Source organism: Microbacterium sp. MPKO10, from assembly GCF_026107415.2.
GTDB lineage: Bacteria > Actinomycetota > Actinomycetes > Actinomycetales > Microbacteriaceae > Paramicrobacterium.
The window spans coordinates 1-101948 of record NZ_JAPCHX010000007.1; the positions used below are offsets into that span (position 1 = coordinate 1).

The following is a 101948-nucleotide window of genomic DNA, read 5'->3' on the forward strand; positions in this document are numbered from 1 at the left end:
GTCGGTCATTTCGGAAGTCGAACCTCCTGTACCCCACCTGGGGGCTCCCTGAAGTGGGGAACGACATTACGTCATGCTTCACCTAGTTTGAGCCAAAAGGGTGTGCTGAAGCGCCGCCGTCATGTGCAAGGCGTGCAAGCGTATCCACAAGGAGTGAGCCGGACCACGGTTGCGGCTCAGCTGCGGACGGAGGCAGACAGTTGCGCGGGAATACTCCGGATCCAAGTAGTGGCCTTACTCACAGAACGTTTGCGAAGATCAAGCCTCGAAGACGGACGTTTAACAAGAAGCGTGCGATCAAGCTCGTGGGCATTGTTGCGACGAGTGCACTCGTGCTCATCGGAGGCGTGTGGCTGGCGACCGATTTGGGCAACCGCCGGACAGTGCCAGACCTGGCCGGGCTGACAGCCGATTCGGCCAAATCTGCCATATCGGATCTTGATCTCCATTCCGATCTCCACGTCAGTTCTGAGGCAGATGGCCTTGAGAATCAGTTCACGAGTGTTGCCAGTCAAGACCCTGGTGTGGGAGAAACCGTGTATGAAGGTGACACGATCACGATCAACATCTCCCCTGCTCTGGTGACTGTGCCGAAGGTCGTCGGCGTTTCTTACCGCGAAGCTGTTGATGCCCTCGAAGCCTTGTCATTTCACGTTCAACACAATTTTGGGGACAACACGCCGGGTGATGATTGGAAAGTTCTCGAGCAGGCAAACTCGCCTGGATCAGAAGTTGCCGCAGGGTCAACTCTTGAGCTGACCGTTGACGCTCCATTGGCCTCTGTTCCTCAGCTCTCTGGTCTGAGCACATTAGATGCGGAGCAGGAGGTGAAGACTGCATTCTTAACTTCCGCCACGGAAGGAGACGGTGACTTTGTGAGATCGGTTGACCCCGCGCCCGGAACAGAACTCGAGCCATTCAGCGAGGTCACCATGACCTTGGGCTACAAAGTTCCGGATGTTGTGGGAGTGAGCGCGTCCGAGGCGATTGACCAGCTTGAAGAGGCAGGGTTCACTGAAGTGACGTTGACTCACGATTCTGACCTCGAAGTTACAAAGCAGAGCATTGCAGCGGGCACGGTCACATCTGCTGATACCGCAATCGTTCTGACTGTGCCGTTGTCTGGAACGACATATCGTGTCACAGGGAACGGAAGTTCCGCGTTGATCACCTGGATGGGCCCGGATAGCTACAGCGTCCAACAAGATGCAAACGCCTCACTGCCGTGGGAAAAGTACTTCACGTCGAGCAGCGGATTCGTGAACTTCAGCGCGCAGATGAACAATGGCTCGTCCATTACGTGCACCGTTATTCGTGACGGAGAAACCATCATGGAGCATACCTCCACAGGCCTGTACGCGATTGTCTCCTGCGCTGGCTAGCCGAGCCGTTCAGGGTTCCGCGGGCCAGACACAATGGAGATCGCAGGGAGGAGCAATGAGATCATGGCTACGGGGTTCTCGTTGGAGACTCTGGCAGGTGCGCAAGCTCCTGCGCGGCCGTGACGTCCACAAGTAGCACGTCGATGAGCCCGGCACGTAATGCCGCTGCGATCGCAGGTGCTTTCTCCGTGCCCGCGGCAACCGCGACGACGAACGGGATGTCGCGAAGCGCACCGAGCGATGTTCCGATAACTCGATCATCGAGCGTGCTCGTCACCGGATTCCCCCGCGAGTCAACGAACCGCCCTAGAATGTGGCCGACAGCACCGTGTTTGTGCAGCGTCCGCACCGTATCGCCCGTGAGCGTGCCACTGAAGACGCTGGCCGGATGTCGGAAGCCCGCCCCGATCCCGATCACCGCGACATCGACGCTTCCAGCCAGTTCGAGAGTCCGTGCCACTTCAGGGGTTGCGGCAAGAGCCTTCGCGGCATTCGCATCCCGCGCAAGAAGAGGAGCGGGAAGACTGTGCGAAACGCCTCCGAGCGCTTCAGCCGCACGCCGACACAGCTCATCGCCGTCGAGAAGACGAGTGTTCCGTGACAGACCTCCCACCATTTGCACCACCGTCACGCCGCGCGACTTTGCATGATGGAGCTCAGCTACCATCGCATTGTGAATACGCCCATTCGACAGTCCGAGGGACATACCCGGTTGCAACACCGACTCCAAGAGCGTCGCACACGACTTTCCGACCTCGACAATGCCGTCGCTCACCGGTGAACGCGGGGCCACGCGCACGTGCTGTATGCCGTAGCGCAATTGAATTGTCTGCTCGAGCGAGACGCTGCGCTCCAGAGGGTGCGTGATTTGAATGTTGACGATGCCGACCTCGCGCGCTTCGGCTAGCATCCGTCCGACAGTTGGGCGCGAGTAGCCGGTCGCCTGAGCGATCTCGGCCTGGCCCATTCCGTACTCGTAGTACTGTCGTGCGACATCCAGAAGCAGCATTGCGCGCCGTCGCTCGGGCTCCTCTGCCCACAAACTTTGGACAAGCTGTGAACGGATGCTCAACTTGCGTTGGGCGCGTGTTGCTGTGTTCGGCACCATTGCGCCAATCTAGCGAGAGCTTTGCGGGAGTTCAAGAGCGGATGCTCATGAGATGCTTATCGATTCGGTGAGAGCATGCCTACAGTGGCTGAATCGCTCGGGCACCTTCGCCCGGCCATAGTCCTTTTCTCACCTCACTCAAGGGAGAGCGAGCATGTCACAACCGGGAACAGTTCCATCAGAGATCGCGGCGATCGAACAGAGTCCGCTCACTCGACGTCAGCGGCTCCTAGTCGGTGCGGCCGTGGTGAGCAATACCGTCGAGTTCTTTGACTTCTTCATAATCGGCTTCATCCTGTCGATTATTGCCGGACCGTGGCAGCTCACGTTTGGGGAGAGCGCCGTTATTCTCCTCTCCGGCGGAGTCGGCACGACGCTGGGTGCGTTGTTTTGGGGCCGCATTGCCGACAAGATCGGTCGCCGTCCCACATTCTTATGGACGGTTATCGTATTCTCCGTCGGAACCGGAGTCTGCGCAGCAATTCCGGACGGTGCATGGATTCTCTTCGCGTTACTTCGCGTGGTCGTCGGATTCGGTGTCGGTGGCCTTCCTGTCGTCGATATTCCGCTGATTTCGGAGTTCGTGCCGTCCAAGCACCGCGGTCGCATCGCCGGACTCGCTGTCGTCTTCATCCCTGTCGGACTGTTCCTCGGCGCCCAGGCTTCAGCTCTCTGGGGCGACACTCTAGGCTGGCGCGGGTTGCTCCTCCTCGGTTTGATTCCCGTCGTTCTCGTCTTCCCCATTCGTGTCATCGTCAGGGAGTCGCCGCGGTGGCTGATCCAGCAGGGACGATTCGAGGAAGCGCGCACAAACGTCGCCTGGTACCGCCACATGGACCCCGCAGACGTCGTGCTGCCGCCAGTCGAGGCGTTCGCGCAGTCAGCGGTCGGATTCGGGGAGGTGTGGCGCAATCACCGCAAGCCGCTGTTGATCGCGACGATCGGTTCATTCTGCTTCATTACCGCCTCGGCATCCGTTCAGGCATGGGGGCCGACGCTTCTGACGCAACTCATGCGCATCGAACCCGCACAGGCCGCGGAGCTGTTCGTGCTGGTAAGTCTGGCGTCGCTCATCGGCCGGCTCTTCTCTTCGCGCATCGCCGACGTAATCGGCCGCCGTTCGACCATGCTCGTAAGTGGTGTCGTCGGTGCAGGCTTCGTAACCCTCTCGGCATTGTCAGGGGACGCCGTCTGGTTCGGAGTATCCGTGTTCTATATCGGTGTGCTTGGTGCTTTCCTCTTCGGAGACGGTTCATTTGGAATCATCAATACGTTCACATCTGAGATGTTCCCGTCAAACGTTCGAGCCACCGGGCTCGGCATGGCGTACGGCATCGGTGCGCTCGGCAAGGTGTTTGGGCCTGCCCTCCTCGCGATCGTGTCCGGCAGCGGAAACCTCATCTCTCCAGAGGCGACTCAGGATGCGGTCGTGCCCGCGTTCCTCATCATGGCGGGACTCCTTGTCATCGGCGGCATCCTCTATCTCTTCGCAACGGAGACAAAGGGACGCAGCTTCGAAGACATCGACACTTCAAGCCTGAACCGCATCAAGTTGAAATAGCTCACTCGTCCGCACACAAGAAGCAAAGGAATCAGATCATGACTGACATTTTTCGTACGGTACTCGGCGACGTCGACTCGACTGAGATGGGTTACACAATGCCCCACGAGCACATCTTCACTCACCCTCAGGGGCATGGGAGCAAGAACGAGCAGGACCACATGCTCGATGATTACGCCAAGGGCGTGCAGATGCTCACCGAGTACAAGGAAATCGGCGGCGGCACGATCATCGAGGCTACGCCGAAGACCTGGGGCCGTGACCCGCAAGGAATGATCGATGCTTCTAAAGAGGCGGGCGTTCACGTCATCGCGTGCACCGGTTACATCTGCCAAGAGCACGGTATGGAAGAGAACATCACCGACCGCGGCGTCGACAACATCGCGCAGGAGATGGTCGACGATATTGAAACCGGTATGGGAGGAACGACCGGCAAGGCTGGCTGGATTAAGGTCGGCACTGCCTACATGTATGTGACCCCTGGTGAGGACATGGTCATTCGTGCCGCCGTGCAGGCGGCACAGCGCACGGGCGCGCCCATCAGCACGCACACGACGGGCGGCACGATGGGGATTGAGCAGCTGGAGATCGCCGCGTCTGAAGGCTTCGATCTCCGCCGCATGACTGTTGCGCACGTCGACCGCAACCCCGACCTTTGGTATCACCGCAAGATGCTTGAAACCGGTGCTTCGCTTATTTACGACGGCCCGGGCAAGGCAAAGTACTACCCCGACAGCGTGCGCATCGACCTGCTTCGCCAGCTCGTGAAGGACGGCTTCGGCGACCAACTGATGCTCTGCAACGACATGGGTCGCCGCTCCCACCACACGGTTTACGGCTTCGGGCCCGGATGGCAGTGGATCAAGCAGCGCTTCATCCCGCGTCTTCTCGAAGAGGGCTTCTCTGAAGAGCAGATCCACAAGTTCATGTACGACAACCCCCGTCGTCAGTTCAGCCTGGCGAAGCCTGAATAATGTCTGCCGTTCAGGTTCAGCTCGCGCTTGACACACTCACGACAGCGGAAGCGCTCGCCGCAGCCAGAGCTGCCGCCGCGTCGGTCGATGTGATCGAAGCGGGCACGGTGCTCTGCCTCAGCGAAGGCTTTCACGCCGTGCGGGCACTGCGTGCCGAGTTTCCGGAGTCCCCGATTGTTGCCGACATTCGCATCGCCCGTGCCGGCAGAAAGTTCGCGGACCTCGCGTTCTCTGCCGGCGCGAGCCGAGTGACTGTAGTCGGCGAATCCGGTATGACCGTCATCTCCGGTGCGCTGGCATCGGCCCAGTCGAATGGCGGCGAGGTCGAGGTTGAGTTGGGAGAGAATTGGACCGAAGACGAGGTGCAGCAGTGGGTTGACTCTGGAGTCAGCCACATCATCGCGCACCGCTCGGGCAGATTTCGAGCCGAAGACGACGACGAAATTCGCACAACGCTGGAGCGGCTCGAGAGCGTGGACCGGAGAAATGCGCGAGTCACCCTCGCCGGGGGGCTCGCGCTCGGCGACCTTGCCCACTTCCCGCGGGGCAACTTCGACGCTGTCGCCGTCGGCTCCACCATTGTGAAAGCTGACGATCCTCGAGCGGCGGCGCAATCGCTCCGCACTGAGATTCAGCAGGCTGAGAGGAGCTCACAATGGCAACCTACGATGTAACGGCATTCGGCGAGGGCGGCATTCGCCTGAGCGTTCCCGTTGGTGACCGAATCGACAGGGTATCGAGCTTCGAGGTTGGCATTGCGGGTACCGAGGCAAATGTCCTCGCGGGATTGTCGTCGCTCGGCTGGTCGACCAGCTGGATCAGCTCCCTGCCCGACTCGGCTCTCGGCCGTCGGGTCGAGACGCAGCTGCGGTCATACGGGGTCGATCTTGGCGGGGTTCACCGTGTTCCCGGAGCGCGCCTCGGCACCTACTACGTCGAATACTCCGGCGCTCCGCGTCCGACACAGGTCACGTTTGATCGTGCCGACACCGCATTCACCCGAATGCAGAGCGCGGACGTCGATTGGGACCGCATGCTCGACACGCGCGTGCTGCATCTCACGGGACTGACTGCGGCGCTCTCGGACTCTGCCCTGGCGATCACCGCCGAGGCGTTCACACGGGCGAAAGCCGCTGGCGCCACCGTGTCGTTCGACGTCAACTATCGCAAGAACCTTTGGTCGTGCGAGGCTGCAGCGCAGGCACTTCGTCCATTCATCGAAGACGCCGACATCCTCTTCTGTCGCTATGACGATGCCCGTGATCTCTATGGGTTGCAGGGCGAGTCTGACTCGGTCGTCGCTCAGCTCAGCGAGATGTCGAACGCCAGCACTGTGCTCATGAGCAGATCGGGCACGGGTGCGTGGGCAGCCATCGACGGTGTCGTGGCGCACACTCCGGCGTTTCCTGTCGACATCGTCGACAGGCTCGGAGCCGGCGACGGGTTCGCGGCTGGGTACCTTCACAGCTGGCTCAACGGTGACCGTGACAACGCCGTCGCGTCGGGATGCGCCATGGCCGCGCTCGCGCTCTCGCAATACGGAGAGCAGGTCGTTACGACTCGCGACGAGCTTCGCAACCTCATCACAGACCCCGGCCGCAGCTTGTCTCGCTGACGGCCGCACATTACCGATTCTCACCAGTATAAGGAGAGACATGTCTACAGTCACTCAAACTTCAACAGGCGGTTTGCCCGCCACATCCGACGGCGGTGCCTGGCAGAAAGAAGCCGAGCGCGTCGCCCGGCGCATCCGGGCACGCGTGCTCGAACTCACTATTCTGAAAAATGGATGCTATTTGAGCCAGGCGCTGTCATCCGCCGAGGTTCTTGCAACGCTCTACACGAAGATTCTCAAGCTCGAAGATCTCGCCGAGGCGCTGCCGTCGCCGCCGTTCACCGGCGTGCCGGGCAGCGAACACCGATCTCCGTCTGGCGGCCGCTTTCATGGCGAGCAGGCCGAAGACCGCGATCGTTTCCTCATCTCGCCCGCACACTATGCCGTTGCCATCTACGCTGCACTCGAATCCGTCGGCCGTCTGGCCGAAGGCGAGCTTGAGAGTTTCAACACTGACGGCAGCACGCTCGAGATGATCGGGGCGGAGCATTCGCCCGGCTTCGAGTTGACGACGGGATCATTCGGTCAGGCTCTTAGCCAGTCAGGAGGCATCGCATTTGCTCGACATCTACGCGGCGATACCGGCCGCACCGTCGTCTTTATGTCTGACGGTGAACTCGAAGAGGGCCAGACCTGGGAAGGTGTGCAAGCAGCCGCGTTCTTCAAGCTCGACAAGCTCATGCTTTTTGTTGACGTTAACGGACAACAGGTCGATGGGCTCACAAAAGACATCATGAATGTCGAGCCGATCAACTCGCGCTTTGAAGCCTTCGGCTGGGAGGTCGCGGTCGTCGACGGTCACGATGTCGCGGCGATCAACGAGGCGGTCGAGGCGAAGGAGAGGAACGGCAAGCCGCTCGTTGTGCTCGCCTACACCGACACCGCGAAGGGCATGCCATACCTCAACGCCCGCAAGCCTAATCTTCACTACGTGCGCCCGAAGACGGAAGACGACAAGACAGCATTCGCGGCGGCACTCGCAGAGCTTCAGGAGGAAGACTCATGATCGAGACTCAGGTTCACTCCCGCAACATCGTGTCGTGGGCGAAAGACAAGCCAGAGGTTTTCGTACTCTCGGGCGATCTCACCGGGTCCACTGAAATCGCAGCATTTAAATCGGAACTCCCCGAGCAGTTCTACAGCCTTGGGATGGCCGAGCAGAACATGCTCAGCTGGGCCGGCGGTATGGCGCGGGAGGGGCTCGTGCCCTACCTGCACACCTTTGCTGTGTTTCTGGTTCGCCGCCCGTACGATCAGCTTGCTATGTCGATCTGCTACCCCAACCTGCCCGTCAAGCTGGTCGGATTTCTTCCCGGCATCATGACACCCGGCGGCGTCTCGCACCAGGCGATCGAAGACATCAGCCTTATGCGCGGGCTTCCCAACATGACGGTGCTCGAAGTGGGGGATGCGGCAGACATCGAGTCCGTTCTCGATGTGGCACACGCCGTGAACGGTCCGGTTTACATTCGGATGCTGCGCGGTGCCATTCCGCGTCTGTTCGACGAGCCGATGCAGCTCGACCGCATCCGCCATGTCTCAGAGGGCGAAGACGTCACGATCTTCTCGAGCGGCATCTGCACAGAAGAAGTGATTCGCGCTGCCCGCGTGCTCGAGGAACACGGGGTGTCGATTACACACAGGCACGTCACAACGCACAAGCCGTTCAACGACCCGGCAATTGCCGACTCGATTCGTGCCGCCAAGAAAGCGGTCTTCACCGTGGAGAACCACACGGTGATTGGCGGTCTTGGGTCGGAAGTCGCCGAGACCATGGCGGAAATCGGTGCGGGGGTTCCCCTTGTGCGCATCGGCATTGACGACACGTTCGCCCATGGAGCATCCGCTCGCTATCTCATGGAGGAGCATGGTCTCACGGCGCGCCGCATCATCGAGAAGGTCGCAGACCACCTCGGCTTCCGTGTGGAAATTCCTGACGAGATCGACAGCATCGACGTGACTGTCGACGTGGGCGAAGAACAACTTGAAGCGTTGTAGGAGGAATCATGCTCGAAGAACTCAAGCACTATGTCTGGAAGGCGAATCTCGACCTGCAGGCGAATGGGCTGGTCGTCGGAACATCCGGCAACGTCAGTGCGCGTGATGTGGAATCAGGGCTTGTCGTCATCAAACCGAGTGGCGTGAGCTTCAATGAACTCACCGCCGAAGATATGAGCGTCGTCGACCTGCACGGTGCTGTGGTTGAGGGGCCGTACAAGCCATCGGTCGACACGGCGTCGCACCTGTATGTCTATCGCCACCGCGACGACATTCACGGTGTCGTGCACACGCACTCGCCGTATGCCACATCGTTTGCGATGCGAGGCGAGGCGATCCCCGTTTTCACGACAACGCATGCTGCGCTCTTCGGCGCTCCGATTCCGGTGTCTGACTATGCCGTGATCGGCGAGGAAGAGATCGGAAAAGAGATCGTCACGCACGTTGGCGACAGTACTGCTGTGCTCATCAAATCGCATGGAGTGTTCACGATCGGATCTGACGCGCAGCGGGCGCTGCGGTCCGCGCAGTACACCGAAGAGTGCGCCGAGGTTGCGCACTTGGCCATGCTGCGCGGTGAGATCGAGCCGCTCGACGACGAGACGATCGCGGCCTCGCGTTCCTGGTACTTGAAGGACTACGGGCAGGTGCCTATCGGCTCGGGGTCATGACTTGGGGGGACTCTCGGTTGCCGGCGATACGTCGCGTATCGTCGGCGATCGGCGTGTACGAGAAGGCGCTTTCTGGCAGAACGTGGGCCGATCGGTTTCGCCAGGCGACGACTGCTGGTTATGACTTCGTCGAGCTCTCCATTGACAGCAGCCTGCAGAAGCTGGAGCGACTCTCGTGGTCAGAAGGCGAGCGCACCGAATTGCGTCAGTGCGCGGCGGACGCTGGCAGTCGTATCGGCACAATCGTGCTGAGTGCGCATCGCGATTTTCCATGGGGGAGCCCCGAGGCATCCATTCGCCGTCGTGCCGACGACATAGCGCGCGGTGCCCTCGGGCTCGCTCGCGATCTCGGTGCGGAGTGCGTGCAGATCGCCGGATACTTCGTGTTCGATGGGCCGCGAGACGACAATGTGCGCGGCCGATTTATTGACGGGGTGCGTGCGGCGGCCTCGATCGCCGACGAACTTGGCATCACGCTCGCGATTGAGAACGTCGATGGGCAGGATGTTCTGTCGGCGGCTGACGGCATTGCTCTTCTGGCCGACATCGATAAGCCCGACGTGAAGCTCTACATCGACGTCGGCAATTACGCGGGAAACTCCCTCGATGTTGTAGGAGAGCTGGTGGCGGTACTGCCTCACGCCTATGCCGTGCAGTTCAAGGACGCGCGGCCCGGTGTCTTCCGGCGGGTGCCATTTGGCGAAGGGGAAGTGCCGTGGCCGAAGGTGCTGTCCGTGCTCGACGCATCCGAGTTTTGCGGTCCCGTCTCAATCGAAATGTGGAATGACGACGAAGACCCGTTGATGGCAGAAAGGGCACTCAGCTGGTTTGAGCATGTCGCGTTCGCGGCTGCGCCACGATCACAGCGTTAAGGCCGCGGTTCCGCAAAATCGTTTTCCGGAGGCCATGAACTGAAGGATTTCACTTGTGTGGACAGCAAGTGAACAGGTACAGTACAAGTCATGTCGACACCACCCGTCCGCAGCCTGAAGCATGACCTGGTCTTCTCCGAACTCAGGGAAGCGATCCGGCAGGGTCGCTACAGCCGGGGTGCAATGCTGCCCGGCGAACTTGAGCTCGCCGAGCAGTTCGCTGTCAGCAGGGGAACCGTGCGCAAAGCGCTGCAAGAGCTCGCCAACGAGCGTTTGATTCAGACCCGCAGCGGCGTCGGATCTGTCGTCATGTTCGACGACCACGAGCTCAGCGATTCGACAAGCTGGGGCCAGCCGCTGGTCGGCAGCGACGTGACGTTCGACTCGCAGATCCTGCGAATGGAGCGCGTCGTCGATCATGAATTCGCTGCGACAGTGGGGATTGACTCGGTCGACTTTCTCGCGGTAGACCGCACGCGTCACGTCGCTGAGGGCAAGCCCGTTTCACTCGAGCGAAGCCGAGTGCCCGCGGTGGGCTCGCTTGCGCGTGCTCCTGAGGAGGGGCTCATCGACAACTCCCTCGCGGCCACCATGGCAGCGTCAGGGCTCACACCCGCCCGCGTCGAGCAGTGGATCAGCGTGGCACCGCTGAGCCCCGAGGACGCTGCGATTCTCCGCCGTGAGAGCGGAGAGCTTTTCTTGCACCTTGTGCGCATCGCACGAGCAGCTGACGGGGCGTTCGTCGAGCGCGTCGTTAGTTGGCTCGACCCCGCCCGATTCCGCGTGCATGTCGTGTCTGGAGATCTGAAATGATCGCGTCGACCCTTGCCGACGAGCAGCAGGCCGCGGCATCCCGACTCGACCGAGCGCACGGCGCACTTCTCGGCCTCGCCCTCGGCGACGCACTGGGCATGCCCACCCAGTCGATGTCTCCGGACGAGATCGCCGAAGACTACGGCTCGATCACCCAGCTCATCGACGCTGGCCCGCGACAGATGATCGCGCACGGAATGCCGGCTGGCAGCATCACAGACGACACCGAGCAGGCCCTTCTACTGGCTCAGTTGGTAATCGACGGCGACGGGCGTATCGATGAGCGGGCCTTCGCGACGGCGCTCATCGACTGGGAGCGTGCCATGGAAGCGAAGGGATCGCTTGATCTCCTCGGGCCCTCCACCAAACGAGCGGTCGAGCGGATTCTTGATGGCGTTCCGGCAAGCGAGTCCGGCCGCTTCGGAGCGACAAACGGTGCAGCCATGCGGGTGGCGCCTATCGGCGTTGCTGCGCCGGCCGAGGATCTCCATGCCTTTATCGACACCGTCGTTGAGGCAAGCGCCGTCACCCACAACACCTCACTCGGCATCGCGAGCGCGTCAGCGATCGGCGCCGCCGTGAGTGTCGGCGTCGATGGCGGTACACGTCAGGATGCTGTTGACACAGCGATCGCCGCGGCACGCCTGGGCGATCGCCGCGGCCACTGGGTAGCTGGCGGTTCAATCGCCTCACGCATCGAGTGGGCGAGCGATCTCTTGCAAGAAACCCCCGTCACCGAGCATCCCCGTGTTCTCCGCGAGCTGGTGGGCACATCCGTAGCATCCCAAGAATCTGTTGTGGCCGCTGTCGCGCTTGTCGCGGTGTCCACGGACCCCTGGCAGACACTCTGCCTTGCCTCAAACCTCGGTGGTGATACCGACACCATCGCCGCGATGGCCGGTGCCGTGCTTGGCGCTGTCCATGGCGCTTCGATTTGGCCAGCCGACCCTGTGCAGCGGGTGCTGACCATGAACGCACTGGAACTCGAGCCCGTCGCGCAGCAGCTTCTGGCGCTGCGCACGAGCTGATTGACCCGACACTCCTCCGATACGACCGACAAGGACGTCCATGAGCGACAACATCCCGACACGCGTTGAACAGCGTGGAATCGAACCCGTTCCCGACTCTGAGCGCAACGGCAACCCGCTGCAGCTCTTCTGGGTCTGGTTCGCCGCGAACATCTCCATCCTCGGCCTGCCGTTGGGCGCCTCGCTTGTCGCGTTCCAGCTCCTCAACTTCTGGCAGTCGGTCGTTGTCGCCGTCATCGGCGCCGCGGGCGCATTCGCGCTGGTCGGAGTCGTCTCGATCGCCGGCCGCCGCGGCGGAGCACCGAGCATGACGCTCTCGCGCGCGGTCTTCGGTGTGCGTGGCAACATCGGCCCGACTCTCGTCTCACTTCTCTCGCGACTCGGCTGGGAGACCGTGAACACGACTACCGGCGCCTTTGTGCTGCTGTCGCTGTTCACGATCATGTTCGGCGTGTCAGGTGACCCCAAGATGGTCCCGCTGCTCGCCATCATTGCCATCGTGATCTTCGAAGCCTGCACACTGCTCGTCTCCGGTTTGGGGCACGCTGCGATCCTTGTCATTCAGAAGTGGGCCACCTGGATCTTCGGCGCGCTCAACCTCGTCGTCGCCGCGTTCATCGTCGCGACAGTGAACTGGGATGCTGTCTTCGCCGCAGCGCCGGGGCCGGTCAGCGCGATGCTCGTCGGGATCAGCGTCATCGCGGCGGGCACGGGAATCGGCTGGGCGAACGCGGGCGCCGACATGTCGCGCTACCAGCGGAAGTCTGTGCGTTCCAGTCACCTCATCTCATCGGCGGCGGCAGGTGCCGGCATCCCTCTGATCGTTCTGATCGGCATCGGGTCGCTCGTCACGATCGGCGATCCCTCCCTGGCCGAGGCAAGTGACCCTGTCGCAGCGATCCGCGAACTGCTGCCGTCATGGATGGCCGTGCCGTACTTGATCGCGGCATTCGGCGGCCTGCTTCTCTCGAACCACCTGTCGGTGTACTCGGCGGGGCTCACGACGCTGACCCTCGGCATCAAGGTGAAGCGCGTCTACGCGGTGACGCTCGATGTGGTCGTGACGTTCCTTGGGGCGCTCTACTTCATGCTCGTGGCCGACAGCTTCTACACACCGTTCATCACGCTCATCTCGGTGCTGGCGATCCCGATCACCGCGTGGCTCGCTGTGTTCCTCGTCGATATGAGGGGGCGCCGGTACTACGATCCGGATGCTCTGCTGGACCTGCGCGCGACAAGCGGCTACTGGTACCGCGGCGGAATCGAGTGGCGAGCATTCGGATCCTGGGCGCTTGCCATCGTGGTGGGTCTGCTCTTCTCCAAGGTTGGGCCCGCGGATGCTCCCTGGTTCACGGGTCTGCTCTCGCACACCTGGATCGCCACGAACGGCCTCGCATGGGTCCTCACATTCGTCATTGCCGGTGCCCTCTACCTCGTGCTCGGCGGAGCCCGTGCGGGTGCGGTACCTCTGAATGCAGATGACGCTGAAACGGCGAAGGCTGACGATCGTGTCTGAACAGGGCCGCCTCGTCTACGTTGGCAACGTCATTGTCGATCTTGTGATGCAGATCAACGCAATTCCGGAACCGGGCGGCGATACGCTCGCGCACTCGTCCATGATGACAGCGGGCGGTGGCTTCAACACCATGATCGCCGCGAAGCGGGACGGCGCCGACGTCGTCTTCACGGGGCAGTACGGCACGGGTCCATTCGGGTCGACGGTGCGCGCTGCTCTGGCGGAGAGTGGCTTCGACGTAGTGCAAGCGGGCGTCGACGATGTCGATAGCGGATACTGTGTGGCGCTTGTCGATGCCACGACCGAGCGCACGTTCGTCACATCCGTCGGAGCCGAGGGGCTGCTGACGGCAGACGACCTTGCGCGGGTCACGCTGCGCGAGAACGACATCGTCTTCGTCTCCGGGTACAGCCTCGCTCATGCGAGCAACGCGGCAGCAACTCCCGGGTGGCTCGAAGGTATACCCGGGCACGTACGGATTGTCCTCGACCCGAGTCCGCTCATCGGCGAAATCGACCCCGATACGCGCGACCGTGTCCTTCGCCGCACCGATATCTTGACGCTGAACGCTCGAGAATCGCAGATTCTGAGCGGCGGAGGTGAGGGGGCTGCTGCTGCCGACCGACTGAGTAGCATGATCCGCGTCGGCGGCTCCGTCATCGTTCGTGACGGCGAGCACGGCGCCATTCTCGCTCGTGCGGGATCATCTGCGAAAAGGATCCCGGCGATCGAGATAACGGCTGTCGATTCGAACGGTGCCGGTGATGCTCACGGCGGCGTGCTCACGGCGGCGCTGCTGCGCGGCGTGGCTTTACCCGACGCCGTGAGGCGCGCCAATGTCGCGGCGGCTCTGGCGGTCACGCGGGTCGGCCCGGCCACGTCTCCGACCGCCGCAGAAATCGACGAGGCCCTCGCCGACGAGTGAAGCGCGTCGGGCAACGCAATACCTCTTCAACTGCGGCCTTTGGTAAAAAGGTCGCGTGGCGAGAGCGCATTGAGTAGAGGCTCGTTGCGCCGGTAGCGTTCTGCGTTAGCGACGATCGTGTCAATGGAACGCTGCGTCTTGTCTGGAAGCTTCGGCGTCGCGTGCGGAGTGATGAAGACGTTCGGCATGTCCCAGAGTGGAGAGCTCTCGGGCAGCGGCTCGCGCTCGAACACGTCGAGGCCTGCGCCGGCAATCTCTCCGTTCTGCAGCGCTGTCACGAGGGCCGGTTCGTCGATCACGGCGCCCCGCGACATGTTGATGATCACAGCCGTCTTCTTCATGAGACGCAGCTGCGGCGCGGCGATCATGTGGAATGACACGTCGGTCAGGTTCGTCGCGAGCATGACGAAATCGGCGTCGCGCACCGCGGCGTCGACCGTGTCGCCGGCGTCTGTGCTGAGCAAGACATCGACATCCGCGGGTTTCGGGGTGTCACTGCGTGTGAGCACGGTGACGTGCATTCCGCTCGCACGCCCCAGGGCGGCCATTGCCTTGCCCGTGTGCCCGAAGCCGACGATGGTGAGATTCTGCCCCCACAGCGACTGTCGATTGCGGAACTCCTCGCCTCCGCTCCAGTCGTGAGCGCTCTGCTTTGCAAGCGTCGAGCGGATGTCGTACACGAAGTTGAGCGCGAAGAAGAACGCGTGCTGTGCGAGTGCGCCTCCGGATCGACCCGCCGATCCTGTGACGATGAGCCCTCGGTCGAATACATCCTGGCGCGCTGAATCGTTGAGGCCGGCGTGGTCGCAGTGCACCCACTTCAGATGCGGCGCGGCGAGAACCTCGTCGCCCAGATCGCCGGCGAGCACAGCGACGTCGGCCTCGCCGAGCAACGCAGAGACAGCGTCGGTGTCGTGTTTTGACACATGCGTGAAGGATGCCGGTTCAAACGCCCGTCGAAGCTGCTCGATGCCCTCGTCGTCAAAATCGACGGTGGCAAGCACCCGGTGAATCTCTCGCCTGCTGGTCACTGTGTCTCCTTCGTCAGCGTGTCGCATCTCGCAGTATATCGGTTTATCCACCTACACAAAACACCGCGAAGCCAATGATTGTGGTTCTGATGAAGACTAGCTGTACTCTGTTGACAACGAGTAGATATATCGAAATACTAGTGACGTAAATTGAGGACGCCGCGTGCGAATCGGGCCGTCCACGATGAAGTGAGGCGACATGCTGACGACAATCGCGCTTCCGGGTGCGACCAAGGACGGAGTGACCGGTGACTGACCTGCATGTGCGGCGCGAGCCCGAGTCATCCGACGCGCAATCTCGCCAGACGGCACGATCACAACGGAGCGCGCGCGCGAAGAGCAAACGTGCACCGCATCGCAAGCTGAGTTTACGCACACGCATCCGAAATGACCGATCGCGGCTGATCATGGTCATCCCGATGCTGGTGCTCTTTCTTCTGTTCACCTATCTGCCGATTCTGGGCAACATCGTGGCGTTCCTCGACTATTCGCCATACTCGGGGTTCTTCGGCAGCGCGTTCGTCGGATTCGACAACTTTGTTCGCGTCCTCGCCGACAGCGGCTTCTGGCGTGCAGTCTCCAACACTGTCGTCATCACCGTCGTGCAGCTCGTCTTCTACTTCCCGCTCCCGATCATCCTCGCGATCGTGCTCAACAGCGTGCTGAATGAGAGGGTCCGCACGATCATCCAGTCGATCGTGTACCTGCCGCACTTTTTCAGCTGGGTCATCGTCGTGACGATCTTCCAGCAGATCTTCGGCGGAGCGGGCATCATCAACCAGATCTTGCGCGCCAACGGCGCCGAGCCGATCGAGATCATGACCAATCCCGATGTCTTCCTCGCCCTGCTGACGTCGCAGACGATCTGGAAGGATGCGGGTTGGGGCATCGTGCTCTTCCTTGCCGCGCTCGCCGCGATCAACTCCTCTCTCTACGAAGCGGCAGCGGTTGACGGCGCGAGCCGCTGGCGTCGACTCTGGCACATCACCCTTCCCGGCATCCGGTCGACGATTGTTCTGCTGCTCATACTTCGCCTGGGCGACGCACTGACTGTCGGGTTCGAGCAGATGCTCTTGCAGCGTGATGCCGTCGGCGTCGCTACGGCCGAGGTTCTCGACACGTTCGTGTACTACGAGGGCGTGCAGTACGGCGACTGGAGCTTCGCCGCCGCGGCGGGGCTAATCAAGGGGATTGTGAGCCTTGTGCTCGTTCTCGGTGCGAACAAGATCGCGCACATCTTTGGAGAAGACGGGATTTATCGACGATGACTCGCACAGAACTCAAGACCCGACGCCTGACCGTGCCCGCGAAGAAGGCAAAGCGCGCAGGCGCGCAGCGGCCGATCTGGGAAGAGCAGCCGACTTTCGGCGGCAGCCTGGCAAAGAGCATCCTGATCGGCGCGATCGTCATCGCCGTTCTGCTGCCGCTGTGGATGGTGGTCATCACCAGCCTCTCTACCGAAGAGACGATCCGCCAGGCCGGTGGCCTCGTGATCATTCCTCAAGAGATCACGTTCGGCGCCTATCGGCAGGTGTTTGCCGGCGGGGTCGTGACGCGCGCGATCGGGGTGAGCCTGTTCGTCGCCATCGTCGGAACGGCCATCGCTGTTCTTGTCACGATACTGGGCGCCTACGGTCTCTCGAAACCGTCGATGGTGTTCTTCAAGCCCATTCTCTTCACAGCGCTCATCACGATGTTTTTCGGTGCCGGGATCATTCCGACTTACCTCGTCGTCAGCAGCCTCGGGCTCATCAACTCGCTCTGGGCGCTCATTCTGCCGACCGCTGTATCGGCGTTCAACGTTCTGGTGATGCGATCGTTCTTCATGGGCATCGACGCCTCAGTGCTCGAGAGCGCGCGCATCGATGGCGCAGGCGAGTGGCGAATTCTCTTCACCATGGTCGTTCCGATGTCGAAGGCGGTCATCGCGGTCGTGGCGCTCTTCTATGGCGTGGCGTTCTGGAATGCCTTCTTCAATGCCATGCTCTACATCAATGACAACAGACTGTGGCCACTGCAGCTGGTGCTGCGTTCGTACGTGCTCCAGGGCACAGCGCAGCAGGGGAACGTGGGCGAGCAGATCGCGACGGGTGGAGCCCCTCTGGCCCCGATCGCCCTGCAGATGGCGCTCGTGGTGATTGCGATGCTGCCGATTCTCGTCGCCTACCCCTTCGTGCAGCGACACCTGAAGAACGGTGTCATGATCGGTGCGGTCAAGGGGTAGCGACCGGGCGAGAAATCTGGGCGCTGGGCGTTTGATTCGAATGCCGGTGAATGACGCTGGGGCTGGATGCTGATGCCGGATGTCAGTGACGGATGCTAACGCGGGATGTCAGTTCCGGATGCCGGGCGCTGCACGTCCGGTATGGGTTCCTCCGCCACGCGTCATGCCGGATCTCACGCGACGATTCCGCGCCGCGCGTCTCGCACCTGCGTCGGCACGACATCGCTGCCGTGAGCAGTGTTACGCATTTCGCCAGCCGTACTGCGGCGCGAAGCCCAGGAGGCGCTTGGCTTTCTCGTTCGAGAACAGCGTCTCGTGCTCGCCCAACTTGCGTGTGACCGTGCTGCCGGGGTGGAATCGTTCGACGAGGTCGGCGGTCGGCGTTGACATGACAGTGTCGTCAGCCGCGAGAATGAAGCGTTCATACCCCGGCACTCGGTACTCTGCCGCGAGGACGACGCCTTGGCCGGCATCGCGAACATCCGTGTAGCTCCAGAGGTTGTACCCGCGCCCGCGAGCATCCTGCTCGTAGCTCGCGAAGTTCTCATACATCTCGGGCAGCACGATCGTCGTCAGCATCATCGCGCTGATGCTGAGCGCAGGATCGTCTGCGGCCATGTGCTGAGCGATCTGCTCCTCGAGGTACTTGACCATTCCGTAATCGTGACCCGTACGATACGTTGCGGGCGAGGTCTCGACAATGGGCAGCTCGGCGGGAGACTCGGAGAACGGAAGCCCGAGAATCGTCTCACTCGACGCGAAGACGATCTTCGAGACACCGGCGCGCTGCGCAGCGCTGAGCACGTTGTACGAGGTCAGCATGTTGTTTCGGAAGAGCAGGTTGCCCGCCACTTTCGTGCGGCCGGGCATTCCGGCGAGATGGATGACCGCATCAAATCGGCCCTCGCGGATGATCTTATCGACGCTGTCGAACTCGGTCAGATCGATGATCGCCGACGCCGGGCCTTCGTCGCCGACGCGATCGATCACCGTCACATCATGGCCTCGCGTGCGAGCATATGCTGTGGCTTCGCTGCCGAGGCGACCGTTGCCGCCTGTGATTGCGATTCTCATGGGCATCCTTCGAATTGCGCTGAAATCTAGTATATCGAGTTACTAAAACGTGATCTCGAGTATTTCCTGTCATGCTAACGTATGTCACGGTAGTTGATATATCGAAATACTACGAGGGTTTGAGAAGAGTGACGACCCAGAAGAAGAGCAGAAGTTCACAAGGGAGTGGGACATGGCAGTGAAATCGAGCGTCGGCAGCGGAACGGGTGCTGCGTTCTCCAGACGCGGCTTCCTCGTCGGCGGCGCGATTGCGACATTCGGCACCTTCGCACTGGCCGGATGCTCGGCAGGGGGTGCATCCGGCAGCGGAGCGGGAATCGATCTGGGGGCCGTCCTCCCTGACTACATCCCCGTCGAATACGTCAAGGCGAAGTATCCGTCTGTCGACAACTCAACACCGATCTATACCGAGGTGCCAGACGAGTATGTGCAATCGGTTAAGACCCCGCCGGGATCGGGCTCGACGATCAACGCAATGGTTCCGATCTATTCCGCTGTTCCGCCCGGGCTGCCGGAGAACAACTACTTTGTCGCGCTGAACGAGGCGCTCGGCTCGAAGGTGGTGATCAACGCCGTCGAGGGAAGTTCGTACGGAGAGAAGCTGCAGGCTGTGCTCGCCTCGCCGAAGGACGTGGCCGACTGGGTCGTCGTGCCGAGCTCGACGATTCCGGCTCGGTTCGACGAGGCGGTCGAAGCCGTCTTCGCCGACCTCACGCCATTCCTCGCGGGCGACAAGGTTAAGAAGTATCCGAACCTTGCGAACATCACGACGGACACGTGGAAGTACTGCGTATACAACGGCAAGCTCATGGGGCTGCCGAATCCACAGGAGGCCATCGGCTCGTGGATCTTCTATCGCTACGATGTGCTCGAAGAGGTCGGCGTTGAGCCGCCGACGAACGGCGACGAGTTCAAGAAGTTTGCGAAGGCGCTGACCGACGAGAGCAAAGGCCGTTGGGGAATCGATGACATCTTCCTCGGCGGAATCGACAATATGTTCCGCGTGCCGGCAACGTGGCGCCTTGATGGCGGAAAGCTCGTGCACCGTTTTGAAACCGACGAGTATCGCGAGGCGCTGCTCTTCAACCGCGACCTGTTCGATGCGGGCGTCGTGCATCCCGACGCCGTCGCCGGAACAGGGAGCTACAAGACCCGGTTCGAGGCGGCGCAGGTTGCGACGATGGTGGACAGCTTCGGCGGGTGGCGGGGCAGCATGCGCCGTGTCGCACCGCAGATTCCCGGGTATGACCAGCGCCCGGCGATGCCGTTCGCCGCTGATGGCGGAGACCCGTACCTTCCCCGCCCGGATGCCGTGAACATGACGTCGTTCATCAAGCAGGCGGATGACGAGAAGATCGAAGAGATTCTGGGCCTCGCCAACCTGCTCGCCGCGCCGTTCGGCACGACCGAGTACCGCCTGGTCAATTACGGCGTCGAGGGCGTTGACTGGGAGCTGAACGACGACGGCACCGAGGGGTCGACCGAGCTGGGCACGAAAGAGGTGGTTGCCACCTACAAGTTCCTGACGGGGCCGAACGTCGTCGACGCGGTGCTCTCGAATCCTGACGTCGGAGAGATGACGCACGCCTTCATGGAGGAGGCGACGAAGTACCTCGTTGAGGATCCGTTCTGGGGGAACCGCATCATCGAACCGGCTCGATTCGCATCGCTCGAGCAGCCCTTTGAAGATCTGGAGGCCGACGTCGCCCGTGGGCGCGCCGACGAAGACGACATCGAGGCGGCGATCGCCAGCTGGAAGTCGTCTGGAGGCGACGATCTGCGCGCGTTCTACCAAGAGAAGCTCGACGAACTGGGGTGACCGCATAAGGTTAAGGCCTCGCTGACGGGCTGTGCCTCGTCGGCGGGGCCGAACCGCAGAAGCAGAGGGTCGGTGACTACGATATGACTGACGAATCGTGGTTCACCGCGCGCCGGGATTCGGCAATCTACATCGCACGCAGATTTGAGGCAGACCGCACGTGACGGAGCACGAAGGAACATCCCACAGGGAGGCAGCTCGGCCGACGATCGCAGACGTTGCCCAGCTCGCCGGTGTCTCTCGTTCAGCGGTGTCGCAGGTGTTCAACGGCCGAGGCGCAATTTCTGAGCCGACACGAGAGCGGATTCGGGATGCCGCGAAGAAGCTCAACTGGTCACCGAGTGCGACGGCCGTTGCGCTGCGGCGGGCTCGCGCTCAGACGCTCGGCCTCGTGCTGCACAGCTCGAACCCGGCAGCGATGTCTGACATCGGCGGCAGCAGCGCGTCTCTCATCGCGGGCATCGAATCGGTGCTCAGCCCCCGCGACTACGGTCTGCTTCTCTATATCTTCAGCACGAACTCGGAAGAGGAGCTCAACGCCTATCGGCGCCTCGCCGATGCGCGGCGTGTTGACGGAGTCTTCCTGACGGATAGCCGCATCGGTGACACGCGATTCGATCTCGTTCGGTCGCTCGGGCTTCCCGCGGTGCTCGTCGGGACCCCGTGGACCGATGATCCGATCCCTCACCTCGACGTTGACGATGCGGGGTCGGGTATCGAGAGCGTTGTCAGCCATCTCGTGGGGCTCGGCCATTCGAAGATCGCCTACATCGGCGGGCCGAATGACCGCGTGCAGCCGATTCTGCGCAGAAGCGCCTTCGAGCGAGCGCTCTCGAGTGCCGGCCTCGTCTCGCTCGGCACCATCGCCACGGACTACTCGGCTGGCGCGGCATCCGAACACACGACGCGTCTGCTGACGCAGGCAACGCGCCCCACCGCAATCGTCTACGGCTCAGACGGAATGGCGCTCGCCGGCATCAAAGCGGCGCGCAGGCACGGGCTCTCGGTTCCCGAGGATCTCTCTGTCGTCGGCTACGACGGGCTCGCGCTCGGGGAGTGGGTCGAGCCCGAGCTGACAACCGTGCGCAGAGATGCGACGCAGCGCGGGCGCGCCGCCGCGACAACGCTCTTGCAGATGCTCGGCGAAGAGGTCGATGAGATTCCGGCGATCGGCGCCGCCGAGCTCGTCGTGCGGGGTTCCACGGGTTCCGCGCCCGCCAACTGACCGGTTTGCCTCGCCGATCGGCGCACCGTCTTCGTCAATAAGGTGAATCGAAATACCACTTTGGTCATTTGAGCCGGTAGAGTGATTTCTGCGACCTAATATATCGTTGTACCTGACGCCGTCAGGGGTAATTCACGCACAAGGGAGTTCTCGAGCTATGGCAACCATCGGATTCATCGGACTCGGAGTGATGGGGCGTCCGATGGCGGCCAACCTGGTCACAGCGGGCCACGCCGTCACCGGGTTCAGCCGTTCGACGGCGACGCGCGAGGCGGCGACGGCAGCGGGCATCCCGCTTGCCGAATCGATGGCGGATGCTGTCGCTGGGGCAGACGTCGTGATCACGATGCTTCCCGATTCACCAGATGTCGAAGCCGTCGCACTGGGCGACGGCGGTGTTCTCGCGACCATCGCGGAGGGCGCGACCTACATCGACATGAGCACGATCAGCCCCAACGTCTCGCGGCGCATTGCCGAGAAGTTCGCTGCGGCGGGCCACCCCGTGCTGGACGCCCCGGTGTCCGGCGGTGAAGCGGGTGCGATCGAAGGAGTGCTCTCGATCATGATCGGCGGCGACGCCGCAACGATCGAGGCCCAGCGTTCTGTGCTCGAGGCAATGGGCTCCACCATCACGCACGTCGGCGACGCCGGCAGCGGTCAGGTCATCAAAGCGGCGAACCAGCTTGTCGTCGCGACGCACCTGCAGGCACTCGCCGAAGTGATCGCCTTTCTCGAGGCGCAGGGCGCCGATGCTCGCGCAGGGCTCGACGCCATCGCCAAGGGTCTCGGGGGCAGCACGGTCATCGACCGCAAGACGGCGTCGGTGCTCGCAGGAGAATTCGGGCCCGGCTTCCGTGCCGAGCTGCACGACAAAGACCTGCGCATCGTGATGGACGCCGCGCAGTCATCGGGAGCAGTTCTTCCGGTCACGAGCGCAGTCGCGCAATTCATGCGCTCGCTCGTCGCGACTGGGCGAGGCGGCCTCGACCACTCCGCGCTCGTGGTGCTTGCGCGCGAGCTCAACGGGGCGGCGGCATCATGACCGTCACCACAGGGCACTCGCTCGTTGACGACACAGACCCAGAGAGCACGCGCGGTGCGGAGCGCCAGGTTGCTCGCGAGGGGTGGTGGAACAACGCCTTCGGGGTCTTCCAGACGAACCTGCGCGAGGTCGATGTCACGCTCGATGTTGAGGCAACACTCGATGACATCGAAGCGCATGGAGCGACCGTTTGGCTCTTGAATGTTGGCGGCATCCTCGCGCACCATCCCACAGATCTCGATTTCCAGCCGAGAAACCCCGAGCTCCGCAACCGACCGGGTGGCGACCTCGTGGGTGACGCGGTCGCGGCCGCGCGCCGGCGGGGTATCCGGCTGCTCGCTCGCATGGACTTCTCGAAGATCACAGCTGAGGTCGCGAACAAGCATCCTGATTGGGCGTATCGGTCGCGGACCGGAGGCCTTCAGATATACGAGGGGCTGGTGAGCGTCTGCCCCAGCGGCCGCTACTATCAGGAGCGCATGTTCGAGATCGTTGACGAGGTCATCGATCGGTACAACGTCGACGGATTCTTCTTCAACTGGTTCGGATTCAACGAAGTCGATTACGGCAGAACGCTCCACGGCGTCTGCCACTGCGATTCCTGCCGCAGTGCATTCACCGCCGAATCGGGGCTCGACCTGCCGGCCGACGCTGATCACCCGAACTACGTGGCATGGAAGCAGTTTGCGCGGCGGACGATCGACGAGTTGACCGCCCGCATCAGTGCGCACATCGCAACGCGAAGCCCGGGCGCCGCTCTCATTCTGGGGCGTTCGGCAGACATCCTCTTCTACGAGGCGAACAACGCGGTCGGGCGCCCGCTGTGGCCTCACGCGACGAGTGAGGCCGTCAGCGCGTCTCGAGTCACTCAGCCTGAGAAGCCCGCGCTCGTCAACGCCGTCGCGTTTCTCGACATGCCCTATCGCCTCTCTGACGAACAGCCAGAGATGCTCGGGCAATACCTCGTGCAGGCAATCGCGCGCGGAGCAAACCCGTCGACGTACATTATGGGGGCGACGCGCGGCATCCTCTACGACGGGCTTGAAACGGCAGCGATCCCCACGCGCACCGTGACCAAGAATCCAGACGTCTACTCCGGTCTGAGCCCCTGTTCGCCTGTCGCGCTCGTTCAACCGGATGGGCTGCGTGTCGAACCGGGGCGCCACGCTCAAGCACGCGCGGAGTTCACCGGCTGGTATGTTTCGCTTCAAGAAGCGCACGTACCGTTCGACGTGTTGCCCGCAGATGCCATCACCCCGAAGGCACTTGCGGCATTCGAGGCTGTCGTGATGCCCGATATCGTGTCGCTCGAGCCGGCGCAGGATGCCGCGATCGACGCATATGTCGCGGCTGGAGGCCACGTCGTTACGTCGGCGGGAACCGGCCTCGAATACGCGACGATTGAGCGCGATGCGGCTGCGTCGTGGCTGCCCGCAGAATATGTGACGAGCGTTGAGACGGCGGATGCTGAGCTCATGTCGTCATACGTGAAGCTTGACGATCTTGATCACGTGGAAGGGGCATCGCTCATCCCGCGGCACGGACGCGCCTACCGTGTGGCGTGGCGAGATGGCGTCGAGTCGACGTTCACGCTTATTGAGCGCGCTCCTTTCGGGCCGCCCGAGAAGGCGTACGGGCACGTGCTCGGCTCAGAGAGCGCGGCAGCACGGCGCCCAATCGGCACGGGCGCGGTCACTCAGTTCACGTGGACGATCGGAACGACGTATGGCGCCTTCGGGCTCACGCGAATTCGCGACGCGGCCGTCGGAGTCGTACGCGATGCGCTCAGCACCACGATGATCGAAGTGGATGGGCCTGAGTACCTGGAAGTTGTACTCGGTCGTTCTGCAGCGGGGCTCGTCATTCACCTCATCAATCACAGTGGGCAACGCCGAAACTCATACGGTCCGGCTGCGCCGATCCGCGATGTGCGACTGCGCGTTCCCGGGGGCGGTTCCGAGGCCGAGGTGCGGTCGCTCGTCGAGCCAGCCGGCCTGACAGTTGAACACGACGGTGACGACGTGGTGCTCAACATTCACGCTGTCGATGCATTCGACGTTGTCGTTGTCGGTTCCCCGGCTGCGCGACGGACGACGTGAGACCGGCTGCATCGTGAATGGGCAGCGCACGCTGACGTGACAAGCTGTGAAGCGTGAGGTTCGAGCGGCCTATACCCTGCGCACATAATCAGCTTGAGCTCGCGACAGGTGCGCGGCAATGGCAGCTTCAGCGGCTTCAGGGTCGCCGGCGTGAATCGCGTCGAGGATAGCCATGTGCTCAGTGTGGCTTCGGTGCGCTCCGTCAGGATTCTTGCGCTGAACCTGAACCATGGCGATGTGCGCCCGCCCCATGATCATCGCGTAAATGTCTGTCAGGGTCTGGATGCCTGTGGATTCGACGAGAGCGGTGTGGAACGCAACATCGGCGGTCGCGACAGCATCCCGATCTCCTGCTGTAGCTGCGCGCACAAGATCGGCTTCAGCGGATTCGATCGCCTGCAGGGCGTCGGGCTGCACCTGCTTGAGGGCTATCCGGCTGGCTGCCGCACTCTCGATGATGCGTCGCGTCTCGTAGAGGTCGATGACGTCTTCAGGCGCCATCGACGGCACGCGAGCCGAACGGTGAGCCTCGCGTTCGAGGAAACCGGCCGTGACTAAGCGTTCGACAGCCGCCTTTGCGGTGGAGCGCGCAACGCCGAAGTCTTCGGAGACACGGAGCTCAGTGATGGCTGAGCCAGGTTCGTAGTCGGCGTTGATGATCGCGCGACGCAATGATTCAGATACCGCATCGACGAGCGACACGGTACGCACAGAGAGTGCGGGCATGGTCACCTCCAAGTGGTGTTTCCACAATACATCGTCGTTTAACTATTGTCAGACAAGTTTACATGTCCTAGGATGAGACATGTCGTGAGGATGCGACAGGGAAGGAACTGACCTATGCATAGCCATGACCGAAACGGTGTTCTCTCATGACATTGACTCGGATCACGCGCCCATTCGGTGATGTTCGCATCGGTGCCGTCGGTCTCGGTACCCAGAATCTCTCGGTGGCGGGACGACCTGATCGCGAGACGTCGATTGCGACGATTCACGCCGCCCTTGACTCCGGCGTCACGCTCTTCGATTCATCTGACGCGTACACGACAGAAGAGGATGGGCAAGGGCACAACGAGTTGCTCGTCGCTGAGGCGCTCAGAAGCTATGGCGGCGACACCTCGCAGGTGATTCTCTCGACAAAAGGGGGGCTCATCTATCGAGACGGCGGAGCGTGGATCCGAAACGGCACCCCGTCTTATCTCAAAGAGGCGGCAATGGCGTCTTTGAAGCGAATCGGCGGTGATGCGCTCGAGCTGTACCACTTTCATAAACCGGATCCCGGGCATGATTTCGGAGACTCGATGACAGCATTGCGCGATCTGCTTGACGACGGAATCATCAAGCGCGCGGGAATCTCTAATGTTGATATCGACCAGATACTTCTCGCTCAAGAGATTCTGGGTGGGCGGGTGAGCTCGATCGAGAATCACTTTTCGCTCGGTCAGCGCGTGCAGCGTGCAGAGATGAAGTACGCGGCTGAGCACGGTATTCCGTACCTGCTGTGGGGGCCGCTCGGCGGACTCGGCGGCGCCGCCGGGCTTGCCGATCGTCATCCGACGCTGAGAGCGATTGCAGCTGAACGAGGCATCAGCGTCTATCAAGTGGCACTTGCGTGGGAGATCCATCAGTCGCCGACAGTCGTGCCGATCCCGGGCGCCGTAACCCCCCAGCAGGCACGAGATTCTGCATCGGCTGCAAGCCTTGTTCTTGAGCCGGAAGAGATAGCTCGCCTCGATGCCGATACAGGGCCGAATGGTGATTGACGTGCACGCAATTTTCCTCACCAGGGCTCACGGATGCTGTCGCCGACTCGGTCATCGATGCATCTGCCTCATAGCTGGCCCATGATGCCGGCGAAATCGGCGAGATGACGCGCGAGATCCGCGCGTACGGAACGCCTCTCTCCGCGCGAAATGACCGAGAAATGCTGGGGTAACTGCCGGCATTTTCCTGGCGCACGGAACTCGCTCGCCCCATTCTCACCAGATTAGTTCCAAGTGTTGACATCCCGTTGGTGTATCGAAATACTAAGGCGAAGCGAGGCGGCGATATCCCACAAATTCATCGCCACAGATTCACAAGATTGTCCTCCCATTTTCATCTGTCAACAGGCCAGCAGCTGTTCTGGCCATCACAAGTTCACACATCACACGAAGGAGTGTCATGAACGCGTTCCAGCGGGCCACGAAGCAGGTGCCCACGACAAGCCGGCGCGGCTTCATCGGAATTCTGGCCGCGGCGGCAATCGCCCCAACGCTCGCCAGCTGCTCGACGGGAACCGGGGCTGCAACCGGCGGGGGACCGATCGGCGTGCCAGCCGGAGTCTTGCCCAACTATGTTCCCGTCACCTACGTCGAGCCAGATATTGCAGGAATCGAAGGCTCAACCCCGGGTTTCCTCGATTGGCCAAAGCTTGTCGAGTCTGTCGACAAGGTTCCCGGTGTTGGCGGCAGGTACTCGGCGATGGTACCGACATACGGCAATGTCGTCCCCGGGCTGAAAGACAGCAAGTACCTGCAAATGGTGAATAAAGAGATCAACGCGACATTCGATTTTCAGTTCACCGACAACAACGCCTACCCCAATAAGCTTCAGGCAATCTTCGCATCGAAGAAAGACGTGCCCGACTTCGTCACGATCGCCGAGCACAACATTCCGCCGAGGTTCGATCAGGCATTGCCGGGTCTCTTCACCGATTTGGGTGAGTATCTCAGCGGAGACAAAGTTGAGAAGTACCCGAACCTCGCGAACATTCCCACAGACGCGTGGAAGTCCAGCGTGTTCGAGGGCAAGCTCTACGGGCTCCCGTACCCCACAGACCGCATTTCGGCTGCGACCTTCTACCGCAAAGACATCTTTGATGACCTCGGCATCACGAAGCTCCCGACCACGGCCGACGAATTCTTCGACCTCACTGTGGAGATCACCGATCAGAATGCCGGTCGGTGGGCGGGTAACGACCTTACTGAGTCGTCGAATCTGATCTTCAACGTTCCGCCGATGTGGAAGCGCGAGGGTGGCAAGCTCGTTCACCGGTATGAAAGCGACGAGTACCGAGCACACCTTGAGTTCGTCACAAAGCTCTTCAGCGCCGGTGTCATCCACCCTGATGCCGTGGCCGGCAACGAGGGCCAGAATAAGCAGAGATTCGAGTCGGGCAAAGTGCTGATCTCGTACGACGGATACTCCGGGTGGATCGGATCTCACGTGCGGACAGCGCCGACGACACCCGAGTACAATCAGCAGCCGATGCCCTGGTTCTCACCCGGCGGCGAGAAGCCCCAGGTGTTTCTGAGTTCGCCGGCGAAGATTCTGTGTTTCGTCAAGCAGCAAGATGACGACGCGCGCATGGACGAGATTCTCGATCTGCTCAACTACTTCGCGGCTCCGTTCGGAACCACTGAGCAAGCACTTCTTCAGAACGGTATTGAAGGGGTCCATTGGAACGCCGACCCCGAAACGGGCGCGCCGGTGAAGACAGATCTTGGCCTCAAAGAGGTGGCATCGACCTACCAGTGGCTCGTCCGTCCGCCCGTGACGCAGAATGCCCCGCAGTACCCCGACGTCGTTGCCGACTATTGCAACTTCATGGCCGACTCAATGCAGTATGCCGTCGAGCCTGAATTCCACGGAATGCGGATTCTCGAACCCGTCAAGTTCGCCAACTTGTCGCAGCCATTCGACGACCTTGAGAAAGACATCGTTCGCGGTCGTCAATCGATGGACGATCTCGACGCGGCTATCGAGAAGTGGCGTACAGGTGGTGGCGACGAACTGCGGGACTTCTACGCAGAATACCTGGAGGCCTGACCATGACTGTCTCCACCCGGGATGGCCGTGGCGCGGCCACGCAAGCGGACAGGGAGGCGAGCGCGACGGTGCTGCCTGTGGCGGTAACGGAGAACGAGAGATCTTCGTCCCGCCGACGCAAAGGCTTCAAACTTCGGTTCAAGCAAGACCGCTCGCTTCTCGCCATGTCTGTGCCCGTCATTGTGCTGCTCGTCATCTTTGCCTATGTTCCGATGTTGGGCAATGTCGTCGCATTTCAGAACTATTCGCCGTTTGTGGGAATCGCCGAGAGCCCATTCGTCGGCTTCTCCAACTTTGCCCGGCTGCTCGAGGACCCCGAGTTCTGGCATGCCGTGGGCAACACACTGGTGATCACGGCCTTTCAGCTTGTGTTCTTCTTTCCGTTGCCCATCTTCCTGGCGATCTTGCTGAATAGCCTCTTGCGCCCCGGTCTGCGCACGTTGATTCAGGCGGTCGTGTACTTGCCGCACTTCTTCAGCTGGGTCATTATCGTGACGGTATTTCAGCAGATCCTCGGTGGAGCGGGTCTCATCAGCCAATGGCTGCGCCAAGCTGGAGCTGAGCCGCTTGACATCATGACGAACCCGGACACGTTCATCCTGCTGCTGACGTCACAGACGATCTGGCGCGACGCAGGATGGGGAATCGTCGTATTTCTCGCGGCACTTTCCGCCGTTGACCCCTCACAGTATGAGGCCGCGGCCGTCGATGGCGCTTCGGGATGGCGACGTATTTGGCACGTGACGCTTCCCGCGCTGCGGCCGACAATCATTCTGCTGCTCATTCTGAGGTTGGGCGATTCGCTGTCGGTCGGGTTCGAGCAGCTACTTCTGCAACGCGAAGCGGTCGGTGCTCACGCCGCCGAAGTTCTCGATACCTTCGTGTATTTCTCTGGCGTGGTCTCGGGTGACTTCAGCTATGGGGCGGCGGCAGGCCTCCTCAAAGGAATCATCAGTCTAATTCTCGTGCTCGCGGCAAATAAGGTCGCGCACATGTTCGGCGAGGCAGGGGTTTATCAAAAATGAGCGCACATCCGTCGACCGAGATGATGGTCAAGCCGCATCCTCCTCAGGGCGTCATCGCGAAGCTGAAGAACCGCGAGCCAATCAAACGGCCCATCTGGCAGGAGAAGCCGTCTCTCGCGGTCACCATTGGCAAATTCGTCACGCTCATCGTCGTCACCGGCGCCGTGCTCTTCCCGCTGTGGACGATTGTTCTGACGAGTCTGTCGACGCAGGAGGCAATCAACGCCGCTGGCGGACTCGTGATCATTCCGAACGGACTGACGATCTCCGCCTATGTGCAGATTCTCTCCGGCGGTGTGGTCTCGCGTGCCGTCGGAGTGACGATGTTCATTACCCTTGCCGGCACCGCGATCAGCGTCATCGTGTCAATTTTGGCGGCGTGGGGCCTCTCTCGGCCCGGGTCGCTCTTCCATCGGACGATTCTCTTCATGATCATCATCACGATGTTCTTCAGCGCCGGCATCATCCCGATGTATCTGCTCGTGAGCGGCCTCGGGCTGATCAACTCCCTGTGGGCGCTCATTCTGCCCACCGCGGTATCAGCGTTCAATATTCTCATCGTTCGCAACTTCTTCATGAGCATCGATCAGGGAATCATCGACTCTGCGCGAATTGACGGTGCAGGAGAATGGAGAATTCTCGCGACGATCGTGGCGCCGATGTCGAAGGCCGTGATCGCCGTGATCGCTCTGTTCTACGGTGTTGGATTCTTCAACGCCTTCTTCAACGCGATTCTCTACATCAACGACAACGACAAGTGGCCGCTTCAGCTCGTGCTGCGTGCGTATGTGCTGCAGGGGCAAAGTTTCGTCAGCAGCGGTGGAGCAGACACCGTCGCTCTCAACCAGGCCCAACCAGCGTCCCTTGCCATACAGATGGCCGTCGTCGTGCTCGCCGTCGTTCCGATTCTGCTCGTCTACCCCTTTGTTCAGCGCCACTTCAAGAGCGGCATCCTGATCGGCGCGATCAAGGGGTGAGGGCGCCGCGCCTCTTCGTGGCCGGAGCAGACAGACCCAGCCAACCGACCATCACCACGACCTTGTCTCTGGAAGGAAATTGCATATGTCCACGCAAACTGCGCCACTGCGCATTACCGTATGGGGAGAGAACCGGCACGAGAAGACCGATCAGATTGTTCAGGAGCTGTATCCGGAAGGGATGCACACCACGATCGCCGAGGGCATCGAAGAACATCTTGAGACAAATGCCGTCGTGCGCACTGTCACGTTCGACGACGATGAGCACGGTCTGACCGATGACGTTCTCGCCGAGACTGACGTTCTGACGTGGTGGGGGCATCGCGCACACAAGGAAGTGTCTGACGACGTTGTTGATCGGGTTCAGCAGCATGTGCTGTCGGGCATGGGTCTGCTCGTTCTGCATTCGGGGCACTTTTCCAAGATCTTCAAGAGACTCATGGGCACGACGTGCTCGTTGCGGTGGCGAAATGAAGATGACCGCGAGCTCGTGTGGACGGTTGATCCGGCGCACCCGATCGTGCGCGGAGTGTCGAACCCGATCGATATTCCGCAGCAAGAGATGTACGGCGAGTTCTTTGACATCCCCACGCCAGACGAGACTGTGTTCATTTCGAGCTACAGCGGCGGCGAGGTGTTTCGATCTGGCCTGACGTTCAAGCGGGGACGCGGTCGCATCTTCTACTTCAGCCCCGGTGATCAGGCGTACCCGGTGTACCACCACCCTGACGTGCGCCGAGTTCTCGCCAACGCATGCGAATGGGCAGCGAACTCGGGGGAACGGGCTCTGCCCGCCCTGCAGCGCACGTTGCCAGTGTGACCGCGTCGTCGTCGAAGGAGAAACTTGTATGGCTGAGAACACACCGCTGCGCATCATCATCGTCGGCGCGGGAAATATGGGGCGACGCTGGTTGGCGATTGCCGAGAAATCGCCCGCATACGACGTCGTCGGCGTCGTTGACATTGTCGTCGACGGGGCCCGTGCTGCGGCCGATGAGCTGGGGCGCTCCGACGTGCCCGTCACAGCGACGCTTGCCGAGATGCTCGACACGGTACAGGCGGATGCTGTCGCAAACGTCACGATTCCGGCGGCTCACGTCGACGTGACAGGGCTCGCTCTCGAACGTGGACTGCCGGTCTTGAGTGAGAAGCCCGCTGCTGCAACGCTCGCCGAGAGCATCGCGCTCGCCGCGGCATCCGAAGTCTCAGGTCGGCTGTTCGCCGTCAGCCAGTCGCGTCGCCACAATTCGCAGCTGCACGACCTCAAGCGACGTGCCGTGCCGCTCGGGCAGGTGGGAATCGCGACGACTGAATTCTTCAAAGCCCCGCATTTCGGCGGATTCCGCGACGAGATGGAACACCCGCTGCTCGTCGACATGGCGATTCATCCGTTCGACTCGGCGCGCTTCGTGTTGGATGCCGATCCTGTCGCCGTGTACTGCGAAGAGTACAACCCATCATGGAGCTGGTACGCGGGCGATGCCGCAGCAACAGCAGTCTTTGAGATGACCGGTGGTGTGCGCTACATCTACACCGGAAGCTGGGCCAGCCCCGGAGCCGAGACATCGTGGAACGGCTCATGGCGGCTCAGTGCTGAAGGCGGAGGCGCCACCTGGAATGGAGACGATGATCCGACGAGCGATCCTGAATCGGGGCCGTCCGGCGAGCGCCTCGCTTACGGCGGTGTGTCTGAATCTCTGCACGCCTTTGCAGATGCAGTGAACACGGGTGCGCCATTCTCCGGCGAGATTCACGACAACATCCTGAGCCTCGCGATGGTCGAGGCAGCGGTGCTGTCAGCGCAGACGGGCACTCGTGTGCTCATTGATGATGTGTTGGAGAATGCGCGAACCGAGGCCATCGGCGCCGCGGTCGATGACGCTGTCAGGGCAGCCCTCGAGGCGTGGGGGCCGGCGGGCGAGCACCTGCGCACGTACTCCTCACGACTAGTCGTCTCGGCCGGATAGGTGTGGGTTCAATCGTGAACAGCCGATGTCGATCCGCGCACGACGAGCTCAGGGTTCTCGAGCGTGGCATCACCTTCGGGTCGTTCACCGAGCAATCGGAGCACCGTGATCGCGGCGGCACGCCCACGCTGCTCGGAGTCGCGTCTGACCGTTGTGAGCGAAGGCGTCATCCATTCGCCCACGTCCACTCCGCCGTAGCCGATGACCGAGACGTCGTGCGGAACGCTCAGCCCGAGCTCGGTGGCAGCTTGAATGCCGGCGATTGCCATGGCGTCGGATGCGTACACAAGAGCGGTGGGCGGAGACTCCGAGCGCAGCTGCGCGACGGTAGCCGCCGCGGCTCGTTTCGGGTTGTAGTCCACGAGCTCGTTCGACACCGGTTCGATTCCACGCCGGGCGAGGGCGTCGACGAACGCTGTACGTCGCGCCTCGGATTGGTAACGGCCGGGGGAGCCGCCGAAGTAGGCGATGCGTCGATGGCCGAGCCCCAGAAGGTGCTCGGCGGTGTCAACGACTCCGGCCTCGGGGTCGGGAGACTCGACGTGCACGATCTGCTCATCGCCGAAGGGGGTTCCGACGAGAACCGCCGGAAATCCAAGCTCAGCAAGGAGGGGAAAACGGGGATCGTTCTCGACGCTGTCGGTCAGAATCATGCCATCGACGCGACGTGTCTCGGCAAACGTTCGGTACGCGGCCAGTTGGTGAGCAGGCTCGCGGTCGATGGCGTGGAGGAGCAGCCCGTAGTCAAGAGGCGCGAGCTCCGACTGGATTCCTGCCAAGAACGACGCGGTCCCCAAGCCGATGTCCACCCGGTCAGAGGGCTTGTCGAGTACGAGCCCGATGGTGTGAGAGCGCGAGCGGCGCAGAGCGGTAGCCGTCGCGCTCGGAGTCCAATTGAGATCTCGGGCAGCCTGGCGGATGCGCTCGGTCGTGTCGACCGAGATGCTTCCTGTTCTGTTGAAGACCTTGGAAACGGCGGCACGCGACACGCCAGCTCGAGCCGCAACGTCTGCGATCGTCGCACGCGCGCGGGGCGCGGGAGCCGAATCCGGGGCTCCGGCCGGAGAATTCTCGCTCATTGTGCTCCACTTCGAATCACACGACGTATATCGATAACCGTCGCTGTCCATCTTGGCACAGCACCACATTTCAGAAAGGGGCAACCGTGACGTCAACGATTGTTGCCAACGTCTCACTTCTCTTCGCGAGGGTGCCGACCGCCGAGCGCTTCGGCGCAGCCCGAGCTGCCGGGTTCGACAGAGTCGAATCGTGGTGGCCGTTCGCGACCGCGGATCCGAGCCCTGCCGAGGTCGACGCGTGGCTTCGCGCCATCGACACGGCGGATGTGACGCTCACCGGTCTCAACCTCTATGCGGGTGATATGCCGAACGGAGAACGCGGCGTGCTGTCACATCCTGCCCGTGAGGACGAGTTTGACCGTTCCCTCGCTGTCACTCAGCGAATCGCCGACGCCACAGGCGTCGACATGTTCAACGCCCTCTACGGGCTGCGCGTCACCGGAGTGAGTGACGAGACCGCGCGCGAGGTCGCGATCGGCAATCTGAAACGCGCGACCGAGGCGCTGCCCGACGGCACTATGCTGCTCGAGCCGCTGAGCACCGCTGCGAACGGCGATGCCCCAATCGCGTCACTCGACGACGCCGAATCGATACGGTCTGCGGCCGCAGCGAGTGGCGTCGGCGCGATCGGGCTCCTCTTCGACACCTTCCACCTCGCGGCGAACGGCTTGGATCTGGTCAGCGAGCTGCAGGGTCACGCCGCGCACATCGCGCACGTGCAGATTGCAGACAACCCCGGGCGTGGAGCTCCGGGCACCGGCACCATCGACTTTCCGACCGTGTTGAGCGCGCTCGCAGAGACCGGCTATCGCGGCGGCATCGCCGCAGAATATGCTCCGGATGATCAGGCGGTCTGCGCTGCTGACCTTGATCGACTGCTCGAGCTTGGCGCCCGGTCGGAGGCCGTGTCGTGAGCCTTGTGGAACAGCGACCCGACGAGGGCGCAGATGGGGTCGCGGCTCGAATCGACGAGCTCCCCTGGTATGACCGAGCGATGCGATGGGCGCAACTGACTCTCGTGGGAGACGACCCCAAAGAAGGCAGCGGATTCGATCCGCAGTTCTGGGTGGAGTATTTCAGAGAGATCAAGGCCGATGGCGTGTGCTTGAGTGCTGGCGGGTATATGGCCTTCTACCCCAGTGACATCGACGGTCATTACCGGAGTCCATACCTGGGGGCGAGCGATCCGTTCGGCGAGATCGTCGCAGGGGTTCGTGAACTCGGCCTTGTCGTCATGGCCCGCATTGACTCCCACGCGGTGCACGACACGATTGCGGCGCAGCATCCGGAATGGCTCAGCCGGGATGAGCGGGGTCAACCCCGCCGGCACTGGTCGGCTCCGGACGTCTGGCTGACGTGCCCCTTCGGGCCGTATGCCAACGAGTTCGTACCGCTCGTCAACGCCGAGATCATCGAGAAGTACGACGTGGATGCCATCTTCGCCAACCGATGGGCGGGAGAGGGCAGATGCTTCTGCGACGGGTGTCGAGAGAAGTACCGCAACGCCACCGGGGCCGAAATCCCCGTGCCACCAGCATCGCGTGGCGATTACTCTGCAGACGAGATCCGCTACCGCCAGTGGTGGGAGACTACTCTGCTCGCGACGGCCCGTGCGTGGGACGCTCAGATTCGCGCTATCAAGCCATCAGCGCGCTTTGTGCCCAACTCTGGCGGTGGGGCATTGAGCGCGTTTGACATGGCGAAGCTCGCTGGGCAGTCGGACATCCTTTTCGCCGACAAACAAGCGCGCAGCGGGCTGAGCCCCGCCTGGTCGAGCGGACGCCACGCGAAAGAGTTCCGCGCCGTGATGGGGATGAAGCCCGTCGGCGGAATCTTCAGCATGGGCATCGAGGAGGCTCATCGGTGGAAGGATTCGGTGCAGATCGGCACTGAGATTCGCATGTGGGTCGCATCGGCCACGGCCAACGGCGTGCGCGCGTGGTTCACGAAATTCGCCGGCGCGGTGCACGATGACCGTTGGCTCGATGTTGTGAAAGACATCTACCTGTGGCAGGCAGAGAACGAGGCCTACCTGCGCAATACCCGCTCGATCGCCGATGTCGGGCTTGTCTATTCTCAGCAGACAGCGCGAGCATTCGACGCGGCCGACTCTGAACGGAGTGTCAATCGACCCATTCTCGGCTGGTACCAGGCGCTCGTCGAGGCTCGGATACCGTTCAACATGGTGCACGACCAGCTGCTCGATGAATCATCTCTTGACCCGTATCGGGTGCTCATTCTGCCGAACATCGCAGCGCTCTCAGATGCGCAGGCCGACTCATTACGGGCATTCGTAGCGCGCGGTGGCACTCTCATCGCGACATACCGCACGGGGCTGCTCGATGAGTTCGGGCACCCTCGCTCCGATTTCGTCCTCGCCGACCTGTTCGGGGTTCATGCTCTCGGAACGAGCACCGATGTAACGAACTCCTATCTGCGCGTGCGGCACGATATTTCAGATGCGGATGCCGCAGCCGTCATTGCTCCGCTTGAACGCACTTCGGTCATCATCAACTCAGCGAATCGGGTAGACGTCGAGCTGCGCGACGACGCGGCACGAACAGTGCCCCTCAGCCTCATCGATTCCTTCCCCGACCTGCCCATGGAGGAGGTGTATCGCAGAGACTTCGACGAGAGCACGCCACAGCTTGTGCTCTCTGAATACGGCAACGGTCGAGTCGCGTACTTCGCGAATGACATCGATCGTGCGTTCTCGGACTACCTCGTGCACGATCATTTCGACCTTCTTCGCAGCGTCGTTGAGTGGGGGCGCAATGCACCAGAGCTTGTGAGCGTGCGGGGTGCAGGAGTCATCGAAGTCGTCGCGTGGGAACAGCGCGAGTCAATGACGGTGCACCTCGTGAATATGACGAATCCGCGCTACCTCAAGGGCCCCATCGTCGAGACTCTGCCGAGCCCGCCGCAGTTCATCTCGATAGTCATCCCGCGCGGGCGAGAGATCACGCGAGCACGTCTATTGAAAGCCGGATCAGACATCGATGTGCTCGTCGTCGACGGCCGGCTTGAGTTCACCGTCGACGAGATTCATGACTTCGAAGTTGTCGCGATCGATCTGAGCGATCCGCGGCAGTGAGAGCAGATCGAGAAAGCGGCGGTGGACGCCCCAGCATCCACCGCCGCTTTGGCGTCTGCCTGCACCGACGTCAGCGCGCCGCGCGCAGCCCCTCGACGACGAGCGCGTGGTCGTCCTGCTCAGCGAGACCTGACACCGCCGCTACACCGACGAGGATCTCGCCGACACGAATGGGAAAGCCCCCGCCGAAAGCCGCGTACTCATTGGGATCGTGCCAGTTCGATGTGCGAAAGTCTGCGCCGCGTTCCCGGAATGACAGCCCGACGCGATAGGTCGACTGACCGTACGACTCGACAGTGCGAATCTTGCGCTCGAGCCACAGGTTGTTCTCGACGCGCGTTCCAGCGAGGGCAGCATGGAAGACGCGCTGTGCCCCGAACACGATCGATACGGCGACAGCCTGCCCCCGAGCGCGAGCGAGATCAATGATGTGCGAGCCGACTCTCCACGCGTCGTCGTAGCTGAATGAATCGAATCGCAGCTCGTCTTCGTGGGCGGCGACCTCGGCGAGCCGGGTGTCGTCAGTTGTCATGGTTCTCCTTCTGTTCGGGCAACGCTGGTCTGCTGCCTGTGCTCATTACTCAGCCCACTCAAGAAGTTCGCGAGCACGGTCTGAGTTATAGAAAGATGCGTTCCCGTCGAGCGGTCGCCGCAGGGGAACATCGGGGTAATGACGTGCGGCGAGTTCCCGGGTCGAGGCCGAGCTGAGCGTGGTGCTGGCGACGAGAAACACGATCTCGTGGCCGTCAACGGGCACGAAGCACGCCCTCAGGGTTGCCTCTGCTGCAGCTTCGAGTGGTGTCCAGCCCCAGAGGTCGCCGGAGAGACGGGCGGGTGATTGGCGGTCGATGTGCGCCGCCGAGCGGCTGATCAGTGCGTGGTAGCGCAGGCTCAGCACGGAAAGCTCGGGGTGCGAGGCGGTCATCATGGTGGCCTGCAACTCGCCTTCGCGTTTCGAGAGACCGTAGGCGTCTTGGCAATATGACGGGTGGCTCTCGTCGACGGGGAAATAGTCGTATCGCGGCGACACACTGAAGTAGCCGCCAATCGCGTTGATGCTTGACGCCATGACCACGCGCGAAATGCCCATTTCCGCTGCGACGCTGAGCGCGTTGAACGACGCGCGCACGTTCGTGTTGTGCACGACATGGGATGGATGCTGAGACAGCGTGGGGATGCCCGCGAGGTGAATAAGCGCGTCGGCGTCACCGACTGCCTGCCGCAGCGCGTCGTGGTCGGTGACGTCGCAGGCGATGCCTCCGGGTGGAGCCGTGAGATCGATGGGAATTGCTGTGTGGTCTGACTCGGCGATCGCGGCCACGACGTGACGCCCGAGCAATCCGTCCGCACCCGTGACCGCGATCCGCATCGTCATCCCCAGATTCGATCCATGCTGCGCTCGGAATCCCAGTGTGACGTTTCGCTGAAGAACACGGGGTCGCTGGGGTCGAGGTGGTCGCGCATGGCATCGGGGTTGATGTCGCCGAAACCGAGGCCTGGTGCGTCCGGAACTCGGATGAAGCCATCGACGATGAGCGGGTTGGGAAGCCCCGTGACCAGGTCGCTCCATCCGTCAACGTCGGCTGCGTGATGCTCGAGGCCGATGAAGTTCTCGGTTGCGGCTGCGAGATGCACGCATGCAAGTGTGGCGATGGGCGACGCGGCCAGGTGCAGGGCCATCGGAATTCCGCGGTCCCACGCGTAGTCGCCGAGGCGTTTGGTTTCGAGGATGCCGCCCGACGTCGCCGGGTCGGGATGGATGATGCTGACCGCAGCGTTGTCGATGAGAGGCTTGAAATTCTCGGCGAGGTAGATGTCCTCTCCAGTGCACGTCGGAGTTGTCGTGGAATTCGTGAGGCGCTTCCACTGCTCGGTGTACTGCCACGGGATCATGTCTTCGATCCACGCGAGGTTGAATTGCTCGAATGCTTGAGCGATGCGAATGCACGACTCGAGCGGGATATGCCCGAAGTGATCCATTGCGAGCGGAACCCCGTAGCCCACCTCGTCGCGCAGCACGCGCACGTAATCGACGAGATAGTCGATCCCGTCCGGCGTGACCTGCTGACCAGTGAAGGGATGCATCGTCAGCTTCGCTTCGCGTGCGTATGGCGGTGCGATGAGGGCGTCGGGAATATCCCAGAGCAAGTCGACCCCGACATCCACTTTGAGCATTGTGAACCCGGCATCGAGACGCCCACGCAGCTTGGCGGCTGTGCGATGGGGGTCGGCATCTCCGGGCGTGTCGGCGTAGCACATCACCTCATCGCGGTGCTTGCCGCCGGCGAGTTGGTAGGCGGGCACTCCGTATGCTTTTCCCGCGAGGTCCATGAGAGCCATCTCGATGGCACTCACGCCTCCGCCCTGTCGACCGTGCGCGCCGAACTGCTTGATCGATCTGAAGATCGCGTCGACGTCACACGGGTTTCGCCCGATGAGTCGTGATTTGAGCGAAAGCACATAGCTGGCGCTCGCCTGGTCGCGCACCTCGCCGTAACCGCTGATTCCCTGGTTCGTGTCAAGGCGCACGATTGTCGATGCGAACGGCACCCCCACAAGCTTTGCGATGCGAAGATCTGTGATGCGCAGTTTGGTCGGTGATGATGCACGGGGTACGGCGACCTCGTACAGCTCGTCTGGGTCGAAGATCGTCATCTGCTCTCCACCCCCGCGAGGCGCCACGACTGAAAGTCCTGTTCAATCTCCGCTTCCCACGGCGATGTGTCAATGGCAGCGCTTGAGTAGCGGCCCTCGCGAAGACGGAGCTTGCCGAACCTGTCTCGAGATGCTGTCTCCGATGCGCCTTCTGCGAGTTCGACGGCGAGCTGAGGCGGAACGAAATAGACGCCCGTAGACGTTCCAAGCACGACATCTCCTGGCATCACCGTTGCTCCGCCGATGTGTACGGGAATATTCATTCCTGCGAGCGTGACATTGCGAATGGGCGTCGGGTCGGCCTCACGGTAGAAGAAGTTGACATCGCTCAGTGAGCTGAGCCCGCCGAGGTCTCGTACACCGCCGTCGACCACGGCGCCGGCACTTTTGTGAGCGGCGATCGCCGTGCCCAGGTTGTCGCCGATGACGGTGCCCTCGACGACCTTTCCGAAGATGTCGACGACCATCACGTCTCTGGCGGCCAGCGCTTCGATAACCCACGAGTTCTGTCGGTCTCCTTCGTGAAGACCCGAGCGTTCGCCGTCGGCAACGATGACGGCGTCGTAATCGGGGCGATGCGGCAGGAACTGCGCGGTGAGGGCCCGACCGACGAGTACACGGCCCGGGTGAGTTTCGCGCCATCCGCTGGCGAACTGACGCAGGTACCCGTGCTTGTTCGTCGTTGCCCATGCGTCTTCAGACGTGGCAGCTCTGATGTTGTCAAGCACCTCGTCTGAAACGTGAGGTCGGCCGTCTGCTGAGCGCTCGCCGTCCCAGTAGGACGTGAGGCTGACGATGTCTTCGGGGCTCTGAATAAAGCCATTGGCTCCCACGGGAGTGCTCCTCTTTCTTCGTGAATCTATTTCGTGCTGAATGCCGCGTCGAATGCTGCTTCTGGTTGGTCGAAAGCGATTCGGCGCACGAACTCGAGCGCTTCGGGCGCCCCGATGAGCCGGTCCATTCCCGCGTCTTCCCACTCGACAGAGATTGGTCCGTCGTATCCGATCTGATTCAGCATCCTGAAGCTGGATTCCCACGGCACATCGCCGTGGCCGGTCGAGATGAAATCCCAGCCGCGACGGCCATCTGCCCACGCGAGGTGCGAACCGAGTCGGCCATTGCGACCGTTGTCCATGCGCTTCTTCGTATCTTTGCAATCGACGTGGTAGATGCGGTCTCGGAAGTCCCAGAGGAAACCGACAGGGTCGAGGTCTTGCCAGATGAAATGGCTTGGATCCCAATTGAGCCCGAAGGCCTCTCGGTGGCCGATCGCCTCGAGCGTGCGCACAGTCGTCCAGTAGTCGTAGGCGATCTCTGAGGGGTGCACTTCGTGAGCGAAGCGCACACCAACCTCGTCGAACACATCAAGAATGGGGTTCCAGCGATCGGCGAAGTCAGCGTAACCGGCATCGACGAGCTCCTGTGACACGGGCGGGAACATCGCGATGTACTTCCAGATCGAGGATCCAGTGAAGCCGATCACAGTTTTCACACCGAGCTTCGCTGCGAGCCGTGCGGTGTTCTTCATCTCTTCGGCCGCACGCTGACGCACACCCTCGGGGTCGCCATCGCCCCAGACGATGTCGGGAAGCACGTCGCGGTGGCGCTGGTCGATCGGATCGTCGCAGACAGCCTGCCCCTTGAGATGATTCGAGATCGCGTAGACCGAGAGATTGTACTTCCCCAGCAGAGCGAGCTTCGAAGCGATGTACTCGTCGTCATCCCAGCGCCACGGGTCGAGGTGATCGCCCCAGCAGGCGATTTCGAGACCGTCGTAGCCCCACCCGGAGGCAAGCCTTGCGACCTCTTCGAACGGCAAATCGGCCCACTGCCCGGTAAACAGAGTGATGGGTCGCGTCATAATGAGTACTCCTTTGTCGTGGCGTGTTGTGTCGTATCGTGCGTGGGCGGCGGCTTAGTCTCCGACGGGCGTCCAGACGCTCTCGTGTGCGGAACTTCGCTCGACCGCATCCAGAACTGATTGAACGTGCAGGCCGTCGGCGAACGAGGGGCGCGGTTGAACGCCTGAGCTCAGCGCATCGATGAAGTCTTTCGCCTGGTGCGTGAAGCCGTGTTCGTAGCCGAGCATGTGGCCAGCGGGCCACCATGCGTCAATGTAGGGGTGCACGGGCTCGGTGACGAGTATCTTCGAGAAGCCCTGACGGTCGGTCGGCAACGTTGCGTCGTAGAAGCCAAGCGAGTTGAGCTCTTCAAGGTCGAAGCTGACGGCGCCCTTTGACCCGGCGATCTCGATGCGCAGTGCGTTCTTCCGGCCGGTCGACATGCGCGTCGCTTCGAAGGTGCCGAGTGCACCGTTGTCGAAGCGCCCGTGAAAGAGAGCGACATCATCGACGGTGACGGCGCCCATCTCGGCAGATGCCGTTCCGGAAAGACCGACCGATGATTCGAGCAACGGCCGCTGGGTCACGAAGGTATCGATGACACCGCTGACCTGAGTAAGCGAGAGACCCGAGATGTACTCCGCCAAGTCGATGGCGTGGGCACCGATATCTCCGAGCGCGCCGGAACCGGCAAGTTCCTTCTGCAGCCTCCAGGCGAGAGGCACATTTTCGTCAACGAGCCAGTCCTGGAGGTACTCGGCGCGAACCTGTCGCACATCGCCGATTGCGCCGCCGGCGATCAGGTCGCGGGCGTGAGCCACTGCCGGAACACGGCGATAGGTGAAGCCGACCATCGCGTACGCGCCGTCGCCTGCCGCCCGGTCCGCGGCGTCTGACATGGCGCGGGCATCGCGGACCGTTGTCGCCAGCGGCTTTTCACAGAGCACGTGCTTTCCCGCATCGAGGGCGGCAATGGCGATGTCGACGTGCGAGGTTCCCGGCGTCACGATGTCGACAACGTCGATGTCGTTGCGCGCGATGGCTTCGCGCCAGTCGGTGGATGTCTCTTCCCACCCCAGCGTGGCCGCTGCGTCGTCAACCCTTTCCGCATTGCGGCCGACAAGCAGTTTCATCTCGGGCCGCGCCGCCAGGTTGAAGAAGCGCGGTGCGACGCGCCACCCCTGCGAGTGGGCAGCGCCCATGAAGCCGTAGCCGATCATTGCGATGTTGAGGTGGGGCGTCGAATCGCTCATCATGTCCTTCTCGGGTGGAGCGCGCCACGGCATCGCCCGCTGTGCGGGGGCGGCAACGATGGCGCATACGAGTTGGTGTACCGATACACTTACCCTAACCGGATTCGCGTCAGTGCACTAGCCCCTCTCCGTCTGCGACAGAGCGAGGGCGTCAGATGAGGCCTGACCAACATGTGACAACGAGAGGCCGTCAGGCGTCGGGTGCGATGAGTGGTCTCGGTATCGCGAACGCGACCTGATTGATGGAGATAGGGGGTTGAAACTGATGGCTAGCGTGAGTAACGGGCACGTGTCCGCTGGCTCGAGGCCGTGGTGGGAATGGGCGCACCGGTGGGGGCAGACGAACCTCGTCGAAGTCGATGTCGATCGGTTTGACATTGAGTGGTGGCGCGCCCAATGGGCGCACACGCGGACTCAGGGAATTATCGTCAACTGCGGCGGAATCGCAGCGTACTACCCCACGAAGCTACCGAGCCACAAGGCGGTGCCGGGAGTTGAGAATCGAGACCTGTTCGGAGAGATTCTCGCCGCAGCGAGGAGCGACGGTCTAGCGGTCGTCGCACGGCTCGACTCTAATCGCGCAGACGGGGACGTTCTTGCCGAGCATCCGGAATGGTTCTGTCACGACCGAGAGGGTGCTCCGTACCGCCGAGGCGACAAATATGCAACGTGCATCAACAGCGGTTACTACAATGAGTTCATCCCATCGGTCCTGCGAGAGGTGAGTGAAGGCTACCGACCGGATGCGTTCGCAGACAACGGCTGGGCGGGGCTTGATCGGCGAAACATCTGCTACTGCGAGCACTGCGAGCGTCGCTTCTTCGAGTGGTCGAGAAGAGAACTTCCGAAGGGCGTGAACTGGAATGACGACGTCTATCGCCAATGGATCGAGTGGGGGTATGCGCGACGGACGGAGCTATGGCGTCACAACAACAGAGTGACGCGCGCCGCGGGCGGAGATACCTGCGTCTGGATCGGCATGCTGCACGGCCAGCTCGCTCACAACTCCGCAGTTTTTCAAGACATCGCAGCCCTGGTCACCCACACGCCCGTGGTCATGGTCGATTTCCAGCGCCGAAAAGCCGAAGGAGGGTTCGAGCAGAACGCTGAGGTGGCGAAAAGATTCCACAGCATCGCCGGCTGGGATAAGCCCGTGATTGAGAGCATGGCAATGTACGACATGGGCGCACCGGCATTTCGCTTGTCGAGTATGCCCCATGCTGAAGCAGAGCTTTGGATGACGGAGGGCTGGGCAGGTGGGATGGTGCCGTGGTGGCACCATATCGGCGCTGTGCACGACGATAAGCGCCAGTACGAAACCGCCGCGGGCCTGTTGAGCTGGCACGCGGCGAACGACGAAGTTCTGCAGGATCGAGTACCCGCGGCGAATGTTGGAGTCGTCTGGTCGCAACGCAATCTCGACTTCTACGGCAGAGACGATGCGGCGAACACAGCTGAATCTCCGTACGCCGGTGTGACGAAGGTTCTGGTGGCAGAAAGCATCCCGTTTGTCCCTGTTCACATCGATGCAATCGCCAACACTGACGTTGACGTGCTCGTGCTCCCCGACATTGCCATCATGTCTGATGCCCAATGTGACCATGTCAGACGTTTCGTGGAGCGCGGCGGGTCACTTGTGGTGACCGGAACGACGAGTGCTCGAGACGAGAACGGTCGCGTGCGACACGATTTCGGCCTGGCGGACCTCATGGGCGCTCATTACACGCACCGGGCGCGCGGTGCAGTTTCCAGACCGCCGGAATCCATCGAAATCTGGGATCGTCACAGCTACTTGCGCATTGTCGAGAGTCACGGCGAGCGTCATCCCACCGTTGCTGGGCTCGAGGGCACGGGAACGATCTCGTTCGGCGGGCACCTGCCTGAGATCGTCGTGGATCCAGATCGGGACGTTCCTTTGACCTTCGTGCCCGAGTTTCCTATCTTCCCTCCCGAGACGAGCTGGATGCGTACTCCAGAGACCGATATTCCGGCCCTTGTGGCAACCGAGATCGACAGCGGGCCACGCATCGTCTACATCCCGGCAGATCTCGATCGCTGTGCGTTTCGCGAAGAGCAGCCTGATCATGTGCGGGTCATCGCGAACTCGCTGGCCTGGGCGTTGAACGGGAGAGGGCGGATCAAGGTCGAGTGCCAGGCACCGGTCAACAGCAATGTCTATCGGCGGCACGACGGATTCGTCGTTCACATCAACAACCTCATCACCACCACATCGACGCCGGGGCGGCAAGCCGATGTCGTGCCATACGGTCCTGTTGGCGTGCGCCTCCGAGTCGACGACGGTGCGCGAATTCGCCGAGTCGTTGGCCTCGTGGATTCGGGAGACCTCCCGTTTGAGATCCATGACCAATGGGTGACCTTTGTCGTCCCCACCATCGCAGCCCACGAGGTTATCCACATTGAGTCGGAGAACCATCATGGCTAACGTCAGATTATCTCGTCGGTGGTTCAGATCCACTGGGCCTGACGCGTCAGAGGTCGTCGTTCTTCTCGGGTCCCTTGGTTCCGATCGCACGATCTGGGGGCGACAGATCCCAGCTCTTACGGATTCATTCAACGTGCTGCACATTGACCATCGAGGGCATGGGGATTCTCCGTCGTACCCAGGCCCGTATTCCTTGAACGACCTGAGCGGTGACGTTATTGAGGTGCTCGACGATGAGTGTGTTGAGCGCGCGCATATTGTCGGAATCTCGCTGGGCGGCATGATTGCCATGGACCTCGCGCTCCGCACGTGTGCGCGCGTCTCGAGCCTTGCGGTGATGTGCAGCTCTGCGAAGCTGCCTCCTGCGCAGAGCTGGACTGCGCGAGCTCGTCGCGTCGCCGAGGAGGGTACGAGCGCGATTGCAGACGATGTAGTTTCGCGCTGGTTTACAGCAGAGTTCGCAGCACGGCATCCTCTGGCGGTCAAGCGGATGGTATCGATGATCAGCGCGACATCATCCGAGGGTTATGCAGGATGCTGTCAGGCGATCGCTGGAGTCGACCTCGTGCCTCGATTAGCGCAGATACAGCAGCCCCTCTTGGCAATAGCAGGCCGCGGAGACCGCGCGACTCCCGCAGAGCACCTCGAGCTTGTCGCGTCTCGTGCCGCGAACGCGCGGCTCGAGATGGTACCCGGGGCGCATCTCGCAACTGTCGAGAACGACGTGATGGTGAACGATCTTCTTCGGGGCCATCTTGATGCTGCGGCGGAACGAAGTGCTCGGGGTGAGAGCTGACAGCGGAGGCAACCCACACTGCTGCTGAGAAGACATCCAGGGCGCGGAAATATCACCGAACCCTCTCAGAAAAGCTAACCAAGAAATGGCCCCAGACCGGGGGTAAAACGAAAGGATGCCGGATGCCGGATGCCGGATGCCACATTTGAACTATGAGTATGCCTCCCCCACAAGACACACAGTTCGCACAGCCGCAATCGCACCCGACACCTCAGAAAGCGGGGAACGGTCTCGGGCTCGCAGCAATGATCGTCGGAATAGTGGCCTTTGTCGGTGCGTTCGTCCCGTTCGTCAATTATGCGTCTGGCTTTCTTGCCTTCGTCGGACTGGTGCTGGGAATCATCGCGCTATGTCTGAAGGGCAAGCGTAAAGGCGCAGCCACAGCCGGCGCCGTGATTTCCGGTATTGCACTCGTGCTTTCGATCGTGATGGCGATGGTATACACCTCGATTTTTGCTACCGCGGTCAGCGAGTCGATCGAAGAATCATTGACCGAGAGCACGTCGCAGCCAGCCCCGGATTCCGCGGCTGAAGAGGACGAAGGCGACGACGACGCGCAGACAAGCGACGAGGTGATCATCGTCTATGAGGTGACAGGCGAGTCGACGAGTGCGACGATCAGTTACTCCACGTACAACGATGGCAATTTTGGCACGGAGCAGTCGACCGGCACAGAACTGCCGTTTACAAAGGAGGTGGCAGTCACCCCAAGCGGCGACTTCGACTGGTCGAGCTACACGCTTGTGGCGATGAACGGGATCGATGACGAGGGTGAGATCACCTGTTCCATCACGATCAATGGCGAAGTGGTGTCAGAACAAACATCTACCGGTGAACTCGCAACCGCAACCTGCTCGTCATCGTCTTTCGGCTACGACTAAACGATTCAACATGTGCAGCAACGCATGCTGCGCGTCGGCAGACATGCGAAGGGCCGGGTGCAAAGCCCCCGGCCCTTCTGCACTTTCCGGAAGCGTGAGCGCTCCGTGTCGAGAGACTCGCTTCCGAGTGCGCGGCTTTCCCTGGCGTCGTGGCCCTCAGCTCACTGCAGCAGCGTGAATCCTGACTCATAGCGCGTCTTGCCGAGCGCCGCCATGATGATCTGCAGAAAGCCCATCGCCTCGAGTTCTCGCGCGCGGGTCAGGGGGCCGACGTCGACGGCTCGCATTCCCGACGCCTCGATGAGCTGCGCAACCGCCATCTTCGCGTCGGCGAAGTCGCCGGCATACAGCACGGTCGTAGTCGTTGTGCCGTTCGTGCCGCTGGCGAGCGTATCGCCAAGATTGACGTTGAACGCCTTCACGACACCCGCGCCCTCGGGAAGCATCTGGGCGAGCTCGGCCGCCGTCGACGAATCGGCGGGCGACGTCAATTCGTCGTAAGTGGAAAAGTCGATGGGGTTGCTGATATCGACGATGACCTTCTCGCTGAGCTGATCACGGTAATGATCGAGGATGCTCGCATACGCGACGTAGGGCACGGCGAGCACGACGATGTCGCCGGTGAGCTCATCGCCCATCACCCCGTATGCGAAACCTGGACGCGCCGCGGAGGGGCTTGTCGCACTACGTTTGATGATCTGAATGCTGGCGCCTGCCCGCATGGCGACCTCGGCGATCGCCCCGCTCATCTTTCCGCTGCCAATGATGCTGATCGATGTCATGCGTACTGTACCTTTCTGAATCGAGCGAGTGCTTTCTCGGCCACTTTCTGTGCGTCGTAGTCGAACACAGCGCTTCGGCGAAAGTCCCGGCCGACGCGGATGTCAGCGTCGCGCTTCTTAAGGTCCGCGAATTCGTACTGCGCATCAAACATGGCGCCGGCCCGGCGAGACCCGTGCTGAAGAATCGCCGTACGCTGCATGCGTACGGCCGTGTAGCGCCGGAACGCCTCGGGAATGTCCGAGACGTCGTCGGCTGTCGCAAGAAAAGTAGCGAGGGCCATGCTGTCTTCGATCGCCTGGTTCACTCCCTGCCCTTGATGGGGCAGCATTGTGTGTGCGGCATCACCGAGTAACGTGATCGGCCCGCGTGACCAGTTGGTGAGGGGCTCGTGGTCGAAGAGGCCCCACCAGAACGTCTTGTCGATGAGGCTGATGAAGTGCTGAAGTCGAGGGTCCCAGCCGTCTCCGGCGAACTCCGCGGCAAGTTCACTGACCTCCGCCGGGCCCGACCAGGGCCCGTTGAGAGGCCTGTCGCTGGGGATGCCCGCGACAAAGTTAAAGAGTTTGCGCTGCTGAAGTGGGTAGCACATGAAGTGCCGGCTGTTGCCCATCCACACTTGGCTGATCATGGGCCAGTCTTCGGGCAGCCGAGACGCGTCGACAACTCCCCGGTACGCCATATACCCGGAATACACAGGCTCAGGATGCTGTCCCAAGGCGTTCCGCACGACCGAATGAATGCCGTCAGCTCCGATCACAGCGTCGAAGACGTCGTCAACGCCGTTCTCGAATGTCACCCGAACTCCCGAGTCCAGAGTCTCGACCGAGTTCAGCCGGTGGTTGAGACGCACCGTGTCGGGATCAACGGCCTGTGCCAGGGCGCTGATGAGGTCCGGTCGGTACATCCCGATGTTCTGATAATTCTTCGCGGTGTCTTCCCACGCGGCATCGGTGACCATGTTCCCCATGGCGTCGAGGTAGACACCGTGTCCGTCAGGGACCGCTCCCAATTGTCGGATCGGCTCAAGCACACCGAGCCTGTCGAGAACACGTGCGGCATTGGGAGCGACCGTGACGCCAGCGCCCACCTCTCCCAGTTGACTCGCCTGCTCGAACACGGTGACCTGGACTCCAGCGATCTTCGTCAGAGCGATGGCGGCGGTGAGCCCGCCTAGCCCTCCACCGACGACCGCGATCCTGGTGGTCTTATCTACCATTTCTTCTCCTTAACTGTCGACCGGTGTGCGTATCTCCTGCGCATACCTAACGGTTCTCTGCCGGCTCATGCTCGGCCGAATTGGTCGCGAACATGGTGGCTCCACTCGCCTGCTCCGCCTCGTGATCGGGGCCGAGGGGGATGCCGGGGCGATCGCGCAGACACAGCGCGGCTCCCGCTCCGAGAAGAGTCGCCACGAGGAGATACGCCGAGACAGAGGCCGCGGTGCCCGTGGCTTCCAACAGTGCTTGCGAGATCATGGGAGCGAACGCCCCACCCAGGACGGCGCCAATCGCGTAGGCGATCGAGACACCCGTGAAACGAATGGATGCTGGAAAAATCTCCGCGTACCACGTAGCCAACGGTCCGTACGTGAGGCCGAGTCCGATCGAGATCAGCACCAGTGCGGCGTAAAGTCCGAACAGCGTCCCCGTGTCGACAAGCCAGAAGATCGGGAAGGCCACGACGGCCTGCAGGCCGAAACCGATCAAGAAGGTGTTCCGCCGCCCAATTACATCGGACAGGTAGCCTGCGGCAAGAGTTGAGAAGAACCACATTGCTGCCGCGACGACTGCAGCGATGAGTACGGAGGTGGTGTCCATGTTCTGCGCGTTGATCGCGTAATTGTTGAGGAAGCCACCCGTTGTCATGTAGCCGGGAACACCGTTCCCTACGAATACGAGCGCCGCAAGGATGACGAGATACCAGTGGCGTTTGAACAGCGCGACGAGCGGAACCTTCGTTTGTGCACCACGCTGGGCAATCTCGGTGAACACAGGACTCTCTTCCACCGCACGGCGGATGAGGAAGCCCACGCCGATGAGGACGACGCTCAGCAGAAACGGCACACGCCAACCCCACTGCAGGTAGGCGTCGCCGGGTGAGATCACGCCCGTCATGAGGGCAGTCATGCCCGAGGCGAGAAGAAAGCCGAGAGGGACGCCGAGTTGGGGCCAAGAGCCCGCGCGGCCGCGGCGATTCGCTGGAGCGTGCTCGACGGCCATCAGAACTGCCCCGCCCCATTCGCCGCCGGCTGAGAGGCCCTGAAGAATGCGCAGAATGAGGAGGGCGATCGGTGCCGTGACGCCGATCTGCGCGTAAGTGGGCAGCGTGCCGACCAGGGTTGTCGCTCCGCCCATCAGCAAGAGCGTGATGACGAGCATCGCACGACGCCCGATCAGATCGCCGAAGTGCCCCGCGAGAACCGCGCCGAGCGGGCGAAAGAGAAAGGAGATGCCAACCGTGGCGAGGGAGAGCAGAAGTCCGATGTCCTCGCCAGCAGGCTTGAAGAAGAGCTGAGCAAACACAAGGCCTGCGCTCGTCGCGTAGATGAAGAAGTCGTACCACTCAATGGTGGTGCCGATGATTGTCGCAAAGGCGATGCGTCGCTGAGAGGTCGGATTTCCGGTAGCGCGTGTGGAGCTCATCGTTGTCCCTAACGTCATTGTTGCCCTTCCAGCAGGAAGGGATCGGGATGTTGTCGCTCCAATAGTGCGACGCATTTCTCTGTGTGTAAATCACAGTAATACGTGGATATAGTTCGGTATGGCTTAAGAACTTGTTGTGAAATGAGGCACTGTGCCTGACGTGAGCATCCGGCAACTTGAATTATTTTCGGCTCTGCCGAACTTCAACACCTTGAGCGCAGCGGCAGCTCATCTGCACATTTCGGAGTCGGCGCTGTCGCAAGCGATCACCGGACTCGAGGCCGCGGTGGGAGAGCAACTATGTGTGCGCCGGAAGGCGCGGGGCCTCACTCTGACCCCGGCGGGGCAGCAGTTTGCCAAGCAAGCGCGCCAGATCGTCGTCGACACCCACGAGCTTGTCCTTGAGGCACGTCGCGGCACGGAGCTTCAGGGGCCCGTCAAGCTCGGCTGCTATTCAAGCTTCGCTACGAGCGTGCTTCCGGAGCTTCTCGAAGGTTTCCCCAAGCGGCATCCGGGAGTGCACATCGAGGTGATGGTGGGCACGTACGAGGAACTGCTCGCGGCACTCGACGCCGGTCGGCTCGACGTGGTTCTCGTGTACAACGTGAACCTGCCTGTTGGGTATCGCCGTCGTAAGATCTACGCGACCAGGCTTGAAGCTCATTTGCATCCCAGCCATGTGCTCTCTCCGGCCGACACCGTCGACCTGGCGGATCTCGTCAGTGAGCCTCTCGTGCTGTTCCACGCGACTCCGGGCACGATCAACGTCGCTGATGCGTTCACCGCGCGCGGGCTTGAGCCCCGTGTCGAGACTCGGGTCACCGAGACGAGTCTCGTCGAGGCGCTCGTTGGGCGAGGTGTGGGATACGGACTTCTCATGTCGCGGCCCAACGCGCTCCCGATGAGCGTCGAGGGTCGTCCGGTCGTGATCCGCCCCCTTGATCCTCCTGCCACGATTTCGCATGTGGTGGGAATCTGGCCCGATGACATGAACCTCACACCGCGCGCCTCGGCCCTGCTCGACTTCGCTGCGGAACGATTTGGGGGCGATGGCCGTGTAGACATCGCGCCCGACTCGCCGACGTCCAAAGATTCCTCGGAGCCCGCACCGCTGTCGTAGCACAGGATCGGCTCCGCTGGCTCACCGCCGGTAGCAATGATGACCATGGGGGTGAGGCTCAGACGCTGCGGACCACTGGCTCCAGCGAGCCAAAGAAGAGTTTCTACGCTGCCATCGGGACCTGACAGTTGCTGAAGCGAGAAGCATAGACATTGTGATTAACCGCTTGACCAATGCCAAATGTTACTGCTAAGTTGTTGCCTAACCGATTAACCAACCGATTTTGAGGTAGCAATGAGCCATCGAGGGTTCTACCAGCCAGTCAGCCGTGAGGGTGCCTGGGTTGGCGATGTCATCCCCTGGCAGGAAGACGGGACATTCCATCTCTTCTATCTGCACGAGACACGTCGGAACCCTCCTGTGGGAATGCCATGGCGTCGGGTCGTGACGGATAACCTCGTTGACTTTCAGGATGCCGGCGAGAGTATCGCCTCAGGGGGCCCTGAAGCGGAAGACTTCAACATCTACACCGGCAGCATCGTGACCGATGACCGTGGCATTCACCATGCGTTCTACACGGGTCAGAACCCCGATAGACGAGGTTCGGATGGTCGGCCCTTGCAACTCGTCATGCATGCGACGAGCAATGACGGCATGGAGTCGTGGCAGCGTCACCCGGACCATACCTTCGGTGCGACCGAAGGGTATGAGGGCGGAGACTGGCGAGACCCCTTCGTCTTCTGGGACGAAGAAGCGCAGGTATGGCGAATGCTGATCACCGCACGTCACTCGGAAGGTCCGGTTCGCCGCCGCGGTGTCATCGCTCAATGCACTTCCACTGACTTGGTGCAGTGGGCGCCCGCCGAGCCGTTCTGGGACCCGCGTCGTTACGTTGCTCATGAGTGTCCAGAAGTGTTCGAGTGGAACGGATGGTGGTATCTCGTCTATTCCGAGTTCAGCGAGACATTCACCACCCGATATCGGCTCTCACGGAACCTTAACGGCCCCTGGATTGTTCCGCCTCACGACTCGCTCGATGGGCGAGCATTCTACGCCGCAAAGTCTGCGGCCCGCGACGGGCGTCGATTCTTCTTCGGATGGATCGCGACTCGTGAGGGGGCGCAGGACGACGGAGCGTGGCAGTGGGCCGGCACACTTTCCGTGCTCGAAGCCACTCAGCAAGCCGATGGCACGCTCGCCTTCCACCCCGCCCCTGAACTGCTGAACACCTTCGACGAGCTTCTTCCGGTCACGTTGCCGGAACGACGACTGTCAGCGCCCGACGGGTATGCGGATTCTGTGGCGCTGATGGAGCTACCGGAGTCCGCGCGAATTGTGGCCACCTTTGATGTCTCAGATGAGACGACTGAGTGTGGACTGCTTCTCCGTGCAAGCGCTGACGGCAATGAAGGCTATGCGCTTCGTCTCGAGCCGAAACGTCATCGCCTTGTATTCGATCGTTGGCCCCGGAAGCAGACGGGCTCGGAACAGTGGCAGATATCTGGGGATGTTCCGTATGCAATCGAGCTGGAGCGATCGTGTGAACTGGCCGCTGGGCAGCACACGCTAGACGTCATAATCGATGGCAGCGTCTGTGTTGCCACAGTCGACGACGCGGTTGTTCTGAGCACGCGACTCTATGACCGACCGACGGGCCATGCCGGTGTATTTGTCGGCGAAGGCAATGCCACGGTCACTGACTTCGCGGTGTACGCGAACAGTGTTGATCACTCCGCTTCCCACACGAGCTATCAGCTCGCCAACTCCCTTTCGTAATTCCCATCCCCCAAATCAATGGAGATTGAAATCATGTCCCTCAGATCAAAACACCGCACCGCTCTGGTAGCCACCGTGGCCACGGTCGCGCTTGCCTTGACAGGATGCTCAAGCGGTTCGAGCGCGAGTGGCCCGGCTGACGTCGACCCCGATGGTGACATTGTGCCTCGTGAAATCTCGTGGCTGCTTTCACGGCCCGCGGACGGCGGCGTCATCACGGCCATGCAGCAGATCGCCGACGAATACGCTGAAAGCCATGAGGGGTTTTCTCTCAACCTCATCACCACGCCAGATCGCCCGTCTTATCTTCAGAAGTACGAGACTCTTGCCGCAGCGAACAAGCTTCCCGAGCTGTTCGATACCGATGCGACGCCGTTCGCACAGAAGCTGGCTGATTCTGACCGAATGATTGACGTTGGGGCGCTTCTCGATGATCTCAACCTCACTGACACCTATCGTGACGCTGCGTTGAACTATCAGCGCTTCCCGGACGGTTCTCTGTACATGGTTCCATTCGAGTACTCATCTGAGTATTTCTGGTACAACACCGAGATGTTCGACGAAGCTGGCATAGAGATCCCCGAGACCTTAGACGACTTCCCTGCAATGTGCGAGGCACTTCGTGAGCAAGGCGTGACCCCGATCGCTCTGAACGGACAGGATCGGTGGCCTCTTGAGCGTTACATGGCCTTCTACCCATTCCGCGAGGCAGGGCCAGAGTACGTGCAGAATCTCGCCACGGGGAATGCGTCCTTCTCAGACCCGGCTGGCCAGCACGCCGCACAGTGGCTCTATGATCTCGGACAAGCTGGATGCTTCCAGAAGGGCTTCTCCTCAACCGGCTATGCAGATGCCCAAGCGCTATTCACGTCGGGTAAGGCAGCCGTCTACAACGTCGGTACATGGGAACTGTCGAATCTCGCTACGGATGCGCTGGATGAAGGAGTGCGCGATGACGTCGATTTCTTCACCCTCCCCACAATCGACGGAGCCGTCACGGCTGATGACGAATTCGTGACGACGTCGGGAATTGGTATGGCGATTAATGCGAAGACCTATGACCCGCTCGTCCGTGGCTTCATTGAGTTCGCGCTGACGCGCTACCCGGAGATCTACGCATCATCTGGCGCACTGGCCCCGACGAAAACGCCAGAGGTGACAATCCCTGACAACGCAACCGACCTTTACACTAAGGCGGTCGACCAGGCAGAGAACGTCGGCGAGAAGATTGCGGTCCCGTGGGACACACAGCTTGATCCCACGACAAATACTCGTCTTCAGCAAGAACTCACGCTGCTTGTTCAAGGGGAGAGCACTCCAGAGCAATTCATCGCCACGATGGATAAGACACTTTCGGAGAATCTCGATGGCTGAATCTGTCGCCACCCAGGTCGGTGCGCCTCGGCCGCACCGGCGACGGGCGCGGAGCAGGCCGGCGTCAATGCTCCCACGCCGATCGACGCTGTCTGTTGTTGTCTTCCTCGTTCCACCTCTCTTGCTGTATGGGATTGCAGTGCTCCTTCCCATCGTTCAGTCTCTGGTGCTTAGTTTCTTTAAGTGGGACGGCATCAGCGATATGCGGTTCGTGGGACTCGACAACTATGTGAAGATGCTGACCCGCGATGATGTCTTTTGGACGGCGTTTGGGAACGCTCTCGGTTACCTTGTCATCTGTCTTGTTCTGCAGCTTGGCGGAGCGCTGATCGTAGCCAGCCTATTGACTGCACTCCCCAGAGCCCGAGAGCTCGTCAAAACGATCTACCTTCTTCCCGCCGTTATTTCTACCGTCGCCATTGCGTTGCTGTTTCAACGTCTTTATTCGTTTGAGCCCGTCGGGCTCATCAACCAGTTGCTCTCTGTGATCGGCCTGGAGCAGTTGCAGACCGCGTGGCTGTCAAACGTCGACACGGTTCTGGCTGCAGTGTCGATTCCGGAGGGGTGGCGATTCACAGGGCTGTACATGTTGATCGTCTACGCGGCACTCATGGCCGTGCCGAAAGAGTTGGAGGAGGCCGCTCGTCTTGATGGGGCATCCTGGTGGCAGGTTTTCTGGCGCATCCGATTCCCCTTCATCCGCCCGGTGTGGATCACCACGACGATAATGGCCACGACCTATGCTCTCCGCGGCTTTGACATCCCGTATCTGCTCACGGGTGGCGGACCCGGGCAGGCGTCCGAGCTACTCACGACGTACATGTATAAGACAGCATTCGCACACACGGATTACGGATATGCCAGCGCGATTTCTGTCTTCATCGTGGTCGAATGCCTCATAGCTGTCGGCCTGATCTTTCTGCTCCTTCGGAGAAGGGATAACGCATGACCACGTCGTTGCGTACTCCGAATGCCCGCGCGCGCTCCATGCCACCCGCTTCGCCGCGACCGCGTCGCGTTTCCCGTGTGCACGTGCAGCGAACCTTGCTCACAGCGACAATCATCGTCATCGTCGTTGTGCAGGTGTACCCACTAGTTTGGCTGCTGCTGACAAGCCTCAGGACTGCGGCCGACTTCGCGGGGGGCAACCCATTCGCCTGGCCGTCTGAGTTCACGCTTGAGAACTACGACAGGGCGTTTGCCACGGGCAACCTCGGCCTCAACATCGTCAACAGCCTCATCGTAACTCTTGGTGCCAGCGTTCTGATCGTCGTGGCCGGAATGATGGCAGCATATGCGCTGCAAGTGCTCGGATTCCGCCTGAGCGGAGTGGTGCGCGTTATCTTCCTTCTGGGGATCATCGTTCCCGTGCAGATCTCGCTGGTGCCCCTCTTTATCGACTATTCACGTGTGGGCTTGCTTGATACCCACCTGTCGATGATTATTCCGCTGGCGGCGTTCGCACTTCCGATGGCAATTTACCTGTTCTCTTCGTTCTACGAATACATTCCGCGAGAGACCTATGAGGCGGCATCCCTCGATGGTGCTGGCCCGTACCGCATCTTCACTCAGATCACGTTCCCGCTATCGGTCAACACGATAATCACGGTGGTCCTCGTGAACAGCATATTCATCTGGAACGATTTCATCTTCGCGAACACATTTGTGCTGTCTGATGGGTTGAAGACGATTCCGCTGGGGCTCCAGAATTACATTGGGGCAATGGGTAATACTGACTGGACAGCAACCTTCGCAGCAGTCTGCGTGTCGGTTACTCCGCTACTGCTTGTCTTCTTGGTTTTGAACAAGGCTATGATTCAGGGCCTCGAGAGTGGAGCAACTAAAGGATGACAACGTCAGGTTACGATCGTGCCCACGCCGTCACGATGAGGGACGTCGCTAAGGCCGCTGGAGTGTCGGTAGCGACGGTATCTCACGTCATCAATGACAAGGCTGGTGCGCGCATCGGTGAGGACGCGAGACGGCGTGTCCACGATGCGGTGGAGTCCTTGGGATACCGGCCAAACGCACTCGCGAAGACGTTGTCTCGTGGTTCATCGCCCTTCATCGGGCTCGTTGCCGATGCAATTGCGACGACGCCCTTCGCCGGCCAGATCATCCACGGTGCGCAGGATGAGGCATGGAAGCACGGATACGTTCTCCTCGTCGCCAATACGGAAGGCAATGCGTCAGTTGAGCGCGACGCCATCGCGATGATGCTAGAGCACCAGGTTCGAGGCATTCTCTATTCGACGTGGTTTCATCGGGAGATCGAGGTGCCACCGACACTCCGACAGACGGACACCGTGCTTGTTGACTGCTTCGCCGCGGACGAGGACATACCCGCAGTCGTGCCTGACGAAGAGCAAGGAGGGCGCGTTGCGACAGAGGAACTTCTTGCGGCGGGCCACCAGCGTATTGCGTTCATCAACACAACGACTCCGTCACCCGCACAGACAGGGCGACTTGCCGGGTACCGTGCCGCCCTCGCTGCAGCCGGGTTGGCATACGACGAGTCGCTCGTGTTTCAATTCGAGCCCGACCAGGGCGGCGGGTACTCTGCGACCGCTAAGGTGCTCGCATCTCACGCGACAGCGGTCTTTTGCCACAACGACCGCGTTGCCATGGGACTCTACGACGGTCTCCGCGAGCGGAGCCTGCGAATTCCGGAGGATATCGCGGTGATGGGGTTTGACAACCAAGACGTCATCGCCGCCCACCTTCGTCCACCGCTCTCGACTGTGGCCTTGCCGCACTACGAGCTCGGTGCGGCAGGGGTTCGTCTCTTGCTGGGCCTCGACACAACGCGTCAAGCAATGCGTATTTCATGCCCCCCAATCCGTCGATCATCACTTTGAGGGTGAACAAATGACCGTTGAACAGGGCCCGCGCAATAACGAGCAGATGCCGAGACCCGCGTTCCATTTCACACCAAAGCGGAATTGGATGAACGATCCCAATGGAATGGTCTTTGACGACGGGACGTGGCATCTCTATTTCCAGTACAACCCCGAGGGGCCAGACTGGGGAAATATGAGCTGGGGGCACGCCACCAGCTCTGATCTTCTGAACTGGACGGAGCATGAGGTCGCGTTCCCGCACCAACCGGGAGAGCAGATCTTTTCCGGTTCCATCGCGGCATCTCGAGACCCCGGCGAGCGAGTGTTCACGGCGTATTACACGAGTGCTTACGATGATGGGCGTCAAGCTCAATCTCGAGCGATAAGCACTGACGGCGGATTCACCTGGCAGCACGACGATACGAACCCGGTTCTTGATCGTGGCAGCACTGCTTTCAGAGACCCGAAGCTCGTATATAACCCGGACGCTGACGGTGACCTCTGGATTCTCGTGGCGGTCGAGGCAGAAGCGCGACAAGTTCTCTTCTACTCGTCAAGGAATCTGAAGGATTGGGTTCTTGAAAGCACGTACGGTCCGATCGGGAATGAAGGGGTGGTGTGGGAGTGTCCCGACCTCGTACACCTCAAAGTTGCAGGTACGCCAGATGAGCACCATTGGGTCTTGCTGCTGAGTACGAACCCCGTTGGCTCGAAACCAGATCCAGGCGGATCGTCGATGAGCTACATCATCGGCAATTTCGATGGCCATTCGTTCACCTCTGAGATGGGGGAACTGACGCGGCTTGACTATGGCCGAGACTTCTATGCAGGCGTCTCGTTCGACAACGCACCCGAGAGTAGGACAGTAGTGGTGGGGTGGATGAGCAATTGGGCCTATGCAGATGTCATCCCCACCGCTCCCTGGCGGGGCGCAATGTCGTTGCCCCGTGAACTTCTCCTTCGGGAAATTGGCGGAGAAATCTGCCTCGTCCAAGAACCGGCACCTTTTGTTCGCACGTGGGTGAATCAGGACACGGGTACAGACCAGGAATGCAATGAATCTGCGCTCGAATTTCGGTCGAGCGGGCACTCCATATTCGAGTTGGGGTGGGAGACCGCCAACGCGGGCGCGGTCACGCTGGTCCTTGAGGGAGAAACGGAGTCGTATGTCAACATCACCTACGATCCTGACGCACGTGAAGTGAACGTCGCCCGAAGCGGGAATGCGGCAGAAGCGATCCACCGAGATTTCCCGAGCATCAGCACTGCGAAGGGTATTGCGACAGATCGGATTCGGTTACTTGTCGTCCTCGACGGACCGCTACTTGAGGTTTTCATCAACGATGGAACGCATGTCGTTTCGGACCTTGTTGTACTCGGAAACGGTGGCGTTTCCGCTTCCGTCACGTCAGCGAGACCGGGCCCAATCGCCATTCGCGCAGTCGACGTAACGTCGCCATTCAGCGCAACAGTGCTCGACCCTGTTGAAACGGACCGGTCGAAATCATGAACAGGGGTGAGCAGCGTTTAGCAACGAACCGTCGAGCCCATGCTTCTGATCCGCCAGCAGTTCTTGTCGTCGGTGAGTCATTGGTCGATATCGTTCACCGCGAAGACGGCATCATTGAGCATCGTCCGGGAGGGAGTCCGGCGAATGTCGCGCTTGCCCTCGGGCGCCTGGCCCGGAATCCAGAATTGGTGACGTCGTTTGCCAATGACGACTACGGTGCACTCATACGTGAATGGCTCGACTCCGCCGGAATCAACGTCCGAAACTCGCATGCCGGTCGGACGGCGACAGCCACGGCTTATCTGGATTCAGCAGGTGCCGCGACGTACGATTTTGACGTCGCATGGAGCGTGGATATGCCAGACACGACCGCAGATCTCCTTCATATCGGATCGATTTCAGCTGTTCTCGAGCCAGGGGCGTCGACCGTGTCCGAACTGGTGGATACGCTCCGCGGGCGAGCGCTCGTTAGCTTCGATCCGAACATCCGCCCGCAGTTTCACGGCGGCACAGACGAGACCCGTTCTCATGTTGAATCGTTCGTCACGAGAGCGCATGTTGTGAAAACTAGTGACGAAGATCTGCGCTGGCTATACCCGGGCAAGAACATCGTCGAGGTGGCACGTGACTGGGTCCGAAGTGGGCCAGGGCTTGTCGTCGTGACACGTGGGGATCACGGAGCGATTGCTATATCGGAGAGCGTTGGGGTAAAAGTTTCTGGCAGACACGTAGACGTTGTGGATACTGTGGGCGCCGGGGATACCTTCATGGGCGCTCTCTTGGACGGGCTGATGGCCATAAACATTTACGGACCTGAGTCACCGGCGCGAATCCGTGCGCTTACAGGACCAACGGTCACGTCGCTCCTGAACCGTGCCACTTTGGCGGCCGCAATCAACGTCACGCGTTCCGGTGCTAACCCGCCTACGCTCGATGAACTGAGCGATGCTGAACAAAACGCACACACCCAAGCTTCTGCGGAACCAGGAGACGTGGACGTGCACGACCAAGTTGCCGACCAGAGAGAAAAATCCGCGAGGAAGAAGTAATCGCCCGGTATGCGTTGAATTTAGACGACGAGGGCGAAGACTCCCCGGGCCGTCGCCGCGAGCGAGCCCAGCAGCGCGAGGGCGAGAGCCAGGGTTTGCGCACGAGACGGTGCAATGACGCGTTGCAGGGATGAGCCCACCACGAGGCCGAGCAGCACACAGCACACCGCTGCGATCACGAGGGGGAGTGGCAGCGACATGTTCGGCTTCGCCGCGATCGAGAGCGCGTTGGTGAGCAGCGCCACGACCTGCACAGTCGGGACGAACGCCGACATCGGCATGCGTGTCGCCGCCCCGAACATCGCCAGCGCCGGGCCGCCTACCCCGGCGGTGACATTGCTGAATCCCGAGAGCGAGCCGGCGAAGATCGCGCCTCCCGTGCCGCGAAAGACCGGCATCGGGCGCCGCGTCAGCGCGAGCACGACGGCGATCGTCGTGAGCGCGCCGACGAGGATCAGCAGCATGTCGGCATCTAGGGCATAGACAATAAGCGCTCCGAGCGGAACACTGACGACGATTCCGATCGATAGCTTCGCCGCCGTTTTCCACTGCGCGTGCCGAAACGTCGGGATGAGCACGATCGCGGCGATGAGAAACGACAGGATGTTGGCGAGCACGATGCCGTCGAATGGGTTCAGCACCAGCACCAAGAGGGGACCCGAGACGAGAGTGAACCCCAGCCCGGTCACACGCTGCAGGGCTGCACCGAGCGTGACCGCACACAGAGCGAGAACCCAGGTCACGGTCGTAAGGCCTACTGTCAGTTGCGAATGTTGTCGTCGACGATCGTTCCGAGGCGCTCGAGCCGCGGAATCGAGGTGGCGCGCAGTTCGTCATCGACGTTATCTGCTCCGAGCACGGAAGCCCAGACAGCCCGTCCAGCGAGGAACCCAGAGGCGCCGGCGCGGCACGCGATTCCCACAGCATCCGGGAACCTGTCGGCGTCGACCCCTGACGAGAGTACGACCCATGGGCCGTTGATGCTCTCGGTCAGCTCACGGCAGGCGCCATATACGCGCTCGTCGCTCTCCGCCCCCTTGAACGGAACCTCTGCCTTGTAGATGTCGGCACCGAGATCGCCCAGCTCTTTCGCCGCCGCGAGCACGCCGGCTTCGATATCACTCGGCTTGCCGTCCCATCGGCCGCGGGACACGGGTTCGATGATCGAGACGAGATCAAGCGACCGACACGTGGCGACAAACGAGCGCACCTCGGCGATACGCTGTTGCGCATCCTGATCTTCACGCCAGAGCACGAGGAGTTTGAGCGCACGAGCACCCTGTTGCTTGAGCCTCTCGTAGTCCAGCGACGTGTCGAAGGTGGCCTCCCTGACGAACTCTCCAGCACCAGCGGTGAAGTGGTCGGCGGCAGCGATGAGCGAGCTCGAGGAGTCGACGGCGTTCTGCTCGATGACAGCATCCCAGCCAAATTCCGTGTCGACGAGAACGGCAGACGCGTAGGGGGTGAGGGCCCGCGCTGCGGCCACCTTGAACTCGGTCATGTCAGCATCGCTGATGTCGGTGGAACGCGCACGAGACATCATGTCGCGCAGGGCTTCACGCTGGTCGACAGCGAGCATGGCGAACCCGCCGGAGGGCCGGGCAAGAGTTGTCGGATCAGACATGAGAATCCTTTGGCTCGAAATGTGAGAAAACGAACATTGTGTTCGCACTCTACCAGAGGCTTGCTAGCATGCAGAGTGTGAGCACCCTGGGAGAATCGTTGCGCCATGGCGGTGCCGAGCGCCGCCGAATTCTCATTCTGGAGACGCTTTTTCGTGACGGACATGTCTCTGTTCACGCGCTCAGCACCGAGTTTGCCGTCGCTGAGATGACGGTGCGCCGCGATCTCAAGCAGCTCGCAGACGAGGGCGAGCTCGAGCTGGTTCACGGCGGCGCCCGACTGCCAGCCGGTCGTCAATCGCCGGCCGGGTTTTCGAGTCGAACTCAGAGCAACTCTCGCGCCAAGCAGCGGGTGGCGGATGCCGTGAAGGCCATCGTTCCGCGCTCCGGCGTGCTGGGAGTCGACGCGGGAACGACGACGCACGTCTGCGCCCTCGAGCTGGCGCCCGAGCTCACCGGATGCGTCATCTCGCACTCCGTTCCCGTGCTGGCCAGCATGCTGGCCTGGCCGGACCTGCGGGTCATCGGCGTGGGGGGAGACCTGCTGCACGAGAACCAGGCCATGGTGGGACCCGGCGCCGTCGCGGCGCTGAAGGACTTGCGCATCGACGTACTCCTTCTGGGCGCCAGCGCCGTGAATGCTGACGGACTCTATGTGCATAGCTCTGTTGAGCTGGCGACGAAGCGCGCCATGATCGATGCGGCGAGCGAGGTGATCCTGGCCACCGATGCCTCCAAGGCAGACGCGAGCGGTGCCGTGCGGGTCTGCGGGTTGGATCGCGTATCGCGCATCGCCACCGACAGGGAGTGGGGAGCCGAGATCACCGAGAAGATCACGGCAGCCGGCGTGTCCTTCGTGCTTCCATAACTTTTCTCCACGCAGGGTTGACGGCGGTGCGTTGACATGCAACACTGCATGCAATGTTAGAAACCGATCAAAGCTGTGAAACTGTTCCGCACGTGGCCGTGCCGGACAGTACAGTCACGGCCGTCACCTGCCGCGTCTATCGCGCCCCGATCAACTCGGGTGTCGCGATGTCCTTCGGCGCGCTCGACCACAGAATCATGTTCCTCGTCGACGTCGCGTTCGACGACGGATCGGTGTCGACGGGGGAATCATGGGTGAACTATCCCTCATGGGGATGGCGGGAGCGGGTCGCGACGGTCGCCGAGGGTGTCGCACCCCTTCTCGTGGGCAGACGCTTCACCGACACCGCTGAGGTGCGCGATCTGCTGCTGATGTCTCTGACACGCGTCGCACGCCAATGGGGCGCGATCGGCCCGATCTACCAGGCGATCAGCGCGATCGACCAGGCATTCTGGGTGCGCGCCGCACAGACGCGTGGCCTCTCGCTTTCTGCGCTGTTGAGCGACGCCCCTCTGCCGGAGATCCCTGTCTACGGGTCGAGCCTCGGCCCGAGTGGCGTCACCGAGTCGGCCGAGCGCTGCATCGACCTCGGATTGCACGCGGCCAAGGTCAAGCTCGGGTTCGGTCGCGAAACTGATGAGCGCAATCTTGCCGCCGCCCGGAACGTCCTCGGCGAGAGCTTCCGTCTCTTCGGCGACGCCAACCAGGCGTGGAGCGTCGCCGATGCCGTCTCGATGGCACCGATGCTGCGAGACTTCGGCGTTGAATGGATCGAAGAGCCGGTGAGCGGCGATGACCCCGCCGACCTCGGGCGGCTCTTCGCCGACAGCGGCATCCCGATCGCCACGGGTGAGAACCTCTACGGTGCCGACGCGTTCACCCCATATCTGGTGCAGCCGGGCGTCGCGATCGTGCAACCCGACGTCGGCAAGGTCGGGGGAGTGACCGAGTACCAGCGCGTCGTTGCGGCCGCGGGCGACAGCGGCACGCTCGTGGCCCCGCATCTGTACAACGGGGCGTACGCGGCAGCGATCTCCATCCACCTTGCCGCCGCCACCGCGACAACCCCGTGGCTCGAATGGGACATCCGGCCGAATCCGGTCCGCGAACCCGTCGACCATCTGCTCACGTCGAACGGCACGGTGGCCGTTCCGCAGGGCCCGGGTCTCGGCGTCGACATCGATCTTCAGCACCTTTCCCCTCATCTAGTCCAGCTCACCGAGGAGGCACAGTGAACCAGTTGTCAGACAGCGGAATCCGAATCGGTGGTGACGTCATCACGGATGCTGGTGAGCGTCGACGCATTGACGCGATCAGTCCCATTGACGGCGCCGTCTTCGGTGACGTTCTGCAGGGAACGGCCGACGACGCACTGCGCGCCGTTGACGTCGCCGAACGCTCGTTCCGCTCATGGTCGACGACGGCTGTCGAGGAGCGCGTGTCGACGTTGCGGTCCATCGCCACTGCTCTGCGCGAAGAGGCGGCCGCCACAGACGAGTCCAGTTGGGCGTGGCTGCTCAGCACAGAGTCGGGCAAGCGGCTCGCCGAGGCACAGGGTGAAATCACGTTCTCTGCCGTGTACTTCGAGGCGTTCGCCGACCTGCTCGAGGCACAGCGTGACGAGCACTTCAGCGTCATCCCCGGCATCACCCACCGTGTGCAGCCGCAGGCGATGGGTGTGGTCGCGGTAATCACACCCTGGAACTTCCCGGTCTCGATCCCCGCGCGCAAGATCGCCGCGGCGCTCGCTGCCGGGTGCACCGTCGTCTTCCGCGCAGCCGAGCTCGCTGCACTCTCATCGCTCCGGCTGTCCGCCCTCATCGAGAGGTTCGTGCCGGCCGGAGTCGTGAACACGGTGCTCGGTTCACCCGCCGACGTCGTCACCCCGTGGCTCGACCGCGTGGACTGCGTCTCGTTCACCGGCTCCACCCGCGTCGGCCGCATCATCAACGCGCAGATCGCCCCGCGGTTCACCCCAGCCGTGATGGAGCTGGGAGGCAACGCCTCGTTCGTGGTCCTCGACGACGCCGACGTCGCATCCGCCGTCGATACGCTGATGATCGCGAAGTTCCGCAACAACGGGCAGTCGTGCATCGGCGCGAACAACGTGCTGATCCCACGGCGGCTCGAGGCCGACTTCCGCGATGCACTGACCGCGGCAGCACCCGCCCTCGTCGTCGGCGACCCACGCGACGCGGCGACCGATCTCGGCCCGCTCGCCCCGGCGAAAGACCCGGCGCGCATCGCCGACCTCGTGAGCGCCGCTACGGCGAGCGGGGGCGAGACGCTGCTTTCTGACGCCGAGCTTCCCTCCCGCGGGCACTACGCCGCCCCGCAGTTCGTCATGAACGCGCACAGCTCGTCGGCGCTCGTCTCAGACGAGGTGTTCGGCCCCGCAGCGGGGATCCTCGTCTACGATGACCTCGCTGACGCTCTCGCCCTGCAACGAGCATCCGGTTATGGCCTCGCCAGCTACGTCTGCACGTCAGACGAGAGCCGAGCGGATGCTGTCGCCGCCGAGTTCCGCGCCGGAATCATCGGCATCAACACGGCGACGCCGAACTACCCCGGAGCCCCCTTCGGTGGGATCGGCCTCTCCGGCCTCGGCTACGAGGGCGGCCGCCAAGGCCTCGAAGCGCACCAGCACTTCCGCACGATCGCCACGCGAACGGAGACGCCGTGACCATTGCCATCGCGCAGACGGGTGCACCCACCGCCGTCGTGAACCGCAGCCTTGCGGGATTCATCGACGGCGTCGGGTCGGCCTCCGTGCTGTTCGGTCGCGGCGGCCCCGACGCCCTCGTCGCGGGAGACCTCACGAGTGAGCGCCCCTCAGACGACGAGTTGCGACGCACCGGTTCATGGCTGCGCGGCGGCCGTCGGGCGATCACGAGCGACGACCTCGACGCGATCGTCTCGAGCCTCGACCGCTCAGGAGTCACGGGCCTCAGCCTCATCGGCGGCAACGGCACCATGGCATTCCTCGACGCCATCTCCACGCGCGCACGCGAGCGCGGAACATCTCTGCGCACCGTCGGCATCCCCAAGACGATCGACAACGACATCGTCGGGATCGACCACAGCCCCGGCTTTGCGTCAGCGGCTCGGTACCTCGCATCGACGATCACCGACATGGCCCGCGACCACGAGGCGATGGTCAGCGTCGAGAAGGTGCGCATCGTCGAGGTGATGGGGCGCGACACCGGGTGGCTGGCGCTCGCCGCGAGCTTTCACGACCACGACCCCGAGTACGCAGCCGACCTCGTGCTCACCCCCGAGAGCGCTTTCGATCTCGACGCATTCATCGCCGAGGTCGACAGGATGCTGCAGGCGAAGGGCCGCGCGTTCGTCATCGTCAGCGAGGGCGTCGCCCCAGAGCTGACGCAGCAGCCCGTCAAGGAGCAGAACCACACGCGGCTGATCCACGGCGGTATCTCGCGGGTGCTCGCGCAAGCAGCATCCGATGCTTTGGGCGTGACTGCCAGGGGCGAGGTTCTGGGCACGGCGCAGCGCTGCAATTCGGCACTCATGAGTCCCGTCGATGCTCGCGAGGCTCAGCTGCTCGGCGAGACAGCGGCGGCCTGGCTGAGCGATCCGAGCGGACCGACGGACGTCATGGTCGGCCTCGGCGGCGACGGAGCGATCGTCACGCTTCCGCTCGCCGACATCGGCGGGCGCGTCCGATACGTCCCCGAGAACTGGCAATCCAGCCATCCGCGTGATCTGACCTCTTTTCACGCTTGGCTTTCACCACTCGTCGCGCTCCCCTAGCGCGCAGGCAACACATCACAGAACGAAATATCGATCAAGGAGGAACGATGTCGAAATTAGCTCGGAGGGTCGGGGCCATTGTGGCGGCGACCGCCATCCTGGGCACCGCGACGGCGTGCGGGTCACCGGGAGAGGGATCCTCAGACGGCGACGCCATCAACGTCGTCTTGTCTAACCACCCCTGGCAGCGTGGCCTCGAGCCGCTCATCAGCCAGTTTGAAGAAGAGAGCGGCATCAAGGTCAACGTGCAGACCTTCGCGGAGCAGCAAGCCCGTGACCGCATCCTGCTAAACCTGCAGTCGAAGAGCTCGGCGATGGACGTCTACATGTCGCTGCCGTCGCGCGAGGGCCCGCAGTTCTGGGGCTCCGGGTACTACGAACCGCTGGACGACTACCTGGCTGATGCGCCCGACTCGTTCAAGGCAGATGACTTCTCGCCCTCAGCGATCGATGGCATGAAGGATGCTGACGGAAACGTCATCGGTCTTCCCATCAACATCGAGGGTCCCGTTCTCTATTACCGCACCGATGTGTTCGAGGACCTGGGTATCGAGGTGCCGACGACAATCGACGAGGTCATCGAGGCATCGAAGACGATCAAGGAGAAGGGCGACATCACACCGATCACTCTGCGCGGGGCAGCTCCCGCGATCGCCTTCGACTTCGGTCCGTTCTTCCACGGCGAGGGCCTGGAATGGACGAAGGAGGACGGCACGGCCAACTTCGACCAGCCGGGTGCGGTGAAGGCCATCGATCAGTACGCCACGCTCGCGCGTGACTACGGGCCCAAGGGCGTGATCAACTACAGCTTCACCGAGTCGTCGAACCTCTTCGCTCAGGGCAAGGTGGCGATGGAGCTGGAGTCGAGCAACGAGCTCAACTCTGTCTTCGACCCTGAGAACAGCACGGTCAGCGAGAACGTCGGTGTGGCGAAGATGCCGGCGGGCTCCGTCGAGGCAGCGCCCACCGCGCTGTCGTGGGGGATCGCCATGTCGGCATTCTCAGAGAAGAAGGATGCCGCGTGGGAGTTCATGCAGTGGGCAACCTCGCCCGAGATTCAGCTGGAGCTGACCAAGGCCGAGATCGCTCCGCCGCGTGACTCTGTTGCGCAGGACCCGAGCTATAAGGAGACCATGTCGACACCGACCCAGGAGCAGTGGCTCGAAGCCGTCGCCGATATCCAAGAGAACGGAAACACCGAGGTGGGTCCGGTCGGAACGAAGGCTCCGAGTATGCGCGAGACCATCGGCAATGCCATCGGCAAGGTGATCCTCGGCGACGCGACGGCAGAAGAAGCCGCCGCCGAGATCCAGACCGAACTGAACAAGCAGCTCGACGAGAAATAGGCACATGTCTACGACGCGGACCATCACCACACCACGGGGTCAGCGCCCGGTGACACGGGGTCGAAAAAGCTTCGACCCCGTGTCCCAGGGGACCATTCCGTTCCTCATCCCGGCGCTCGTCGCCACGGTGGGGCTCGTGCTCATCCCGGTTCTCTACACGATTTGGCTCTCGCTGACCGACCAGGACATCGCGGGGAACAACAGCGGGTTCGTCGGGTTCGAGAACTTCGCCCTGATGTTCCAGAACTCCGAGTTCTGGTATTCCCTCTTCGTGACGCTGCAGCTGTTCATTGTCTGCCTCGTCGTGGAGACCGTGTTGGGGCTTGGGCTCGGCTACTTGCTGAGCCGCGACGTCCCTGGGCGAGCGATCTTCCAGGGCCTCCTGCTGATTCCGGCGATCACCGCCTCGGTTGCGGTGGCGCTGGTCTGGATGCTCATCTACGACCCAACACTGGGGGCGGCGAACCAAATTCTGCAGGCGATCGGCCTCGACCCGGTCGTATGGCTGGGCAGCCGAGAGATGGCGCCGTGGTCGATCGCGATCGTCGACATCTGGCAGTGGACGCCGTTCATGGCCCTCATCATCTCGGCGGGCATCCGCTCGCTTCCGAGTGAACCGTTCGAGGCGGCCTCGATCGATGGGGCCGGTCCGGTGAAGAAAGCGTTCTTCGTCGGCCTTCCGCTGCTGCGCTCGGTGCTTCTCGTCGCGATGCTGCTGCGCACGGTCGACCTGATCCGCTTCTTCGACACCATCTACATCATGACCCAGGGTGGGCCAGTGAATGCGACGAACACCCTCAACGTGTACGGGTATCGCGCCGCGTTCATCGACCAGGAACCGAGTTACGCTGCAGCGCTTCAGTTGAGCCTGTTCGCTCTGGTCATCCTGATCGCCGCCATCTTCACATTTGTGCGAAAGAGGAGTACCGATGTCGAGTAGCACGACAAATCGCCGACGCGCCTACGCACTGACATACATGGGGTACATCGTTGCGGCACTGATCTTCTTCGTCCCGGTGCTGTTCATGCTGTGGTCGGCGTTCCGCAGCAACGTCGACATCACGGGCAGCATCTTCAACATCGGAACGCCGCTCACGCTCGAGAACTTCCAGAACCTCTTCGAGCGCTTCGACTTCATCTACTACATCCGCAACAGCTTCATCATCGCGGGCGGGTCGACGATCCTCGGTCTGATTCTCGGTGTACCCGCGGCATACGTGATCGCCAGGCGGGCAATACCGGGCATCGGATTCACGACCCTTCTGGCGCGCATGGCACCCGGCGTCCTGTTCGTCGTCCCTTTCTTCATCCTGTCGATGAAGATTGGTGCGACGTCGAACGACGCTCTCAACTTCGCTGTGCTGATCGCAGCGCACCTCATCATCACACTGCCGCTGTGCATCTGGCTGCTGATTCCGTTCTATGAAGAGATCCCGAAGAGCCTGGAAGAGGCGGCCCTCATTGACGGCTGCACTCCGAGGCAGAGGTTCATGCAGGTGGTTCTCCCACTCGTGACGCCCGGCATCTCGGTCGCCGTCACGCTGAGCTTCATCTTCTCGTGGAACTACTTCCTCTTCGCCCTGGCGCTCGCCAGCTCGAACACGATGCCGCTGCCCGTCATCGCGTTCAACTTCATCGGGCAGGGCTCCAGCGACTACGGCGGGCTCATGGCCGCGAGCACGCTCATCTCCCTTCCGGCCATCATTCTCACGATCGTCGCGCAGCGCTGGCTGGTGCGCGGACTGACAGGAGGCGCGGTCAAATGACCGACACACAGACCAACACAAGCGCCCATTTCGAGGGCGACGGCGTCGTGTCATTCACGGATGCTGCGCTGACGACGCCCGTCGACGGATGGGCACGCATCCGCGTCGACGTGTGTGCCCTCTGCGGCTCGGACAAGCGGCTTCTCGCCAGCGGCGCCGCGGTGGTGCCGGGGCACGAGGTCGTCGGCACCATCGTCGAGTCCGCGCCCGGAGCCCCGGCCGAAGGCACCCGCGTCGTCGTCTTCATTCCCGTGAGCTGCGGTGAGTGCAAGGCGTGCCGTGAGCAGCAGAACAACCGCTGTTACAACCTCGACGGGCTCATGGGCTGGCAGTTCGACGGCGGCTTCGCCGAGTACATGGACGTTCCGCCGCAGTGCCTGATCCCGGTGCCAGACGACATTCCGTCCGACGTGGCAGTGCTCGCGCTCGACACGTTCGGAACGGCGGCTCACGCGCTGCGCCTGGGCGCGCGGACGCAGCCCGGCGGCATCCAGAATCTGCTTGTCATCGGCTGCGGACCCCTAGGGCTCGGTGTCGTCTCGGTTGCCCTGGCGATGGGGATTCCGAACGTGCACGCGTGGGACCCGAACGACACGCGTCTGGGCCTTGCCGAGAAGCTCGGTGCGACGGCGGCGCAAGATCTCGAGTCGCTCAACCAGTACCAGGTCGTCGCCGAGGTGAGCGGCGCCGGGCCTGCCCGCGCGACGGCGCAGAACCTCGTCGAACCCGGCGGGGCGATCCTGGCGCTTGGCGAGTCCAACGACCCGTACGTCATGCCGGCGACGCCGCGGTGGCGTCGCACCGACTGCTTCACCGTCCGCTCCTTCTACTTTCCGATGTCAGAGGTCGGCGACAACTGGGATCTGCTTCGGTCACACGGGGCACGGCTGCGCGACACGATCATGACGCCCACGCGACTGGGCGATCTTGAAGAGACATTCACTCGATTCCTTGACGGCGAATTCGTCAAGCCATACATCACCCACGAGGAGATTTGATGACCCGCGACAACCTCTTGATCCTTGCTGTCGATCAGCGCCCCTGGCTCACGAACGCCCTGTTCGGTCACACCGGGGAGGCCACAGCAGAGCAACGTGCGCTGACGACCGAGGCGAAGCACGCGGTTTTCGAAGGCCTGGTGGCGGCGACAGCGAACACGGGGTCGGGGGATGCCGCGACGGGCGCGGCGATTCTGGTGGACCCTGAGCTGGGGCCCGGTGTTCCTGAGCGTGCGTTGGCTCACAGCATCCCGTTGGCCCTCCCTATTGAGCGGGCGGGGCAGCGCGTCTACGAAACCGAACCCGAGGACCTGCGTGCATATCTGGCAGCGTTCGCGCCGACGTACTCGAAGGTGCTCGTGCGCTACAACCCGGCAGACCCGGCAGACGAACGTGCGTTGCAGCGTGCGCGGCTGGCCGAGGCGGCGACGATCTCGCGCGAAGAAGGCTGCGCCTTCTTGTTCGAGCTTCTCGTTCCCCCGACCGACGAGCAGCTGGCGGAGGTTGACGGCGACGCCGAGCGATACGCGTGGGAGCGGCGCCCCGAACTTACCCGCCAGGCGATGCGCGAGCTTCTCGACGAGGTGCCCGTCGACATCTGGAAGCTCGAGCACCAGGGCGACCTCGACTCGTCACGCCAGACCGTTGAGCTGGCGCGCGAGCACGACGGCGAGTGCATCCTGCTCGGGGCCGGCGGCGACACCGAGACCGTGAATTCCTGGCTCGAAACCGCGGCACGTGCCGGTTTCGTGGGCTTCGCCATCGGCCGTAGTATCTGGTGGGAAGCGGTGAAGAAGCTCGCTGCCGCTCCGACGGACGCCGGCGTCCGCGCACGCTCGATCGAGACGATCGCGTCAACGTACTCCGGGTTCGTAAACGCATTCACGCGGGCCCAGTAAGCGAAGGCGGGGTAGACGACGTGGACTGGGAGCCTCCCGTGCGAGTGGGAACGAGCGTTCACGAACACTTGCGCGCGAAGATTCTCACCGGCGAGCTCCCGCCGGGAGCGCGGCTCGCGGTTCCGGCGCTCGCGAAGCAGCTCGGCGTCAGCCGCAGCCCCGTGCGCGATGCTGTGCTGCAGCTCGTGCGCGAAGGCCTCGCGATCGAAGAGTTCAATCGGGGCGCCGTCGTCTACCTCCCCCCGCAACCGGCACTCGTCAGCCTGTACCATGCACGCGAAGCACTTGAGGGCATGGCCGCGCGCCTCGCGGCGAGCAGCATCAGCGACGCCACGTTGGCGGACCTCGACGCGGTGCTCACAGAGCACGAGTCGATCGATCCGGACGACTTCCATCGCCACATTGATCTCGACGCCCGGTTCCACCGACAGATTCGGGATGCCGCGGCAAGCCCGGTTCTCATCAGGATGCTCGAAGAGATCCAGGGTCAGGTGATTGTGGCGATGCGCTCCACCAATCTGAGCGGCGGCGTACACCGTGCAACGGCCGACCATCGGGCGATTCTCGACGCCCTCACCCAGCACGACCCGGATGCTGCCGAGGCAGCGGCGCGCAACCACATCTCCCGACTCACGGGGATTCTCGAACAAGGCGGAGAGGCAGCACAATGAACCGAACGGCGCTTAATCGGCCCCTCCCGGATGCCGCGGAGTCAGCACGACACCACGTCTCCCGTGCCGCGGGAAATCATGATGCAGACGAAAGGGAAGCCGTATGAATCGCTCGGCCCTCAGGCACAGCCGATCGTCAGGGCTCACCCTGTCCGAAGAGCCGATCCCGGCGCTCGCTCCGGGCGAAGCCTCGATCGATGTTCTCGCGGTGGGGCTTTGCGGCACCGACACGCACATCCTCGAGGGCACGTTCCCCTCGGCCGGGAACGTCATCATGGGCCACGAGGTCTGCGGCATCGTGCGCGAGCTCGCCGATGACTCCTCCGACCTCGCGGTGGGCGACCTGGTCACCGTGGAGCCGCACAAGTACTGCACGGCGTGCACGTACTGCCGCTCGGGGGATGAGCACTTGTGTACAAGTAAGAAGGGGTATGGGGTCAAGCTCGACGGTGGCATGACAACGACGATGGTGGCGCCGGCGCGCATTCTGTACCGGCTCGACCCGCAGACAGATCCCAAGATCGGCGCGATGGCAGAGCCTCTCGCATGCTGCATCCACTCGATGGATCGCCTCAACCCGACCTCCGGCACGTCGATCCTCATCTCCGGCTGCGGTCCCGCCGGTGCGATGCTCGTGGCATTGTCGAAGGCGCGCGGGCTGACACCGATCGTGGTGTCGGAGCCCTCGGAGTCACGTCGCGAGCTCGCGCTGAAGATGGGCGCCGACCTCGCTGTGCACCCCGATGACCTTGACTCGGCTGAAGTCTCCGCTCTGGCGGGGGAGCAGGGCTTCCATTCGGTGGTGGATGCTGTGGGCCGCGCCGCCATCGCGCGCGACCTGCTGAATCGCATCCGCAAGGGCGGCACGTTCCTCGTCTTCGGCGTCGCTGTGCCAGACGACACCCTCGCGCTCACACCCCGCGAGGTCTACGACAAGGAGCTCACGATCGTCGGCTCGATCATCAACCCGTACACTCACGAGCGTGCGGTGGCGATGCTGCAGAGTCTCCCGCTCGACGCGATCCCAACGCGCACTTTCCCGCTCGAGGACTACGAGGCTGCGTTCGCAGCGCAGCGCGACAGCCGCGAGAAGATCTACATCGCGCCGTATCCCGATCTACGCAGACGATAAGGCATCTGGAGCAAACGCAATCCCGACTGGGATGGCTCAGGGCTGCACGCGGCTTTCCCGGATCTGCCCCGCGAGAAAGTAACTCATCGCCTCGAACGCGCCGGGACAGTTGTTGTGCGCTTCGTCAGGGATTATCTCCAGACAAACGGGTGCGCCAAGGTGCTGTAGCGACTCGTAGAGGGATCTCGCGCGATCGACGCGCGTAGCCCCCGCGATGCCCATCGACTCCCGCCAGATCTCGCTCGTTCGGCTGACCTCGACGGCGGGGCCGACATCAAGGCTGCCGACAACGATCTGGGTCGGAAGACGACGCAATGCCTCGAGATCTGCAGTCAGCCCAAGCCGGCTTTCGGTGTCTCGCAGACCCACCCACCAGGGGTGGTCAAACGTGGGCAACGTCACTCGTCCAGGTGCGCCAATCGCCGCGGCGATGAGTCTTCGGCTGTGGAAGAGTGCGAATCTCTCGACGAACTGTCCGCCACCAGAGTAACCAGATATTGCGAAGCGGCCGACGGGCGTTCCGTAACTCTGGTGAGCCTCGGCAATCATAGAGAAGAGGATCTCGTCGTAGTGCATATTCCCCCAGCGCAGCATTTTGTAGCCGAGGAGGTCTTCGCTGTCGTGTGCGAGTCGGGGGAAATGAGGCGCGATCACGGCGACGTTGTGCCACGCTGCTAAGTCGCGAAATGCTTGAAGCGCACCAAGCGGATCACGTTTGGACCCATGGACCGACACGACGAGTCGCGTACTCTCATCGGTCTCTGCTGGCAGAAGCAGCGAGTACGCGAACCGCGGGTCGCTTTCGAGAGGCACAGCGACGACGCTGCTTGTTCTCGATCGAAATATAGATTCCATGCAATTCTCCTGTTACTCGGGTGCTGAGAACGCCAGTGCGGCGGACTCGCCCGGTAGTTTCGGCACAGCAGTGAGTAACTCTTTCGTGTACTCATGCTGCGGATTGTCAAGCACCTGTTCAGCGGCGCCCGTTTCCACGAGCTTCCCGGCCTTCATCACTCCGATGACGTCCGACATCGCCCTCACGACGGCGATGTCGTGTGAAATGAACAGGTAGCTCACGTTGTGCTCTATCTGAATATCCGTGAGCAACTTCAAGATGCCCTTCTGCACCGAGACGTCCAAAGCAGAGGTAGGTTCGTCGAGTACCACCAGGGAAGGCGAGACACTCATCGCTCGCGCGATCGCAATGCGTTGAAGCTGTCCCCCGCTCAATTCGTGCGGGTACCGGTTTGCAAACTCAGGAGTGAGCCCAACCTTCAGAAGTAGCTCATTGAGTTCGCCGTTGTGACCAGAGGTTCGAGTTTTGCCGCAGATGCGCATCGCCTCACGTATGGTGCTGCCCACGCGAACCCGGGGGTTCAGTGACGAGTACGGATCCTGAAAAACCATCTGCATTTCTTGACGCGCCCTGCGAAGCTCTCGTGTGGACAGTCTGCCGATGTTGGTGCCGTTGATTCTGACCTCGCCTGACGTCAGTTCGATCAGTCGAAGCACGGCGCGGCCAATTGTGCTTTTTCCAGAGCCTGATTCGCCGACTAACCCGAAAGTGCGCCCGCGTTCTATGTCGAATGACACAGTGTCCACAGCGACATACCCGTTCTGGCGTCCACTCCTACGTGAGCCGTAGACCTTGACTAGATCCTTCACATCGAGAAGGGGCCCAGCTTTAGACCGATTCATCACCGCACTCCTCGTTCCGCTAGTTCTTGATTCCGACTTTTCAACGCAGCTGCCTGAAGGAGCATTTTCGTGTAGTCCTCCTTCGGCGCACGGAAGAGTTCCGCAGTGGTTGCAGTCTCGACGATCTCCCCGTTGCGCATCACGATGACGCGGTCGCACAGTTGCGAGATGACGGCAAGGTCGTGGCTGATGAACAGCACGCTCATGTCATGACTGCGGCCGAGCGCCCGGATCAGTTCCAAGATCTGGGCCTGAACAGTGACGTCGAGTGCAGTTGTCGGCTCGTCGGCGATCAGGAGCTTGGGGTTCGAAGCTATCGCGATGCTGATCATGATGCGCTGTTTCATTCCGCCAGATAGTTCGTGCGGATAGCGGTCAAAACAGAGATCTGGTTCCGGAATTCCAACCTTGTCGATGAGCTCGATGACGGCATTCTTTGCCTGTGGCCGACTCAGCGAATTGTGCAGCATGCTCGATTCCAGCACCTGGTGGCCGATCTTCTGAACTGGGTTCAACGAACTTTGCGGGTCCTGGAAGATCATCCCGATACCAGGGCCTCGTACTTTTCGCAGCTCGTCGTCTGTGCAGTTAAGCAAGTTCTGGCCGCCAAACACGACTTCCCCAGAGCACGCTGCAGCGCCCGGGTCGTGCAATTGCATGATCGACATCGCTATGGTGCTCTTTCCGGATCCCGATTCGCCGACGATGCCAACAATCTCGCTGACGCCGACATCGAAAGACACCCCATTCACAGCATCCTGGGGCCCTGTCACAGTCATGAACGATGTGCGCAGCGAGTTCACTTCGAGAATCGGGGAATTCTTGTTATCAGGATCAAACATTGGAGAATCTTCCTAGCCACACTGACTTGCTTCGCTGCGTCCATCGACGTCGAGAAGCCTTGGGATCGAGAGCCTCACGCACCGCATCACCGAAGAAATTGACGACCATGACCATGACGATCAGCATGAGTGATGGAAAAATGACCATCCACGGTGAGGTGAGAAAGACTTGCTTGCCGTCGTACAGAATGTTGCCGAGGCTGGGTGTGGGCGGGGCGACTCCAGCGCCGAGGAAGCTCAGCGCAGCCTCAACCATGATCGAATCAGCGAAGATGTATGCGACTTGCACGAGCAGAACATTCAGCGTGTTCGGCAGAATGTGGCGCAGCAGAATGCGCAGCGACGAGGCTCCCTGACTTCTCATTGCTTCGATGAAGAGCTCCTCTTTGATCGCGAGCACTCGTGAGCGAATGAGGCGAGCAATTCCGGGCGTGAGTACAATCACGAGCGCGATGATCACATTTACCAGGCTGGAACCGAGTGAAGCGACGAGGGCCATTGCAAGCAGAATTCCAGGGAACGCCATGAGCCCATCGCAGATTCGCATGATGATGGCATCGACTGCGCGGTAATAGCCGGCAAGAGCCCCCAGCAGTGTTCCCAGGATCGCCGAGCTGATCGCGACGGATGCCCCGATCATCAAAGAGACCTGGAAGCCGCCGTTGGTGCGCGAGAAAAGGTCGCGGCCGAAGTCATCTGTACCATAAAGGTGTGTGAAGCTCGGCGGGCTCAGACGCACGGACGGGTCAACGGAGTACGGATCGTATCCGACGATCGGCGGAATGACGACAGCGAGCACGAGCAGCAGCACTGCAAGAGTTGCGCCAACACGAAAAGCGGGCCGACGCAGAAAGCGGTACGAGAATGTGAGCTGTCGATTTTGTGCTCGCGGCTCCACAGGAGTGCTCGCTGGATTGAGTTTGAGCGTCATGCGCTTTGCCTTACCCGGGGGTCGAGAATCAGATAGAGAACATCAACAACAAAGTTGATGAAGATGAACGTCACAGTGGCCAGAAGCACGACGCCCTGTATGACCGGAATGTCCCGCCGCTCGATGGACTCGACCATGAGCTTGCCAAGACCGGGAACATTGAAAATCGTTTCCGTCACGAGGGCTCCGGTGACGAGCACAGCGAAGCCCACTCCGACCAGCGTCACGATAGGGATGGCGGCGTTCTTCAATGCGTGACCGTAGACAATGCGGAGCGAAGAAGCACCTTTGGAGCGCGCAGTGCGAATGAAATCCTGGGAGAGCACGTCAAGCATGGACGAGCGTGTCATTCGCGTGAGTAATGCAGAGTGGACGACGCCGAGAGATATCGCGGGCAGTGCAATGAATCGGAGCCACGTGCCAACTCCATCCGCGAGCGGCGAATAGCCCGAGAGCGGGAACCATTGCAATTGAAACGCGAATACGAGTGCAAGCAGCAACGCGAACACGAACCCGGGCGTCGCCATACCGATCATTGTGTATGTCGTCACGATTCCATCGAGCGTGGAGTTCACTCTGCGGGCAGATGCGATGCCGAGAGGAACTGCAATACACAATGCGACGAGCTGCGCGACGATAGCAATCGATACGGTTGGCTCGAGGCGGCTGAAGATCACTTCCACGACGCTCTCGCGACGGTAGAAGGATTGCCCCAGATCCCCGTGGAACACCCCGAGGATCCAATCGCCGTACTGAACCATGAGCGGTCTGTCCAACCCCAAAGACGACCGCATTGCTGCAACCTGTTCTGGTGTAGCCGTATTGCCCAGAAGGGCAAGCGCAGCGTCGCCACCTGAGATGTACAGAAGGAGGAAGACCACTATGGAAACGATGAAGAGAACGACAATCAACCCGCCTAAGCGAGAGAACATTGCCTTGAGCATCTCGGTACTTTCCTTCCGAAAGTAAGTGGGTGGGGCATTCGGGTGATCGCTGCCCCACCCAACGGGGACGTCAGTCGAGAAGCGGCACTGACCAGAACACGATCTGTGAATCGTGAACGGGGGCCGATTCCAGACCTGTCTTTACAGCGATGACGTCAGTCCAATCGGCAACCTTGGTCATGGCTCGATACTCCGCGTACGCCTCGATGATCTGCGGGTACATCGCACGCGCCTCGTCGTACGTGGCGGCACCTCGATAGTCTTTGAGCAGTTGAGTGATCGTCGGGTCATTTGTCCAACCCGCGAAGTCGGGTGAAAAGAACGCCATCGCTGACGGCTCCAGCTTGCTATTGAGGCCGTACACGAGGATGTCCCACTCTTGAGGGTCTTCGCGCTGTTTGAGCAACGTGGTCGCGTCAACAACTTTCAACTCGATCGAGAACCCAGCTGCTTCGAGCTGCTGTTGAATGACAATCGCGGCTTTGGCGCTTCGGTCATTCTGCTGCGCCATGATCGTGACAGGCTCGTTTGCATAGTCTGTTTTGGTGAGCATCTGCTTCGCGAGTTCTGGATCGTTGACGTTGTAACTGTCGGCATCTGCATCTGAGTTCCACTGTTCCTCCTGCGAGCGGAGCATGATGCCTGGGCGCATTTCGTAGAGGTCAGGTGATGGCTCAAAAGCGTTCATGATCTCTTCAGAGCCGATCGCAGTGTTCACTGCCTGGCGCACGGCGACGTCAGCCATCGCGCCTTCCTTCTTGTTGTAGTTCAGATACAAGCTGCCAACCCAATTGAGGATGGGCTCCAGCTCGGGGGCATCCTGAATCTTCGAATAGTCCTCTGGCGAGGCCAGAGTGATGTCGTACTGGCCGGTGAGAGCGCCTCCGAAGCGAGTCTGGTTGTCCGAGACCTGCAGGAACTCAATCTCGTCGTAGGTCGGCGTGCGATCGCCTGCAAGTCCGTCGGCTGGTTCCGTGCGGTTCGAATAGTCGGCGAAGCGCTTGAGCTTGACGAACTCATCCGGTTTGTACTCTTCGAGCGTGTACGGGCCGGTGCCAACGAAATCATCGATGGGGTCAGTACCGTACTCTTCGACGATCTCTTGCGGGTAGATCGCGGCAATGTTTGCGCCCCCTGACGCCAGCATCTGCAGAAGAACAGAGTTCCGTTCCTGGAGCACTACGACCACGGTGTTGTCATCTGTCGCTTCCCATACTGCTCCGGGAATCGCTGATTGACCGAGAGCTGACAATTCTGTCCAGCGTTGCATTGATGCGACGACATCGTCGGCGTCCATCGTGTCACCGTTGTGGAAGGTGACATCTTGGCGCAGCGTGAAAGTGATAGAGAGTCCGTCATCGGCGACGTTCCAACTATCAGCAAGCATCGGCTTGACGTTGTAATTGATGTCGCTGGTGACGAGACCCTCGACGACATTCCGCATGAGCCAGCCTGTCGGCGTGTACGTCGTCATTGCGGTGTCAAGCATGGGTGGAATCTGAACCACAGCGGTGGTGAGCGTTGCCGATTCGCCATTCTCTCCTGACTCATTGCTGCCGGGGGCGCACCCAACGAGGAGAAGGGTTGCGGCAGCGAGAGCTCCGATGCAGCTTAGTAACTTGCGTTTCTTACCTGGGATCTTCATCGATTCCGGACTCATGTCATCTCTTCCCGCGGCCTCGGATGGCCGTCGTTCAAGTGCCTATCGGGTCGGCTCACATCGCCAACGCCGCTTTCGGACTCGACATTAGACAGTGACAGGGTCGCCGGTAAATAGGATTAACAGGCATGCGTTACTGCACAGCTCAGGGGACTGCAAAGATGTCGACGCGTTGTGGGGTGATGATACCTGAGAATCCTGCCAATAGTTGATCACGGGCACCGTTGTAGCGATGTAGCGAAGTCGCGAGTATTAACAGTCACGCGTTACAGTTCAAGTAGCATCCTGATATGACATGGACACTCCTGGCCCCCAAACATGTCGATGACTGCGTTGTCCGAAACTCGGAGCTAGCGGAGCTCGGTGCCCTTCTTCACGCGATCTGCTTCATTGACCATCACCCGAGTACACACAGACTGGCCGCGTCATGGTTTAGCAAGATCGACGCGTCTCTTTTGGCCATGATTCGTGCCTGGGCGCCAGTGTGGGGTCCGTACAAAGCGCGATACATGTTACCGCTCTCGAAGGACCCGCACCTGTCGTTCGATGCAGAGATCGAGGCAATCATTCAGCTTCCGCTAGCGCAGTTCGTGAAGCTCACCACCCACGCCATTCTGGAAGGTGCGCGCCTCCCTGCTGAGGTGATCGATGTTGACGTGCACGGCCCTAGCCTTGTCGCTAGGGCGTCTCGTTTGTCTCCGTTACGGGGCAGATTGGCAACGCAGCTCTTCGAGAATCCAGATGAGTCTCGCCGAGCATTGATCAACATACTTACGCGAGTGCGATCGGACACTGTCATCGAGCATGAGTTCGACATGCTGATGCCGAGTCTCGCCGAGCGAGGCCATGCGATGCGGAGTGAATTGCGAAGCCGTGGTGTGTCTGCGATCGCTTCGGTCTCGTCCATGGCCACGATGTCGCCTGACGATGCCCGAGTGGTGTTCGACAAGCAGTTTCACCGAGTCACTCGATCAGATCGGGGGCTGCTCTTAATGCCGTCTCGGCATCTCGATCCACACATCCTCATTAAGGGGAATGATGATTTTCCCACGGTCGTTCAATATCCACCGCGCAACGATGAGGCGGTGACGCTGGCGACTGTCACGCAGCGATTCAAAGCGATGCAAGATCCGACGAGGAAGAAGATTATCCGCGGGCTTATGCGGCAGCCTCAACCGCCGAGGGAGCTTGCACTTGCACTCAAGATGGCAGAGCCGCAAATTTCTCGGCATCTGCGTGCTTTGCGTGAGGCCGGAATTGTGGTTGCGGAACGCGAGGGAAGAATGGTTCGATATCACGCGGATCTACGTGTTATCCAGAAGCTCGGATCAGACTTCATCGAAACTCTTATTCGCTGAAGGAGTGAGGACGTCGCTCCAGTCCCTCGCGGTTGAACGCACCCTTGACCGTGTCTTGCCGTTCTCAGAGTGCGAGAGAGCGCGTCGAAGCGCGAAGGTACGGTCAGAAGGACGTAGATCGCCCCGAACCCGTTGATCACGTGAGCTTACGGGCGCGGGTTTCGGGGAACGTCGAGACGACAATGAAACAGACAACCGAAATTCCGATGACGAGCAGCGTGGGCGCCGCATTCCACCCCGTGACGCTGATCAAAAGCGTAGCGATATACGGAGTGAAGCCGCCCAAGATGGCCGCGTGAATGTTGTACGGCACCGAAAGTGCTGTGTACCGAATACGTGCCGGGAATAGTTCGGTGATGAGCGCAGCCAACGGAGCGAACATTCCCGATAACGCCACAGACATGGGCATCACGGCGAGGACCGCGATCGGGACACTATGCAGATTGAAAGCCAAGAAGACAGGGTAGATGGCAATCGCGGCCAGCGCGTAGCCTCCGAGCATCACAGGCTTGCGCCCAATCTTGTCGGAGAGCTTGCCTGAAAGCGGCATCACGAGCACGTATGCGATCTGCATTGCGAGGGTGATCAAAAGCCCCTCGGTCGGTGTAAATACCAGTTGAGTTGCCAAGTATGTCGGCAGAAACGTCATCATCACGTAGAACGCGGGCGAAGCGGGAAGCCAGAAGGCGCGGAACATATCTTTCCAGTGCACCTGGAGCGCCTCGAGAATGGGGCGACGTGTTTTTTCACCGGGGTCCACCACCTTTTCCGTGTACTCGGCCGTGTCAGCCAGTTTCATGCGAATGTAGTAGCCCGGAATTCCGAGGAGCACCCCTGCAAGGAATGGAAGCCTCCAGCCCCACGTAGACAACTGATCAGCGGTAAGTGTTGACGTGATCGTCACGCTTACGATCGTTCCCATCATGAGGCCTATGACGAGGCTGTTCTGTTGAAAGCTACCCCAGAATCCACGTTTCGAGGGCGGAGCATTTTCGGTCAAATAGGCGACCGAGCCGCCGAATTCACCGCCGTTAGAGAAGCCCTGCATCAGTCGAAGAAGAACCAGTGCAACGACGGCAAACGTTCCGGCCGTTTCGTGATTCGGAAGCAGCCCCATGAGGAATGTCGACGCGCACATCAGCAGTAGAGAAAGCGAGAAGGCCTTCTTGCGACCGTGTACGTCGCCGAAGTGTCCGAACACGACCGCACCCAAGGGCCGGGCAACGAACCCCACGCCAAATACAGCGAACGATGAGAGCAACTGCACGGTCGGAGTTCCGGCTGAGAAGAACTGTTCTCCGATCACCACAGCGAAGTACCCGTAGACCGCGAAGTCGTACCATTCCATCGCGTTGCCGATCATCGAGGCGAGAACGACTTTGCGGGCGTCATCCGTGCGTGGCACGGAGGCGTTTTCTGATTCTTGAAGGTTCTTCGACATCATTGTCCATTTCTCTTAACGGTAATCAGTTCAAGTTGCGGATGCCCGAAGGCAGTGTTCCGCCGTCGGCGAGGGAACGCGCCAGATCTTGCAGCGCCCCCAGGGCAACGCGTTGTGTGAATTGCCCATAAGAAACTCGCGCCACACCGAGTTCCTGGAGCTCGGCTGGGGGAGGTATTAAAGGAAGCCCAATGACACTGACACGGCGTACGCCAATTCCTTCGACGAGACGTTCGACGACTGACGCGTCGAAATTACCTGGCACGAAGACACAATCAGCTCCGGCATCACGGTAGGCGCGGCCCCGTGTGATGGCATCAGCGACCTTCTCGTCCAACGGCCGGTTCCGGTCAATGACGAATGCGTCGGTACGGGCGTTCACCACGACAGGCACACCTTCTGCTTCGCCTCCGGTGACGGCACATCTAATTGCGCTCGCTGATTCGTCGAGGGGGCGTAGACGATCTTCTATGTTGGCGCCGACAACGCCGCATGACACGGCGCGGCGAACTGTTTCGCCAGCATCCCCATAACCATCGTCGAGATCGGCAGTAACCGGCAGATCAACAGCAGACGCAATGCGACTCACCACGTTCAGCATTTCGTCGCGCGGAACGGCTCCGTCGAGATACCCGAGTGAGGCCGCTATCGAGTGCCCGGCCGTCGCGATGGCTTGCGTGTCCGTAAGCTCGGCAATCGCGCGAGCTGCCGCTGCGTCCCAGACATTGACGAGGCTGAGCAACTGTGGCGCATGGTGGAGTGCTCGAAGTGCCTGTGCTTTCGTGATTTGAGAGTCTGTCTCAGACGGCGTTTCGATTACCACGATGTCCACCCACCATCAACGGGAACCAACGCGCCCGTCACGTAGGCACTCGCTTCACTTGCCAAGAACACTGTGGGGCCCGATAGGTCAGTTGCGGGATCTCCGAGGCGATGCAGAAGTGTTCGCGATCTCATCCACTCCAATCGATCGGGATCGTCGGCTAGTGGTCGGGTCATCGCCGTGGGGTAGAACGTGCCCGGAGCGATGCAGTTCACAGTGACGCCCTGAGTGCCCCATTCGCTTGCGAGACCCCGTGTCAGGTTCGCAACGCCGCCTTTCGACGCGTAGTAGGCAGGTTCGGGCAGAGGGCCAGCCAACTGTGCGTACTGAGATGCCACGTTGATGATGCGTCCGTAGCCGCGCTCGAGCATCTTCGGTGCGACACGGTTGCTCACCATCCAGGTGCCCGTGAGGTTCACATCGATGATGCGTTGCCACTCGCTGATTGCGGTGTCGATGCTGGGCTTCCGCAGCATGATTCCGGCTGCGTTGACGAGAATGTCGATGTGACCCCAGCGCTCCTCAACGGTTGACACGGCATGATCCACGGATGCTGAATCAGCGACGTCGCCGCTCAGAGCTAGCGATTCGACACCGTGGTCGGCGACGCGTGCGGCGGTGTGGTCGGCGCGCTCGATTCCCGATTCGAGCTCGAGAACGGCAACGTCTGCACCAGCGCGGGCGAGGGAAATCGCCATGGCTGCGCCGAGCCCTCCCTCGCCGCCACCTGTGACGAGCGCATGAAATCCGTTGAGGTCAAAGAGATCCGAACGCATGGTCATCCTTCAACGACGCCGCTGATAGTGACGCGTGCGCCGTGCCGGATCAGTTGCGACATCGGGCAACGCTTGTCTGCGGTCTCGAGCAGTTCGTCGAGCGCTGCCTGATCGATGCTTTCTGAATCGACGGCAACCTGTACGTCAGAGCTTGTGACGGCCAGAGTTCCATCGACGCGGTTTAGCGTCACATCCACGGTGACGACAAGTTCGACGAACGAGGCCGCTGCAGCGGCGAGCGCACTCGCGAGTGACATGGCGAAACAGGAGGCATGGGTTGACGCCAGAAGCTCTTCGGGGCTCGTGAAGCCTTCTGGTTCTCCCATGCGTCGGGGAAACGTGAGGGGGAGCGAAGTGATTGCCCCTGAACCGGTGGCGAGATAGCCTTCGCCTTCTGCCAACGTTCCTGTCCATGACGTAGTTGCTGATCGAACGACCTGTGGCATGCTTCTACTTCTCCTTCTGTGATTCGATGAGGTGCACTGCGGCATCCGCCGTCACGAGATCGCCGTACTTCATCCAGATATCGAAGAGGGCGATGCGGCGTGAGAGTTGGATGCGGTCGGCTGTGCCGTCGACGACGACCGCACATCGGTACCCCAAGGCGGCGCCGTCGACGACGGTCGCGCGCACGCATCCGCTTGTCGAGAGGCCGGCAACGATGATGCTGTCGACGCCGAGCGCCGCGAGGTCATCGTGAAGTGAGGTTCCCTGAAAGCAACTCGCTGCCTGCTTGGTGACCAGAACATCGTTGTGAGCGGGGTGAAGCTCCTCGGCGAAGCGGGCGCCGTCAGAACCTTCAATGAAGTGCGGTGATGACCCACGTTTCTTCACGAACCCGTTGTCGTGCTCTGCGTCGCGTGGGTATGCGATTCGGCTGAGCACGACTGGGATGCCGGAGGTGCGCGCCACCGCGAGTACGGGAAGCATCGTTCGCAGCGCCGCCCACGCCCCCTCTCCACCCCCGCTTGAGTAGGAGTCGAGCTGGTCGAGGATGGGTCGATCGAGGCCGAGGTATGCGTTCTGAAAATCAACGAGAATCAATGCAGGGCGTTCGCCGATTCCCTGCTTGGTGCCATACTTCGTCGAGTCGATGACAGCTCGATCCTGTGCATCAAGGTCGGGCACGATGCCGTTGCTCACGTCATTCCAGTTGAGATAGCTCATCGGCGCGCCTCCGTTCCGCCCCTGTGCGGCTCACGTGAGATGAACCGACCGACGTCGTTCGTGCGGACCGCATCGTTCTTCAGTACCGACTCACCGCGCTGGAGCGTTTCGACGATGCGAAGTGGCAATCGCCACCCTTCGTACGCGCTGTAACCCGCGGGCCCGTGGAGGTCATCAACGCTGACCGTGGTGGTGTCCGTGAAATCCACGAGTGTGATGTCTGCGTCGGAACCGACGTCGATACGCCCCTTCCCGGTGAGTCCGAAGACGCGCGCTGGGGTGGCGGCGAGAACACGTACGAGGTCGTGTGGGCTGCCACCGGCTTCCGAAAGCACTTTCCAGGTCACTCCCACGAGTGTTTGCGTGCCCGGCATACCGACGGGGATGTCGAGAAAATCTGTCGTGGCATCTGTCTTGACCTGCCGTGTGTAGGGGGCGTGGTCTGATGAGACGACATCGATCTCGCCGTTCAGCACGGCGTCGACAAGCGTCTGCCGGTCGCGTTCCGAACGAAGCGGCGGAGCAACCTTCACGAGCCCTCCTTGGCGCGACATCGCGTCGTCGGTGAGGCTGAGATACTGCGGGCACGTCTCAGCAAATACGGTGAGCCCCTGCTGCCGCGCGCGGCGAATCTCGTTCAACGCGTCTTCGCACGTAACGTGCACCACGTACAGCGGCACATCCGCTTGTTTCGCTACCTGAATGGCGCGGCGGGTAGCTTCTGCCTCGAGCCAGGTCGGCCGTGCGGCAACGAACCGCTGCACGCTCGTCAACTCGCGGTCGGTACGCGCTTCGGCGGCCAGTGCCATCGAAAGATCTTCGAGTTCGGCGTGCACCATAGGCAAGCCGCCCAGGTCAGAAATGCGCTTCATTGCGGTGAGCAGGAAGCCATCGTCGACCATCATGCGTCTGGCCCGATTGATCATGAACATCTTGAACGAGGTCACACCGAGGTCGATCATCTCGCTGAGCTCGTCAAGCGTGTGCTCTTCATCGGCAATGGCCGCGTGAAACGCAAAGTCGATGGGCGATGTGGAACTCGCCTCTGCGAGGCACTCTCGAACGCGCGACGCGAGCGTCGTTCCTTCTGCATTCATGCCCATCACGAAACCCGCAACTGTGGTGATCCCGCCTGCGGCGGCAGCGTCAGACATCTCGCCGAAGGTGTCGGAGTGTTTTGACCAGGTGCGAAAGTGCGTGTGGGCGTCGATCATCCCCGGCAGAACCGCGAGTCCACGCGCCTCGAGAGTGTGGCGAGCCGCAAGCCGCTCGTTCGGCTCGGTGAGCGCGGCGATCTGGCCGTTTCGCACGTAGACGTCAAGAGCACGCTCGTTGTGTTCGTCGATAACAGTTCCGCCTTCGATGACGAGATCGAATTCTTCGCTATCAGACATCAGCTTCCTGCCTTTGCTAGATCGTGGGTGATGAGGTCGGTGATGAGCTCGCCGCCACCGTTCTCGATGTAGGGCGTTCGAAGGGCGGGTCCGTTCCATTCGTTGCCGATGGCGACGCCGACCAGGTAACCAGCGCCGCGTCCCTCAAACGTGGCCTCCATTGCCGAGCGAGGCGCGTAGGCATCGCCGACGACGTGTACAGGGCGAGAAAAGCTCAGCGTCTCGAGTTCGCGCGCGAGCCCGTCAGCGGCGACCTGTGGGCGAACAGAAACAACACTGGTGTTGGCAGGGAGTGCGATGCGTGTGCCCAACGTTTTGTCAATCGCCGAGTTGTCGTCAGACACGTTGCTGAGAACGTGTAGTGCGACACCGGCTTTCTCAAGGCTCGGATACAGGGAAAGTCGCGAGTAGACGGTGATTGCAGGAAAAGCCGAGTCCATTGTTGTGACGATGTCGACCGTTCGACCCTTCTGCGCCAGTGTCAGTGCGAGAGAGGGAGCTGCCCACCCACCGTCGTCGTCCACGATTACAACGTGTGGCTCGAGAGCATCGGGATCGTTGATGGCCTTCCATGCGTCGATGCGGCCATCGTCGGCTGGCGGTGGATAGGACCCGGTCGAGACAATGACGCTGTCGTAATCTCCCGAGACAATGTCTGTTGCTGTGACGGTTGTATCGAGGTGAATCTCGATATTTCTCGACCGAACGTCGCGCTCCAGCTCACGCGTGAGCAATCCAAACCGTTCTCGCGCCGACAGTCTCTCGACCAGACGGACTTGGCCCCCGAGGGTCGGTGACGATTCCGCAAGCACCACCCGGTGACCGCGATCGTGGGCCGCAATAGCGGCTTCCATCCCGGCAGGTCCGCCGCCGACGACGAGCACGGTCGAATGCGCACTCGGTTTCGGAATTCGCGACCACTCCGATTCCATTCCCGTCTCTGGGTTCACAACGCAGCGAATGGGCAGTGTCTTCTCAAGGCGCCCGACGCAGGCTTGGTTGCATGAGATACACGAACGAATTTGATCTGCCCGGCCTGTAGTCATCTTGAGTACAAGATCGGGGTCCGCGATGTGTGCCCGAGCCATGCCGACCATATCGGCCGAATCCGATGAGAGAACTTCTTCGGCGGTCTTGAGGTCATCCACGCGGCACACGGCGAGAACTGGAGTGCCAGCGAATTCGTGTTTGAACCGACGGGGGTATTCCATGAACGGCGCCGTGCTGAATGACATGTCCGCCATCTGCGTCGAGAGGGAATATTCACCGACATACGCTGAATGGCTGACGTGAAGAAAGGCGATGGGGAACTCAGCGACAAGGTCGTGGCAAACTTGCAGCATGTCGTCGACGGCGAGTCCGCCAGCCATCATCTCGTCTGCACTGATGCGAATGCCGATCGGTGCATCGGTCACGCTGAAAATGCCCTCAAGAACCTCGCGAGGAAAGCGCAGTCGGTTCCCGTAGCTGCCCCCGTAAGCATCCGTTCGAGTGTTGGTGATGGGCGAAAGGAACTGCTGCAGCAGGTGACCATGCCCTAGGTGAATTTCTGCGCCATCGAATCCGCTGTCAACGAGCGATTTCGTGACGGTTCCGTATGCGCGGGTGAGTAGGTGAATTTCCGAGGTCCGAAGAGAATGAGGGATCTCACGGCCAGATGACCATGGTTGAGCGCTGGGGGCCCACATGCCTGTCCACTCGCTGCCATCGTGACGTCCAGTGTGAAGAACCTGCGCGAAGAGCTTGGCTCCGGCTTCGTGCACGCTCTCGGCGAGTCGCTCGAATCCCTGCATTGCCTCGGGGCTGTAACCGCCCAGCCCGAACCGCCGAAGACTCGAGGGGTGCACGCGGATGCCCTCGGTGAAGATCAGTCCGGCTCCGCCGCGCGCCTTGCGAGTGAGGTAGTCGATGTTGCGCTGGCTGATTGTGTTACCGACCGCGTAATTGGTGGTGTGGGCAGGAACGAAGATTCGATTTTTCAGTTCGACATTCCCGATAGTCATCGGGGCCAAAACGCGTGCGAGCGAAGAAAAAGTCATTGCTACCTCAGTTCCGTAAATCTGGAATCCATACTGAGGTGCTACTTGATCCAAGACAAGTAGATAGTTTTTAGAGATTCAATGAGTAAAACTTATGAGATGTGCAAAGCTGTATTCTGACGCCTAGTCAGACGTGCCTGCGCTAGCTGCGGAACTCGGCTCGTGTCTGTTGGATGAATGCCTGAGCCCGCCTCGTTAGTCGCGCCCGGCGTCGCGTGGCGAGAAAAATGCCGAGATTGGGCACGTCGTCGCTGAACTCGCGAAGCGTTAGTTCGCGCCCTTCGTAACTTGCATTCACGGGTTGACGTTGGTGAAGTACCGAGTAGCCGAGTCCGCGTGCGGTGAATGAACGAACAGTCTCATAGTTGTTGAAACGGTATTTGACCCGAGGGTTCACGCCGTGAGACTTCAGAAGCGACAGGTAGTATTCGCCGGGCGGTGCGTAGAGAATCATGTCGTGCGAGGCAAGATCTGCCATTGATATAGTGTCGAGCTTCGCGAGTTCGTGGTCGGGTGAGACCAACACATACGGTCGCGCCTCCATCAAATTGATCGTGTCGAGCGATTGATCAATATCGAGATCGTACAGAACAGCGAGTTCGATTGAACCCTGGTGGAGCGCGTTGCACAGTTCGGTTGTTCCGCCCTCGGTGATGTGCACGGTGACGTCGGGATAGCGCTTTTCAAATGACTCAATCACACCGGGAAGCAGCCTCGGCCCGAGCGTCTGGTACCAGCCAATGAACAGTCGCCCTCGCTCGACGGAACCCTGAGCTTGAGCGTTATCCTCGAGCTCACGAAAGTCAGAGAGTAGCCTACGAGCGTCGGCGAGCAACTCCTGACCAGCCACCGAAAGATGAAGTTGTCGCGGGTTAGAGCGCACGAATAGATCGATTCCCAGATGGGCCTCAAGCTGACTGATCGACAGTGAGATCGCGGACTGCGACACATAGAGTTCGGCGGCCGCTGCGGTCATGGTGCCCAGCTCGGCTGTCACCAGAAAATATTCGAGTTGGCGAGTTGAAATAGCCATAAGCAGATCTTATGCTTTTGCCCCAACGTATGTGAGCAACTTTTCCATACGTTTTCGCTTTGGCCACCGGACCTGGTTCACGGGTGGCATTACGACTCTCTCCCCGCTGCAACGACAGAAACGGAAACTTTACTCATGACACGACGACGGGCTTACGCCGATACCCCATTTGGTCAGGTGCACTACGCAGAGGAGGGTGCCGGAACGGCAATTGTGATGCTGCATCAGGCGCCGCGCTCTCTCGATGAATTTGCTGAAGTGCAACGCGAACTCGTGCCCGAATTTCGCACGATCGCTGTGGACATGCCTGGATTTGGCGCGAGCTATCATGTGCCAGCGCCACAGACGATTGAGTCGATGTCGCGGGGCGTCATTGCGCTGTTGGATTCGCTGAACATCGAGAACGCAGTGCTTCTCGGGCACCACACCGGAGCAGCGGTTGCTCTCGACGTGGCGGCGACTGAACCCGAAAGGGTAGGGGTGCTCGCTCTCTCATCGATGCCGTGGCTTGGCCCGGAGCGTCGGGCTCGAGACCACAGCGTCGGACTCGACATTGTCGAGCGACGCGAAGACGGTTCTCACCTGATGAAGCTGTGGTCTCTTCGTCAACCTCATTACCCGGCGGGTCGACCTGATCTTCTTGACCGATTCATGCACGATGCACTCGTTCCTGGGCTCGACCCCGCCGAGGGGCACAGGGCGTGCGATCGATACGTGATGGAAGAGCGCATCGGCCTCGTTCGGTGCCCGACGCTCGTTCTGACAGGGGGCGCCGACCCATTTGCGGCGCCGGCCGTGCCGCACATCCTTGACGGTCTGACGGGGGCAGCATGCGTGGAGCAGGTCACGATCGACACGGCGATGATCCCGGCGATGGAGCAGCGCCCAGAGACCGTGGCCCACCACGTTCGTGAATTCGTGAATCGGGTCCGTGCGCGGTAGCTCGACTTTTCCGCGGTTTCTCTGTACCTCAGCTCGTCGGGCCTGAGGCGCTCTGCCGTATTACAAGCAGAACTTATGAACACAATGAGAACTATCTGTTTGACTTAGCGCTCGGATCTGGCTTCGATAAACGTACGTCTTCGATGGCCTATAAGACTCCACAGAGTCGTGTGAGTTCTGGATGAACTACCCGAAATCGCCCTGTAGGCCCTCGCCCCAATCGAAGGTGTATGCCGCGCCTCGCTGAGCTGCGGCTAAATCGAACGCTGAAGGGAAAACAATGTTGTTTCACGCCAAGATTGAAGTCAATCTCCCTACCGACCTGGAGCCCGAGAAGCAAAAACAGCTCGTGACGGCTGAACGAGAGCGCGCGCTCGAACTCCAGAGATCAGGGTCGTGGGTTCACCTCTGGCGAATTGCGGGAGAGCGAGGCAATATCAGCATCTTCGACGTCGCCTCTGCTGATGAGCTCAATGACCTGCTGTGGTCATTGCCCCTCTTCCCGTACATGAGCATCGTCGTGACGGCGCTGGCGCAGCATCCGTCTGCTCTGACACCATCGACAGCGCCGGCCTCGACCTTGGGGCAGAACCAATGACCACGCAAAACGGTCGCATGACCGTGCAAGCGAGACGCGTCGTCTTCTCAAGCTTCATCGGCACGACAATCGAGTGGTACGACTATTTTCTCTATGGTTCTGCGGCCGCTCTCGTCTTCGCACCGCAATTCTTTCCCAGCTTCTCGAACGTCGCGGGCATTTTGGCATCATTGGCGACGTTCGCTGTTGGGTTTCTCGCACGCCCGCTCGGAGGCGTGATTATGGCCCATTTTGGCGACAAGAGAGGGAGAAAGGCATCGCTTGTCGCCTCCATGACGATCATGGGCTGCGCAACAGTTGGGATCGGCCTCCTTCCCTCCTATGAAGCAATCGGGGCCCTCGCGCCCATTCTTCTGACCTTGCTGCGAATGCTGCAGGGGTTTGGCGTTGGCGGGGAGTGGGGCGGTGCCGCTCTGATGGCCGTCGAACATGCTCCTCAAGGCCGCCGGGGGCTTTACGGCAGTGCGTCGCAGATGGGCGTTCCTGCGGGCCTGATCATTGCAACACTCGCGTTTCTTGGAATGTCGTCGATCACCGAGAACTCTCAGTTCCTTGCCTGGGGTTGGAGGGTGCCGTTTCTGGCAAGTGTCGTTCTCATCGTTGTTGCGCTCATCACCCGGTTGAAAATCACCGAGAGCCCATTCTTTGTCCAAGCTGAAAAGCAGAGCGAAAGCCGCATCCAGATGCCGTTCATGGAGGTCTTGCGGAAGCACAAAAGGTCGGTGGTGATTGCTGCCGGTTCGTTCATCGCAGTGCAGGCTCTGAGCTATCTGTTTATGGTGTACACGCTCTCGTACGGCACCGATGTGTTGAACGTTTCGCGAGGCACAATGCTTGCGTCTGTGCTCGTGGGCTCTGTTGTGTGGCTCGTACTCACCCCCATATCAGCGCACCTCTCAGACAAGTACGGTAGACGAAAGATCTACCTTGTCGGGTCATGGATGCTGTTGATTTGGGCATTCTTCTTCTTCGTGCTGCTCGACACAGCGCAACCGGTATTGATTATCGTGTCTGTCGCCGTGATGGCGGCCGGAGTCGCCGTAGCATACGCCCCGCAGAGCGCATTGTTCGCCGAAATGTTCCCCACTCGAGTGAGGTACACCGGAGCGTCGCTGTCGTACCAGTTGGGGGCTGTCTTCGGTGGGGGCCCAGCACCATTCATTGCAGCATGGCTGCACAGCTTGACCGGGGCATCCTGGCCGGTCACGATCTATCTGGTCGTGGCGTCGATACTTAGCCTTGTCAGTGTGCTGCTCTTCCGTGAGACGCATCGCGATGACCTGGCCGCAGATGCATCCTCCTCTGGCAGCCTGCGGAGCACGAGCACTGCGGGTCGGGGGACCCCGGAAAGGATGTGACCTTCGTGCATGCGGTCGCGAGCGAAACAATCAGAAAGTATGAAGCGACAGCATCTGTTGCTCACAACGAGAAAGGCCGGTCGGTGTGATGCCAGTCGAACATATTGAGGCTCTGGTTGTCGGGGCAGGCCAGTCTGGGATCGTAGCGAGCGAACATCTGACTGCTTACGGCATCCCACATGTTGTCATTGAACGAGACAGGATCGCTGAACGATGGCGATCGGAGCGATGGGACTCGCTCGTGGCAAACGGGCCGTCGTGGCATGACCGGTTGCCCGAGAAGGAGTACGACGGTCTCAGCAGTGAGGAGTTCGCGTCGAAGGACACGATCGTCGAGTACTTGGAGGACTACGCGCGCGAGGTCCAAGTACCCGTGCGATGCGGTGTCGACGTCACATCGTTGCGGTGCCTGCCCGGGGAATCTGGGTATCGTGTCGAAACCTCAGACGGTGACTATCAGGCACGATTCGTAATCGTGGCAACGGGGCCATTTCAACGCGCGGTGATGCCCAATGTTGTGCCAGCCAGTTCTGGGTTGTATCAGATTCACTCGAAGGACTACCGCAATCCGAAGCAACTGCCTGAGGGGGGTGTGCTCGTTGTTGGGTCAGGTTCGTCGGGGGCTCAGATCGCGAATGAACTACGGCGATCTGGGCGGCAGGTTCATCTGTCGATGAGCGCGCATACCAGGCCGCCTCGTACATATCGTGGTCGTGACATCGTGTGGTGGATGGGAGTTCTCGGAATCTGGGATCAGCAGACTCCGTCGGCGGGCGCTGACCATGTGACGCTGGCTCTTAGCGGAGCGTATGGCGGATGGACAGTTGATTTCCGTAACCTCGCGGAGTCTGGAATCACTCTTGTGGGCCGAACAGCGGCGTATGACGCCGGCACATTGAGATTCGCGGACGGACTCAAGAAGACGATTGCTGATGGCGATGCGTTTTACCTCAAGCTTCTCGCCGATGCTGACGCGTACGTTGACCGAAATGCACTCGATCTTCCGCAGGATCCTGACGCGTGGGTTTTGGGCGAGATGCCGAGATGCGTGTCAGACCCGATTCGCGAGCTCGACGTCCACGAGGCAGGTATCACCTCGATCATCTGGGCAACGGGATATACCTACGATTTCGGGTGGCTACACGTCGATGCCGTCGACGAAAACGGGCAGCCACGTCACGAGCGAGGCATCTCTCCAGAGCCTGGTATCTATTTTGTCGGTTTGCCGTGGCTGTCGCGGCGCTCGTCCAGCTTTCTCTGTGGAGTCTCAGGCGACGCCCGGCATATCGCTGAGCAGATCAGCGTTCGCCGACGCTACCTTGCGCACTCGCCACGAACTTCATGAGAAGTGGGTTCTGCGTGACACCTTGCTGTTGGCATGCGTCGCGCTTGTGCCCCGGCGACGTGGATTCGACTGAGGTGTCGCGCTGGTCGGCGAGCAGGGCTTCCATTCGGTGGTGGATGCTGTCGGCCGCGCCGCCATCGCGCGCGACCTGCTGAATCGCATCCGCAAGGGCGGCACGTTCCTCGTCTTCGGAGTGGCTTCGCCGGACGACACCCTCGCGCTCACCCCGCGCGAGGTCTACGACAAGGAACTCACAATCGTCGGCTCGATCATCAACCCCTACACGCACGAGCGTGCCGTGGCGATGCTGCAGAGCCTCCCGCTCGACGCGATCCCCACGCGCACCTTCCCGCTTCCCGATTACGAATCGGCATTCGCCGTGCAGCGCGAGGGCCGCGAGAGAATCTACATCGCGCCGAATCCTGAGAAGACTAATCGACACGCGTAGCTGCTCTGATTCGGATGAAGCGCCATTGGCAGAGCCACGTTACAGATGATCTTGATTCGGTGCTCTTCGCTAGCCCACTTCTGCTCCGACCAGAATGAACTGCACGCGCAAGTGCGTACTCTTCGTCGGGGCGTAAAGTCGCGCAGTACTTCAGCCGAACGACGCTGTCGAGGTGTTCCGGCTGTACTCGATGATGATGCTCGTGCGCGTAGACGCGACAGTCGGGTTTCCAGAGAGGTTCTCGACGACAAACGTACGCAGCGCACTCGAATCGCTCACTGCGACGTGAACGAGAAAGTCTTCGCTGCTGCCGAGAAAGAACATTTGTGTGACTTCGGGAAGTGCTCGCACCTTCGTCGAAAACTCGGTGATGCTCGCCTGGCGCGCGCCCGCGCGTAGTGTGACCCCAATGACGGCTTGCAGCCCCGCGCCGAGTTCGCGTTGCCGCACCACCGCTTCATAGCCTGCGATGACTCCGCGTTCCTCGAGCCGCTGCACCCTTGTATGCGATGTCGACTCAGCGACTCCCGCGGCAAAGGCCAGCTGCCGGTTCGTCGCGCGCGCATTAACTCTGAGCGCTGAGAGCAGTGCGAGATCGACCTCATCGAGCTCATCATTTGTGCGAAACATCTGCAGTCCTTCCGCTCGTGGAGCGTGCCACGTCGAATATATCCTCCGATACCAGCAATCCGTCACGCGGAGATTCGCTCACCAACGCAGCGCGCCGAACATCTTTCAGGATGGTGGAACGAGAAGAGGAGGCATGATGAGAATTGGAATTCCCACGGAGATCAAGAACAACGAAAGCCGCGTAGCTATCACTCCTGCTGGCGTCGACACACTTGTGCGACACGGTCACGACGTATGGGTGCAGTCGGGTGCGGGTGACGGGTCGAACATCCGCGATGACGATTTCGCCGCTGCCGGTGCGCACATCGCCGAAAACGCTGATGAAACGTGGGCGCGTGGTGACCTGTTGCTGAAGGTCAAGGAGCCCATTGAACCGGAATACAGCAGGATGCGGTCGGGACAGGTGCTGTTCACGTACCTGCATCTCGCGGCATCGCGAGCATGCACGAAAGCGCTCATTGACGCAGGGACTACCGCGATCGCGTATGAAACGGTCCAGCGAGATGACGGGTCGTTGCCCCTCCTCGCACCGATGAGCGAGGTGGCAGGCCGTCTTTCGGTCACCATGGGTTCGTACCAGCTCACCGCCCCGAATGGCGGTCGGGGAATGCTGCTCGGCGGTATTCCGGGAACGCCACGTGCGCATGTCGTCGTGATCGGTGGCGGAGTCGCCGGGGAGCACGCGGTGCGCAATGCTATTGGGCTTGGTGCGCGTGTGACGGTCATTGACCTCTCCCTTCCGCGACTGCGGCAGCTTGAAGCCCGGTTTGGCTCTCAAATTGAGACGCGTCATTCTTCGCGGCTGGTGATCGCCGAGCAAGTGTCTGACGCCGACCTGGTCATCGGTGCGGTGCTCGTCCCCGGCGCTGCGGCACCAAAGCTCGTGACTGATGAGATGGTGGCGAGCATGCGCAATGGCTCGGTGCTGGTCGATATCGCGATCGACCAAGGTGGATGCTTCGAGCGATCGCGCCCGACAACGCACGAGAACCCGACATTCTCCGTGCACAACTCGCTCTTTTACTGCGTCGCGAACATTCCCGGGGCGGTAGCGGCGACATCGACCAGGGCACTCACAAACGCCACGCTTCCCTATATCGTCAACATCGCGGACAACGGATGGGAAGTAGCTGCTGAGATCGATCATTCGCTGGGTCGCGGCGTGAATGTGCGCGAAGGTCGACTGGTCAACCGCGACGTCGCTGAGGCGCTGGAGATGGAGACCGAAGTGGTGAGCGCGTGAGCCCCCGCGGTTGCTGGAACTGCATCTTGATACAAGATTCAAAAACTTCCTCCGTCACTATTGACCGGTCATTTATTTAATTGTACGGTCATTACATGTCAATGCCGCTCTACCAGAAGATCCGAGCTGAAATCGAGGAACGGATTCAGTCGGGTGACCTCGTTCCCGGGGCGAAAGTGCCTACGGAAGCGGAGTTGCAGTCGGCACACGGAGTGAGCAGGTCTGTGGCGCAACGAGCGCTGAATGATCTCGCCCAGGCCGGTCTGGTGGTGAGGCACAAACGACTCGGAACTCACGTGGCCGAAGGCGCACGGCAGGTAAACCTGCTGCGATCCGTCGGTCCTAAAGTGGGAAGCGCGGGGATTCCCGGGCGTCTCTCTGTAGTTTCGGCCGAGGTTGTGCCTGCGTATGCGGCCGAAGTGGAATTACCCGGCATTGACGAAGACGAGCCGGTCATCCAACTGGTTCGCGTCAGACACGACCTGGATGACACTCCGGTTGTCGTTGAGGTGGCTGCCGTGCCGTTCCACCTCTCACCAAACTTGTTGAATCAGAACCTGGAGACATTCGCTGTACTCGAACATTTCGCCGCTATCGGGGTCTCTGTCGCTCGATCCCGCATGTACTTCGACGCGTTGCTTCTCGAGAACACGTACGCCGAGCTCTTAGGTATCGACCCTGGAGTCGCGATTCTGCGCCGGCGTCGACACATGTGGCAACCAAGCGGGCAGATTGCCGAATCAACCGCCTATTACCTACGTCCCGGATTTATCGATCTCTATTTGGAGTACACAGACCAAGGCTGACAAACGTTCAGATAAGACGAACAATCGCCTGATCGCCGCGAGGTCAGGCTCCAAGAGCGACTCGCTGTCACGACTCCTGACTGCGACGATCACGGGCAAACACAACGGTGCCCGAAGCACAACGCACTACCGCATCATCTCGATGCAACAACCACACAACACAGGAGGTATCGCAATGAAGCGATCATTGGCAATTGCCATTTCTGCGGCGGCAGTCCTGATGGGGCTGACCGCATGTTCGAACCCCGAGCTCGACGATACGGAGCAGCAATCGGGGAGCCAGGATGTCGTGACGACCGTCGAGAAGGACGACGAAATCGCGGCAATGCTGCCCGATTCGTACAAGGACAAGGGCTTCACGGCGGCCATCAACGCGAACATTCCCCCGGTGAAGTTCGTCGATGACTCCGGCGACATCACGGGGCTCAACCCGGAGTTGCTGCGTGCGGCCGCGCGTGTGCTCGGAATCGAGGTCACGTTTAAAGAAGTCACGTTCGACGCGCTGGTGCCGGGGCTGGAATCCAAGCGATATGACGTCATCGCGTCGGTCGGTGACTACGTCGAACGTCAGAAACACATCGACTTTATCGACTACCTGCAGAATGGCACCGCGATCATCGCCACGACCGACTTCGAGAAAGACAAGGTTAAGCCCGCCGACCTGTGCGGGCTGAGCATTGGGTATACCCGTGGAACGTCTCAGCAGGCGAACCTTGAGGCGGCGAACGAGGAGTGCGCGGCGGCAGGGGAACCAGCGATCAAGATCAACGCGTATCAAGACGGCGGGGCCGGAGTGCTCTCTGTGAAGAGCGGAGAGGCTGACGGGTTCTGGGGCGATCTCCCGCCCATGGCCTACAACGTGCGCACGGACTCCGACATGTTCAAGCTGATCTACACCGAACAAGACAGCGTCGTCGGAATCGGCATCCATAAAGACAACGCCGAGTTTCGGGACGCCCTGCGCGCCGCGCTGCTGAAGCTTGTCGACAACGGCGTGTACGACAAGCTTCTCGATCAGTGGGGTCTGGCCGACTTCGGCGTGCCGACGATGGACATCAACAGCGAAAACAGCATCGGCGAGGGCTAATCATGTCACAACTTCGACGGAGACAACGCGAGAGCGAGTCGACCACGGTGAAGGATGCCGAGTACACGGCGAGCCTTCCCATCCGATCCCGCGTGGGCATCGGCCAGTGGGTGACCTACGTGCTCGGCGCCTACCTGATCTTGGTTCTCGTTCAGTTCTTTGTATTCAACGAGAACTGGAAGTGGGAGACGATTTTCTCCTACCTCTTCAGCAAGGTCATCATCGAGGGGCTTCTGAACACGATCAGCTTGACGGTGCTCACCACGGTGTTCGGCCTCGTCATCGGTGTGTTCACCGCGTGGTGTCGACTCTCGCCCTACATTGTTCTGCGCACGGCAGCTGTGCTGTACATCTGGGTGATGCGGGCGATGCCACCGCTGGTGATGCTGCTCGTGGTGTTCTTCTTCGGGGCACTCGTTCCGACGCTGAATCTCGGCATTCCCTTCGTATTCAGTATCGCCGAGGTGCCGACGAACCAGGTGATCAGCCGGTTCAGCGCCGCCGTGATCGGGTTGGCGATCTACCTCGGGGCGTACTCGGCCGAGATCTTCCGAGGGGGTGTCTTGTCACTCCCTTCTGGACAGTTCGAGGCGTGTAGGTCGCTCGGCATCACGCCGGTCAGGGCGTACCAGAAGATTCTGGGGCCGCAGCTCATTCGGGTGATCACGCCGTCGCTCGCGAATGAGGTCATCACCATCTTCAAGAACACGTCGCTGGTCTCGGTCATCGGGTACGCAGAACTCCTGACGACGGTGCAGACGATCTACGCGCGCAACTTCGAGACGATCCCACTTCTGATGGTGGCCGTTATCTGGTATCTCGTGCTGACGAGCATCGCGATGTTCGGTCAGTCACGACTCGAGAAGCGCTTCGGCCGCGGCTTCGCACGGCGCAAGGTCGCGCCCAAGACGGGGGAGATTCCCACGGCATCCGGATCGTTGACGGGAGCAGAAAAATGACGACGGAAGAGACGGCTCCTCTGTTGCAGCTCGTACAGGTGAGCAAGCACTTCGGCGACCTTCGAGCGGTTGATGACGTGAGCCTCGAGATCAACCAGGGAACGGTGACCTGCATCGTCGGGCCGTCTGGTTCGGGTAAGAGCACGCTGTTGCGCACGGTCAACATGCTCGAGAGCATCGACGGCGGCGCGATCTTCTTCGACGGCGAGATGATCGGGCACCAGGTGCGCGACGGGCACCGCATTCCGGTCTCGGCGTCGGTCGCCCGGCGACAGACGCTGAACTTCGGGATGGTCTTTCAGCACTTCAACCTGTTCCCGAACTACACGGCACTCGAGAACGTCACGATCGCACCCATGCTCGTGAAGGGTGTCAAACGGAAGGTCGCCGAAGAGACAGGCGCTCGCGTGCTCGCGCAAGTGGGGTTGGGTGATCGCAGAGACCACTACCCCAACGAGCTGTCCGGCGGCCAGCAGCAGCGAGTCGCGATCGCGCGTGCCCTGGCGATGGAGCCCAAGCTTCTCTTGTTCGACGAACCCACGAGCGCGCTCGACCCTGAGCTCGTGAACGAGGTGCTCGCCGTGATGCGCGGTCTGGCTGAAGAGGGCGCGACGATGCTCATCGTGACGCATGAGATGCGCTTTGCCGAAGACGTCGCGGACGAAGTCATCATGATGGACGCCGGTCGCATCATTGAGCGCGGAGCACCGCGTGACGTCATTCACAACCCCACGGCGGCGCGAGCGCAGAAGTTCTTCGCCTCCGTCGGGATCAGTTAGTTCAAGAAAGTGAATTCAATCGTGAATCAGAGAATCATCGTGGTCGGTGCCGGCGTCATCGGATGCAGCCTGGCCGACGAACTGAGTCGACGCGGCGCATCGGTCACGGTGATCGACGCTGCGGCGCCGGGGTCGGGAACGAGTTCGGCAACGTTCGCGTGGGTCAACGCGAACAGCAAGACCCCCGAGGAATACTACGAACTCAACTACCTCGGCCTGCGTGCGCACGAGCGGGTGGCCCGTTCTTTGCCGCAGAACGGAGCGCATTGGTTCCATCAAACCGGGACGGTGCAGGTCGCTCACTCAGATGAGAGGATGCACGCGATCGAGACCCAGGTGTCGCGACTTCGCGCCGACGGCTACGAGGCCCGACCGCTGAGCGGTTCGGACGTTTCAGACCTCGAACCGAACCTCAACGCGGCGAACGTCCGGGGTGGCGCGCTGTATGCCGAAGAGGGCTGGATCGACGTGCAGACTATGTGCGTGAGCCTTCTCGACCGTGCCGTGGAGCGCGGCGCGGAGTTCTTCCCGTACCAGACCGTCACGCGCCTGCGGGAGGGTCACATCACGACAACCTCGCCAGACGGCACGACACTCGAGTACGACGCCGACATCGTTATCCTCGCCGCCGGGAACGGCACCCGGCGCATCCTCACGAACGAAGGCATCGAGTTCCCAACGATCGACCCGGTCGGAGACACCGGCTCGGACGGAACCGGTCACCCCAAGGTGGGAATCATCAGCACGACGGGCATGGTGAATTCCGGCATCCGTCATCTGATTCGTTCCGAGGGTATTGCACTGCGGCCAGCGCGAAACGGCGGGATTACCTTCGCCGATAACCCCACGGGCGGAAAGTGGGAGATGTCAGACCCCGGAATCTGGACGGTGCCGGAACTCTTGCTCGACCGTGCACGAGAGCTCTACCCCGCCCTCGCTCAAGCGACGACGGAGTCAGTGCTGCTCGGCACTCGGGTTCTGCCTGACGATGGGCTCACGATCGCTGACTGGGTCGATGAGAACCACTCCGTTTACGCGGTTGCAACGCACAGCGGCGTCACGCTCTCAGCTCACCTCGCTGATGCCATCTCGGGCGAAGTGCTCGAGGGTGATCGGCATGCTTCGCTCGGGTCGTTCGGATTGTCGCGGTTCATCGCGGCGTAACAGCATGGCGCGGAACATCGCACTCTTGCAATTTTCACCACTCTGGAAGGAGCAGCACGGTGCTGTCTATTATCGGGGGCCCGCAGGCGATCTCCGCCGCCGTCTACGCATCGGCGAACACCAGCGAAGAAGTCGGCATTCTCTCGCCATCGCTTCCGCACGAAGAGCTGCCGGGAATGCGCGTCGAGAACCTCGAGAACCCCGTGCGGCTGCGGCACGGGGTGCTCCCCGAGACCACGCATTTCGTGGTTATCTCTGACAGCACGAAGCTCAAAGAGGTGATCTTCGCCCACCGGCAGCAGATCGCGGGGCGCAAGCTGTTGCTCGCCCCGGGTGGCTTCGCGGGGGTATTGCGAGTCCGGGCCTGGTTTGAGAAGTGGGGTCTGGCGGCACCAGAGGTTGGCGAGGTAACGGCGTTCATCACGGGAGGCAAACGAGACTCAGCAGCGAGCCAGTTCCGTCTAGGGGCCGTCAAACGTGATCTTCCAATTGCCGCTGCAACAGCGGCGGTGACGCGCGAACTGCACGCGGAGTTCGGTCGCTACTTCCCGAATCTGGCACAGAGCGACCTCGTCACGACCACACTCTCGAACGCGAACCACATGATCCACCCCGCGGTTGTGCTGTTGAATGCGGCGCGGATCGACAACGGCGAGCCGTTCCTCTTCTATAGGGAAGGACTCTCTCCCGCCACTGTGCGCTTCATGGAGGCGCTCGACACAGAACGACTGGAATTGGTGAAAGCGCTGGGTGGCGAGACGCTCACGCTCCAAGAGTGGATGCTGCGGTACTACGAAGGCGAGGGAATGCGCGGAGAGACTCTGCTGGAGTGCTTGCAGACGTTCTCTGGATTCGCTGGCTCCGCAGCTCCGACAACCCTGAGGCACCGGTATTTGGAAGACGACGTGTGGTTTGGGCTCGCGCAGTATCTCTCACTCGCGAGGCAGAGAGGAACCGGGTTCGAGCATCTTCAGAGTGCGGCGACCGCAACAACAATCTTGTGCCCAAGAATCGAGTCTGCGGATGATGACGAGCCGTGGCAATTGCTCAGCGATTACCTAGGTGGTCGAGAGCGCAATCGGCATTTTGGTTCGACTCGAGTACCCGGTGAGCAGCCGGATTCCGGCAATGCAACGGAAACGGGAACTTAATAGAATGGGGCAAAAATGCCGCGGGCTGTCGAAACGAGCAAGCCGCGCGGCACTAAACTGCGAGCGAGAGCACTTTGGCGGCCCGTTTCGCCATTAGCGTGGTCGGCACGGACACCGACATTGGCTTGCGTGTCGATCCTCGAGCGTGACCGCACACAGAGCGAGAACGCGCGTCAAGGTTGCGGCCTAACGCCGATTGTGGAAGCTGTCCTGGAGTTCGTGACGAGTCTGCCGACTCACGTGGCGTGACGGACCTTAAATGTCCACGCGACAGGAACGGCTCCCGGTATCCCAAGGAATTGATGAACGAAGCAGACCACCAATGGAGGCGATGCCAATTGTTCGTCGGGACCTGCTTAGGCGCTACTTCGGTCCCCATTCAACGTTCGCGGAACACCCGCTTAAAGTGACGCGGTGCATAGACGTT

93 protein-coding genes are annotated in these 101948 nt (G+C 61.1%); 62 read left to right on the forward strand and 31 right to left on the reverse strand.

The annotated features are described in order from the left end of the window. Positions 1–305: 305 nt before the first annotated feature. Complete coding sequence (locus OK352_RS16150) at positions 306–1382, forward strand: MmpS family transport accessory protein (protein WP_265142548.1); 1077 nt, start codon at positions 306–308, stop codon at positions 1380–1382. A gap of 67 nt (positions 1383–1449) precedes the next feature. On the opposite strand, the gene OK352_RS16155 is transcribed toward OK352_RS16150, so the two are convergent. Continuing rightward, complete coding sequence (locus tag OK352_RS16155; RefSeq protein WP_265142549.1) at positions 1450–2490, reverse strand: sugar-binding transcriptional regulator; 1041 nt, start codon at positions 2488–2490, stop codon at positions 1450–1452. Positions 2491–2644: 154 nt separating this feature from the next. Between OK352_RS16155 and OK352_RS16160 the strand changes: the two genes are divergently transcribed. The 12 genes from OK352_RS16160 (at position 2645) to OK352_RS16215 (ending at position 14463) form a co-directional block, all read left to right on the forward strand. Beyond that, a complete protein-coding gene (locus tag OK352_RS16160; RefSeq protein ID WP_265142550.1) occupies positions 2645–4051 on the forward strand; it encodes an MFS transporter in 1407 nt (468 codons plus the stop codon). Positions 4052–4089: 38 nt separating this feature from the next. Then, complete coding sequence (locus OK352_RS16165; RefSeq protein WP_265142551.1) at positions 4090–5025, forward strand: phosphotriesterase family protein; 936 nt, start codon at positions 4090–4092, stop codon at positions 5023–5025. After that, entirely contained in the window at positions 5025–5699 is a 675-nt protein-coding gene (locus tag OK352_RS16170) for an orotidine 5'-phosphate decarboxylase / HUMPS family protein (protein WP_265142552.1), read from the forward strand. Before OK352_RS16165 ends, OK352_RS16170 begins: the two co-directional genes overlap by 1 nt. Then, entirely contained in the window at positions 5681–6640 is a 960-nt protein-coding gene (locus tag OK352_RS16175) for a sugar kinase (protein WP_265142553.1), read from the forward strand. Before OK352_RS16170 ends, OK352_RS16175 begins: the two co-directional genes overlap by 19 nt. 40 nt (positions 6641–6680) lie before the next feature. Then, the gene (locus OK352_RS16180; protein WP_265142554.1) at positions 6681–7646 is read left to right on the forward strand and encodes a transketolase; all 966 of its coding nucleotides are present in this window, start codon (positions 6681–6683) and stop codon (positions 7644–7646) included. Then, entirely contained in the window at positions 7643–8638 is a 996-nt protein-coding gene (locus tag OK352_RS16185; RefSeq protein WP_265142555.1) for a transketolase family protein, read from the forward strand. Before OK352_RS16180 ends, OK352_RS16185 begins: the two co-directional genes overlap by 4 nt. Positions 8639–8646: 8 nt before the next feature. Next, positions 8647–9309 (forward strand): L-ribulose-5-phosphate 4-epimerase, encoded by a 663-nt coding sequence (locus OK352_RS16190; protein WP_265142556.1) that lies wholly within the window; start codon positions 8647–8649, stop codon positions 9307–9309. Continuing rightward, a complete protein-coding gene (locus OK352_RS16195) occupies positions 9306–10181 on the forward strand; it encodes an L-ribulose-5-phosphate 3-epimerase (RefSeq protein WP_265142557.1) in 876 nt (291 codons plus the stop codon). Before OK352_RS16190 ends, OK352_RS16195 begins: the two co-directional genes overlap by 4 nt. A 90-nt stretch (positions 10182–10271) precedes the next feature. Next, positions 10272–10994, forward strand: coding sequence for a GntR family transcriptional regulator (locus tag OK352_RS16200; RefSeq protein ID WP_265142558.1), 723 nt, complete (start codon positions 10272–10274; stop codon positions 10992–10994). After that, entirely contained in the window at positions 10991–12022 is a 1032-nt protein-coding gene (locus tag OK352_RS16205) for an ADP-ribosylglycohydrolase family protein (RefSeq protein ID WP_265142559.1), read from the forward strand. Before OK352_RS16200 ends, OK352_RS16205 begins: the two co-directional genes overlap by 4 nt. 40 nt (positions 12023–12062) lie before the next feature. Further along, entirely contained in the window at positions 12063–13538 is a 1476-nt protein-coding gene (locus tag OK352_RS16210; protein ID WP_265142560.1) for a purine-cytosine permease family protein, read from the forward strand. Then, a complete protein-coding gene (locus tag OK352_RS16215) occupies positions 13531–14463 on the forward strand; it encodes a PfkB family carbohydrate kinase (protein WP_265142561.1) in 933 nt (310 codons plus the stop codon). Before OK352_RS16210 ends, OK352_RS16215 begins: the two co-directional genes overlap by 8 nt. 26 nt (positions 14464–14489) lie before the next feature. Here the strand turns inward: OK352_RS16215 and OK352_RS16220 are convergent, their stop codons facing one another. Beyond that, the gene (locus OK352_RS16220; protein ID WP_265142562.1) at positions 14490–15494 is read right to left on the reverse strand and encodes a D-2-hydroxyacid dehydrogenase; all 1005 of its coding nucleotides are present in this window, start codon (positions 15492–15494) and stop codon (positions 14490–14492) included. Between the two features lie 257 nt (positions 15495–15751). On the opposite strand from OK352_RS16220, the gene OK352_RS16225 reads away from it, so the two are divergent. Both OK352_RS16225 and OK352_RS16230 read left to right on the forward strand, forming a co-directional pair. Further along, positions 15752–16762: an ABC transporter permease gene (locus tag OK352_RS16225; RefSeq protein ID WP_265142637.1), complete on the forward strand. Its 1011-nt coding sequence runs from the start codon at positions 15752–15754 to the stop codon at positions 16760–16762. After that, entirely contained in the window at positions 16759–17718 is a 960-nt protein-coding gene (locus OK352_RS16230; RefSeq protein WP_265142563.1) for a carbohydrate ABC transporter permease, read from the forward strand. The genes OK352_RS16225 and OK352_RS16230 overlap by 4 nt, the downstream gene beginning before the upstream one ends. Before the next feature lie 240 nt (positions 17719–17958). Here the strand turns inward: OK352_RS16230 and OK352_RS16235 are convergent, their stop codons facing one another. After that, positions 17959–18792, reverse strand: a complete 834-nt coding sequence (locus OK352_RS16235; RefSeq protein WP_265142564.1) for an NAD-dependent epimerase/dehydratase family protein — start codon at positions 18790–18792, stop codon at positions 17959–17961. A gap of 172 nt (positions 18793–18964) precedes the next feature. Here OK352_RS16235 and OK352_RS16240 point away from each other — a divergent pair, with 172 nt between their 5' ends. The 4 genes from OK352_RS16240 to OK352_RS16255 all read left to right on the forward strand — a co-directional run bounded on the left by OK352_RS16240 (position 18965) and on the right by OK352_RS16255 (position 24977). Continuing rightward, positions 18965–20611, forward strand: coding sequence for an extracellular solute-binding protein (locus OK352_RS16240; RefSeq protein WP_265142565.1), 1647 nt, complete (start codon positions 18965–18967; stop codon positions 20609–20611). Positions 20612–20771: 160 nt separating this feature from the next. After that, positions 20772–21836 carry a LacI family DNA-binding transcriptional regulator gene (locus OK352_RS16245; protein WP_265142566.1) on the forward strand — a complete coding sequence of 355 codons (1065 nt, stop codon included), beginning with the start codon at positions 20772–20774 and terminating at the stop codon, positions 21834–21836. A gap of 130 nt (positions 21837–21966) precedes the next feature. Further along, positions 21967–22878 carry an NAD(P)-dependent oxidoreductase gene (locus tag OK352_RS16250; protein ID WP_265142638.1) on the forward strand — a complete coding sequence of 304 codons (912 nt, stop codon included), beginning with the start codon at positions 21967–21969 and terminating at the stop codon, positions 22876–22878. After that, positions 22875–24977 carry an alpha-amylase family protein gene (locus OK352_RS16255; protein WP_265142567.1) on the forward strand — a complete coding sequence of 701 codons (2103 nt, stop codon included), beginning with the start codon at positions 22875–22877 and terminating at the stop codon, positions 24975–24977. The genes OK352_RS16250 and OK352_RS16255 overlap by 4 nt, the downstream gene beginning before the upstream one ends. 69 nt (positions 24978–25046) lie before the next feature. On the opposite strand, the gene OK352_RS16260 is transcribed toward OK352_RS16255, so the two are convergent. Continuing rightward, positions 25047–25703: a GntR family transcriptional regulator gene (locus tag OK352_RS16260; protein ID WP_265142568.1), complete on the reverse strand. Its 657-nt coding sequence runs from the start codon at positions 25701–25703 to the stop codon at positions 25047–25049. 146 nt (positions 25704–25849) lie between these two features. On the opposite strand from OK352_RS16260, the gene OK352_RS16265 reads away from it, so the two are divergent. The 6 genes from OK352_RS16265 (at position 25850) to OK352_RS16290 (ending at position 32756) form a co-directional block, all read left to right on the forward strand. Continuing rightward, complete coding sequence (locus OK352_RS16265; protein WP_265142569.1) at positions 25850–26740, forward strand: aldo/keto reductase; 891 nt, start codon at positions 25850–25852, stop codon at positions 26738–26740. Between the two features lie 400 nt (positions 26741–27140). Next, positions 27141–28787, forward strand: a complete 1647-nt coding sequence (locus tag OK352_RS16270; RefSeq protein WP_265142570.1) for an extracellular solute-binding protein — start codon at positions 27141–27143, stop codon at positions 28785–28787. Between the two features lie 2 nt (positions 28788–28789). After that, on the forward strand, positions 28790–29812 hold the full coding sequence (locus OK352_RS16275) for an ABC transporter permease (RefSeq protein ID WP_265142571.1): 1023 nt from the start codon (positions 28790–28792) through the stop codon (positions 29810–29812). Next, the gene (locus OK352_RS16280; protein ID WP_265142572.1) at positions 29809–30789 is read left to right on the forward strand and encodes a carbohydrate ABC transporter permease; all 981 of its coding nucleotides are present in this window, start codon (positions 29809–29811) and stop codon (positions 30787–30789) included. Before OK352_RS16275 ends, OK352_RS16280 begins: the two co-directional genes overlap by 4 nt. Before the next feature lie 85 nt (positions 30790–30874). After that, the gene (locus OK352_RS16285) at positions 30875–31609 is read left to right on the forward strand and encodes a ThuA domain-containing protein (protein WP_265142573.1); all 735 of its coding nucleotides are present in this window, start codon (positions 30875–30877) and stop codon (positions 31607–31609) included. Between the two features lie 28 nt (positions 31610–31637). Continuing rightward, positions 31638–32756 carry a Gfo/Idh/MocA family protein gene (locus OK352_RS16290; RefSeq protein WP_265142574.1) on the forward strand — a complete coding sequence of 373 codons (1119 nt, stop codon included), beginning with the start codon at positions 31638–31640 and terminating at the stop codon, positions 32754–32756. Positions 32757–32764: 8 nt separating this feature from the next. Here the strand turns inward: OK352_RS16290 and OK352_RS16295 are convergent, their stop codons facing one another. Then, positions 32765–33835 carry a LacI family DNA-binding transcriptional regulator gene (locus OK352_RS16295; RefSeq protein ID WP_265142575.1) on the reverse strand — a complete coding sequence of 357 codons (1071 nt, stop codon included), beginning with the start codon at positions 33833–33835 and terminating at the stop codon, positions 32765–32767. 86 nt (positions 33836–33921) lie between these two features. Between OK352_RS16295 and OK352_RS16300 the strand changes: the two genes are divergently transcribed. After that, positions 33922–34749: a hydroxypyruvate isomerase family protein gene (locus OK352_RS16300; protein ID WP_265142576.1), complete on the forward strand. Its 828-nt coding sequence runs from the start codon at positions 33922–33924 to the stop codon at positions 34747–34749. After that, a complete protein-coding gene (locus tag OK352_RS16305) occupies positions 34746–36929 on the forward strand; it encodes an alpha-amylase family protein (protein ID WP_265142577.1) in 2184 nt (727 codons plus the stop codon). Before OK352_RS16300 ends, OK352_RS16305 begins: the two co-directional genes overlap by 4 nt. A gap of 70 nt (positions 36930–36999) precedes the next feature. Here OK352_RS16305 and OK352_RS16310 read toward each other — a convergent pair whose 3' ends face one another. From OK352_RS16310 to OK352_RS16335, 6 genes are read right to left on the reverse strand one after another with little or no spacing between them, the layout of a single operon-like run. Then, positions 37000–37461, reverse strand: coding sequence for a heme-degrading domain-containing protein (locus OK352_RS16310; protein ID WP_265142578.1), 462 nt, complete (start codon positions 37459–37461; stop codon positions 37000–37002). A gap of 45 nt (positions 37462–37506) precedes the next feature. Continuing rightward, on the reverse strand, positions 37507–38304 hold the full coding sequence (locus tag OK352_RS16315; RefSeq protein WP_265142579.1) for an NAD-dependent epimerase/dehydratase family protein: 798 nt from the start codon (positions 38302–38304) through the stop codon (positions 37507–37509). Then, positions 38301–39584 carry a mandelate racemase/muconate lactonizing enzyme family protein gene (locus tag OK352_RS16320; RefSeq protein ID WP_265142580.1) on the reverse strand — a complete coding sequence of 428 codons (1284 nt, stop codon included), beginning with the start codon at positions 39582–39584 and terminating at the stop codon, positions 38301–38303. Before OK352_RS16320 ends, OK352_RS16315 begins: the two co-directional genes overlap by 4 nt. Next, a complete protein-coding gene (locus tag OK352_RS16325; RefSeq protein WP_265142581.1) occupies positions 39581–40417 on the reverse strand; it encodes an RraA family protein in 837 nt (278 codons plus the stop codon). Before OK352_RS16325 ends, OK352_RS16320 begins: the two co-directional genes overlap by 4 nt. 26 nt (positions 40418–40443) lie before the next feature. Next, a complete protein-coding gene (locus OK352_RS16330) occupies positions 40444–41445 on the reverse strand; it encodes a sugar phosphate isomerase/epimerase family protein (RefSeq protein ID WP_265142582.1) in 1002 nt (333 codons plus the stop codon). A 54-nt stretch (positions 41446–41499) separates the two neighbouring features. Continuing rightward, positions 41500–42678 (reverse strand): Gfo/Idh/MocA family protein, encoded by a 1179-nt coding sequence (locus OK352_RS16335; RefSeq protein ID WP_265142583.1) that lies wholly within the window; start codon positions 42676–42678, stop codon positions 41500–41502. A 265-nt stretch (positions 42679–42943) separates the two neighbouring features. On the opposite strand from OK352_RS16335, the gene OK352_RS16340 reads away from it, so the two are divergent. From OK352_RS16340 to OK352_RS16350, 3 genes are all read left to right on the forward strand, one after another. Then, the gene (locus tag OK352_RS16340) at positions 42944–45121 is read left to right on the forward strand and encodes an alpha-amylase family protein (protein WP_265142584.1); all 2178 of its coding nucleotides are present in this window, start codon (positions 42944–42946) and stop codon (positions 45119–45121) included. Then, entirely contained in the window at positions 45114–45917 is an 804-nt protein-coding gene (gene pcaD, locus OK352_RS16345; RefSeq protein ID WP_265142585.1) for a 3-oxoadipate enol-lactonase, read from the forward strand. Before OK352_RS16340 ends, pcaD begins: the two co-directional genes overlap by 8 nt. Before the next feature lie 152 nt (positions 45918–46069). Beyond that, a complete protein-coding gene (locus OK352_RS16350) occupies positions 46070–46798 on the forward strand; it encodes an MmpS family protein (RefSeq protein ID WP_265142586.1) in 729 nt (242 codons plus the stop codon). Between the two features lie 161 nt (positions 46799–46959). Here the strand turns inward: OK352_RS16350 and OK352_RS16355 are convergent, their stop codons facing one another. The 3 genes from OK352_RS16355 to OK352_RS16365 are packed head-to-tail and all read right to left on the reverse strand — an operon-like array spanning position 46960 to position 50223. Continuing rightward, positions 46960–47580: an NADPH-dependent F420 reductase gene (locus tag OK352_RS16355; RefSeq protein ID WP_265142587.1), complete on the reverse strand. Its 621-nt coding sequence runs from the start codon at positions 47578–47580 to the stop codon at positions 46960–46962. Then, positions 47577–48797, reverse strand: coding sequence for an FAD-dependent monooxygenase (locus tag OK352_RS16360; protein WP_265142588.1), 1221 nt, complete (start codon positions 48795–48797; stop codon positions 47577–47579). Before OK352_RS16360 ends, OK352_RS16355 begins: the two co-directional genes overlap by 4 nt. A gap of 46 nt (positions 48798–48843) precedes the next feature. Beyond that, positions 48844–50223, reverse strand: a complete 1380-nt coding sequence (locus tag OK352_RS16365) for an MFS transporter (protein WP_265142589.1) — start codon at positions 50221–50223, stop codon at positions 48844–48846. 151 nt (positions 50224–50374) lie between these two features. Between OK352_RS16365 and OK352_RS16370 the strand changes: the two genes are divergently transcribed. The 8 genes from OK352_RS16370 (at position 50375) to OK352_RS16405 (ending at position 59832) form a co-directional block, all read left to right on the forward strand. Beyond that, positions 50375–51343 (forward strand): LysR family transcriptional regulator, encoded by a 969-nt coding sequence (locus OK352_RS16370; protein WP_265142590.1) that lies wholly within the window; start codon positions 50375–50377, stop codon positions 51341–51343. A 234-nt stretch (positions 51344–51577) separates the two neighbouring features. Next, complete coding sequence (locus OK352_RS16375; protein WP_265142591.1) at positions 51578–53059, forward strand: glycoside hydrolase family 32 protein; 1482 nt, start codon at positions 51578–51580, stop codon at positions 53057–53059. Between the two features lie 33 nt (positions 53060–53092). Beyond that, positions 53093–54433 carry an ABC transporter substrate-binding protein gene (locus tag OK352_RS16380; RefSeq protein WP_265142592.1) on the forward strand — a complete coding sequence of 447 codons (1341 nt, stop codon included), beginning with the start codon at positions 53093–53095 and terminating at the stop codon, positions 54431–54433. 67 nt (positions 54434–54500) lie between these two features. After that, positions 54501–55382: a carbohydrate ABC transporter permease gene (locus OK352_RS16385; protein ID WP_265142593.1), complete on the forward strand. Its 882-nt coding sequence runs from the start codon at positions 54501–54503 to the stop codon at positions 55380–55382. 38 nt (positions 55383–55420) lie between these two features. Continuing rightward, positions 55421–56284 carry a carbohydrate ABC transporter permease gene (locus tag OK352_RS16390; RefSeq protein ID WP_372338122.1) on the forward strand — a complete coding sequence of 288 codons (864 nt, stop codon included), beginning with the start codon at positions 55421–55423 and terminating at the stop codon, positions 56282–56284. Then, a complete protein-coding gene (locus tag OK352_RS16395; RefSeq protein WP_265142595.1) occupies positions 56281–57291 on the forward strand; it encodes a LacI family DNA-binding transcriptional regulator in 1011 nt (336 codons plus the stop codon). Before OK352_RS16390 ends, OK352_RS16395 begins: the two co-directional genes overlap by 4 nt. A 10-nt stretch (positions 57292–57301) precedes the next feature. Then, on the forward strand, positions 57302–58783 hold the full coding sequence (locus OK352_RS16400) for a glycoside hydrolase family 32 protein (RefSeq protein ID WP_265142596.1): 1482 nt from the start codon (positions 57302–57304) through the stop codon (positions 58781–58783). Next, the gene (locus OK352_RS16405) at positions 58780–59832 is read left to right on the forward strand and encodes a carbohydrate kinase family protein (protein WP_265142597.1); all 1053 of its coding nucleotides are present in this window, start codon (positions 58780–58782) and stop codon (positions 59830–59832) included. The genes OK352_RS16400 and OK352_RS16405 overlap by 4 nt, the downstream gene beginning before the upstream one ends. 20 nt (positions 59833–59852) lie before the next feature. Here the strand turns inward: OK352_RS16405 and OK352_RS16410 are convergent, their stop codons facing one another. Beyond that, positions 59853–60575 (reverse strand): sulfite exporter TauE/SafE family protein, encoded by a 723-nt coding sequence (locus tag OK352_RS16410; RefSeq protein ID WP_265142598.1) that lies wholly within the window; start codon positions 60573–60575, stop codon positions 59853–59855. Positions 60576–60592: 17 nt separating this feature from the next. Further along, entirely contained in the window at positions 60593–61456 is an 864-nt protein-coding gene (locus tag OK352_RS16415; RefSeq protein WP_265142599.1) for an aldolase, read from the reverse strand. A 77-nt stretch (positions 61457–61533) separates the two neighbouring features. Between OK352_RS16415 and OK352_RS16420 the strand changes: the two genes are divergently transcribed. From OK352_RS16420 to OK352_RS16470, 11 genes are all read left to right on the forward strand, one after another. Beyond that, positions 61534–62322, forward strand: a complete 789-nt coding sequence (locus OK352_RS16420) for a DeoR/GlpR family DNA-binding transcription regulator (RefSeq protein WP_265142600.1) — start codon at positions 61534–61536, stop codon at positions 62320–62322. A gap of 92 nt (positions 62323–62414) precedes the next feature. After that, a complete protein-coding gene (locus OK352_RS16425) occupies positions 62415–63557 on the forward strand; it encodes a mandelate racemase/muconate lactonizing enzyme family protein (RefSeq protein ID WP_265142601.1) in 1143 nt (380 codons plus the stop codon). After that, complete coding sequence (locus OK352_RS16430) at positions 63554–65005, forward strand: aldehyde dehydrogenase family protein (RefSeq protein WP_265142602.1); 1452 nt, start codon at positions 63554–63556, stop codon at positions 65003–65005. Before OK352_RS16425 ends, OK352_RS16430 begins: the two co-directional genes overlap by 4 nt. Further along, positions 65002–66093, forward strand: coding sequence for a 6-phosphofructokinase (locus OK352_RS16435; protein WP_265142603.1), 1092 nt, complete (start codon positions 65002–65004; stop codon positions 66091–66093). The genes OK352_RS16430 and OK352_RS16435 overlap by 4 nt, the downstream gene beginning before the upstream one ends. A gap of 47 nt (positions 66094–66140) precedes the next feature. Continuing rightward, positions 66141–67439 carry an ABC transporter substrate-binding protein gene (locus OK352_RS16440; RefSeq protein ID WP_265142604.1) on the forward strand — a complete coding sequence of 433 codons (1299 nt, stop codon included), beginning with the start codon at positions 66141–66143 and terminating at the stop codon, positions 67437–67439. Positions 67440–67518: 79 nt separating this feature from the next. Continuing rightward, positions 67519–68379, forward strand: a complete 861-nt coding sequence (locus OK352_RS16445; RefSeq protein ID WP_265142605.1) for a carbohydrate ABC transporter permease — start codon at positions 67519–67521, stop codon at positions 68377–68379. Next, a complete protein-coding gene (locus OK352_RS16450; protein WP_265142606.1) occupies positions 68369–69205 on the forward strand; it encodes a carbohydrate ABC transporter permease in 837 nt (278 codons plus the stop codon). Before OK352_RS16445 ends, OK352_RS16450 begins: the two co-directional genes overlap by 11 nt. Beyond that, a complete protein-coding gene (locus OK352_RS16455; RefSeq protein ID WP_265142607.1) occupies positions 69202–70203 on the forward strand; it encodes an alcohol dehydrogenase catalytic domain-containing protein in 1002 nt (333 codons plus the stop codon). Before OK352_RS16450 ends, OK352_RS16455 begins: the two co-directional genes overlap by 4 nt. Then, positions 70203–71102 (forward strand): 2-deoxy-5-keto-D-gluconate 6-phosphate aldolase domain-containing protein, encoded by a 900-nt coding sequence (locus OK352_RS16460; protein ID WP_265142608.1) that lies wholly within the window; start codon positions 70203–70205, stop codon positions 71100–71102. Before OK352_RS16455 ends, OK352_RS16460 begins: the two co-directional genes overlap by 1 nt. A 20-nt stretch (positions 71103–71122) precedes the next feature. Next, positions 71123–71773, forward strand: a complete 651-nt coding sequence (locus OK352_RS16465; RefSeq protein ID WP_265142609.1) for a GntR family transcriptional regulator — start codon at positions 71123–71125, stop codon at positions 71771–71773. A 103-nt stretch (positions 71774–71876) separates the two neighbouring features. Continuing rightward, positions 71877–72905 carry an alcohol dehydrogenase catalytic domain-containing protein gene (locus OK352_RS16470; RefSeq protein WP_265142610.1) on the forward strand — a complete coding sequence of 343 codons (1029 nt, stop codon included), beginning with the start codon at positions 71877–71879 and terminating at the stop codon, positions 72903–72905. A gap of 36 nt (positions 72906–72941) precedes the next feature. Here the strand turns inward: OK352_RS16470 and OK352_RS16475 are convergent, their stop codons facing one another. The 6 genes from OK352_RS16475 to OK352_RS16500 all read right to left on the reverse strand — a co-directional run bounded on the left by OK352_RS16475 (position 72942) and on the right by OK352_RS16500 (position 78809). Next, a complete protein-coding gene (locus tag OK352_RS16475) occupies positions 72942–73760 on the reverse strand; it encodes an alpha/beta hydrolase family protein (protein WP_265142611.1) in 819 nt (272 codons plus the stop codon). 12 nt (positions 73761–73772) lie between these two features. After that, positions 73773–74507 (reverse strand): ATP-binding cassette domain-containing protein, encoded by a 735-nt coding sequence (locus OK352_RS16480; RefSeq protein WP_265142612.1) that lies wholly within the window; start codon positions 74505–74507, stop codon positions 73773–73775. A gap of 95 nt (positions 74508–74602) precedes the next feature. Next, complete coding sequence (locus OK352_RS16485; protein WP_265142613.1) at positions 74603–75355, reverse strand: ABC transporter ATP-binding protein; 753 nt, start codon at positions 75353–75355, stop codon at positions 74603–74605. A gap of 82 nt (positions 75356–75437) precedes the next feature. Further along, positions 75438–76376 carry an ABC transporter permease gene (locus OK352_RS16490; protein WP_265142614.1) on the reverse strand — a complete coding sequence of 313 codons (939 nt, stop codon included), beginning with the start codon at positions 76374–76376 and terminating at the stop codon, positions 75438–75440. Next, complete coding sequence (locus OK352_RS16495) at positions 76373–77308, reverse strand: ABC transporter permease (protein ID WP_265142615.1); 936 nt, start codon at positions 77306–77308, stop codon at positions 76373–76375. The genes OK352_RS16490 and OK352_RS16495 overlap by 4 nt, the downstream gene beginning before the upstream one ends. 82 nt (positions 77309–77390) lie before the next feature. After that, positions 77391–78809 carry an ABC transporter substrate-binding protein gene (locus OK352_RS16500; RefSeq protein WP_265142616.1) on the reverse strand — a complete coding sequence of 473 codons (1419 nt, stop codon included), beginning with the start codon at positions 78807–78809 and terminating at the stop codon, positions 77391–77393. Between the two features lie 461 nt (positions 78810–79270). Here OK352_RS16500 and OK352_RS16505 point away from each other — a divergent pair, with 461 nt between their 5' ends. Beyond that, entirely contained in the window at positions 79271–80338 is a 1068-nt protein-coding gene (locus OK352_RS16505) for an ArsR/SmtB family transcription factor (protein WP_265142617.1), read from the forward strand. 136 nt (positions 80339–80474) lie between these two features. Here the strand turns inward: OK352_RS16505 and OK352_RS16510 are convergent, their stop codons facing one another. From OK352_RS16510 to OK352_RS16545, 8 genes are all read right to left on the reverse strand, one after another. Next, positions 80475–81782, reverse strand: a complete 1308-nt coding sequence (locus OK352_RS16510; RefSeq protein ID WP_265142618.1) for an MFS transporter — start codon at positions 81780–81782, stop codon at positions 80475–80477. 22 nt (positions 81783–81804) lie between these two features. After that, on the reverse strand, positions 81805–82596 hold the full coding sequence (locus OK352_RS16515) for an isocitrate lyase/PEP mutase family protein (protein WP_372338123.1): 792 nt from the start codon (positions 82594–82596) through the stop codon (positions 81805–81807). Then, positions 82596–83378 carry an SDR family NAD(P)-dependent oxidoreductase gene (locus OK352_RS16520; RefSeq protein ID WP_265142620.1) on the reverse strand — a complete coding sequence of 261 codons (783 nt, stop codon included), beginning with the start codon at positions 83376–83378 and terminating at the stop codon, positions 82596–82598. The genes OK352_RS16515 and OK352_RS16520 overlap by 1 nt, the downstream gene beginning before the upstream one ends. A gap of 2 nt (positions 83379–83380) precedes the next feature. Beyond that, positions 83381–83869 (reverse strand): OsmC family peroxiredoxin, encoded by a 489-nt coding sequence (locus tag OK352_RS16525; RefSeq protein WP_306387811.1) that lies wholly within the window; start codon positions 83867–83869, stop codon positions 83381–83383. Beyond that, entirely contained in the window at positions 83829–84545 is a 717-nt protein-coding gene (locus OK352_RS16530) for a cysteine hydrolase family protein (RefSeq protein ID WP_265142622.1), read from the reverse strand. Before OK352_RS16530 ends, OK352_RS16525 begins: the two co-directional genes overlap by 41 nt. Next, positions 84542–85939, reverse strand: a complete 1398-nt coding sequence (locus tag OK352_RS16535) for a dihydroorotase (protein WP_265142623.1) — start codon at positions 85937–85939, stop codon at positions 84542–84544. The genes OK352_RS16530 and OK352_RS16535 overlap by 4 nt, the downstream gene beginning before the upstream one ends. Next, positions 85939–87978 (reverse strand): oxidoreductase, encoded by a 2040-nt coding sequence (locus OK352_RS16540; protein WP_265142624.1) that lies wholly within the window; start codon positions 87976–87978, stop codon positions 85939–85941. The genes OK352_RS16535 and OK352_RS16540 overlap by 1 nt, the downstream gene beginning before the upstream one ends. Before the next feature lie 142 nt (positions 87979–88120). Next, positions 88121–89011 (reverse strand): LysR family transcriptional regulator, encoded by an 891-nt coding sequence (locus OK352_RS16545; protein ID WP_265142625.1) that lies wholly within the window; start codon positions 89009–89011, stop codon positions 88121–88123. Between the two features lie 135 nt (positions 89012–89146). Here OK352_RS16545 and OK352_RS16550 point away from each other — a divergent pair, with 135 nt between their 5' ends. From OK352_RS16550 to OK352_RS16570, 5 genes are all read left to right on the forward strand, one after another. Beyond that, positions 89147–89953 carry an alpha/beta fold hydrolase gene (locus OK352_RS16550; protein WP_265142626.1) on the forward strand — a complete coding sequence of 269 codons (807 nt, stop codon included), beginning with the start codon at positions 89147–89149 and terminating at the stop codon, positions 89951–89953. A 280-nt stretch (positions 89954–90233) separates the two neighbouring features. Further along, positions 90234–90551, forward strand: a complete 318-nt coding sequence (locus OK352_RS16555) for a muconolactone Delta-isomerase (RefSeq protein ID WP_265142627.1) — start codon at positions 90234–90236, stop codon at positions 90549–90551. Next, positions 90548–91909: an MFS transporter gene (locus tag OK352_RS16560; protein ID WP_265142628.1), complete on the forward strand. Its 1362-nt coding sequence runs from the start codon at positions 90548–90550 to the stop codon at positions 91907–91909. The genes OK352_RS16555 and OK352_RS16560 overlap by 4 nt, the downstream gene beginning before the upstream one ends. 88 nt (positions 91910–91997) lie before the next feature. Then, positions 91998–93254, forward strand: a complete 1257-nt coding sequence (locus OK352_RS16565) for a flavin-containing monooxygenase (protein ID WP_265142629.1) — start codon at positions 91998–92000, stop codon at positions 93252–93254. A gap of 82 nt (positions 93255–93336) precedes the next feature. Further along, on the forward strand, positions 93337–93702 hold the full coding sequence (locus OK352_RS16570; RefSeq protein WP_265142639.1) for a zinc-binding dehydrogenase: 366 nt from the start codon (positions 93337–93339) through the stop codon (positions 93700–93702). A 150-nt stretch (positions 93703–93852) separates the two neighbouring features. Here the strand turns inward: OK352_RS16570 and OK352_RS16575 are convergent, their stop codons facing one another. Next, positions 93853–94332, reverse strand: coding sequence for an Lrp/AsnC family transcriptional regulator (locus tag OK352_RS16575; RefSeq protein ID WP_265142630.1), 480 nt, complete (start codon positions 94330–94332; stop codon positions 93853–93855). A 136-nt stretch (positions 94333–94468) separates the two neighbouring features. Here OK352_RS16575 and ald point away from each other — a divergent pair, with 136 nt between their 5' ends. The 7 genes from ald (at position 94469) to OK352_RS16610 (ending at position 101521) form a co-directional block, all read left to right on the forward strand. Continuing rightward, the gene (ald, locus tag OK352_RS16580; RefSeq protein WP_265142640.1) at positions 94469–95575 is read left to right on the forward strand and encodes an alanine dehydrogenase; all 1107 of its coding nucleotides are present in this window, start codon (positions 94469–94471) and stop codon (positions 95573–95575) included. A gap of 95 nt (positions 95576–95670) precedes the next feature. Then, on the forward strand, positions 95671–96381 hold the full coding sequence (locus OK352_RS16585) for a GntR family transcriptional regulator (RefSeq protein WP_265142631.1): 711 nt from the start codon (positions 95671–95673) through the stop codon (positions 96379–96381). A 175-nt stretch (positions 96382–96556) separates the two neighbouring features. Then, positions 96557–97468 carry an ABC transporter substrate-binding protein gene (locus OK352_RS16590; protein ID WP_265142632.1) on the forward strand — a complete coding sequence of 304 codons (912 nt, stop codon included), beginning with the start codon at positions 96557–96559 and terminating at the stop codon, positions 97466–97468. A 2-nt stretch (positions 97469–97470) separates the two neighbouring features. Further along, the gene (locus OK352_RS16595) at positions 97471–98427 is read left to right on the forward strand and encodes an amino acid ABC transporter permease (protein WP_265142633.1); all 957 of its coding nucleotides are present in this window, start codon (positions 97471–97473) and stop codon (positions 98425–98427) included. Next, entirely contained in the window at positions 98424–99206 is a 783-nt protein-coding gene (locus OK352_RS16600) for an amino acid ABC transporter ATP-binding protein (protein WP_265142634.1), read from the forward strand. The genes OK352_RS16595 and OK352_RS16600 overlap by 4 nt, the downstream gene beginning before the upstream one ends. 21 nt (positions 99207–99227) lie before the next feature. After that, the gene (locus tag OK352_RS16605; protein WP_265142635.1) at positions 99228–100370 is read left to right on the forward strand and encodes an NAD(P)/FAD-dependent oxidoreductase; all 1143 of its coding nucleotides are present in this window, start codon (positions 99228–99230) and stop codon (positions 100368–100370) included. Positions 100371–100429: 59 nt separating this feature from the next. Then, positions 100430–101521, forward strand: coding sequence for an NAD/NADP octopine/nopaline dehydrogenase family protein (locus OK352_RS16610; RefSeq protein ID WP_265142636.1), 1092 nt, complete (start codon positions 100430–100432; stop codon positions 101519–101521). Positions 101522–101948 lie beyond the last annotated feature (427 nt).

Coding starts and splice junctions, on each gene's coding strand:
- OK352_RS16310 (WP_265142578.1), bottom strand. CDS start 37,461: ATGACAACTGACGACACCCGGCTCGCCGAGGTCGCCGCCCACGAAGAC.
- OK352_RS16565 (WP_265142629.1), top strand. CDS start 91,998: ATGCCAGTCGAACATATTGAGGCTCTGGTTGTCGGGGCAGGCCAGTCT.
- OK352_RS16330 (WP_265142582.1), bottom strand. CDS start 41,445: ATGACGCGACCCATCACTCTGTTTACCGGGCAGTGGGCCGATTTGCCG.
- OK352_RS16155 (WP_265142549.1), bottom strand. CDS start 2,490: ATGGTGCCGAACACAGCAACACGCGCCCAACGCAAGTTGAGCATCCGT.
- OK352_RS16395 (WP_265142595.1), top strand. CDS start 56,281: ATGACAACGTCAGGTTACGATCGTGCCCACGCCGTCACGATGAGGGAC.
- OK352_RS16530 (WP_265142622.1), bottom strand. CDS start 84,545: ATGAGCTATCTCAACTGGAATGACGTGAGCAACGGCATCGTGCCCGAC.
- OK352_RS16490 (WP_265142614.1), bottom strand. CDS start 76,376: ATGACGCTCAAACTCAATCCAGCGAGCACTCCTGTGGAGCCGCGAGCA.
- OK352_RS16550 (WP_265142626.1), top strand. CDS start 89,147: ATGACACGACGACGGGCTTACGCCGATACCCCATTTGGTCAGGTGCAC.
- OK352_RS16265 (WP_265142569.1), top strand. CDS start 25,850: ATGACATTGACTCGGATCACGCGCCCATTCGGTGATGTTCGCATCGGT.
- OK352_RS16255 (WP_265142567.1), top strand. CDS start 22,875: ATGACCGTCACCACAGGGCACTCGCTCGTTGACGACACAGACCCAGAG.
- OK352_RS16170 (WP_265142552.1), top strand. CDS start 5,025: ATGTCTGCCGTTCAGGTTCAGCTCGCGCTTGACACACTCACGACAGCG.
- OK352_RS16505 (WP_265142617.1), top strand. CDS start 79,271: ATGACATGGACACTCCTGGCCCCCAAACATGTCGATGACTGCGTTGTC.
- OK352_RS16340 (WP_265142584.1), top strand. CDS start 42,944: ATGGCTAGCGTGAGTAACGGGCACGTGTCCGCTGGCTCGAGGCCGTGG.
- OK352_RS16320 (WP_265142580.1), bottom strand. CDS start 39,584: ATGACGATCTTCGACCCAGACGAGCTGTACGAGGTCGCCGTACCCCGT.
- OK352_RS16540 (WP_265142624.1), bottom strand. CDS start 87,978: ATGACTTTTTCTTCGCTCGCACGCGTTTTGGCCCCGATGACTATCGGG.
- OK352_RS16455 (WP_265142607.1), top strand. CDS start 69,202: ATGACCGACACACAGACCAACACAAGCGCCCATTTCGAGGGCGACGGC.
- OK352_RS16380 (WP_265142592.1), top strand. CDS start 53,093: ATGTCCCTCAGATCAAAACACCGCACCGCTCTGGTAGCCACCGTGGCC.
- pcaD (WP_265142585.1), top strand. CDS start 45,114: ATGGCTAACGTCAGATTATCTCGTCGGTGGTTCAGATCCACTGGGCCT.
- OK352_RS16525 (WP_306387811.1), bottom strand. CDS start 83,869: ATGCCGCAGTGCACCTCATCGAATCACAGAAGGAGAAGTAGAAGCATG.
- OK352_RS16355 (WP_265142587.1), bottom strand. CDS start 47,580: ATGACATCGATCAGCATCATTGGCAGCGGAAAGATGAGCGGGGCGATC.
- OK352_RS16555 (WP_265142627.1), top strand. CDS start 90,234: ATGTTGTTTCACGCCAAGATTGAAGTCAATCTCCCTACCGACCTGGAG.
- OK352_RS16520 (WP_265142620.1), bottom strand. CDS start 83,378: ATGCGTTCGGATCTCTTTGACCTCAACGGATTTCATGCGCTCGTCACA.
- OK352_RS16500 (WP_265142616.1), bottom strand. CDS start 78,809: ATGCTTGACACCGCAATGACGACGTACACGCCGACAGGCTGGCTCATG.
- OK352_RS16365 (WP_265142589.1), bottom strand. CDS start 50,223: ATGAGCTCCACACGCGCTACCGGAAATCCGACCTCTCAGCGACGCATC.
- OK352_RS16295 (WP_265142575.1), bottom strand. CDS start 33,835: ATGAGCGAGAATTCTCCGGCCGGAGCCCCGGATTCGGCTCCCGCGCCC.
- OK352_RS16165 (WP_265142551.1), top strand. CDS start 4,090: ATGACTGACATTTTTCGTACGGTACTCGGCGACGTCGACTCGACTGAG.
- OK352_RS16385 (WP_265142593.1), top strand. CDS start 54,501: ATGCTCCCACGCCGATCGACGCTGTCTGTTGTTGTCTTCCTCGTTCCA.
- OK352_RS16475 (WP_265142611.1), bottom strand. CDS start 73,760: ATGGAATCTATATTTCGATCGAGAACAAGCAGCGTCGTCGCTGTGCCT.
- OK352_RS16460 (WP_265142608.1), top strand. CDS start 70,203: ATGACCCGCGACAACCTCTTGATCCTTGCTGTCGATCAGCGCCCCTGG.
- OK352_RS16545 (WP_265142625.1), bottom strand. CDS start 89,011: ATGGCTATTTCAACTCGCCAACTCGAATATTTTCTGGTGACAGCCGAG.
- OK352_RS16235 (WP_265142564.1), bottom strand. CDS start 18,792: ATGAGAATCGCAATCACAGGCGGCAACGGTCGCCTCGGCAGCGAAGCC.
- OK352_RS16290 (WP_265142574.1), top strand. CDS start 31,638: ATGGCTGAGAACACACCGCTGCGCATCATCATCGTCGGCGCGGGAAAT.
- OK352_RS16595 (WP_265142633.1), top strand. CDS start 97,471: ATGTCACAACTTCGACGGAGACAACGCGAGAGCGAGTCGACCACGGTG.
- OK352_RS16600 (WP_265142634.1), top strand. CDS start 98,424: ATGACGACGGAAGAGACGGCTCCTCTGTTGCAGCTCGTACAGGTGAGC.
- OK352_RS16190 (WP_265142556.1), top strand. CDS start 8,647: ATGCTCGAAGAACTCAAGCACTATGTCTGGAAGGCGAATCTCGACCTG.
- OK352_RS16195 (WP_265142557.1), top strand. CDS start 9,306: ATGACTTGGGGGGACTCTCGGTTGCCGGCGATACGTCGCGTATCGTCG.
- OK352_RS16375 (WP_265142591.1), top strand. CDS start 51,578: ATGAGCCATCGAGGGTTCTACCAGCCAGTCAGCCGTGAGGGTGCCTGG.
- OK352_RS16400 (WP_265142596.1), top strand. CDS start 57,302: ATGACCGTTGAACAGGGCCCGCGCAATAACGAGCAGATGCCGAGACCC.
- OK352_RS16415 (WP_265142599.1), bottom strand. CDS start 61,456: ATGTCTGATCCGACAACTCTTGCCCGGCCCTCCGGCGGGTTCGCCATG.
- OK352_RS16210 (WP_265142560.1), top strand. CDS start 12,063: ATGAGCGACAACATCCCGACACGCGTTGAACAGCGTGGAATCGAACCC.
- OK352_RS16360 (WP_265142588.1), bottom strand. CDS start 48,797: ATGGTAGATAAGACCACCAGGATCGCGGTCGTCGGTGGAGGGCTAGGC.
- ald (WP_265142640.1), top strand. CDS start 94,469: ATGAGAATTGGAATTCCCACGGAGATCAAGAACAACGAAAGCCGCGTA.
- OK352_RS16535 (WP_265142623.1), bottom strand. CDS start 85,939: ATGTCTGATAGCGAAGAATTCGATCTCGTCATCGAAGGCGGAACTGTT.
- OK352_RS16495 (WP_265142615.1), bottom strand. CDS start 77,308: ATGTTCTCTCGCTTAGGCGGGTTGATTGTCGTTCTCTTCATCGTTTCC.
- OK352_RS16315 (WP_265142579.1), bottom strand. CDS start 38,304: ATGACGATGCGGATCGCGGTCACGGGTGCGGACGGATTGCTCGGGCGT.
- OK352_RS16270 (WP_265142570.1), top strand. CDS start 27,141: ATGAACGCGTTCCAGCGGGCCACGAAGCAGGTGCCCACGACAAGCCGG.
- OK352_RS16205 (WP_265142559.1), top strand. CDS start 10,991: ATGATCGCGTCGACCCTTGCCGACGAGCAGCAGGCCGCGGCATCCCGA.
- OK352_RS16450 (WP_265142606.1), top strand. CDS start 68,369: ATGTCGAGTAGCACGACAAATCGCCGACGCGCCTACGCACTGACATAC.
- OK352_RS16280 (WP_265142572.1), top strand. CDS start 29,809: ATGAGCGCACATCCGTCGACCGAGATGATGGTCAAGCCGCATCCTCCT.
- OK352_RS16590 (WP_265142632.1), top strand. CDS start 96,557: ATGAAGCGATCATTGGCAATTGCCATTTCTGCGGCGGCAGTCCTGATG.
- OK352_RS16350 (WP_265142586.1), top strand. CDS start 46,070: ATGAGTATGCCTCCCCCACAAGACACACAGTTCGCACAGCCGCAATCG.
- OK352_RS16585 (WP_265142631.1), top strand. CDS start 95,671: ATGTCAATGCCGCTCTACCAGAAGATCCGAGCTGAAATCGAGGAACGG.
- OK352_RS16560 (WP_265142628.1), top strand. CDS start 90,548: ATGACCACGCAAAACGGTCGCATGACCGTGCAAGCGAGACGCGTCGTC.
- OK352_RS16335 (WP_265142583.1), bottom strand. CDS start 42,678: ATGAGCGATTCGACGCCCCACCTCAACATCGCAATGATCGGCTACGGC.
- OK352_RS16285 (WP_265142573.1), top strand. CDS start 30,875: ATGTCCACGCAAACTGCGCCACTGCGCATTACCGTATGGGGAGAGAAC.
- OK352_RS16175 (WP_265142553.1), top strand. CDS start 5,681: ATGGCAACCTACGATGTAACGGCATTCGGCGAGGGCGGCATTCGCCTG.
- OK352_RS16230 (WP_265142563.1), top strand. CDS start 16,759: ATGACTCGCACAGAACTCAAGACCCGACGCCTGACCGTGCCCGCGAAG.
- OK352_RS16185 (WP_265142555.1), top strand. CDS start 7,643: ATGATCGAGACTCAGGTTCACTCCCGCAACATCGTGTCGTGGGCGAAA.
- OK352_RS16510 (WP_265142618.1), bottom strand. CDS start 81,782: ATGATGTCGAAGAACCTTCAAGAATCAGAAAACGCCTCCGTGCCACGC.
- OK352_RS16200 (WP_265142558.1), top strand. CDS start 10,272: ATGTCGACACCACCCGTCCGCAGCCTGAAGCATGACCTGGTCTTCTCC.
- OK352_RS16405 (WP_265142597.1), top strand. CDS start 58,780: ATGAACAGGGGTGAGCAGCGTTTAGCAACGAACCGTCGAGCCCATGCT.
- OK352_RS16180 (WP_265142554.1), top strand. CDS start 6,681: ATGTCTACAGTCACTCAAACTTCAACAGGCGGTTTGCCCGCCACATCC.
- OK352_RS16260 (WP_265142568.1), bottom strand. CDS start 25,703: ATGCCCGCACTCTCTGTGCGTACCGTGTCGCTCGTCGATGCGGTATCT.
- OK352_RS16470 (WP_265142610.1), top strand. CDS start 71,877: ATGAATCGCTCGGCCCTCAGGCACAGCCGATCGTCAGGGCTCACCCTG.
- OK352_RS16575 (WP_265142630.1), bottom strand. CDS start 94,332: ATGTTTCGCACAAATGATGAGCTCGATGAGGTCGATCTCGCACTGCTC.
- OK352_RS16440 (WP_265142604.1), top strand. CDS start 66,141: ATGTCGAAATTAGCTCGGAGGGTCGGGGCCATTGTGGCGGCGACCGCC.
- OK352_RS16390 (WP_372338122.1), top strand. CDS start 55,421: ATGCCACCCGCTTCGCCGCGACCGCGTCGCGTTTCCCGTGTGCACGTG.
- OK352_RS16160 (WP_265142550.1), top strand. CDS start 2,645: ATGTCACAACCGGGAACAGTTCCATCAGAGATCGCGGCGATCGAACAG.
- OK352_RS16240 (WP_265142565.1), top strand. CDS start 18,965: ATGGCAGTGAAATCGAGCGTCGGCAGCGGAACGGGTGCTGCGTTCTCC.
- OK352_RS16275 (WP_265142571.1), top strand. CDS start 28,790: ATGACTGTCTCCACCCGGGATGGCCGTGGCGCGGCCACGCAAGCGGAC.